Origin of the sequence: Exiguobacterium sp. ZWU0009, assembly GCF_000798935.2 — a bacterium.
Lineage (GTDB): Bacteria > Bacillota > Bacilli > Exiguobacteriales > Exiguobacteriaceae > Exiguobacterium_A > Exiguobacterium_A acetylicum.
In genome coordinates this window covers 501,027-616,369 of the sequence record NZ_CP018057.1, presented here as the reverse complement: position 1 = coordinate 616,369, position 115,343 = coordinate 501,027, and the positions used below count along the sequence as shown (strand labels likewise).

Genomic DNA, 115,343 nt, shown 5'->3' with positions numbered 1-115,343 from the left:
CTGGCATTGCTACGAGACGATAGGCATCCTCTGATGTTCCTTGTCGATCATATAATACAGGATATTCAACAGGTGTTTTCTTCAGAAAATCAGCAACATCCGAAACACGTCGCTCTGAAGTCGTGACATTGATCCCGTAAACCGGTACATCTGTATGTCTTGCAAAGGCATTTAGTTCTGGAATCTCTTGTTTACAAGGCGGACACCATGTTGCCCAAAAATTAATGACAAAGACATCATGATTGATTTCGTCTAGATTGATGGTTTTTCCTTCTTGACGTAAGGATAGATTCGGGGCTTTCATCCCTACTTCAAGACCACCTTGTGATACTTGTTTTTGTTGTTGCTCCACTTTTTTTTGTTTCGCATCATATGTTTGATAACTTTGATAGGCAATGCCGATAATAGCAATCGCTAGGATCAGATAGATCAACGGTTTTTTCACATCTAACCCCCTCCTTCTTTGTTCAGTGTAGCAGACTTCCTCTTTTCGACTATCTACTTTTATCAACAAAAAAGCGAACTCTTCCGCCTTATATGCAGAAAGAGTTCGCTTCATTTTAGAGAATTCACATTTTAACGAGACAAACAGTTAGTTAAAACGTGGTAATTGTTTTTTGACTTGACGGTTATCTTTAACGCTACCGACAGCTTCCGCTCCCCCTAGGGCCTCATTCAAGGAGGTCTTCCCTTCCTTGACTTCTAGACGTCGATTGAATACTGATCGATTATCGACAGAAGCAACGAGAATCGATGCGACATCCGTTTCCGAAATCGTCGCGTCCTTCGTGTCCTTCAAATCTTCATCGGCTTCAATCAAGCCACGCCCTTCACCTGTTGTGATGGCAACCGGACAAATGATCGTATACGTCAAACCACTATGTTCAATCTGCTCCTCTGCTGCATTCTTAGCAGCATAGAACGGATAGACATCTTTCTTGAATTGCTCGGGGCGATCTGCACCATAAGCGCTCAGTAGAACGAAATGACGTACGCGTGCCTTTTTAGCTGCATCAATTGTTTTCAAAGCGACTGTTCGATCCAGCAGTTCTATTTCGGTTGCTTCGCCGCCTACTCCTGCGGTAGCCGCACAAATGACTGCATCCTGCCCTGCGACTCCGTGCTCAATGACTTTTTCGAGTTCTGTTTCGATATCGACGTAATGCGCCTTGACACCGAGTTTTTCGAATCGTTCCACCAGATGTTCATGACGAACGATGACCGTGACCTGATGACCCTTGGCAAGCGATTTGACGACGCGCGCTCCAATCGTACCGGATGCACCTACGACTAGTACTTTCATATGGGGGGTCCCTCCTCGATAAGTTAGTCACCTTCGTGGAATGTCATGATATCATGTCCAAAATCATCATTTCAGAGATAACCTAAAACAATCCACCAAAGGAGCAACGTACATCAATTTATACCCGCAATGACCGGAAGGAAACCCCTCCCCCTTAGTTCTTCAATGTGCCATAAAACGTCGTATCAAGCTGATCACGTAATTCTTGCAGTGCCTTCTCATTTGGTAAATCATAGAAAATCCCGTTCAGTCGTTGGCTGACGGCTTCGATTTCATAATGTTTTCGTTCTGACATCAAGGCAATCGATAAACCTGCCGTCGCCATCTCGCGGACACTTAAATCAAGGTTCATCTCTTCTTTCATATACGTATGCGCTGCTGGAATTTTCGACCATCCAGTCGGCTTCATCAAATGTGTCGCGACGGCTTGGATGACTTCCGACTGACGATTCGCGCGCGCTCCGTCATTATCCGTTTTTCGATGTCTCGAATAGGCAAGTGCCATCGCACCATCCATATGGTATTCCTTCCCTTTTTGGAATGAATACTGATTTGCTTTCCCACTCGCATCCTGCTCGGAGAACGTTCCTGTCGAGACCAGGTCAATTCCGCCGATTTGATCCACTAATCCGATGAAACTATCGAAGGAGATGACAATTTTTCCATCGATTTCTTCATCGAGTAGACCCGAAACAGCATCTTGCGTACATTCTTCTCCACCGAAGGCAAAGGCATGTGTGATTTTATCCTTCTTTCCATTCTCACAGGAAATCGGTGTATACGTGTCTCGAGGAATCGACGTCAACTGAATCGTTCGAGAAAGTGGAACGAATTGCATGACCGACAGAGAGTCCGAACGTGATCCTCGCAACGATTCTCCAGGTCGTGCATCACTTCCGATCAATAAGAACGTGAACGGTTGTGAGGCAAAAAGAACGAATGCGATGAGCAACAATAAAAATAGTCCAAGAAGCTTTCGTTTAACACGATGTTTTTTCTTGATTTTTTTAGGATGAGCTTCTCGTGAAGAAACGTCAGGAGTCTGCTGTACCGATTGCTCTGATCGCCCCGCCTTCCTCGAGCGTCTCGAGCGATCCCGATTAGCAAACAACCGTGATCCGGCACCCCCGATCATCTGTGCGACCTGTTTAAGCATGCCGCTCCCGGAACGACGCGATGTACTTTTTCGATCTCGCGGTTGCTCTTCGACATATCGATGATACGTAGCCGGTTCTTGCTGCTTCTCAAAGGATTCTTGAGAAAATGATTCGTCCGGCGCGTATGCTTTCGAAAAAGCTTCTTCTCGCCTAGCCTGCTCTTCTTGTCTAGCTTGCTCTTCTAACTGCATACGTCGTCGCTCCAAGCGAGAGCGGTGTGGTTGATGTTCTGCCATTCAGATACCTCCGTATCAATCTTTTGCGATCTGTTTCTCTTTCAAGAATTCGCGGAGATACGTCCGTTTCGGTTCGTGCATCGAGGCAGCCATCTGTTTGACCCACCCTTCTGTCCGTTGACCACCGGTCCGTTCTCCGTAATACGATGACGTTGACTCTTCGTATCCTGTCAGTAACTCACGCATCGTATCGTCATCAGTATACGTATTCCGGTGGAAGACCGCATCCATCGGAAGGCGGGGTTTTTTACCGGGTTGTTGATCCGGAAGACCGACCGCGACTCCAAATAATGGTACGACGTGATCTGGAAGTTGTAAGAGTTCGCTGACACGACGGGCATCATTTCGTAGTGAACCGATGTAGACCGTTCCGTAGCCGAGCGACTCGGCAGCTACGACTAAATTTTGAGCAGCGAGTCCCGCATCGACAGCCCCTACAACAAGCGCTTCTGTCGTCTCGATCGTCCGGCTAACGTCGCCTCCTGCTAGTTCTGCCGCTAACGTATGTTTGTGGTAATCCATACAAAAGACAAAGAAGTAACTGTTTTCTGCCACATATTGTTGACCACTTGCAACGTCAACTAATTGTCGCTTCAATCCTTCGTCTTCGACACCGATAATGGCATAAGCTTGCTGATAAGAAGATGTCGAGGCAGCCTGTGCGGCTTTTATGAGTGCTTCAATCGTCTCTTCGTCTAATTGATGTTGTTTGAATTTCCGGATTGACCGGTGGTTGAGTAAATGTTCAATGGTTTCATTCATGTGTAATCGTCCCCTTCTGTAATGAGTCTTCTTATTTAAGATAGTCGTCTCTGACTAAAAAGCGCAAATGAAGAGGTTCGGTTTATGAAAAAAGCGGGAAATGAATAGTGTTGTACTGTGCTTTTCTTGCGAAGGAGGGCGATCATGAGAATACGGAAACTGCGACTCTTACTAGAACAATATGGCGATACGACCCTTCGCGATATCATCGTCGAAATCTATCGTCAACTCCCGAGACAAGTCATCGAAGAGAAAGAGTTTGACGCCATGTTGACACAGTTCATGAAGTATAAGGATTTGCAAAAAGAACAGGAACAACCGACCGTCGAACAGACGATTGCTCAGACGGAACGGTTTATTCAATTAGCATACGATCTCCAGTACCTTGAGCCGAATCCGATCGTACCGCTTCGCGAACAAAAGAATTGGTATATCACCGCAAAACGTCTGTTGAAGCATTTACGCCATTATGCTCATCGTAAAAACGGAACCCGGATTGCCTTTGAGGAATTTTTCTTTCTTCTTTCGTCGGCTGCCGGGGAAGAACCTTTATTTTTAAGTAATGATCCGTTTCGATTATTGAAAGTCTCGCAAGTCGACTTTTTTCAAGAATTAGTCGGCTATTATAAAAATGATAGTCATGGTGTCGAATGGATGGAACGCGCCCTCTATACAGCGTTGAAGGTTCCGATGGACGTCGATACTGAGCGCAGTGATCTTTTGCTTGCCGTACTTGCTCATTGCGAGAAACCAGAACATCAAGAAGCATACATCCATTGCTTGAATGCGCATGCAAAAAAACTACAATCGCATGTTCGGATTGATGCGGACGCTTTATCCACCTATCAAGAAATTCGTTTCGCAGAGCTACATGCCCTCATTTCCCTACGCGCGTTAGAACGAGCGGAAACGATGCTGTTCACAGAATATATCCCATATTTTTCGCATCGCTCGACTCCGTTTCGCTATTACCTTGATCTCCTCGAACGCGCTGGACTCGAACAAGAACACGAACGAATGGCACGCGTTGGTCGAAAAAAACGAATTCATTTCTAAGAGTAGATTCTTCTTGTTCACACGTAGTAGACAATAAAAGGCAAGTGACGAATCCATCGTCACTTGCCTTTTATTAGTCAGATTCATTTCAATCGGAGGCATTGACGATGCCAAGTCCGACTGTTGCGAGTAGTGCAATACAAGCGAATAGAAATGCCATGTCGTTCGGTGAATCGAATCCTTCATAAATCGGTTCCTTCCGATCAACGATGATATGATCCTCCGCGCCATAATTGCCATATGTCGTCGAACTGCTTACACCCGGTTCATCGTAATCACGTGCTTCGGCTACCAATGTATCCGCGCTGAGTAACCAGCCCGATAAACCGATGACGATCCAGAGATACTTCATGATAATTTTGCCTCGATTCTTTCTTATCTTCAGGAATCCATCTACTTTTTGTTTGAAATAGAAGATATAAATACCTTTTATTTCCTGTAATATAAAAGCAAGATATTTTCAACTTCACTTTGCTAAAGGAGGAACTTAATTTGCCTATTGTGTATTACAATCAATTGTCTCATGTTCAAAGGCGACACGTCCATCAACTTCTACAGCACCATCAAAAGGCATCTGATTTTTCATTTTTTCAGCCGCTTGAAGATTGTCAATGGGTCTACCTCGAATCCGGTCAGGTGAAAGCGACGCTTGGATATCATGTCGTGCATGACATCGTTCACTTTATAAACGGTGCCTTTCACGATATCAAAGCCTTTCGTCGTCTGGCTATTTTGCTACACTTACATGCCGTTCGACAAGGATGTCGGCATATTCATGTACAAGTGTCCCCGCCGCATGATCTTTCTCTAACTTCGATTTGGAAAGAGCTTGGTTATAGTTTATATGCCGAACAGTTTCGTTTAATTGGACTCTCAGAAGGACAGCCTGCTACGCTGCGTTTGAAAGCTGTTCATGCACAGAATCAAGATACTTATCTCGCACTTCGTAACGATGCCATTCGAGGAACACATCACTTTTTTCCTTATCAGGTATCTGATTTAGACAAGTTGATTCACCGAAAAGCGATTCCTTACCTAGTCTATGATAAGCAACTGATTGTCGGTACACTATTATTTCAAAAGCAGGGACAAAATATCCGTCTTCTTGAAATTACGTGCCTACCTGAGCTGAGACGTCAAGGATACGGTAGCCGTATCCTTCATACATTTCAAGAAAAATTACGACGCGCAAACATCCAAACGTTTGAAGTATCTTTTCTATCCACACAACAAGATGTACTACGCCTGTATCACCCCTCGATGTTTTGCGATATCCAGTTAACCTCTCATTGGCATACGTTCAGTACGGATCCACCTCCATTAATCATTTAGGCGATTGACGATTCCCTTGTATTCAGGCAACACATACTCCGCATCCATTTCCCGAAAATCAACATGACCCGTTTTACGAAGCACTAGCCCCATCTCGTATAACTGTTCGATATAGGCATCTCCCCATGTCAAGGCAAGTCCGGGTTGGTGATTATGAAAAGCAAGCAAGGCATCTTCAATAATTTCAGACGCAATGGATGCTTGCATCACGCGGTTCAATAAAGATTGGAACAGTATGGTTTGTCGTCCAATCAGCGCATAAAACGGGACATAATGTTTAGCATAAACAAACGTCGGCAAATAGGCATCCGCCTCAATCGTCTTTAGCAACAATGGTGAAGCGGGACGTTGTAATCGTTCTGCAAGTCCAACGGTCGCCTTGCATTCGCACAGCTGATCAAGCACTCGAATCGTCAACTCCTCTTCTATATCGAGCAATAAGACGAGATCAAGCAGATTCAATTCATGCGTCTCCATGAATTGATCACTGCGTTGAAGATGCATCGTATAAGTAACGTCCAGCTTTTCAGCAACAAGTGCCCATAACTCTGAATGGCGCGCCGCATATAGACCTACCGGAAAGTGAAGAGGTTGGCGGACGATCGAGCGATGCCCTTCAAGTGTATAGACTTGATTGACGTCCAGACCGTATGCTAGCAACATTTCGAGTAACTGCTGACGATTTTGACAAGTGACGAGTGTTTGAAACAGACGATCGACCTCGACGAGTGGTTGTTTCATTTCGAGCGCTATTTTTAAATGAGCAGGTGAATCCTGCTCTAGCGCACGCTTAATGAATTGTAAGGCCTGTTGTTCCGCATCGTTCAGTTGGGCAACATATGTCCGAAACATTTCGATGTCAAGCTCCCGGAAGGCTTGTAACGCCGGTGCAATTGATTGATTTTTTATAAAGGGTTTCCACATGATTCCCTCGACCTCCTCATTCCAGTATCTCTTCGTAGTGTACGCAATATCCTATCGTCTTGAAAGTAAAAAATGGAGAATCTTCCGGCGTTTCAGGAAGATTCTCCATTTTTTATTTTTTACCGACTTTTAGATGAGTATTTCGAAAGACGGCATCTTGTTTTCCTGTCTTTTCAACACTTGTTCCGACAGACCCCAGATATTCGATTTCATCCTTTGGTTGAATGAACTCGTATGTGATGGCAGGTTCACCCCGAAGTCGAACGTGTATGATTTGTCGATGTCGTAAAGAGAATGATGCGCGTACTTCAAGAAAGGAGGAAGCTGACAAATCATGTTGCCGCTCTAAAATCGTCATCAATTCTTTTTCAGAGTCACGATAATTTCCCTGCAATTGAGCATACGAAATACCCACTCCTAAAGATAGGATACCGATTAGACTAAGAGCGAAAATGACCAGCACTTTCTTCATGACTGATCCACCTCCGAGAAAAGTTCATTCTACTTATTCATCGGTTCATCGATCGTCGACGTGAAGTCTTTTTTCGAATCCTTTACGTGAAACTGCATGTCCACATGTGGAATATCATCTTCTAAATAAGGTTCGGATACGGTTTCGAAACCAAACGACCCGTAAAACCCTTCTAGGTGTGCTTGTGCCTGTAAGTAGATCGCAGCTTCTTTCTGCAAATGAACCATCGCTTTCTCCATCATTTGTCTTGCTAACCCAACCGACCGGTGTGCATGGTGAACGGCTACCCGTCCAATCGCTATTCCTTTTGTCGGATGATCGTATATCCGAAGACATCCGACGATTTGACCGCTCTCACTCCGTACGATTAGGTGTGTCGCTTGTTGATCTTGATCATCTAGCTCCGGATACGCACACTCCTGCTCAACGACGAAGATATCCGTTCGTAATTTTAAAAGTGCATATAAGGTATCAGGTGTCATGTGATGAAAAGACTTGAATTCAAATTCGTACATAAAAAGCTCTCCTCTTTAGTTACGACAAAGTCGTGATAATTGTCCTGCGTAGATCGTGACGGGAATACCTCTAAAAATCGTATCTTTTTCCCAATTCAGCCCGTTTGCACGAGCAACATTTTGCGAAGCACGATTATCAGGATGAATGATTGAGATGATTCGATCATGCCCTCGATTGAACCCCTCCATCATTAGTTGTTTCGCTGCTTCACGACCATAACCGACTTTCCAGTGCTTCGGTTCGAGCCAATAACCGACTTCTAACTCTTCTTTTCCATCCACTTCCTGCATCAATAACCCAGCGAAACCAATCGGTTCATTCGTTTCTTTTTTGAATAACAGCAAAAAACCAGTTTGTCGTTCATCCGAGTATCGCTCCAATTGCCGTTCGAACCACTCTCGTGCTTCATCTTCACTCAGAGCCGTACCTCCATTGATATAACGCATAACTTGCTCATTTTGGACAAGCGACTTATAAAAACTGAAATCCTCTTCTTCGAACGGTCGCATCCATAAACGTTCACTTTCCATCGTCATCGCCTCCTTCTATACTTCTCTTTTCCCGAGTTCTTTTCGCTTCATTCCTCTTCCTGATCCTGCTTTCCCTGTGACATTTTTCATTACTAATCGATGACATTCACTCCCTAGTGCTTGCAATTCCCGGCATAAGTCGGTATTTTGGGAACAGTATGTTGAACAACGACCGCACGATTAATGTTAAAATATATTTTGAGCGCATGAGCGCTGGGTAGGAATTCACGAAAAGGACTGAGACCATAATGACTGAACAAGTAATGACGGGACTGTATGAAGGCATTTCAAAAGAGTCCGTACTAATCAATGAACCGTTAAAATATCATACGTATACTAAAATGGGAGGAATCGCGGATTTATTCATCATCCCAACTTCTTATGAAGAAACGGCTTTTGTCGTCCGATATGCTCACGAACAAGGTATTCCCTTGACGTTGCTTGGAAACGGATCGAATCTTGTCGTTCGTGATGGTGGCATCCGCGGCATTGTCCTCTCCTTTGAGAAGTTAACCGATATCTCGGTCGAAGGACATGAACTCGTCGCTCAAAGTGGCGCAGCAATCATCGAAGCTTCACGTGTAGCTTACGCGCATCAGCTCAGCGGTCTTGAATTCGCTTGTGGGATTCCAGGAACGATTGGTGGCGCATTGATCATGAATGCGGGAGCATACGGTGGTGAAGTTAAGGATTGTCTCCATAGCGCTACTGTATTGACACGACAAGGAGAACTGTTAAACATTTCGCATGATGAACTCGAACTGGGATACCGGACAAGTTGCTTCTCGAAGAAAGAATATATCATCCTCGAAGGTCGGTTTGCCTTAACAGAGGGTGACCCAGCACTAATCAAGGAAGTCATGGATGATTTGACGCATAAGCGAGAAACGAAACAACCACTCGAATATCCTTCTTGTGGTAGCGTCTTTAAACGTCCAGAAGGCTATTTTGCAGGGAAACTGATTCAAGATAGCAACTTACAGGGAACACGCATCGGTGGCGCTGAAGTGTCGAAGAAACACGCTGGCTTCATCGTCAACGTCGAGAATGCATCAGCATCCGACTATATCGCGCTCATTCGTCATGTCCAAGAAACCGTTCAAGAAAAATTCGGTATCTTACTTGAGACAGAAGTGAAAATCATCGGTGAAGAAGCATAATCAATCATTTTACGAAAAAGGTGAGCTCCGTATTCGGACTCACCTTTTTGTTCGTTTAGATCGACCAGTTTCCGTCACGCATGACTGATTCACGCGTTCCGTCTGCAAGTTCTCCTTCAATCGATAGATCCGCGGATCCAATCATGAAGTCGACATGCGTCATCGAGTCGTTTGCACCCTGTGCTTCTAGTTCTTCTGCTGAAAGGCTTGGACCATTTTCGAGACATGTCGAGTACGCACGACCAATCGCTAAGTGGCATGAAGCATTTTCATCGAACAATGTATTATAGAATAGGATACCCGAGTCAGAAATCGGCGAACGGTGTGGTACGAGCGCAACTTCTCCGAGATAACGTGCACCTTCATCAAGTGAAATCAAGTCATCTAATGCTTCTTGACCCTGTTTTGCTTCCGCTTTAACGATTTTTCCGTTCTCGAACCAGAGTGTGAACTCATCAATCAAGTTCCCACTATAGCTAAGTGGTTTTGTGCTCGAGACATGCCCGTTGACGCCTGTCTTTTTCGGTAACGTGAACACTTCTTCTGTCGGCAGATTCGCGATGAAATCAACACCATCTGCATTCGGACCACCGCCACCTAACCAAACGTGACGTTCTGGTAATTCGATTGATAATTCTGTTCCTGGGGCTGTGTAGTGCAATGTTTTGTATTTCTTCTCTGTCAGGAATTTTGCTTTTGAACGCAGATTTTGATCGTGATCCGCCCATGCAGTGACCGGATCCGCTTGATCGGCACGTGTTGCTTTTAAAATAGCTGACCAGAGCTCTTCAACTGGCTCACTTGAATCAGGGAATACTTTCTTCGCCCAGCTTTCAGAAGGTGCTGCTACGACACACCAGCTGACATTGTCACTCATGACGAACTTCCGCCAATTAGCGAGAGCGACACCGGCTGCTTTATTCGCACGTGCGATTCGACTTGAATCAACGCCATTCAATAAATCTGGATCTTCACTGACGACCGATAAGAACGCTGTCTTTTCCTCTGCCAGTTGGTCGTAACGTGCTTTTAACCAATCCGGGAACGTATCAAACGACTCTTCCGGTGCATCGAAATAACGGATTTTCGTCATCTCATCATCTGACCATTGTACGTATACTTGCGTAGCTCCTACTTCGTAGGCAACACGCGTGATTTCACGAACGAGCGGCAAATTTTCGATTCCTGCACGCACCTCGAGTTGTTGTCCTGGTTGTAGATTAATTCCAGTACGCACGGCTAAAGACGCGTATTGTTGTAATTCTGCTTGTGTCGGCATTATGTAATCCCCTTTCTTGTATCTTTATTTTCACGAAATAGTTGCAATTTTGCAAGAAATAAGGCGAAACTAGAAGGAGAATAGAAGGAGGCATCACCATGGAATTTACACCCGGAGATTTTAAATCGGCTTATACGTATTTTCACCGACAGGCACTCGACCTCGTTGGGGATGAAAAAGCACAACAAGAATTGTTAGTTCGAGCAGAAGTCGGACTTGCGCACTTGACGCAAGATATCGCGTCTACAGAAAGCTCGGACATCGAACGCGAGGCAGAACTCGTCCTTTATTTTCAATTAAAACAACTGCTTGAAATGCTTCGTGCTCTCTATCAGAAAAAATTTGAAATGCATGCGGAACAGGAACAATTGTTGTTGACGGCCGTTCTGTACTTCACGTCTCCTGTTGACGCCTTACCGGACGATAACGTCCTCGGGCTCTTCGATGATGCACAAATCGTCGAGACGATTTACGAAGAACTGGCTGCAGACGTCGATCGCTTTCAACATATGGAATGAATGAAAAAAGCAGCTGTCGCGACAGCTGCTTTTTGATTATGCATTTTGTTTCGAAGCAATATGAACAGGTGTCGTGGATTGACGTGATTCATCTACTTCTAATTTTTCTTTATTCAGCCACGTATAAATCATTCCCATGAAGACTGCTCCACCAATGATGTTACCGGCTAAAGCTGGCAACAGGTTATGCATCGCTCCGGCAAATGTGATCGTATCCGGATGTGGTACGACTAACGCAATGGAGAACAATGCCATATTGGCGATGACGTGATCAAATCCAGAAGCAAAGAATACTGCAACAAGTACCATCATCATCATGATTTGCGCCAACTCATTCTTCATATTCTTTGGAATGAAAATCGCTAAACAGACCATCCAGTTACAGAAGATTGCCCGCGTGAAGATTTCCCACGTCGTATGATGAATTTTCGTTTCCGATACCGCAAACAACCAATTGTTCATACCAAGCTCTTGTATGATTCCTGTTTGGGAAAAGAGTAGCGCAAACGCTAATCCTCCAAGTCCATTTCCGATTAGACAGATTAACCAGACCTTCATCGTATCCATCTTCGTCGTATAGCCGCGCATCGTCGCCGTCGTGAAATACATCGTATTTCCTGTAAACAGCTCTGCCCCACCGTAAACGATCAAGACAAGTGCCACTCCGAAGGTCAGTCCACCGACAAGTGTCGCAACAGGTGACTCCGCCATATATAGACCGTTAATTGCTTTTAAGGTAAAAATAATTGCAAATCCAATGAAAATCCCCGCTAGCATGGCACGAACTAAGTACTCGAGAGGACGCATTTGTAGCATGCGCGTCGACTTGATTGCTTTATTCCGTAATCCTTCTAATGCTTCTACCTCGTTCATCGTAGAAACCTCTCTTTCTTTTGTTCAACACTTCACAATGTTTGTTCATTTATTATCATACTTCCATCTTAAAAGATGTTCAAGTATTGAATAGACCTGTTTTATCGTTTTTATAAAAGAACGAGATGTAAACGATATCATTGTGTCGAGATTGTGAAAAATGCCTTTTCTTGCTTTATACAACTAATTAGTTTGAATTCGTAGTCGTGATGCGAAGCGTTCAAAGAAAGTATTTCGTCTTGATTCATCAAGCACATAGCCATCAATGACGACACGATTAAAGCGTCTAGAAGACGAAGTAGCTCGTTCGATATCGGTCGGAGTATAGGCGTCGAATGTTTTCCGGTCCATCGTAAAATCTGCACCTGAATACGGATCCGTGTAGTGAATTTCTAGGTCAGTTAAATCAGGAATCGTTGAAAATAAAACAAGCGTATGATGCATCAGAACTTTAGATAATCGAGCCTTTAAAAAATCCTGATTCACTTGTAGTGTCCCGGTATCGGTACCGATCCAAGCTTGTCGCTCTTTTCCTGTCACTTCATAGGCAAGACGTAACGATTCTCCTTCAACATCTACCTGTTTTAATTCTGATGAGAACGGAAGTTGTTCGGCTAGTTGACGAACCGCTACCGTATTCGTCATCGAGGCCCCCACTTGTCTCGCTACAAGATCACCATCATGCCAAATGGATGATTGATTTTTTTCATTGGGTTGTTCAAAAAGACGAATTCCAACTAGTATTCCTAAGCAGATACAACCAAGAATCCATAACATTTTCTTCATTTTCATCACCTTCCTAAAAAAACGTACCCTTTTTCATCTTTTTTTTCATAAGAAGGGTTGAAATTTTATGCATATGAGCGTACTCTTGCAGGCAGATACTCACAGAAGGAGGAGCATGAGGTCACTCATCATATTGCCATGACTACAACACACCCACAGAAAAAGAGAGTTGAAAAAATCAGTTTCTTAATCATTGGTACGTTGCTGTATTCCCTTTACATCAGCCTACTACTATCTCCAAATGATATCGGATCAGGTGGTATCATGGGGATCACGCTCATTATTCAAGAGCTCTTCCACACGCCAATCGGATTAACGCAATTGCTCTTAAACATTCCCCTCTTCCTTTTAGGTTTCCGTTTCCTGCGCAAACGATTCATGTTCTTATCTGGAATTATCGTCATTGCTTCTTCCTTTTTAATTGACTGGATTCCGACTCAAATCGTTCCGGAATCTCTAAATGATCCGCTCGTCGCTTCTATCTTTGCTGGTCTAGTTTCTGGTCTCGCAATGGCATTGATCTTCTTCGGTGGTGCTTCAACTGGAGGGCTTGATATTCTTGGAAAATTTTTCTTTGCTCGTTTTCATAACTGGCCACTTCCTCGTATATTTCTGATGCAAGATCTTGTCATCTACATCCTAGTATGGTGGGTCTTTGATCTTAAACATGTTATGTACGCTCTCATCATGAGCTTTGTTCGCGCCAAAGCCCTTCAGACGGTTTACAGTTTCTATTCTGCTTCTAAGCAATGTATTATCATTTGTGAGAAAGCAGATGAAATCAATGAAGTCATCACAAAAGAACTCGGACGTGGCGTCACGATTCTTGATGCACGTGGGGGATACTCCAACCGAACGAAAAAAATGGTCTATGTCGTCGTTCAAAATAACGAAATCGTCCGTTTGCAAGAAATCGTCTCTTCTGTCGAACCGAATGCATTCGTTACATTCTCGGAAATCCACACTGTCTTCGGCAATTACAAGGAACATTCGTATTCGTTTTAACACCAAGCGCAGCTTAGCTGTGCTTTTTTTATCTTCTTAAAACAGCTTCTCGTATTGCATCATCTTTCCTGCTTTTTTATTAGTATTATTCACTTTTTCAGTCATTATCCCTATTCAAAAAATAGACAGGCTTCACTTTTTTTACGATAGTAGTTAAGCTTATGACAAGTCTTTTATTTAAAGGAATGATTGCATGCACTCTCTTTGGCGTCAGCGTATTCTGCTGATTTTCTTGGTCAGCTTATTCGCCTCTATCCCGATCATCTATGCGTTATCCGGTTATCGGACGATTGCAACGATGACCGAGCAAATGAAGGATCATAATATACCTTTAATCAATCAGGTAGATCAGTTGGTCGAACACAATCGAGATCGTGCCAATGCGGTTCGTGGTCTCTTATTGTATGAAGATAATCGTTATATCGAACAATATTACTTTTCAACGTCTAAAATTCATGATTTGCGCAATAGTCTGAACCAATCGTCGACTACCCCAGGGACGATTAAAGATCTCCTTCGCCGCAACAATGTCTGGGAGTCCGAGATTGAACGCGTGTTTGTTGTCTATGAACGTCAAAGTCCAACAGCCGCAAAACGTCTTGCTAGACAGTCGACTCAGACGACTCAAACGATTCTCGAAGACTTATCCCGTGTGAAAGATGATTTGTATAAAACGCTTCAAGCCAAATTACAACAATCAGATTCTTTAATCGCTACATATAAATGGATGTGTCTTGCTCTCTCCATCCTGTCCTTTTTATTAATTAGTGCCACGGTCTTTTTCTTCCACCGCTTCGCTCCTAAGGGATCAGAACAATCGTCTTTAGAATAAACGAAAAGCGCAGCTTCGGCTGCGCTTTTCGTTTATTCTAAAGATTTATTCAGGCATTGCTTTTCCCTCTTGTACATGTTCCATCACCATATGCACAAGCGATGATACATGATGATCATCTAAGGAATAATAGACGACTTTTCCTTCTTTTCGGAACTTGACGAGTCCTTGTTTCAACAAAGACCGAAGATGATGCGACGCTGTCGCGATCGAACAGTCGACAGAGGCTGAGACATCACAAACGCATAGTTCTTCTTCGATCGTCAACGCATAAACGATTCGCAGTCGTGTCGCATCCGAAAGAATCTTAAATAGCTTTCCGATTTCAAGCGTCGGAATCGTATCCACGATTCGTCCGATTTCAGACGCACGCTGTTCGTCAATCGCAATCGTTTCACAACGGGGAATGTCCATGTCTGTCACCTCGTTTCTACCTATATTGCACCACGAGAAACGGGACATTGCAAGTTCAGCGCATTCGTCTGCGAATGAGCCAAAACACGAACCATCCTCCTACGTAATCTCCGATATCCCAGACAATTCGATTTTGGTCGACAGCGCGTACGCCGATATCAATGATTTTCGTGCTTTCTAATCGGTTCGTATAACGTTGACGAAGTCGCGTCGGAATCGGTAGACGAAGAAGTGCCCGGTAATAAATATCTAAATGAGTATGACCCCAAATTTCCGTCGCAATCGAGCTCGTTTTAATATACAACGGACGTTTGTAGCGTCTTTCATACTTTTCTTTCAATAAAAGGGCCATTTCATAGGAAACACGATTAGGACGCGGAAATAAGACTTTTCCTAGATGGTAGATCCCCTGATTATCGACTCGAATGATTTGTGGTTCTAACCGATATCGAATCCAATAGCCGCGAAAACGGATCGTCTGCCATTTCAATACAATCACCTCTGAACGGATTATACCCTGTTCTGAAGTGATTGATGCCATTCTCGCACAGCATCTGTCATTTGCTGCGCAGCGAGTTGTCGATCTTCTTTAGCGAAAATCTCTGAGATGACGGCATACCCTTCCAGCGGGATGGGCAGAGAGGAGACATTCGTTGCTGTGATTCCACCAATACCGATTAGAGGTAATCGTACGGCTTCCCGAATCGCCTGAAGCATCGTGTGCGACATGGAATCAGCGTCCGCTTTGGATAAAGTCGCAAATAGAGAACCCACCCCTAAATAAGAGGCTCCGTCTCGTTCTGCTTCAATCGCTTGTGCAACGGTTGCTACTGATACGCCAATCACAGCATCTGGTAAAAGGCGACGTGCTGCGGTTAAAGGAATGTCTTCTTGTCCGATATGCAAACCAGCTCCGGTGAGTAACGCGATATCAATCCGATCATTGATGATTAAAGGAACATCATAGCGATCCGTGAGTGTTTTCAACCGAACTGCCTGATCAAAGAATTCCTTTCCTTGCGCTGTTTTTTCCCGTAATTGCACGATTGTTGCACCACCTAAAATGGCTTCCTCAACGACCGTATCGATCGCGACTCCAGGATGGTACCGACGATCCGTCACTGCATAGATGGAGTAATCAATTGACACGTTCTGTCACCTCCACCAGGTCTTGCTCCGTCATAAGGCTGATGGCATTGAACAACTCTCGTTTAAAATCACCAAGACCTTGCGCGGAGGCTGCTTGTTCCCCTGCTTTTCCCATGACAAATGTCCCGTGGACAGCCGCCTCAAATGCCGTATATCCTGCACCGAGGAAGCTCGCAATCAAGGAGGCCGTCATACAGCCCGTACCCGTGATGTCTCCTAGACGCGGTGTTCCTACATGTAATTCCATTTCGCGCGTTCCATCCGTAATGTAGTCGTTCGGACCTGTCACGACGAGGACAGATTTGTGTTTGCGAGCGAATACGCGAATACTTTCTCGATCCATAATTGCATCTCCCGCAGCATCGACTCCCTTAGTTCGTCCGTCTTCCCCAAGTAACGTCTTGATTTCAGAAGCATTTCCTTTAATGACCGTACACCCGAGATCAATGAGTTCTTTGGAAAAAGCAGTACGTAATGTCGTTGCTCCTGCTCCTACGGGATCAAGAACGATTGGGACATTCAAACGTCCCGCTTCACGGACTGCGAGTCGTTGAGCTGCTTGCATGTCTGCATCGATCGTACCAATGTTTAAGACAAGAGCTTGCGCGAGTCTAACCATCTCTTCTACTTCACGAATGTCTTCTGCCATGACGGGGGATGCTCCAACAGCGAGTGTGACGTTTGCGCAGTCGTTGATCGTAACCGTGTTCGTCAGATGGTGAATGAGTGGTTTGTGTTCAAGAATGGTCGTAAACATGTGTATCCCTCCAAAGTGAATGAAAATGATGTGTCGGTCCAATACCTTGTCCGAGAGCAAATCCATGACGAATTGCCTCCGTGACATAGTTTTTCGCCTGTCGTACACTATCTTGTAAATCTTCTCCAAGCGCCATCCGCGCTGCAATCGCTGCGGATAAGGTACAACCAGTACCATGAGTATGTTGATTGTCTAATCGTTCCGATGTGAAGTGGTGTTCCACTTCCCCATCAAACAACAAATCCGTCGCAGCTCCTGAGAGATGTCCACCTTTTAGCAATACTGCACCTGTCTGTGTAGCCAATTGATGCATCGCCAGTCGCATTTCCTCTAGATTGGTGACCGATCGTCCTGTTAAACGTTCTGCTTCCGGTAAATTCGGTGTGACGAGAGTCGCAAGTGGTAAAAGTTCTGAAATCAATGCTTGTTCAGCTTCCGTCCGCAATAGGGCATGACCGCCTTTAGCGACCATGACGGGATCTAATATAATAGGGACTGTTTGTTTACGGAGATGTGTAGCAATGACACGAATCGTCTGCGCATTCGAGACCATTCCGATTTTGATCGCATCGACACGAATGTCTGAAAAAATCGACGTTAACTGGGCATCTACGATTTCTGGGGATAACTCTTCCACCGCTTGAACTCCCAACGTATTTTGCGCTGTGACGGCTGTCAGTACGCTCATTCCATAAACGCCTAAAGCCGAAAATGTTTTTAAATCTGCTTGAATCCCAGCTCCACCACCGGAGTCGGATCCCGCAATCGTCAGTACATGTTTCATGTTCTTTTCACCTTCCCATCGAGCAATGTAAGGGAGTCGTGACCAACAAAAAAAGCGCCGACCGCTGTAAAAAAGCAGTCGACGCTATACGAAAGCGTTATACACGCATTCCGGTATCCGTTCGGCTCAACTTTCCTACGCTGGTATTATCCAGTTCAGGTAATAGGGTCGAAAACAGATTGGTTTTCCTCTCAGCCGGATTCCTCCAGCTCCCCTAGTTGCTCAAGTATTCGTTTCGCCTTAACTGTAGCATAGAGAAGAAAAAAAAACGAGCCGAAGCCCGTTTTGATTACAGATATGCCAATGGATTGACTGCATTTAGAGGAGAAGAAGCACTGTATTGATAGCCTCCGACATGTAGTTCGAAATGTAAGTGTGGTCCTGTTGAATTTCCTGTACTACCAAGTGTCCCGACTTGCTGACCTTGAGAGACCGTTTGCCCTGCACGAACCGATAATGAACTCATATGTGCGTAGACGGTCGTGTACACTTGTCCATCTAGGAAGTGAGAGATCATGACATGATTGCCGTAAGGTCCACCACCTGATGCTGTGATGACCGTTCCAGCTGCTGCCGCGACGATTGGAGACCCGACCGAACCACTGAAATCAACACCGTTGTGGAACGTGTAACCATTCGCACCGCTTGCTGGTCCGAATCCTTGTGATACTCCACCAGAAGACGGTCGAACGAATTTTCCTCCACTCGAAACAACGGGCGGGGCAACGGAACCAGTTGATTCCGAACTCTTACCTGTTTGTTTTGCTGCTTTAGCATTCGCTTTAGCGGCTTTTTCAGCTGCTGCTTTCTCCGCTGCTGCTTTTTCAGCCGCTGCTTTAGCGGCTGCCTTTGCTGCCGCAATTGCACGTTCTTGCGCTTCGAGAGTCGCTTGAAGTTCTTTTGCGTCTAACAGTTCTGTCGTGAACTTCGTCTTCCCTTTTCGTAATTTCTTCAGCGTAGCACTACGTTCTTTCATTTGAAGCTTTAACGCTTTCTTTTGTTCAATCAATACTTTCTTTTCCTGCATTTGCTCCGCTTTTTTCTCAACGAGCGCTTGTTTTGCTTCTGCTAATTTTTGTTGCGTAGCGATGTAATCCGAAATCATTTTATCGTCTTGCTCAGCGATTTTTTTCCCCGCCATGACACGGCTAAATAAATCACCTAAATCTTTCGATCCGAAAATGACTTCTTCCCATTTAATCGAGTTTCCATCGTTTTCTTGGAAAACACGCAAACGATCACCGAGTAGTTCTTCCTGTTTCTGTAACATTTCTTCGTAACGGACGATGTCTGCCTTTAACTCATCGATTCGAACGTTCAACTGTTCAATTTGTTTATTTTTTTCGGAGACTTGGAAAATCTTTTCATTGATTGCTGCGTCAATTTGATTGATTTGACGTTGCTCTTTTGAGATTTTAGCTTCTTGTTTTTTGATTGCTTTTTCAAGTTTACGTTGTTCAGCGGCATTCTCAGCCTTTTTTTCTTTAATTGTCGCTGCTGCAATCGGTTGCGTTCCTGTTATAAGTAATGCTCCTAAAACAATGGTAGAAATTAGTTTTTTTAGCATATATCGTTTTCCTCACTTATGTTTTTTCATATTTTATTATAGTATTCAAGTTTCTCTCATATCTGAAATAGATTATAGCACCGTAATCGTTTCAAAAAAATTTCATTTACATTTCAAATGAAAACGGTTTTTTGTAATATATGATTTGTTTTTTGAAAATGACAAAAAAAAGAACCGTTGCATACGCAACGATTCTTTTACGATTAAAGCATTGATAATGGATTGACTGAGTTAGCTGGACCAGTTGCACTATAGCTATACCCACCGACATGGATTTCGAAGTGTAGGTGTGGTCCTGTTGAATTTCCTGTACTACCTAGCGCGCCAATTTGTTGACCTTGGCTGACACGTTGACCAGCACGGGCATTGAGTGAACTCATGTGAGCATATACTGTCGTATATGTCTTCCCGTTCAATTGGTGAGCGATCATGACATGATTTCCGTAAGGTCCGCCACCTGATGCTGTAATGACTGTACCTGTTGCAGCTGCCACGATCGGCGTACCGACTGGACCACCAAAGTCAATTCCGTTATGGAACGTATATCCGTTCTCTCCACCTGCAGAACCATACCCTTGTGTAACAGTTCCGGCAGTTGGATGAATGAACAGACCACCTGATGATGGTGCTGGTTTTGGTGCAGCTGGTGCTGACGGCGCTGGAGCAGGCGCAGCTGGTGCTGGTGTAGATGGTTTTGGTGCCGATTGCTTCGTCGAACCAGAAGGTTTTGCCGATTGTGCTGCTTTCTCTTGTGCTGCTTGCTGAGCTGCTGCTTCTTTAGCGGCTTGCTCTTCTGCTGCTTTTTGTGCTGCTGCTTGTGCTGCTTCAGCTTCTGCGCGTGCTTTCGCTTCACGTGCCGCTTGAGCTTGACGTTCTTTTTCAATTCGAGCTTCACGTTCACGCGCTGCTTTTTCAGCAGCAATCGCTTTTTCTTGCGCAATTAGAATTTGCTGGACTTCTTTTGCATCCATCAATTGTGTTTCGAACTTTTCTTTTTTCTTACGAAGTTCTTTTAAGCGTTTGTTCCGCTCTTTTAATTGCGATTCAAGATCTGCTTGTTGACGTTTTAATTCTTGTTTCTCAACGACCAACTGTGCTTTCTTTTCTTTTACTTTTTGTTGCGCATCTGCTAATTGCTTTTGCGTATTTTGATAATCCGTGATCATTTTATCATCTTGTTTTGAAATGGATTTCCCTGCCATGACACGGCTTACGAGGTCACCAACATTTTTAGAGCCAAAGATGACTTCTTCCCATTTAATTGAGTTTCCATCATTCTCTTGCATGACACGAAGACGATCACCAAGTAATTTTTCTTGGCGTTTTAGTTTCGCTTTATATTTCTCGATTTCTTTTCCAAGTTCAACGATTTCACGTTCCGTTGCTTTGATTTGACGATCTTTTGTTTCGACAGCAAAGATTTTTTCGTTCAAAGCTTCGTCTAGTCGATTGACTTCTTGTTGTGTTTTAGAGATTTTTTGACCTTCTTGATTAACAGAAGACTCTAAGTTTTTTTGCTTTTTAGCATTGTCTTGTTGTTGTTGTTCGTTTTTGGCTTTCTGTTCACTTAAATCGTCAGCTGCTGCAAAATGAGGTGCTGATGAAAGAACCAGTGCGGAAACGATGAGCGACGCGAACGTTTTTTTCATGTAGTATTCCCTCGTTTTCTGTAGTGTATGTTTTATGATTTATCGTAGAGTATTTAAGTTAAATTTAAATTCTGTAATAGTTTTTCTTTTTTATAAGAACGTTTTTGATTATAGCATTCATTCCTCTTCCATAATATTTCAGTGATATTTCATTTTAAATAAATCTTTCTTCTTCTATGTAATAGAAACATTTGGAAGGTAACTCATCGTTGCAACTTTGAAGTGTTTTTGGGAAACTGAAGCGAATAGAAGGAGGATATCATATGAAATTAGACCACACTGGAATTGCTGTTCGCGACATGCAGGAAGCCATTTCATTTTATACAAACGTGCTTGGAGGGACCTTAACAAGAGAGTACTCGAATCCCGCACCTGGTGTTGCTTCCAATATCGCGGTCATCGAGTTCGATGATGCACACATCGAGTTGTTGACGCCAACAAGTCCGGATAGTCCGATCGCACGTTTTTTAAAACAACGCGGAAAAGGTGTCCATCACATTGCTTATCGCGTAGAGGATTTGGATCGAGCGATTGAAGAAGCAAAACAACAAGGATTAACATTTTTAGAAGATACGTACCGAACGACGCCATTCGGGCGACGACTGATTTATATGAATCCTCGGCATTCACACGGCGTCATTACAGAACTCTGTGATTATCCGGAGAACCCATAAAAAATCAGCACTGCAACGTTGCAGTGCTGATTTTTTCGTTTCATGGTATTAGCCGAGTTTGGCTACGATTTCCCGATTGAATGCGGGAATATCATCCGGTTGACGGCTTGAGATGAAGTTATCGTCGACGACAACTTCTTCATCTGCAAAGTCCACACCAGCATTCTCTAAATCAATTCGAATCGATTTATAACCTGTCATTTTTCTTCCTTTGACGATTTTTGCGTTAATCATCAATTGTGGTCCATGGCAGATCGAAAAAATCGGTTTTTTCGACATATCGAATTCTTCAACGAATGAGACAAAACGCTCGTCTTCTCGAAGTAAATCCGGTGAAAATCCGCCTGGAATCAGGAGAGCATCATAGTCTGCTGCTGAAGTCTCATCAATCGAGAGATCAACATTTACTTTCGCCTCTTCCTGCTTCCCAACAAGTTCCGCACCTTTTTTGGCACCAATGACAGTAATCTCGTGCCCCGCTTCTTTTAACGCATCAACAGGTCCAGTGAATTCGACATCTTCAAAATGATCGGCGAGTACAACTGCTACTTTTTTAGACATGTAATTCATCCCCCAATTTGTTTGATTTAAATCTGATTTTCTCCACGATCACGAGGAGAGACCGGATCATCTGGCATCTCGTCTTTACCTTTTAGGATTTCCTTTTGTTGCTCCTCTGTCAGTTTCCGTTCTTTTTCAGACAGTCGATCCCGTTCATCTTCCAACTCTTCATTTGGACGATCGGTTTCTTTCGGTGCCATGGAAAACCCTCCTTATGATTCGTCGCTTATGCTCACAATGAATCGACGACTTTAACAGAAAGATCGACATCAATGTTGCCACGTGTCGCTTTCGAGTACGGGCAGAAGTTGTGCGTCTTCTCTAGTAAGTCTTCGGCTTCTTCTTGCGATACGCCAACGACCTCGACGACGAGTTTTGCTGCAATTTTCACACCGTTATCCGCTTCATCCTGTAAGAGGCTGACTTCTGAATTCGTCCGCGTCTCGACTCGTTTTTTTGCTTGGCGCGCCATTAAATTATAGGCACCATCAAAACAAGCGGCATATCCTGCTGCGAATAACTGTTCCGGGTTTGATGTCGGAATGTCTTCTTTGCCTTTTGTTCCTGGCATGACTAAATCGAGATTAATGACGTTATCGTCTGAAGCGACTTTCCCGTCGCGACCACCGACTGCAGATGCACGTGAAGTAAGAATGACGTTTGACATAATAGAAAACCCCTTTTCCTGTTGAATTAAAAAATGCTTTTTTTGCCACATAGACAGTAATACCCGTCAGTGAGGGAGATAAACACAAGAGGTGTCTATCACCTTAGCTGATTCATTTTTTTAGTAGACAAAAAAAGACGATGAACACGAGGTCCATCGTCTTGCACATTCTATTTCTTATCCGATCTCTTCTGTTGCAGTTTCTTCTCGATCAGGCAATTGAAGATAAATTGATTTGACTTGATGATTATCGACTTCCATGACTTTGATCGTGTATTCCTGATAGCGGAATTCTTGGCCACTCGACACTTCCGTATCCTGTGCCATGACCCAGCCACCAATCGTATCGATGTCTTCTTCTTCGATTCCTAGGTTAAAGCGTTCATTTAGGTCATCAATCAAGACGCGTCCTGAAATCCGGTATAATCGTTCGTGAATCTGCTCGATGTCAGCTTTCTCATCCTTATCGAATTCATCTCGTATTTCTCCAACGATTTCTTCCAAGATGTCTTCCATCGTGATGACACCAGCCGTACCACCGTACTCATCGATGACGAGTGCCATCGGTGTCCGTTCCACCTGCATTTTCAACATAGCGTCTTGAAGCGGTGAATACTCGGATACAATCGGCAAGTTGTGGATGTAATAGCTTAATGCTTTTCCTTTGTTAGCCATATGATCCGTAAATAATTGTTTTGCATTGATGAAGCCAAGGATTTTATCCTTATCTCCTTCTTCCGCTACTGGGTAACGTGTGAACTGATACTCTTCAACGAGACGAATGATGTCCTCCATCGATGCATCGTTCGAGATCGTTATTAAGTCCGTCCGCGGTAACATGATATCTTTCGCGATTCGCTCATCGAACGAGAAGATGTTCTGCATGTAGGAAAGCTCAGTCTGGTTGATTTCTCCACTCTTATAACTCTGTGTCATGATGATTTTAATCTCTTCTTCAGAATGGACTTCTTCGTGTCCCGCTGGCTCGACACCAAATAACCGAAGGATGATTCGTGCTGAACCGTTCAATGTCCAGATGAAAGGTTTCATGATTTTACCGAACCAATAAAGTGGTGGCGCGAGTAGCATCGTGATGGCTTCCGTTTTTTGAATCGCCAAAGATTTTGGAGCAAGCTCTCCAAGTACGACATGAAGAAACGTTACAATCGAGAATGCAAGAACGAACGAAATGATCGTCGAGACGGAGTTCGGAATATCAATTTCTTCGAACAACATACCGAGAATCGCACCTACCGTTGATTCTCCTAACCATCCGAGACCAAGCGCTGTCACGGTAATTCCAAGTTGACAGGCCGATAAATAATAATCCAAATTCTCAAGTAGCCTCTTCGCCACTTTCGCAGTCTTGCTTCCTTCTGTAATCAACTGATCGATTCGAGACATTCGCATTTTGACGACCGAAAATTCGGCAGCTACAAAAAAAGCTGTTAAGACGATGAGTAGTGCAATGACGAGTAGTCGAATGATGATCGTCGTCGTGTCGAATGTCTCCATTGAGTGTGTACTGTCCAATCGTTTCCCCGAAGAAAGGGGATTCACCTCCATTAATATAAAGCCAGATGCCGAGGCATCTGGTGGTTTACAGCAAAAAGAAGCTTCAAACTTTCAAAGCTTCCCTACTTTTTCATACTTCATACTATAACGGAACTTTCATAAAATGTGTACTTGAAGACATCATTTCAATTCATCAGACGACATAGAGAATAAAGATCACGATCATGAGTAACATCGCGATTCCCTTTAACAATGCACTTGATAAGATACCAAGGACTGTTCCGATCCCGACTGAAACCGAGGTTTGCCATGTCTTTTTACTAATGATTTTTTCCGTCAAGATGGCAAAGACGAACGGGAAAATTAATAATCCGATTCCTGGCAAAATAAATGGTCCCGCAATCAATCCGACTGTCGTCGCAATCTTAGCTGCTTGTGAGCCTCCCCGTCGATCGACGGTGTAGGCGCTAACGAGATAATCGAGTGTGAATAAGAGAATGATGAATATCGCTTGAATCACCCAAAAACTAATCGATAATTCAGAGAACCCGAATCCGAATCCATAAATCAAAAATCCCACTACTAAAATCGGTGCACTTGGGATGATCGGATAAACGAGACCTGCAAAAGCGACTAGAAAACAGACGACGATCAGACTCCATAACAAGATTGTCACTTTCTATCCCTCCCTTCTTTTGATTCTCTTGCCCTTATTACGATGAAGGAGAGACAAAAGTTTCATTCAACGCCCGATGTATTTGATTTTTTAAAAAATCTCGATCCCAGTCGTTCATTGTTTCAAAACGCACTTCCGAACAGATATATGGAATGAACCGTTGAATGGTTTCATAGTGAGCAGGTAAGGCTTGCCGCTTCATCGTTCCAAGCGATTCGAGCATCGTCGCGAGAACCGAAATATCCTCTGCTCCGTAATGTCGTAGTTGATAAAACGTCGTGTACAACAATTGTTGGTAAGTTTCCCGGACGATGACGTGCTGCTTGTCCTCGCCAACAACCAGCACACCATCTGGTATTACGGCATACTGTCGCATTAAGTCACCAATGATCCGAATCGCATGTCTTGCTGTATTTGGATCATTGATCCCTGGAGAAATCGCACGTAAAGCAACTTCACTTAATTTTTCAAGAACGAATGCAAAATCCTGTTCTGAAGATTTCGTCGGTCCAATCAAGATACTTTCATTGATATCCCGGCAAGTGGCCCGCCCGATGACTTCTCCCTCTGTTACGAATGAGCCGACGGTTCGATGAATATACACGCGTTCTTTCTGATCAAAAGCATCATAATCGACTGCTTGAATATATCCGGTTCGAGTTGCCTGAATAATATAAGGATGATTTGTTATCCTCTTAATCTCAGTAATCTTTTGTTCTCCCGATTCTAGATGTCCGATTTGCCGTTTCAATAATTCGTTCCCTTCTTCGTGTAATCGATCGAGTAATGTCGTCACGCGAATCGACTGGCTGACGATATGAATGAATGCGACGAATGCGACGATCGATATCAACACGACGAGAACGGCTACTGTCGAAGCGACGACGCTCGTCTTCAAAGCCGGACGAAGGAAAAAGAGCATCGTCATCGAGTAACTGACCGCTCCAATGAATATGCCAAAGATGTGTTGCACCTGTCGATTCTCGATGAAATTAGGCAATGTCCGAGGTGAGAATTGTGATGAATAGGTCGTCAATACAACCAGGATGGTCGAGAACGTGAATGTCATCATGGCGAGCAGTCCGGTAAAGACCGAACTATGGATTGTCTGCGCTAAGCCAAGTGTCGTTTGCCACTCTTTTGGAAACCAGTCTGATATATACACATCTAACCACGTCACGATTCCCGTCAAACCAATCCCAATGAGACCATATAACAATGGCCACCACCAATTGATTTCTCGAGACAGGACTTTCAGCTTCTTCAAAATAAAATTCCTCCTTTTTATAGCACTATACTGATTGATTTCCTGATTTAGAGCGCTTTAAAACCCATCTGACTGACTGACTTTGAGCAATATGTTTGGTCGAAGTGCACGGATGTGTTTTACTTCTTTTCATAACGTGAATAACTTAATTGTTATGAAAACGAATGGGAGATGAAATGATATGGCTCAACAAAACGAAGCTACATTGCATACAGATTTCACGAAAATTTATATTGACGGTCAGTGGCGCACAGGCGCAAGTGACAGCAACATGACGAACACGAATCCTTTCACGGGTGAAGAGCTCTTCACGATCTCTGCCGCGAACCAACAAGATTTAGATGACGCATATGAAGCGGCTCAAGTCGCTCAAAAAGACTGGGCGAAAGTTCCTGCCTTAAAACGCCAAGGCTTGATCGAAAACTTCTTGAAAGTCTTGTACGAGGAGAAAGAAACGATCATCGAATGGTTGATTAAAGAGTCCGGAAGTACACGTATTAAAGCGGAAGGCGAATTCCTTGCTTCTGTCTTGATCGTCAAGGAAGCTGCGACATTCCCACTTCGGATGCACGGTGAAATTCGTCCATCGGTCGTACCAGGTAAAGAAAACCGGATCTACCGTAAAGCACTTGGCGTCATCGGTGTCATCAGTCCATGGAACTTCCCGTTCCACTTAGCTGTGCGGTCGATCGCTACTGCTATTGCCATCGGGAACGCAGTCGTTGTTAAACCAGCTACGGACACACCTGTTTCAGGCGGATTGATTTTTGCTAGTCTGTTTGAAAAAGCTGGATTGCCAAAAGGTGTCTTGAATGTCATCGTCGGTCGCGGTTCAGAAATCGGTGATGCTATCGTCGAACACCCTGTCCCACGCTTGATTTCCTTTACAGGATCAACTGAAGTCGGTCGCCACATCGGAGAACTTGCCGGTAAACACCTGAAGAAAACAGCGCTTGAACTTGGCGGAAACAACGTCTTCGTCGTACTTGATGATGCTGATCTCGATCGTGCGGTTGAATCTGCTGTCTACAGCAAGTTCTATCATCAAGGTCAAATCTGTATGTCGACGAACCGAATTCTTGTCGCTTCTTCGATTCATGATGAGTTCGTCGAAAAATACGTTGCTCGTGTGAAAGAATTACAGTATGGTGATCCATCACATGACCGGACACAAGTCGGACCACTCATCAATCAATCACAAGTCGAACGCATCCTTGAAGATCTTGAAAAAACAAAAGCTGCCGGTGCAACCGTTCGTGTAGGTGGAGAAGCAAAAGACAACGTCATTGCGCCAACTGTCGTCACAGGCGTCACGAACGATATGCCGCTTGCTAAAAATGAAATCTTTGGACCAGTTGCCGTCATCATCCCATTCGATACAGATGAAGAGGCACTTGAAATCGCAAACTCTCTTCCATACGGATTGAGTGGTGCAGTGCACGGTTCATCTATTGAACGTGCGACCGCTTTTGCACTGGAAGTCGAGACAGGTATGATTCACATCAACGACCAATCGGTCAACGATGAGCCACATATGCCATTTGGTGGTGAAAAAGATTCAGGACTTGGTCGCTTTAACGGTGAATGGGTGCTTGAAGAATTCTCAACTGTACAATGGTTGTCCGTCATGCATGATCGCCGCCAATACAAACCATTCTTTGAATAAATAATCGAGAGCAGGGAACTCTTCCCTGCTCTACATACTTAAAAAAGGAGCTGAACGGTTATGCCATTATTACGATTCGACGTCATTGAAGGACGTTCTGAAGAAGAGTTGAACGTGTTACTCGACACTGCACATGACGCGATGGTCGAAGCATTCGACGTGCCGGAACGTGATCGGTATCAAATCGTGCATACGCACAAAGCCCACGAAATGGTCATTCAAGATACAGGTCTTGGTTTTAATCGGAGTAAAGATATCGTCCTTATCAGTGTGACAAGTAAAACGCGGACGAAAGAGAAGAAGCAACGTCTCTATCAATTGCTCGCTGAACGATTAGAAGCAAATTGTGGACTTGCTCCGACTGATTTAATGGTTTCAATCGTCGAAAATGATGCGGCAGACTGGAGTTTCGGTCTCGGTGAAGCACAGTTTTTAACAGGTAAACTATGAGCGTTCAACAAATGAAACAATTAAAGGGGGTGTGTTACCGATGATTTCCGGTAACACACCCCCCTTTTTCTTCATTCATTAAACTATTAACATAAACCCTAACATGACTTATTCCACAGTGACTTCGACCTTCTCACGGGGATTTTCTCGCTGTAACGGCGCTTTCCAACTAAACTGATCAGGTTCTGGAACGAAATCGAGACCTCCTGGATGAAACGGTTGGCAACGGAGCAAACGGCGTGTCGTCAAATAACTCCCTTTTACTGCACCATGACGTTCAATTGCCTCCATCCCGTAATGGGAACACGTCGGATAGAATCGACATGTGGCTGGTTTCATGGGAGAAATGACTTTTTGATAAAAGCGAATGCCTCCCATTAAGACACGTTTCATAACGTCCCTTCTTTCTTCTTTTTTTCTAGTGTAACGCATCTGTCCATCATTTTCAGATGTTCTGCTTTATACTATAAGCAGATTTAAAAGAAGGATGTGTTGAGATGAAGGCATTAACATTCCACGAATTCGGAGGTTCTGATGTATTACGCTTCGAAGACGTGCCAACGCCAACAATCAGCGAACAGGAAGTTCTGATTGAAATGAAAGCGATCGGTCTGAATTTTGCAGATATTTATCGTCGAAAAGGAAACTATCATTTAGAAGGACAGCCTCCCTATATTTTAGGTTACGAAGGAGCAGGAGTCATCACCGCAATCGGTGCAGCCGTTTCAACGTTCCATGTAGGTCAACGGATTGCTTTTGCGGACGTTCCGCTTGCGAACGCTGAGTACGTGGCGGCACCCGTTGATAAATTGATTCCGCTTCCTGACGGTATCTCATACGAAACAGCAGCTTCTGTCTTATTACAAGGATTGACGGCACATTATTTGACTCGCGACAGTTATCACGTTCAACCAGGAGATACCGTCTTAGTTCACGCTGCTGCCGGTGGCGTGGGGCAATTACTGACACAACTCATTCGTTTACTTGGTGCAACTCCGATTGGCTTAACTTCTTCTCCCGATAAGGCACAGATCGCAAAAACTGCCGGTTGTGAGTCTGTCTATTTGTACTCAGAGAACTGGGTCGAGCAAGTGCTTACACAAACTTCTGGTAGAGGGGTCGATGTCGTTTATGAGTCTATCGGTTCTACGCTAATGGACAGTTTCCATGTAACGAAAGTACATGGGACCGTCGTCTTCTATGGTATGGCAGGCGGTGATCCCGCACCTGTCGATCCACGTTTTTTAATGGATACGTCCAAAACATTAACAGGTGGCGACCTTTGGAATGTGTTAACGTCTTCTGAGGAACGCATCCGCAGATCGGGTGAGCTGTTTGATTGGATTTTATCTAGTCACCTTAACCTGTCCTCTCCGACAATTTTTGCTTTATCTGATGGAAAAGCAGCGCATGACTTTTTAGAAAGCCGACGTAGTACAGGAAAGTTACTGTTAATTCCTTAATCATTTTCTAGAGACGACTCTCCGTGAGTCGTTTTTTTGTGTGAAATTGGAATTATCGATTGATTTTTTATAATGAAGAGAGTAAAGTAAATCTCATCAAAACCTAAAACTCAAATTAGTTTTGAGTTTTAGAAAGGGGATTTGTATTTATGTTTCGCTCAGAATGGAAGAAATTGAAGAGTCCGATGATGATCGTCGTTATTCTCGCCCTCATCCTCGTACCGTTTCTTTACAACTCCATCTTCTTATCTGCATTCTGGGACCCGTACGGTCGTACAGAAGATATTAAGGTTGCTATCGTCAACGAAGATCAGGCGACAAAGTTTAAAGGAGAGAAAGTCGACATCGGGGATCAATTCGTCGATAAACTCAAAAAAAATGATGATTTTGATTGGCAGTTCTTGTCTCAGGATAAGGCAGAGAAAGAATTGCGTGACGGAAAAGTCTACATGACAGTTGTCATTCCAAAGAATTTTTCTAAAAATGCAACGACACTACTCGATGATCACCCGAAGAAGATTGAGTTAGAATATTACTTGAATCCAGCGAAAAACTACTCGGGAACACAAATTTCGAGTACTGCCGCAAAACAGTTAAACGAAAAAATCCGAAAATCCGTTACGAAACAATATAGTAGTGCTATATTCGGTGCGTTAAAGAAAATCGCAAACGGAATGGAAAAAGCGTCGGACGGTTCCTCTAAACTCGAGGACGGTAACCATAAAACAGCGGATGGCGCTAGAACACTAGCAACAAATCTTGGAAAACTCGCAGATGGCAGTCTGACACTGTCCGAAAAACTCGGGGAAGCGAATCAAGGTTCTAAAAAACTCAGTGACGGCGTCACGACACTCGACGAAAAGACTGCCCTCTTCGCCCAAAAAACGGGTGAGTTGTCTTCTGGGTTGAACACGCTAGACGAAAATGGTGGCAAATTACAAGCCGGTGCTGCACAACTAGAAGACGGAGCAACGAAACTCAGCGGTGGCTCAACACAGGTACGCCAAGGGGCAGAACAACTGGCTGCGGGTACTGCTCAGCTTAATGAAAAAATTCCTCAGTTGACGAACGGATTAAATCAACTGGATGAAAAAGCACAAGCTGCGAATGCCTTTTTAACACAACTCAATCAAGATGCTGAACAGGCGAAACAGGACTTACGGGCCCGTCGCCAAGCACTTGAGGCAAACGTCGCTCAACTAAAAGAAGTTATTTCTGCTTCTGAACAGTTATCAGATGAAGAAAAACAAACATTACTCGGTTCTATTGGTTCATTAGAAGAAAATATTCAAAGTCTTGCTGCCCAAGAAGGTGCAATTGATCAGAGTCTTGCTCAAGCAACAAATGCAACGAAGAAAATCGGTCAACTCGCCGCAGGTGGTCAGCAAGTCCAGTCTGCTGTATCGCAACTAAACGCTGGACAATTGAAGCTCGTCGATGGTGCGAAACAAGTCGAGTCTGGCGCACAACAATTAGCTAGTGGACAACAGACGTTCAATGAAAAACTCGGTCAGTATACTGCGGGTGTGCATAAAGCCGCAACAGGCGGTGCCCAACTAGCTGACGGCGCGAACCAACTGTCAGATGGTACACATCAACTTCAAGCTGGGGCTAGCGCGTTGAATAACGGATTAGGACAATTGGCATCTGGTTCTTCTACGATTACAGATGGTATCGGCAAAACGACCGAGGGTGCTTCAAAAATCGCGGATGCCAACACGAAACTTGAAGATGGAGCTAAAACACTGAAGGATGAGCTCAGCAAAGGAGCTAAAGACGCGACGGTCAAGCCGACAAAAGAGCGGGATAATATGCTAGCAGAACCCGTCGTCTTAAAAGAACATGACTATTCGACTGTCAACAATTACGGTTCTGGTTTATCAGCTTATATCCTTAGTATTGCCTTGTTCGCAGGTGCCTTGATGTTCTCTTCGGTCTATCAGATTCGTCCCGAACATGGTGAGAGTCTGACATGGCGCTTCCTCGTCGGTAAATTATCACTTATCTTACCGATTGGCGCATTACAAGGTGTCGCAGCGGCCACAGCAATCGTCTATGTGCTGGATGCTGATGTCGCGAGTGTCCCTGCGCTGTATGGATTCGCTGCCTTGACAGGTATGACGTTCATTACCATTCTGTTCACGCTCGCGATGCTACTCGGTCGCGTCGGACAGTTCCTTGCCTTCTTACTACTCCTTCTTCAAATCGGTGGTAGTGGTGGAACGTTCCCTGTCGAAATGACGCCAGGGTTCTTCCAAGCGATTCACGCTTTCTTACCGATGACATATTCGGTCGGTGGATTCCGCGAAGCGCTTGGACTCGGTGTGACGGATGCCCTCGTATCCAATAGTCAAGTCCTTGCGACCATATTAGTCGTCGCATTAATCATCAGCTTCGTTGGAGGGCTCGGAGCCAAACGGATTCTACTCTCAACGAAAGCGAGACGAAAACAACATGACACAGTCTGATAAAGAAACTTTGATACTCGACTCAGCAATGGCTTGCTTTTCAGAACTCGGTTATAAGGGAACGACGATCGAGCGTGTCGCCCGACGCGCTCATGTCGGAAAACCAACCGTCTATCAATTGTTCGAAAGTAAACTCAATCTGTTTGAATCACTCGTAACACGTGTGTTGCAAGAGATGAAAGAAGAAGCAGAACGCGCTTACGTCGAACAGGCGACCGTAGAAGAAAATAAACAAGCAATGATCGACGCCATCGTCTATCATCAGCAACAACACTTATTCATTCTTCAAATCATCGAAGAAACACGCAACTTAAAATTACAAGAGATGCAGGAATTACGGATGCGGATTGAACGACATGTCGTCGAATATATCAAGACATTACTTAAGACTCGTCTTGGTCAAGACGATCGCGACATACCGGTCGATGTCACGGCCTTCCTGATCTTTCGAACGTATATCGCGTTGATCGCCGAATGGCCATCGATTGCGCGTCCACTTGAACTCGATACGATTCGACGTGCCATGTTGCGCGTTCTGTGAATAAAAAACCGCTGATCAATGGATTGGGCTAACCTAAAATTTTGAGACAATATAAAACACCTTCGGAGTGGTACACTTTTAAAAAGTACTAACATCGGAGGTGTTTTTGCATGGGCAAAAACGTATATTCAAGTGAAGTGAAATGGGCAGTAGTAAAAGATAAGCTGAGTGGTAAGTTAACGACGAAAGAGATTATGGAGAAGTACGGAATCAAAAATGAATCTCAAATTAAAACATGGATGAGATGGTATCGCGCTAACGAACATTATCGATTTGATCAGCCGATTGGAAAACAATATACCTATGGACATGGTCCAGATTCTGCAAGTGAGGATGATAAGAGAGAACGACAAATGTCTCATCTAAAGATGGAAAACGAAATCTTAAAAAAGTACATGGAGATCGAAAGAGAGTTGAGAAAGAAGTAGTCATAAAAATTGTAGAGTTTCTTCGGGGAAGTATACAATCACCGCTATTCTTAGCGTTTTGAATATACCGAGAGCAAACTATTACCGTTGGATTAAAGAATCTGTGAAAGCACCCTCGGTGCTCGAAAAAGCATCATTGGACTAAGTAAGCAGACGAAGTATCGGAACGGACATCGAAAAATAAAGGCATTATTACAGCAAATTTATCAGTTGAAAGCCAATCGGAATACCGTGCAGAAAATCATGCAAAAACACCATCTCCAATGCCGGATCAAGCTGAAACGAAGATGGAAGTCTCAAGGTGAGCGCATCGTAACGGCACCGGATCTCATCAAGCGCGACTTCACAGCAAGTAAACCGAATCAGAAGTGGGTGACGGATATCACCTATATCCAATACGGCAGCACGACGAAATATCTTTCAACTATCATGGACTTATTCAATAACGAAATCATCGCCTACAAGTTATACGAGCATCAACAAACGCCTCTTGTGATCGATACGTTGAAGATAGCGCTTGAGAACCGAAACTATCCCGAAGGGGTCATCCTTCATTCGGACCAAGGCAGTGTCTATACGTCATATGCCTTTCAAGAATTCGTTAAGAGCAATCACCTAATAAGTAGCATGTCTCGTAGAGGAAACTGTTGGGACAACGCAGTTATTGAATCGTTCCACTCTAATTTAAAGTCCGAGGAGTTCCAGTACGTCAAATTTAACTCGCTAAGAGACCATGAGGTCACTGAACGCGTTATTAATTACTTAAACTACTATAACGAAGAACGAATCCAAGAAAAATTAGGCTACCTGACACCGAAAAGATACGGTGTACTGGCAGCCTAATCAAGGTGTTTTATATGTGTCTCATAGTGCTAGGTCAGTCTATACGTTCATCGATTCGTCACGTTTTTTCCTGCAAGACATATAGTCATCTTTGCTCCTTCCCTTATACTAAAAAAGGAATGGAGTGATGATCGTTTTGAGTTTATCGACCGGAATCATCTTTGTATTACTCGCTTATACACTTATGTCGCTTTACGACATGTGGCAGGTTTACCGGACAACGAGCAAGCTCTGGATATTTGTTTTATTTCTTGCAACACTGATCAGTCTTGTTCTTGCCTTTTTCGTGGCCCCTGTACTTGCACTATTCTTCTACTGGTCACGCCACTCGTTGAAACGAAATATCGGTATCCTGTTACTGATTATCGTCTGCCTCATCTCAATCATGACGAAACTGTCTGCATGATCGACTTCCTTCATGATCTATTCATGAAGGTTTTTTTCATGATCTATTTCCGAAGAAGAGACGTCGCATCAATTCACGTTCCGGCATTTCTGTTGTATTGAGTACATTTAGAAATGGGCGGTCATCGTAAGGAATCGTCAGGATTTCCGAACGAACTTGTCCTTTTTCTAAAGTGAGGATTGCTACTGGGGCAAGAGCTGTTTCCTGACACCCGATCGCTCCAGGGTTGATGTACAGCGTTTGATCCGTCTCAACTTGTTGTGCTGGATGGTGGTGACCAAAGCCAATGATTCGCGCCTCATTTCCGGAAAAAAGGACGGGTAAGTTTTCTTTCGTTCCATCCACTGCTGGCTTTAAGGGTTCCTCACCGATTTTTTTCGTCTGATCGGCATAGGCATAATGTGTCAGATACATCGTTTGTTCCTGATGGGTGACATTCAATACACGCGGTAAACGCTCCAAATAACTCTGATTCTCCTGCGTCAATGAATCTGCAATCCATTGATGGTGCTCTTTCGCATGTTGGTAACTAGCGGGATAAACATCCCCATGAATCAAAGCAAGGACGCATTCATCATGGTTTCCAGAAATCGTCTGAATATCAGGCCGCTGCCTTAACAAATTGATGACCTCATTATGTTCAGGTCCGATACCGACGAGATCACCGAGACAATATACAGCATCGATGTCTGAAGGCTGATCGAGGTAGGACAACACGGCACGCAATGCTGAAGCATTCCCGTGAATATCTGTAAAAATCATTACTTTCATGTAAACGCCTCCATTGTTAGTACATTAGGATTTCCCGATGATAGCGTAAATTCCTATTAGATTTAGAGAAAAAATAAATTGTCAGAAAATATTGATTATTGATCAGAAGCATGTTAGGCTTAGAAAAATTCACAGAGAGGGGCACGATTGAATGATTCCGACGCAACAGCCATTTAACCAAGCCGGACGACTGATTATTCTATGCATGAGGGACTGAAAACTTTTCCGATGATGAAACGGAAATGATTTTTGGGCCCTCCTTTCGATGCATCGAATGAGGCGCCCGCACAGAATGAGTGGCGCCTATCCCAAAAATGGATAGGCTTTTTTCATGGCAAAAAATAGAGATAGATAGAGAGAGGATGACAACGTTGAAAGAATATGCGATGGATCGAATGGTAAAAGTATCAGCTGGAATGGCGAATGCCGTTCTTGTAACACTCGGTGTCGGACTCCTGATTGAGACGCTCGGCAATTTTTTACATATCCAAATGCTACTGACGATTGGCGGCGTCGCAAAAGTACTGCTTGCTCCTGCACTCGGTGCCGGTATCGCCTTTCAGCTCGGAGGAAACACACTTGTCCTGTTCAGCGCGATGATCGCAGCGACGATTGGTGGTGCTGCGCTTCAATCGACTGCTTCTGGACTCGTTCTTGCCCCCGGTCAGCCAATCAGTGCATTACTCGCAGCTGCGGTCGCTGTATATGTCGGAAAACGCATGACTGGAAAAACGAAATTTGACATGATGGTCATCCCAATGAGTGCTGTGCTTGCCGGTGGTATCACTGGTATCGGTGCTGCTGCCGTAACGACACCACTCCTTACAAAATTCAGCGCTATGATCACCGCTTCAGTCGAATCGTCTCCTATTGCTACATCTCTTGTCATTGCACTCATCTTTAGTGTCTTATTGATGTCTCCCGCTTCATCCGCTGCACTCGCTATCGCTTTGCAGCTTGATCCTGTAGCAAGTGCCGCCGCACTCATTGGCTGTTCCGCTCAATTCGTTGGCTTCACATTGATGGCATATCGTCAGACGGATCCCGGTGGTTTGATTGCTTCTTTCTTTGTCACACCTAAAGTACAATTCCCGAATATCGTTAAAAATCCACGTCTTGTCGTTGCACCGTTTCTCGCAGCGATGATTTCAGCTCCTGTAGCGACGCTTCTTCTCTCTTTGAAAGTACCATATGAACTCGCTGGACTCGGTTTAAATTCGATGATTGCGCCACTCAATATCTTCGTCAACCAAGGTCCTCAGGCGTTCCTTATCTTCTTCTTGACTGGTGTCGTTTTACCTGGCGTCTTGACACTCGTCTTCTATCGATTGACGACTGTCGCAGGCTGGACGAAGCGTGGCGATCTTCATCTCGAAATCCAATAAAATAATATCTCTACCTTCCAACTATTCCTGATTGATTTCGGGAATAGTTTTTTTAATGCAAAAAAAATCGTTCCTTCGAAAAGGAACGATTTCGGTATGATTCTGACTGGGCTCGAACCAGCGACCTCTACCCTGTCAAGGTAGCGCTCTCCCAGCTGAGCTACAGAATCATGCTGTGTTGTTACTGGGTATATTTTTATTATAGCAGCATATCGAAAGGTGTAAAGCCTTTTTAACAAAAAAAATTATCTTTTTTCAAAAAGATCTTTTTGAATAAAACAGTTTTAAAGTTGCGGGTTCTATGAGTGTCCTCTACTATGTAAATAAGCACATATAAACGAAAGGAGTGTTCATATGAACTTTTTAACCCGATTCAGTTTAAAGAATTCGGTGGCTGTTTTCATCATCGCCATTCTTTTAGTTTTAGGAGGCGTCTATTCTTTCTCGAAATTAAAAGTCGATCAGTTCCCAGAAATCGAATTTCCTCAAATCTCTGTTGAAGCAGTATATCCTGGTGCTTCGCCCGACGATGTCGATAAACAAGTCGTCTCGAAGCTTGAAACTGCTTTGAAAGGAATCGAAGGAGCTACTAAGCTGACAAGCTCTTCTTATGAAAGCATCGGTATCTTAAACATCGAATTCCCGTTCGATACTGATATGGATAAAGTCGAACAACAGATTGATGCTGCAATCCAAGATGCGAATCTACCAGAGGAAGCAACAACGAAATTAAATCGTCTGTCCTTTGGATCGTTCCCAATCTATAATATCTCTTTCTTTAGTAAGGATGGTAAAGACATCGAAAAAATCCTCAAGGACGATATCGAACCTGAACTTAATAAGATTCCAGGAATCAATAGCGTTTCCGTTGGTGGCTACAAAGATGATCTCGTTCAAATCACCGTCGATAATCAGAAAGCAACAGAAGCAGGACTCTCGCTCTCAAGTATCAAGGAACAAATCAACGGAAAGTATGTCTCGTTCCCATCTGGTCAGCTATCAGAAAACGATTCAAAAATACCGATTCGCGTTGAGGAAAAACTAGAAAATCTAGATAAACTAAAAAATCTACAATTGACACCCGTTGCAGGTGCGACTAGTTCAGCTAGTAGCGATCAAACAGGTGGTTCATCTGCTGGCAGTCCACCACAAGGTGCAACACAAGGACCACCAAGTACAACAGGTGGAGCAGCTACAGATCAGGCGTCTGAACCTGCAGAACCGATTCGTCTAGAAGATATTGCAAAAATCGAAGCAGTCTCGCAACAAAGCGAAAAAACACGTTACGATTTAAAAGATTCCTTATCGATGGCAATCACGAAAAAACAAGATGCCAATACGGTCGAAATCGCAGATGAAGTCACGAAGATCCTTAATAAATATGACGATCAAGTCGACTATACGATTGGGATCGATTCAGCGAAGGATATCGAGGAATCCGTCGCGACACTCGTCAAAGAAGGATTACTTGGTGCCCTCTTTGCCTCTCTCGCTGTACTCTTGTTCTTACGAAATATTCGCGCAACGATTATTGCCATCGTCTCGATTCCTTTATCGTTACTCATTGCTGCTATCTTCTTGAACTGGCAAGATATTTCTCTGAACATCATGACACTTGGCGGGATGGCCGTTGCGGTCGGTCGTGTCGTTGATGATAGTATCGTCGTTATCGAGAACATCTTCCGGCGTGTTCGAAAATCCGAATCCGGTATGACGGATGAGATCATCGAACAATCGACAAAAGAGATTTTAAAAGCAATCACGTCATCGACGCTAACGACCGTCGTCGTCTTCCTGCCAATCGGATTCGTCGGTGGAATCACTGGTAAGTTCTTCTTACCGTTTGCTTTGACAATTATTTTCTCATTACTTGCTTCACTACTCGTTGCGATCACGATCGTACCGATTCTTGCGAAATTTGCCTTTAAGAAGGTTCCAGCAGAAGAAAAAGAAGGTGCTCTTCAACGGTGGTATGGCAAGCTGATTGAAAAGTCACTCTCGCATAAGGCGACGATCTTAATTGTATCGTTCATTCTTCTCGGCGGTTCTCTAGCGATCGTTCCACGTCTCGGCTTTACGTTCATTCCGAACGAAGCCTCAAAGACACTAACGGCATCGCTTGAACTTCCGGCTGCCACATCGCTCGAGAAAACGAGCGACGTCTCATTTGAGATGGAAAAGATGTTTGATAAAGAACAAGCAATCGCTGACGTCACGACGTCTGTCGGAGCACGAGACTTTACGACAGGCTTACGTCTCGATAATAAAGCAAGTTATTTCTTGAACCTGAAGGACGGCGCGAACGTTGAGAAAACGATCAAATCACTTGAGACACAGATGGAGGACATCGCTCAAGAGGAAAACGTCAATGTCAAAATCAGCGTAGCTGAATTATCAACAGGTGGTCCTCCGTCGAACAACAACGTCGATGTCGACCTGTTCTCGAACGATCTCGAAGCGCTTCAAAAAGCTGCGAAATTAGTCGAGGATAATATGTCCAAAAATAGTGATTTAAAATATATCACAAACAACTTCAGCGAAAAACAAAAGCAATTCCTCGTTGAAATCGATCCTGAAAAAGCAAGTGATCGTGGACTATCCGGCTTCCAGATCCTCGGGACCGTCAATGATCAAACGAAGCCTGTTACTGTTGGCACGTTGAATCTTGATAATAAAGATCAAGATGTACAATTGTCTTATGAAAAAGGACTCGTTTCGAAGAAAGATCTCGAAGACGTCCAACTGTTCTCAGCAAACGGTCCTGTTGCTCTAAAAGATGTCGCGACCGTCAAAGAAGTTGAGACCTTCACATCAATTCAGAAGCTCGACGGAAAAGTATATGCTCGCGTTTCCGGACAAGTTAAAGGAGACGACGTACAAAACGTTTCTAATGCTGTAAAAACAGAGGTCGAAAAAATTAATTTACCAGACGGTGTCTCGTTGACAAGTGGTGGTGGGAATGATGATACAGTCGAAATCTTCCAGTCCCTCGGAATCGCGATTGTCGTTGCAATCGGGCTTGTTTACCTGACGATGCTGATCACGTTCGGAAAAGCACGAATTCCGTTCATCATCTTGTCTTCACTGATTTTTGTTCCAATCGGTTCACTCGTCACGCTCTTCTTTGCAAATGAACCATTATCGGTCAGTGTCATGATCGGCTTCTTGATGTTAATTGGTATCGTCACCACGAATGCCATCGTTCTCGTCGACCGTATTGGTCAAAACGTTGGTCGTGGTATGCCAATTCGCGAATCATTGATTGAAGCGGGTAAAACACGATTGCGTCCAATCCTGATGACCGCATTCGCAACGATCATGGCATTGGTACCACTCGCATTAACAACTTCTTCAGGGACATTGATCTCAAAAGGTCTCGCCCTAACAGTTATTGGGGGGTTAACGACATCTACGTTGTTAACACTCATCATTGTTCCAGTCGTCTATGAACTGTTCTTCTTCAAAAAAGCGAAAAAAGAACGAACAACCAATTAAGTGAACATCAAAAAAGCCCATCGCTTGGATTGCGATGGGCTTTTTATAGTGTGAGGCTTATGATTCCAACGGTTCATCCGTCTGCTCCAATGTACCGTCATGTTCAGCTACCAATCAGCATGCCGGTCATTGTCAAACAGTCCATCTCTTTCATTCAAGACGAATAATAGATGAATCCAACACCCTCTATTTATCATGTTTTAAGATGTCGAAGTCTTTACTGGTTTCCAAGGAGCAAGATGAAAATACTCTTCCATTGTCAACCCACTGAGTTTCAGGCGAGCAGCAAGCGTCGCCCCTACATAACGGTAGTGCCAGCTTTCATACGTATAACCTGTCCACGATTCTTTACCAGATGGATAACGAAGATGGAAACCATACCGGTGCGCATTCGCGAACAGCCATTTCGCCTCTTTCGTCTTCGCAAAACTGAACATCGCGTATTTAGAAGAATCTGCTCCCCCTATATCAAAAGCGAGTCCTGTCTGATGTTCGCTTTTTCCTGGCTCAGCACTATAAGTACTCGCTTTTTCATATCCATCTCGCGCGACATATTTATCAAACAATGCCTTTTGGTAAGCGTACGAACGGTATGTACTAAATGCGACCAGCGTAATCCCCTCTTTTTTTGCTGCCAAGCGCATTTTCTCAAAAGCTGCACGCGCTTGCTGATTCTCTCCAGGAGCGTACGTCGAACGGAGTGCTAAGTTCTTATTCGCGATGAGTGTCTTGCCAATACGTTTCCCACCGATTTGTTCATCCGTTAACAGATATTTCGTACTCGCATAGCCAATCTTCGTTCCGTACTGTATTTTGGACCACGTACCGATTTTTGATAGTTCTGTTACATAAATCCCTGTCGGAATGACTGCAATACTCGGTTGCTCGACTGATGTCCCTTGACGTAAATGAAGGGATGTCTTGGCTTGACGATAAGAAGAAGTCGCCGCCTCAGCTTCTGATATATAAGTCGACGTACAGGCTACCGTCAATGCCAATGTCGTGATGAGTGTCTTGATGTATTTCATGAATCGTGTATCTCCTTTATGCATGAGGATCTGCATCCATGTTTTAGATTAGAATACCATTATTTTTTTCAAACAGGGTTCATTCGGAATGCTTGTCATGAAAATGAAGTATTTCTGAAGTTTTCTAAATGTAGCTTAAGGGTGAATTGCAATGGGTAAATAACGTTGAATGCGCTTTCGAAACAAGTTCTGAAACAGAAAGGAGGAGCGTACGTGACATTGTGGGAATGGATCTTCAGCATTGGTAGCGTCTGTTGGATCAGTGAAATGATTCGTTTTCGGAATCGATCCGATTCCCGGTCGGGCGCCGCAGAACAAGTAAGTTTTTATTTGATTTTCCTTGTCTTGAGTGGAACGATCGTCTGCTCTTTCCTCTTTGCGGACGAAAGTGTTTCTCCCTGGTTGCGCATCACTTCCTGCCTGCTGTTGTGGAGTGGAGTCGCTTTACGCCTTTGGGGAATTCTCCACTTAAAACAACAATTCACTCGTCACGTCGTCGTCGCAGCTGATGACAAGCTTGTCAGTAGTGGTCCTTATCGTTTCTTGCGCCATCCATTGTACAGTGGATTATTGTTGATCACGATCAGCTTTCCTCTGTTCACGGGACAAATGGTCCTATTCGCTTTCGCTGGAGTGCTCATGTTCTTTTTCCTACTCTATCGAATCCGGATCGAGGAAGCGATGTTGACAAAAGGTTTCGGACCTGCCTATACGATGTGGGCTGCAAAACGAAAACGTTTGATTCCATTCATCTATTAAAAGGAGAAGTGATCCATTTGAAGAAACGTGCAATCGTCATTGGAGCTGGTCTTGCCGGTATGTCTGCTGCCATTCGTTTAGCTGGAGATGGTTACGCAGTTACGATGCTTGAAAAAAATGCAAACGTCGGTGGGAAACTAAATCAGCGCAGCGGGAAAGGATTTACTTTTGATACTGGTCCATCGATTTTAACGATGCCTTGGGTACTCGAACAACTCTTCTCAAGTGTTCATCGTAACTTAGATGATTACTTAGAAATCGAACGCATTGAACCGCAATGGCGTACTTTTTTTGAAGATGGGACAAAAATCGACGTCAAAGGTGACTTACCTGGAATGCTTGAAGAAGTCGAGCAAATTTCGTCACGAGCGGATTTCGTCGAATTGTTCCGGTACTCAAAACAAATGTATGACTTATGTCTCGACAGCTTTTATAAATACAGTCTCGAAGATTTAAAGGACTTAAAAAAATACCATACGATGTCTGATTTATTAAAGATGGACCCGATGAACACCGTCGCGACCGGAACAAAAAAACACCTCAATAATCCGTATCTCGAACAGCTGTTCAACTACATGGTCATGTATGTCGGTTCCAACCCTTATCAAGCGCCAGCCGTCTTCAATCAAATGATTTATGTACAGATGGGGCTTGGCATTTATTATGTTAAAGGCGGGATGTATCAAATCGCGCGTGCTATGAAACGATTGCTTGACGAGCTCCGCGTCACGGTGCATCTCAACTCACCGGTTGAACAAATCGTCCTTGAAAATAAAAAAGCAGTTGGTGTCCTTTCGAATGGTACGTTCCATGCAGCCGACATCGTCGTCTCAAATCTTGAGGTCATCCCGACTTACGAACGAATCGTACCTGAGAAAAAAGCCCGGAAGCAGGCAAAAAAATTACAGGCATCGTTTGCTCCCTCTGTTTCTGGACTCGTATTATTACTTGGTGTGAACCGTGAGTATAGTGGACTAGCACATCACAACTTCTTTTTCTCAGAAAATCCAGAGCGCGAATTCGCTCAAATGTTCAAAGAAGGAACGCCTCCTGAGGATCCGACGATTTATGTCGGGGTTTCGTCGAAATCTGATGCTTCGCAAGCGCCCGATGGAAAAGATAATCTGTTCGTCTTGACGCATGTCCCTCCTCTAACACTCCAAAAAGGTGAGGTCGACTGGGATGCTTATCGTGAAGTTGTTCTTGATAAACTCGAACGAATGGGACTTTACGGTCTTCGGGAATCAATCGAGTTTGAATATCGCTTCACCCCAGAAGATCTGAAGGACTTATATGGTCCAAACGGTGGATCGATTTATGGTGTCGCAGCTGATCGGAAGAAAAATGGTGGATTCAAGATTCCATCGAAGAGCGAGTTATACGAAGGACTTTATTTCGTTGGTGGTTCTACACACCCAGGCGGCGGTGTGCCGATGGTCACCTTATCCGGTCAATTAACAGCTGATTTGATCCGAAAACATGAAGGTGCTATTCCTACGCCTTAAGATTTCTTTGATTACAAAAGAGACGGAAACTGATTTACTCATCAGTTCCGCCTCTTTTTTACTTTACATTCGTCAAAAGTGGTACGACGTGAATATCTACCTCTCCTCCTGATTTCACTTCCAACCGGCACACGGCTGGCATCGGTAAGGATTTCCAAAATGTATAATCAAATGTCGGATCGAATGTTTCGAGAAGTAACACCATGATGTTTCCATGTGTTCCAAGAACAACTATTTCGTCGGAATGCTTCTCCACCAGTTCATCGATGAATTGCCGAATGCGTTGCGTTGCTTCTTTGTTCGTTTCGCCCCCGAATGGATTATCGTTCGGATGTTGCCATACATACATAACCGCCTCCTGAAAACCGTCAAGCTCTCCAGGTGCTAGTAATCGCTCTCTTAGTTCTTCTACCTCAATAATTGGTTGTCGACGTGCCTCCGCGAGCGGTGCAACCGTCTCGATCGCCCGCTGATACGGACTACTATAGAATCTGTCGATTGGAATTTCTTGAAACGTTTCAAGTAAACGTCTTGCATCTGCCTGTCCTTTATCGGAAAGTGGACGTCTCCGTTCATCCGGTGAGTATGTCGAATGTGCGTGCCGTACGAAATAGAGTGTCGTCATGTTTGAATCTCCTTCTTACTAGTGTATCCAGCGGTATCCGATTCCGCGAACCGTTTCCAGATGCTGTTCGATTGGAAAACCGCAAACACGTAGTTTTTCTCTTAAATGTCTGATATGCGAGTCGATTGTCCGCTCGTCTACAGACGCTTCCGCTCCCCATAACATCGTCGTCAGCTGATTCCGCGTCCAAACACGTCGTGGAGAATCTAAAAATACACCTAACAATTCAAACTCCGTCTTCGTTAACGAAATCGTTTGTTGGAGGTAACAACAACGATAGCCTTCCCGGTCATAGGATAGACCAGCATGCCGCTGCTGTAATAAAACTTCCATTCGTCCGATCAGTTCTCCTTCTTGAATCGGCTTTGATATGTAATCATTCGCCCCTACTTCCCGTGTCCGAATGATGTCTTCCCGCTGATTCCGTGCCGTAACCATCAATATCGGGATGTTAGAGTGTTTTCGAATGAGACGACAACATGTCCATCCGTCCATATCTGGCATCATGACATCCATTAAAATAAGATCAAATACGTTCTGACAGCAGAGCTCAAGAGCTTGTTGCGCAGAATCCACAAGCTGACACGTGTACCCATACGGCTGAATATACAGTTTTAACAGTTCAAGCATTCTCGGTTCATCATCTACAATCAATACATGCGGCATTTTATTTCTCCCTCCACTGCAGTGTCACTTGTGTTCCATGTCCAAGTTGACTCTTGATGTTCAATTCAGCTCCATGTGTCTGCGCAATTGCTTCAACGATGGAGAGTCCGATTCCAGTTCCTCCATGTTTTCGAGAACGCGATGTTTCCGTTCGGTAGAGCCGTTTCGTTACATGAGGTAAGGAGTCTGCAGCAATCCCTTCTCCTGTATCTTCGATTTGAATGAAAGCCCCTACTGCGTTGACACCATAACGAACGATGATTGTTCCCGACGTCGTATGTCGACGTGCATTTTCAATGATATTCACGATCATCTGACGGAGTTGATGAGCGTCACCCATCACTTGTAATGGCTCACCTTCTATCTCAAAAGAAATATTTTCTTGTTCGATGTCTAGACGCATCAATCGTATCACTTGATGAATCAAGTCTTCGACATCGACAGGTTTTCGTTCCATCATAAAAGCATTCGCATCAATTCGTGCCAGCCAAAATAGTTGTTCAATCCATTCATTCATTTGCTGACTTTCTTCTCGAATGATCGTGATGTAGCGTCGTTGTTCATCCGGTGTCAATGTTTGGCGTTTGAGAATATCCGCATATCCCTTTATATATGTCAATGGTGTTCGTAGTTCATGAGATACGCTTGCTAAAAATTCGGATCGTTCCCGATTTAAAAAATCGAGATCCTGTTTTAACTGCTGAATCGAACGCGCCAATTGTCCCAGTTCGTCTTTTCGATCAATTGGCAACTCTCCACTTTCCCCATCCAATAGACGCGCCGTCGCTTTTTCCATCTGAATCAACGGACGAGAAATGATTCGGGTCGTCCAAATGCTTGCAGCACCTGCCAATAAAAGTGCAAGCAGACCAACTTGGAAAAACTGCTGTTTCAACGGATCAAGTACGTGATCCACGATTGCTTTAGAAGCGAACATGAAGACATGACCACGATGTTCCTCGTCAATGGTGATGGGACTGTCCGTCATTAAAAAGTTACGCATCGTTACGATTTTTCCTCGTTGACGATAATCAAAATCTGTATGTTGTAATACACTTCTCATCTCACTCGTCAAAGGACGTGATGCTTCGAGTTGTTTCCCTCTTGCATCGGTGATCACGACAGTAAAGGATGAGTTCGCTTCCATCATACTGACATGACGCATCGTCGTTTGGTCGTAGGAATCGACCAGGACATCACGATGGGTATTCCCTCGGTTCAGCAAACCATCCACCACTTCCTGCGTTCGTATTTGAGACAACTGATAATATAAAGTCCCGAACAATACACTGCCACAAATTAAAAATGCCGCAAGAACGATTCCTCCGACCGAGTATGAAATACGACGCATGACGTTTCCCTCCTTATCTCTCCATTTTAGTATAGCGAAAAAAAACATAATCAATGCCGATAAACGAAACTGTCACTTCATCTGCACACGATTTGCACATACGCTGGGTATAGTAAAGAAGACTAATGACTTCAGGAGGGTTTTAATATGAAAAAATCATTGACGTTAACTGTACTTGCTCTTAGTTCTGCGCTTTGGCTCGGTGCATGTGGATCCGCCAATAACGATGGAAGTAATAGTGACTCACACGACATGTCACATGGAGATATGATGCATTCGAGTGGCGGAAAGGTACCGTCTGGTTTAAAGAAAGCTAGTGATCCGACTTATCCGAGAGGCAGTAATGTCACTTTGACGACGAATCATATGGACGGAATGAACGGAGCAAAAGCAACGATTGCCGGTGCTTATGATACTGTCGTCTATGCAATCAGTTATAAACCGACTACTGGTGGAAAGATGGTGAAAAATCACAAATGGGTCATTCAGGAAGAACTTGATCCAGTTCCAACTAAGCCACTGCAAGTTGGTGATGAAACGACTGTCAAGGCAGATCATATGAAAGGTATGGATGGAGCTAAAGCGACGATTGATGAAGTAAAAGAAACGACTGTCTACATGGTGAACTATGAACCAACGGACGGTGGAGAGATGGTGAAAAATCATAAATGGGTCACCGAGGATGAGATAAAGAAATAATAAAAAAGCCCGCTTTTCCTATAAAGGAGAAGCGGGCTTTCGGTATGATTCTGACTGGGCTCGAACCAGCGACCTCTACCCTGTCAAGGTAGCGCTCTCCCAGCTGAGCTACAGAATCATGTTTGCAGTACGTAATGTACTTGCTAGGACATGTATTAATATATCAAGAAACTAAAAGGCTGACAAGTCTTTTTCCGAAAAAAAAATAAAAAAATTAAAATGGAGGAATTGCCCCCCGCTTCCTCCATTTTGAATGACTTACAGGAAGGTTGATACTCGATCGATCGGTAAACGGAGTGCTGGACGTTTTTTTGCATCTTCGACCGCTTTACCGACAGCAATTAACATGACCGGTACATACCGTGACTCGGTAATAAACGTTTCCGTAAAACGTTGATGATCAAATCCACCCATTGCGAGTGTTGATAATCCACGCGCTTCTGCCGCAAGCATCAATTGCATCGCAGCAAGACTCGCATTCGACATTGCCGCGTCGCGACCATACGCTTCACTTTGATAAGCGCCTTCTACTTGTTCTTTGATCGAATCGAACAATTCTTCTGTCATACCACCCGCTTCTACTGCCGGACCATAAACCGGATTGTAGTTTCGATTGGCTTGAACATCCCCTAGAATCGCAATGATTGCTGAAGCCGAAGTGATGGCTGGCTGATTGTATGCAATTGGTGCAAGCTGTTGCTTCGCTTCTTTTGAATGGAAGACCGTGAAATGCCAGTGTTGTAGATTCCAAGCACTCGGCGCCGCTGTCGTCCATTCTAATAGTTCTTCCACTTCCTGTTTTGAAAGTTTGAACGTTTCGTCGTAATGACGAACGGAACGTCTTTCTGTTAAGACACGCATTGTATCCAGTGTTGCATGTGTCATGTACAAATCCCCCTTATTATTATCAGATTACTTAGATATCGTAGCATGTCTCTTTTTCATTGTCCTTTACCAATACTCCAAATAAATCATCTGTTATAAAACAATGTTGACATTAAACCTCTGTACTAATACAATGAAAACAAGAAAAAAGACATTGCGTTTATTTTGAAGGAGGAAAAACACATGGAACAACCCCTTTACCAAGAAGCGTCTGCTGAGTTTTATCGTGAACTTCCCGTTAAGACATGCGTTCATTGTGGGAAAGAAATGGACGAGCAATGTGAATCCTATCAATCAGAATGTGTTGAATGTGCTGTAACAGAACACTAATAACATGTAAAACAATCACTTAACTAGTGGTTGTTTTTTTGTTTTTATATACTCTATTTCTAATTAAGTTGATATTTTTAGAAAAATCGATCTCCCGTCATCTTTTTGTCATCTATTTGTTATAAAAGAAACAATTAAAATGTTACATTATCTGTATATGATATTTTTGACACAAGGAGCGACAGACAACGATGGATCCATTTACCTCAAGCCACGCTAGCGAACTCGGTCCACGACCGCGGACAAAAAAAAGAAAGTTCTTCCCTCGATTTTTCTTACTTCTTATACTCGTTTTTCTTGGAGTCGGAGGGTATATTGCTTATCGATACGTCTTCACACCTGAACAACAGTCAATCACTACCGGTAAGTCCATTACCAAAGTTCCTGTCGTCAACATGGAGAAAGCACGCGTCGAAAAATGGAATGGTGTGACAAAAAAAGTCGCTTATTTAACCTTTGAAGACGGACCATCCGCATTAACATCAGAGTTACTTCGAACATTAGATCACCTTCATACTCGCGCTACTTTCTTTTATCTCGGATCACAGGTAGATGTTTTTCCAAAAGAAGTTAAAGCTGCTGCGAAAGCCGGACATTACATCGGCTTACACGGTGAAACACACGATTACGATACATTGTACAAAAAAGGACAGTACGTCTCAGAAATGAAAAGTGTTCAGAAAAAAATTTATGATTTAACAAAACTGACACCACATTTGACACGACCACCTTACGGATCTGATCCTGGCATTACGAAAAAGATGGCATCTGCCATCCACGCTGCAGACTTCCGAGTATGGGACTGGTCGATCGATTCAATGGACTGGTATTACAAAGATAGTGCAAAAGAAGTTGCTAATACGGTCATTCGGCGAGCAGAGCGTCCATTTGAAATCATTCTCTTGCATGAACAACCACAAGCTATCAAGGCCCTTCCGGCTATTGTTGCCGGACTTCAGAAAAAGGGCTATCAGTTCGCGATTTATGATGAAGATTTCCATATTCCGTACAACTTCGTGCAATACTCGAATTTATAAGGAGTTACTATCTAGATGAAAAAATCATTCGTAGCAGTACTGTTCCTGTCGAGCTTCGGACTCGCTGCCTGCTCCAACGATTCACCAGCCTCTCTTCGTGAACAGCTAGAGCAACAAGTCAAAGGTGAAGAAAAGGCATTCATGCTAGCTGATCAACGTGCTCGTAAGGACGAAATTTCAGTTAATACGTACCAAGCCGTTCTTGATGCAGGTGCTGAAGAAATCAAACGCTCTCAAAATGAACGGGAGGAACTAGAAGCCTTAAATGACGAACGGCTTTCTTTATTGAAACAAGAAGAAACGTTACGTAAGGAAACGTACGCTGAACTTGATCTTGAAGAATTGAAGGATGCTGTAAACAAACTTGATGGTAAAGCAAAAACGGAAGGAACTGCCTTAGTGGCAATCATCAAGGAACGCCAGCAGACGTTTCAAACGTTCTCTAAAACGTATCGACAAGCGATGGACGCTGAAAAGAAAGTGCTTTCACGCTTGACTAAAAAACCGGATTTCGTTAAGATTGATGAGTCAACAGCGGATTTAAATCGTTTAACACGGAAAGCTACCGCGTCATTAAAGAAGTGGAACACGCTGACCGTTCAGTACAACCAAACGAAAACCCGGCTGTATCGTTTGCTCGACACATCAACTCAATAAATCACACAGGTTGCAACCAAACCCTGTCCAAAAAACCTGGACAAGGCCCCGTTGCAACCTTTTTTGTGTGGTTTTTACTAAAAATGGAGGGAAATTATTCATGCATCGCTCAAAAGCAACCTTATTCGTTCTCATTGGCGCTATCAGTTATGGTGTCCTCTCAACGATCGTCAAACTCGCTTATGCAGCTGGATTTAACTCAGCAGCCGTTTCTGGGAGTCAATTTTTCTTCGGTTGGCTGATGATTTTCAGTCTTGCCTTATTTACGAAAAATCTTCGTCTCGATCTTAAGACAGCTGGTCTTCTCATGTTGATCGGTATCTCTAGTGGTACAACTGGTTATCTGTACTATCAAAGTCTTCAGACCGTATCGGCATCCGTTGCAATCATTCTCTTATTCCAATTCACTTGGATTGGTGTCATCATCGATGCGCTCGCATTCAGACGTTTACCATCTCGCGCGCATTTCCTGTCTGCGATTCTGTTGATTGGCGGAGCCATTCTTGCGAGTGCCGCTTACTCGAGTCCACTTGACTTCCGTGGAACATTATTCGGTCTTGGAGCGGCTGTCAGCTTCTCAATTTTCTTACTCGCTAGTGGACGCATCGCCAATCATTTACCCGTCATCAAGAAGAGTTTTTACATGATGACAGGTGGTCTTGCTTTCGTCATGACGATGTATCCACCGACGACGTTCTTATCCTCTGCGAACTTCGAAAATGGACTTCTGTTATACGCGATTCCGCTCGGTCTGTTCGCGTTAATTTTACCACCGCTCTTATTTGCTGCGGGCGCGCCTCACCTCTCCCCAGCAAGCGTTTCTTTGCTTGGAGCAGCTGAACTACCGACAGCGGTCATCTGTTCCGTGTTAATTTTAGGTGAACATCTGATGAGCTCTCAATGGATTGGGATCGTCATCATCTTGATTGGAATCTTTTATCCGATCTATCGCTCGAGCAAAACAGCACCTGTTGCGAACGTACAGCAAAACGACCTTTCCTGAGCTCAGGAAAGGTCGTTTTCTTTACTTCTGTCGTTTCATCGCATCTGCAACGAATTCGACATCTGTGCCAATGATGATTTGAACACTAGTCGCCCCCATCTTCATGACACCTTTTGCTCCAGCCGCTTTAATCGCCGCTTCATCAATGATGCTTGGATCCTTGACTTGAAGACGTAAACGTGTCGCACAGTTGTCAATCGACGTGACATTTTCTGTTCCTTTCAATCCAGCAAAAATTTGAGCTGCTTGTTGTTCATATTTATCGTCTGAGTCCGTCAAAACGACTCCCGTGTCTGTAACGAGCGATTCATCTTCACGACCTGGTGTCTTCAGATCGAATTTTGTGATCATGAAGTAGAACAGGAAGTAGTAGACGACCGCGAACGCGAGACCAACCGGGATGATCAACAATGGTTTTTTCGCAATCCCGAAGTTCAAGGCGTAATCAATGAAACCAGCCGAGAAGGAGAAGCCATGTAAAATACCGAGTAAGTTAACGATGGCCATCGATAGACCCGTTAGTACAGCATGGATGACGTATAAAACAGGTGACAAGAACATGAACGAGAACTCGATTGGTTCCGTAATTCCTGTCAGGAAGGATGTCAGTCCAAGACCAATCATCGCTCCAGCAACGGCTTTTCGATTTTCCTTACGCGCAGCCATGACGATGGCAAAGGCTGCAGCTGGCAAGGCAAACATCATGATCGGGAAGAAGCCAGCTTGATAAATCCCCGCTGTTGGATCTCCAGCGAAGAAACGCGCAATATCCCCGTTCGCTACCGTACCATCTGCTTTTTCGTATGAACCGAAAACAAACCAAAAAATATTATTTAAAACATGGTGCAAGCCGACAGGAATCAGGAGACGGTTAAAGAATCCAAACAAAGCAGCGCCTCCTGCGCCAAGACCGACCATCCATTCACCGGCACCGTTGATACCTTGCTCGATGAACGGCCAAACATAACCAAAGATGAAAGCAAGTACGAGCATGACAGCTGAGGTAATGATTGGAACAAAACGACGGCCTCCGAAGAATGCCAACCAATCCGGTAACTTAATATTGTAGAAGCGATTGTATAGAAGACCGGCAACGATACCCGCAATGATCCCACCGAATACTGCCATATTGACGGTTGAACCGAGCGTCGCCTGGTTCGCAATCGAACCAAGCGTCGCGCCATCGACCTTGGTCGAGGAATCATTGACGATCGCCGCAATCGCATCATATTTTGCTTGAATCTGTGCACTGGAATAATCCTTGTTCATCGAGTCGACGCCATTTTTTAAGACAAGATACCCGATGGCTCCGGCAAGACCCGCTGCACCACTCGCATCAATCGATAGACCGATTGCGACACCAATGGCAAATATCAATGGAAGGTTATCAAAAATTGCCCCTCCTGCTGCTACCATCAATGGAATATCTAGCATATCCGCCGAACCTAATCGAAGTACGATTCCGGCAGCTGGTAATACTGCGATTGGTAACATCAAAGCCTTACCAATTCGTTGTAGAAACTGCAACATCCCTTTCACCCTTTCCTGAATAAAACGATAATGACAGAACAATGTAAACGCTTTTACGTTTTTAATTATTCCATATAAATATCTAAATGACTAGACCTTTATACAAATTATTCACTATCTTTTTTATTAGTATAAAAATTCATTATAGCAAACACTAAAAACCGGACTAGAGTAATCCTCCAGTCCGGTTTTTCTATTTAATTCCCACAGTCTTAACGACGAGTTGTATCTTCAAAATTTTGTTGAACGTTTCCTACGGTTTTCTTGGCGTCACCTTTTAATTGATCTTTTTTACCTTCGCGCTCTGTCGATTTATCTCCTGTTGCTTTACCGAGTGCTTCTTTTGCTTTACCCGCTACTTTATCAACAAGACCATCTGCTTTTTTATTGAGACCACTGTCATTTGACATAACCATTACCCCCATTTAAAAAGTTTTTTTTGCGATAGTTGTATGTTCCCGTATGACTGAATTTCAAACATTTCCTGTATCCATACCGACACGCATCCAAACAAAAATAACAGTGAACATCTTGTTCACTGTTATTCGATTTGAATGTATTCATTTACTGGGCGACGGAAACGCCTAACACTTGTTCAATCCGTTCGAACGCCCAATCCAACTCTTCTTTTGTGATGACAAGCGGTGGTGCAAAGCGAATGACTGTCTCGTGTGTTTCTTTACAGAGTAAGCCTTTCTCTTTCAACGCTTCGCAATATGGTCGAGCTGCTTCTGTTAGTTCAACACCAATGAACAATCCACGACCACGTACTTCTTTGATCATCGGGTTGTTAATTTGTTTTAATTTTTCCATGAAGTACGTACCGAGTTCGAGTGAACGTTCCGGTAACTTTTCGTCTTCTAATACTTCAAGTGAAGCAATCGATACGGCACAAGCGAGTGGATTACCACCGAACGTCGAGCCGTGTGAACCTGGATTGAAGACAGAAAGGACATCTTTATTCGCGGCAACACATGAGATTGGGAATACCCCACCACCCAGTGCTTTCCCAAGAATGTACATGTCTGGTGTTACCTCGTCCCAATCAGAAGCAAACCATTTACCGGAACGACCAAGTCCAGATTGAATCTCATCCGATACGAGCAAAACATTCTGCGCACGACAAACTTCTTGTGCATCTTTTAGGAAGCCATCATACGGAATTAAAATTCCTGCTTCGCCTTGAATCGGCTCCAAGATGAATGCCGCTGTATTTTCAGTGATTGCCTGTTTTAGTGCCTCCAGATCGCCGTATGGAATCGTCTTGATTCCAGGAAGAAGCGGTCCAAATCCTCGTTGATATTCTGCCTCCGTCGACATGGAGACGGCTGTCATCGTTCGACCGTGAAAGTTTCCTTCACAAACGATGATTTCAGCATCACCTGGGATTTGTTTCACTTCATATGCCCAGCGTCGTGCTGCTTTCACTGCCGTCTCAACAGCTTCCGCACCTGTATTCATCGGTAATACCATGTCTTTACCCGTCAATTGTGCTACTTTTTCATAGAAAAAGCCCAGTTGATCATTGTGGAAGGCACGTGACGTCAAAGTGATCTTATCCGCCTGTCGTTTTAGAGCTTCGATGATTTTCGGATGACGATGTCCTTGGTTGACGGCTGAGTAAGCACTCAACATATCCATATAACGACGTCCTTCCGGATCCGTGACGAAGACACCCTCTGCTTCTGAAATGACGATCGGGAGTGGATGGTAGTTATGTGCTCCGAACTGTTCTGTCTGTTGAATGATTTTCTCTGTTTGATTCATCGAGATTCCCCCTTATAGCTCTTTAGAAAACGCTTTCAAAATCATTATAGCAGATTTTCTTGTATAATCTTCATCTAAAAAATGTATAACCTAGAGGATTGGGATGCGTAAGAATTGAATATATTGGGAAAAGACAAGACAAGTGAACCGTCATCTCTTTTCATCATAAAGGAGCGTGCGCACGTAATGGATCGTTCGACCATTGATTCCTATGAAGTCGTCATTCAAGAGTTTCCACTACCGTCTTTCATCTTAAATATCGATTTGACCATTCGTTCCTGGAACGAGTTAGCAGAACAGCATTGGGGCTGGACACAACAGGAAATCGTCGGACAAATCGTTCCTTTACTTGACCAGGAAGATATGGCATTCAGCCATCAAATTTGGCATTCTTTTTTGGAACGCCGTCAATCGGTCCAATTGCCGAATGCCTCCTTATTCCATAAGTCTGGTACTCCCATGACCTCAACGTTGCTACTGTCTCCTCTACTTGATGAAGTAGGCAATGCCATTGCTGCTTTCGTTTGCTGTATTCCGTCTGCTCAACAACCGATTACAACAAAACCATTATTTCAAGGTTTGATGGATTTACGTCAGGCGTTCGATCAAATCGCCAGTGTCGCTGTATTTGACGCGCGTGGTGCAATTACGTATATAAACGACCAACTTATGGATGTAACAGGTTACTGTCCTGAAATGCTTATTGGTCAGCCATGGTCCGTAATTCTCGATCAAACTAGTACGGCTGTCTCAGAAATCCGAACACAACTCCGTGAACGCAAAGCATGGTCTGGTCGTCTTAGTCTCATTTCACACACGGGTGAACGAAAACATCTTCAAGCGACATTGATTCCGATTTATGATGCAAACGGCGTGCGTTTTCAGCATCTGTTCATCGGTAACGACATTACGGAAACAACTGTGCTTGAAGAAGAACTTGATTTTTTAGTGCATCACCATGAGATGACGCATTTATTGAATAAACGTGGATTTTTACGCGAAGGGGAAGCATTGTTCCAGTCTGCTGCATCACATGAACCCATTGCACTCATTTTGTTCGATATCGATCGTTTCAAAGTCATAAACGATTCGTTTGGAACACATGTCGGGGATCAACTCCTTCAAGCAATGGCAACACGGCTTTTGCAACATGCGACGGGTGTCCTTGCTTTTCATCCGACGAGTGATTTATTCGGTGTCCTATTACCTGCACCCTCGAGTAATCTACTCTTTCAATATGCTCGAAAATTACAACAAGCGTTACAACGTCCTTATTACATTAACGGTCATTCACTCATCGTTTCTTGCACATTCGGTATCACCGTCTATCCGTCTGAAGCGAAAACACTTGAAGATTTATACCGCCGCTCTGAAACTGCTCTCTATGCGGGAAAATCAATTGGTACGGGAACGATTCAGTACTTAACACACGAGATGGACACACAATTCACACGTAAAATCCAACTCGAACGTTCTCTCTTCACGGCACTCGAAGATCAGTCGCTCTACCTTGCTTATCAACCGATCATCGAGCTTCAATCACAAGCCGTCAAAGGATTCGAAGCGTTATTACGCTGGAATCATACGGCGCTCGGAAATATTCCGCCGGATGAGTTCATCCCACTCGCCGAAGAGGCTTCTCTAATCACACCAATCAACAACTGGGTCATCATCGAAGCATGTGAACAGCTCGCGAAGTGGCAACAAACGATTGACCCTGAATTGACGATGGCGATCAACATTTCACCGCACCAATTCCAAAGTGACTCCTTTATTCGAACGTTGCAACATGTCGTAACGGAGCGACTCGTTTCGCCATCTTCCGTCACGCTCGAGATGACAGAGAATATTGCTATCTTACAGACACAACGAACCGTCGAACGCATGCACCTCATTAAGTCACTCGGTTTCCGCTTATCGATTGATGATTTTGGAACCGGCTACTCTTCTTTACAGTATCTCAGCGCGTTTCCAATTGATGAATTAAAAATCGATAAAGTGTTCATTGATGGACTAGCAATGAACGAACATGCTTTGCTGGATTCTATCATTCAACTGGGTCGCAATCTAGAGTTGAACCTCGTCGCTGAGGGTGTCGAGACAGAACATGCCTTGACTTACTTGAAAACGACAGATTGCCAGTACATGCAAGGGTTCATTTTCTCTGAACCACTGTCCGTACAGGATGTCGAAAAAAGATTCTTAACCCCTTAATAAAAAAAGAAGTCACGGTGATTTTTATCCACCGTGACTTCTTTTGCCTATCGTTTCTTACAATTGAATTTCTCCTACGACCATTCCGTAAACAGCCACTCCGGCTAAGACAACAAGAATCATGCTAGCAATCCACTCGTAGCGTGACATGCCTGTCCGTTGCTGTTCTCGTTCTGCTAACGCATATGCTAAAATGCCTGGCGCATAAACTAATGCCGCAATGACGATATACCAAACGCCCGACGCATAGACGAGCCAAATAGAGTACGCGGATGCGATGACCGAGAAGAGTAACATTTTCCGATTCCGCTCTTCCCGTGAAGTCCGGATGCTGTACAAGGCTGATAACAGATATGGTAAGAGCGCACAAATCCCGGCAATACTTGATAGAACGAGATACGTCTGTGCAGAGAATAGCGCAATCCCAGCAACAATTTGTGTGGCGATCTGTGTAATCAGTAGTGCTCCGACTGGTGCCCCTTTTCGATTCGTCTTAGCGAATGCTTTCGGGAACGCACCATCTTTCGCAACCAAATATGAAATCTCTGATGCTAAAATCGTCCATCCAAGAAGCGCTCCGGATAGAGAGATGATTAAACCAATCATGATGATCGTCGCGCCGACTGGTCCGATTGCTGCCTCTAATACATACGCCATCGTCGGTTCCTTTAATCCAGCCAGTTTTTCTTGACTAAGGACGCCAAGTGATAAGACCGAAATCAAGATATAGATGACTAAAACACCAACGAGTCCCGTTACGGTCGCTTTTCCGACATCACTTCGATTTTTAGCACGACTCGATAAAACGACTGCCCCTTCAATTCCAACGAACGCCCAAAGCGTGACGAGCATCGTTCCTTTTACTTGATCGAAGATTGAACCGAGTTCTGTCCCATCTCCCCAGATGTCTAAATTGAACGTTTTGATATTAAAGGCGATCCCAACCAATAGAATGAAAATCAAAATTGGAACGAGCTTTGCAATCGTTGTAATCAGATTGACGAGGGTCGCTTCCTTGATCCCGCTTGAGACAAGCCAGAATAATCCCCAAATGACTACCATACTCATCAAGAGAAGGAATATCCGATTCTCTGCCGCGAAAATCGGGAAGAAATAACTAATCGCATTGAAGACGAGTGTGATGTTCGCAACCGTTCCAATCCATGCAGATACCCAGTATCCCCAAGCACTGTTGAAACCGACGAAACGTCCGAACCCTTCACGTGCATAGGCATAAATACCACCTTCAAGTTCGGGTTTACTGTTTGCAAGGTGCTGGAAGACGAGCGCGAGCATGATCATTCCAATTCCTGTAATACTCCATCCGATGAGAATAGGTCCTGCACTTGCACTTTGGGCCATTGCACCGGGAAGGTTAAAGGCACCTCCACCGACCATCGAACCGATAACCATTGCTGCGAGAGCAAAGAAGCCAATTTTTTGTTGATTCATGATGAGACACTTCCTTTTTCCGTATATCTATTACATCTTACGTATATTCATTCGAAAGACACAAAAGTCATTATAACAAATCACCTTTTAAAGTAAAGAAAGGATTTGAGACGAATGAACTGGATTCATGTATTTCAGCTCGAGGATCTCTTTAAACTCCTGTTGGCTGCTGCCCTTGGAATTTTCATGGGATTCGAGCGTGAAATTAAAAATAAACCGGTCGGTATACGCACTAGCCTCGTAATTACCCTCATCAGCTGTCTTTTAACCATCGTATCCATCAAATCCGTTTCACTCTATCACGATATGGCGACGAATGTTCAAATGGATCCGATGCGCCTTGTCGCACAAATCATTGCCGGTATCGGCTTCATTGGTGCTGGTGTCATTTTGCGTCGTCCTCACGATATCGTCAGTGGATTGACGACGGCCGCCATTATATGGAGTTCAAGTGGAATTGGAATTGCTGTCGGTGCAGGATTTATATGGGAATCGGTTTTTCTTGTTTTATTTTTGTTCTTCTTATTAGAGGGATTGACTCGAGGAATGCGCCGCATTAATAACAGTCGATTCGAAGCGAACGTCCTTGTCGCACACTTGCTCCTTCCTGCTGATCTGGACCCATCTGAAATCATCTTCGCTCTTGAACGAAAAGGTGTTCATATTACGAATATGCGCATGCGAGGAGATCCGGTTCGGTTGACATTACGAATGTATTCTCCGCATAAACTGACCATATTCCTACTTTATGACTATTTAAAATCACTCGGAATTAAGGATATAGACCTTGATCAGTGAGAATTATCTGAAAATTTATGTTGCATTTTTAATCACTTTCACTTAAATTAACAATATGTTCACATTTTTCTGAAATATTTAACTCTAACTCTCGGGGGGTCATCGTTCCATGAATAAAACATCGAAAATTGCGTTTGCTGGACTATCTAGCATCGCACTACTTGCTGTCGCTGCATGCGGGCAAGGAAATGATGAAAACACAAGCGGATCTGATTCAAAAAACAAGAAAAAGGAAGTCACGCTCGTTTCGACGACAGATGTACCTCAGCTTGATCCGACGAAAACGACGGACTCGACTTCCATCATTGTTACGAACAACGTCTTTGAAGGACTTTATCGACTCGATGGTGATAACAAGCCGACACCTGGAATCGCAGAAAATGTCGAAGTGTCAAAAGATAAAAAGACATATACATTCAAATTGCGTAAAGATGCGAAGTGGTCGGATGGATCAGCCGTCACAGCAGATGATTTCATCTATGCTTGGAAACGCGCACTTGATCCAAAGACAGCAGCAGAATACGCATACATTTTACAGGACTTGAAAAATGCCAATAAAATTATGGCAGGCAAAGCTGAACTCGATGAACTCGGTGTCAAGAAAATCGATGATCAGACACTTGAAGTACAACTCGAAGCTCCAGCACCTTACTTCCTTGGTTTGACGAGTTTTCCGACTTACTTACCATTAAAGCAATCATTCGTTGAAGATAAAGGCGATAAGTTCGCGACAAGTGTGGACACTATGGTCTTCAACGGACCTTTTGTCCTCGATAAGTGGCAAGCGAACGCGGGTTGGACATATAAGAAAAACCCGGATTACTGGGATAAAGCAAACGTCAAGATGGATCAGATCAACGTTAAAGTCGTTAAGGAAATCTCGACTGGCGTCAACCTCTTTGAAGCAAAAGAAGTCGACTTCGCACCGATTACATCTGAATTCGTCTCACAATATGAAAAATCAGAGGATTACAAGACACGTCCAGATGCTCGGATCAACTTCCTCCGCTTTAACCAAAAGAATAAAGCATTGAAAAACAAGAACATTCGAAAAGCGCTCGCACTTGGTTTTGAGAAACAAGGGATTACGGACGTCATCCTAAACGATGGATCAAAACCAGCAAACTTCATCGTTGCGAAAGATTTCACGTTCACACCCGATGGTGAGGATTTCCGAGTGAAATATCCGGATCTTCAAAGCTATGATGCTGATGCAGCGAAAAAAGCTTGGGATGCTGGATTGAAGGAACTTGGTGTCAAAACCGTCGAACTCAGCATGCTCTCACGGGATGAAGATGCATTCAAGAAAGTCTCTGAATACTTAAAAGGTGATCTAGAGAAACATCTTCCTGGTTTGACGATCAATATCAAACAACAACCGTTCAAGAACTTCCTCGACCTCGAATCGAAGGGCGATTATGATATCTCTGCAGCTGGATGGGGACCTGACTACCAGGATCCAATGACATTCCTCGATATGTGGTTGACAGGCGGAAGCTTCAACCGGATGGAATACTCGAACAAAAAATTCGATGATCTCATCAAAGGGGCAAAACAACAAGCAGATGAAGCGAAACGTTGGTCTGATATGCAAGAAGCTGAAAAAATCTTGCTAACCGATGACTACGCGATCGCGCCGATCTATCAAAAAGGTGAAGCGTACTTGCAACGGACAAACATTGATAAATTATACCGTCACCCATTCGGTGCCGATATGAGCTTTAAATGGATGGAAATCAAGTAAACGAGGACCTGACGCACACATCGAATTCTTTAATCAACAAGTAGTGGACCTCGTCCGCTACTTGTTTTTGATTTCCTGAAGATATCCCTAAAAACAACAAAGACCCCTTCTGACGGAGCCATCGGGGGTCTTTACTGTGCGATTTGTTTATAAAAAGCGATTTCTTCATCTTGTCCTTCTTCCACTGCTCGGAAGAATTCAGCAAAATAGGCGTACAAAACGGTGCGTTCTTCATACGTCGGTCTGGCTTGACGAATAACGGAGAATGCAAGGTTTCGCAATTGACGTTTCGTTCGCCGATGTGTCGGAAGTGCATAAAATTGACGCGTGAATGAACGATAGACGTCCGCAATCAAGACTTCATGTCCTTCAAAATATGATTTATCCATAAATATAGTCCCCTTTCCACTTTAGTGATTCTATTCTTTTCTACGACTCTTTTAAATAAAGAGTTTCAAAGAAAGTGAGGTTTCTCACAAATGATATAGACCTTACTATAACAAGCTTTCCAAAATGATTCAACATCCAAACTATTAAGTTTCATTAAGAATATTTAGACCTTTTGTAAAGTGTCTTTCTTTGATTTTAGATCATCTATTTCTAATAAAAAACGGTCTGAGTCCCGGAAAGAGACTCAGACTCGCGATGGACTTTAGTTTGCTTGTACTGAAATATGCTGGAAGTGTTTCACATCGAATAACCCACTGTCGGTCAACTTCAATTCCGGAATGACCGGTAAGCAAAGGAACGACATCGTCAAATAAGGATTAAAGGACCGATCCGCTTCTAATACATCAAGTGCATCGTTTAATGCTTCGAGTGTATCCCCGACTTCTTGGAAAGGACGATTTGTCATCAGCCCAGCGATTTCGAGCGGTAATTCTGCAAGCACGTCTTGCCCATTAACAGCAATGACACCCCCACCCGCTTGAACAAGACGTTCTGCAGCGAGTTGCATCTCTTCGTCTGATGCCCCAACGATGACGAGATTATGTGAATCATGGGCAACGGTCGCAGCAATCGCTCCACGCTTCATCTTAAATCCTTTGACGATCCCAACTGCTGAGAACGATGTCCCGTGATGACGCTCAATGACAGCAATTTTTAAGAGATCCTCCTCTGGCACAGGAACGAAATGCCCTTCTTGAAGTGGAACGTCGAGAATTAAGTGCTCGGTGACGATGCTTTTCGGAATGACTCCGATGACATGCGCACGTGCTGATTCGAGTGGAAGGGCGAATACTTCTGGTGTGATCGGTTTTGTATTCAAGGTTCCACGTAATGACTCCGGCACATGAGCACGGCGAACGGGTCGAATCGTTTTCCCTGCTCGTGCGACACAATTCCCTTGAATATAAACCTCATCAATCACGACGTTATCGGCATCCGATAATAAGACGAAGTCCGCCCGGCGTCCTGGTACGATGGCTCCCCGATCGTCTAGAAGATACGCGTTCGTCGCGTGCAACGATGCCATCGCATACGCTGTTTCGCGTTTAATCCCATGACGAATCGCATAGCGAATATTATAATCAATCGTACCTTCGCGTAATGTATCGTCCAAATGTTTATCATCCGTACAGAAGAGAAATCTGCTGGCATTACTCTCTGTCACGGCATCGAGTACTTCCTTCAAGTTTCGGGCTGCTGACCCTTCCCGTACTTCGACATACAGACCACGCCGTGCTCGTGCAATTGCATCTTCCTTACTGACGGATTCATGATCCGTCCGAATTCCAGCGACACCATAAATGTTGATTTCGCGTGGTCCGAGTCCTGCAGCATGTCCATCGACAAGTTTCCCTGCGTCTTCAATCTGTTTAATTTTTTGTAACATGTCGCGATCGGCTCGTTCGACAGCCGGATAATCCATGACTTCCCCTAAACCATGGACACCCGGATGATTGACGAATGGCGCAAGTGCCGCAGCATCAAGTGATGCCCCCGCATGTTCAAACGAAGTCGCCGGAACACAGCTCGGTAACATCATGCGCACGTCAAGGGCGAGATCTTCTGCATCATCTAGCATGAAGGACAAACCTTCTGCGCCTTTGACGTTCGCAATCTCATGTGGATCCGCGATGATCGTCGTGACGCCTAGTGGTAAAATCGCTTGCTCATACTCACTTGGTGGTACCATCGATGATTCGATATGGACATGGGCATCAACAAAACTTGGAGCGATGAACAGACTCGTTCCCGGACGATTCTCGACTCCTTCATACCCCTCTCCGACAGCAGCAATAAAGCCTGAATCAATCGCTACATCTGCCGTATACGTCTCACGTGTCATGACATCGATGACTGAAATGTTCTGATAGACGACAGCTGCTTTCTCTTTTTTTGCAGCAATCGCAATCAATCGTTCACGTACTGTTTGTTCCATCCTGTCTCCTCCTGGTGTAAGCGTATTTTCACTATCTTACAATTAGTTTGGAAGCTGTTGCAATTTATTTTTTGTAACGTCAAGATGAAAGAGTATGGATTTAATGCCTGAGGGGGAAAAACGCATGAAATATCGTGTCGGTTCACTTATTCCAAACATCGATCCATCCGTTTATTTAGCGGATGGATCAAAGGTCATCGGAGAGGTCACGATCGGAAAAGACTCATCCGTCTGGTTCAATACAGTCATCCGGGGAGATGAAGGTCCGATCCAAATCGGAGAACGCGTCAACATTCAAGATGGTTCGATGATTCATCAGTATGAAGGGTTTCCGACTATCATTGAAGATGAAGTCACGATTGGTCATATGGCAATGATTCATGGAGGTATCATTCGAAAAGGAGCTTTGATTGGAATGTCGGCAACGATCCTTGATGAAGCCGAAATTGGAGAAGGTGCATTCGTTGCTGCCGGAAGTCTTGTTCCGCCAAAAATGAAGGTGCCTGCAGGGACAATGGTTATGGGGGTTCCTGCAAAAATCGTCCGCGATATCAGCGACCATGATCGATTCATCATGGAACGGACAGTTCGAAAATATGTGAAACGAGGGCAGCAATATGCCGATAGTTGTGAAGCCATTACAGAGGATTTGACAAGTTTGTGAGAACGTTTACAAAGTTCACAGGTTCTTAATACCTCCCCTCTTCCGTCTTTACAATTCTTTCGTACACTAGAGGTGCAAGAGATGAATCAAGACACAGAGAGGGGATTTTTATATGATTCCAGTATATGAAGAACGTATTATGTCTGATTTATTTTCATCTACGAGTAACCCAAGCTATGGTTTGCCGACATTACCTGAATTCGAAACAGATTGGTTGACAGCTGAGGTTCAAGTACGTATCGTTAAAGATGCCGAGCACCGCCTTGGAACATTAAACCGAGAGGAAGAACGTGTATGATTCAGCAACGCACTGTTCGCGCTTGGCTCGCTAGTCGCATCAAAAAATAATTTAATCACTTGATTACGTATTTTCCAAAACGATATAGCGCGTCAGCGCGCATACAAAAAGAGCCGAAGCGGATTCCCGCCTCGGCTCTATCTGTTTATTTAGAAATCAATCCTTCTTTAATCAAGAAATCACGCGCGACTTTTTCAGGACGCTGCTTCTCAACATCTGCTTTGTAGTTCAGTTCTTGCATTTTTTCATCCGTGATTTTATCCTTCAATGTGTTGAGGACTTTTTTCAGCTCTGGATGTTCTTTAAGGGTTTCTTGACGAACAAGTGGTACCGCATAGTAGGGTGGGAAGAACTCTTTATCATCTTTAAGTACAGTCAAATCAAATTTCTTCAAAAGACCGTCTGTTGAAAAACTATCGATGACATTCGTTCGACCGTTCGTCAATGCTGTATAGCGAAGTCCTCCATCAACTGGTTGTACATCTTTGAACTTCATATCCGGATACTTCTTCTTTAGACCAAGATAACCATCTTCACGGTTCGCGAATTCAATCGTTGAACCGAGAATCAAGCGATCACTGACTTTTGACATGTCCGACACTGTCTTCAAGTCGTACTTCTTAATGTCTTCTTTTGTCATGGCAAGAGCATACGTATTGTTGAAGCCGATCGGATCTAGGACATCGACCTGACTTTTTTCGGGAATCATCTTCCCGACTTTTGCATAGACCGTTTTCGGATCCGTCTCGACTTCCTGCTTGAGCACGTCGATCAACAATGTCCCTGTGTACTCGACATACGCGTCAATCTCCCCTTTTTCAAGCGCCCCGTAAGCGACCTTCGTCCCCCCGAGATTTAATTGACGTTCGACTTGTAGATCCGTTTTATCTTCGATTAAATCCGCTAACATATTTCCAAGAATCAACTGTTCCGTAAAGTTCTTCGATCCGATGACGATCTTATCTTCCTTGAGGAAAGAATAAGCGACTGTACCACCAACCAATAGGAAGACGATGCTTGCGATTGCGATCTTGCGTCCCGCTGACATCGCTTTACGGCGCTTCCGTGCCTTGTTTTTAATTCGACCATCTGCGAGCGGAATACCGTTCGGCGCCACCGAATATTCAATCCGGCTGACGACGAAGTCGATGATAAGCGCTAAGATACCAGCTGGAATCGCTCCGGCGAGAATCTGGTTATTATCAACCGTTTGAATACCTGAAAAGACAAGGTAACCAAGACCACCGGCACCGATGAATGCTGAAATCGTCATTAAACCAACCGCTGTGACGGCTGAAATCCGAATCCCTGCCATCATGATCGGTAAGGCAAGCGGAATCTGGACCTTACTGAGGATTTGACGATCCGTCAAACCAATTCCTTTTGCTGCTTCAAGCGTATCTCCCGGAATACTCGATAGACCTGTGTACGTATTTTTGACGATCGGCAAGAGTGAATAGAGCACGACCATGATGATCGCTGGTGTCGATCCGATACCGATGAACGGAATCAAGAAACCGAGTAAAGCAAGACTCGGGACGGCTTGCACGACGCTCGTCAGCGCGAGGACCGGCTTCGCGAACTTTTGATAACGCGTGATTAAAATCCCGATCGGAATCCCAAGGACGACGGCGATGACGACGGCAAAGACCGTCAGCTGTAAGTGCTCCAGTAATAAGTCACCGATTTGATCGGTATTATTTTTTACATAATCAAAGAAACCGTTCATTGGACTTCCTCCTCATGAATGAATTGCTCACTCAAGACGGAAAGTAAGCTACTACGTGTGATTAATCCTCTTAGTTTTCCTGTTGCATCTGTTACCGGCAGATAACCTGTCTCTTCCTGATTCATGACTTCAAGGACATCAAGTAACGAATCGTGTTCATTGACGGCAATGATTTCGCCCTCCATTACTTCTTCAATTCGTTGGCTCTTATCCGGGATCGTTTGGATGTTCTTTAACTTAATCAGCCCTTGTAAAACGCGGTCACGATCAGTGATCAATAGACTGTCGACTTTTCGCCCACGCATGATCTCAATTCCCTGTAGCAATGTACGTTTGCCACTGATTGAAACTGGATCCTCAATCATGATATCTTCTGCCTTAATGAATTCTGGACTACTCCAAATTTTATTTTTTCCGATGAACGATTCGACATATTCATCTTTTGGATGACGCAGGATTTCTTCTGGAGTATCGAACTGAACGATTTCCCCGTCACGCATGATACATATCCGATCCGCTAACTTGATCGCTTCATCCATATCATGAGTGACGAAAACAATCGTCTTTTTCACTTCCTCTTGTAAGTTGAAAAGCTCTTCCTGCAAATCATTACGAGTAACGGGATCGAGAGCACTGAACGGCTCATCCATCAGGATGACATCAGGATCATTCATCAGAGCACGCGCGAAACCGACACGTTGCTGCTGTCCGCCACTGAGTTCGCTCGGATAACGATCAATAAATTGTCTCGGATCAAGCCCGACCATCGTTAATAGTTGTTCTGTCCGCTGATCCATCTCATCGTGATCTTTCCCCTCAAGTCCAGCAATCAATTGAATGTTTTCCCGGACCGTCATATGAGGGAACAGACCAGTTTGCTGAATGACATATCCCATATGGCGTCTTAATTCGATCGTATCCGTCTTCATGATATCCTTCCCATTGACCAAAATCGTGCCTGAAGAAGGTTCGATCAATCGATTGATCATTTTAAGTGATGTCGTTTTCCCACAACCACTTGGTCCGATAAAAACAACGAGTTCACCCTTTTGAATCTCGAGCGATAAGCCTTTTAAGACGACATTTTCCTTAAACTGCTTGCCGACGTTTTTGAATTCGATCATTCCTTCTCACTCCTTTTTACTATTTCCATATATTATGGTTTCCCAAAAAGATTATGGTTTAAACAAATTTCCATCAAATCAGTTTTATTTCTTTGAAAAAGGGGAAATTCTTAGTTCTTTTTTTAAAAATAAAGGGAATACTTAAATAAAGAGTACTGATAAAGCATGTTTTGATGAAGGAGGCCCTTAACGATGAACATCAAGAAACCCACCATCATGATGATCGGATTGCTTCTCCTAACCCCACTTTCAATTCCCTCACAGGTCGATGCAGCGAGTTCTACGTTTGTCACAAAAGGAACGACGACCAAAAAAGTCGTCGCATTGACATTTGATGACGGTTCAGACGGAACGAACATTGCCAAAATATTAAGTGTCTTAAAAAGTAATCAAGTGAAAGCTACTTTCTTTTTAACAGGCAGTGGTGCAAACAACCATCCTCAATCGATTAAAAACATCACAACCGCCTCTCCAACACATCAAATCGGCAATCACTCGTATTCACATCCGGATTTCACGACTTTATCAGCAAGCCAAATGACAAGTGAATTATCCCGGACGGAGTCGCTCATCCGATCCTTGACCGGAAAAACGACGAAACCGATTTTTCGGGCGCCGTTCGGTGCGAGTAACAGTAAGGTATTGAGTGTCGTCGGAGCGGCTGGTTATACGAAAACGATTCAATGGAATATCGATTCGACGGATTGGAAAGGCATCTCTTCAACAGCCATCTTGGATCGTGTAATACCAAAAGTCGTTCCTGGATCAATCATCCTCATGCACACTGGGGCTGGTGCGAAAGGAACACCAACCGCTTTGCCAACGATGATTTCAAAACTAAAAGCAAAAGGCTATTCGTTCGTCACGATTTCAGAACTGTTGCGTTCTACGGTCCCAACCGGTACGACGTATACTGTCAAAGCGGGCGATACACTCTATTCGATTGCCCGTAAATACAATGTTTCGGTCTCTGCCCTCGCGAGTGCGAACAACATCACAAATTGGAGTCTACTCAATGTCGGTCAAGTCTTAAAAATCCCGACAACGACGTATACGGTTAAAGCGGGTGATACACTTTACTCGATCGCGACACGTTACGGTGTCACCGTCACAGCATTAATGCAGGCGAACGGCATCACAAATCCGAATCTCTTACTCATTGGACAAGTCTTGAAAATCCCAAAATGAATATACTGATCACAGCACAAAAAAACGATTCCTCTCTAGTCGCGAGAAGAATCGTCACATGTATGAAAAAACCGGCGAAATTGCGCCGGTTTTTTTGTCGTCAATCGCTTGACCCCTCACCTCTTATGACTCTGAACGGACCCCATTGATTCCAAGATCACACTGAACTAAGTCCGCATATGTTTGTCGACGGACGACTTCGCGGGATTCCCCGTCCCGAACGAAGACGAGTGCCGGACGTAAGAATTGATTGTAGTTGCTTGCCATCGAGAAGTTATACGCTCCCGTTCCAAATACAGCGAGGGTATCGCCACTCTTTGGCGTAACTAACTGCGCTTTTTCAGCGACGAGATCACCTGATTCACAAGCTGCTCCAACGACAGTCATTTCGGTCGTTTCGCCACTCATCCGGTTAGCGATGACGGTTTCATAAACCGCTCCGTAAAGTGCGGGACGAATGTTATCCGTCATTCCACCGTCCACCGAAAGATATGTCCGGACGCCTTCGATCTCTTTGATTGCCCCAACTGTATAAAGTGTCGTCCCTGCATTCGCAACGACCCAGCGTCCTGGTTCGATACCGATTCGCGGACGTTCGATGCCAAGTCGTGCCGTTTCCGTCTCAATGACATCCATGACGCGTGCGATCGTCGCTTCAAAATCAAGTGGCTGGTCGTCCTGCGTATAGGCAATTCCGAACCCACCTCCAACGTTGACTTCGCTGACTGTGAAATCATGTTGTACACGAATTGTTTCGACGAAGCCCATCATCGTCCGAGCCGTCTGTTCGAACAGCGACGGATCTTGGATTTGCGAACCGACATGACAATGGATGCCAAGTAACGATAGATGTTCTGATGCTAAAATCGCTTCGATTGCGTCTAAGTAATCTGACGCATGTGTCGAGAAACCGAATTTCGTATCGACACCACCTGTCTGAATTTTCGCATGCGCTCCACCGATGACTTGTGGCACGATCCGAATCAAGACATGAACCGTTCGACCAGCTTGTGCCGCAATCGCTTCCAGTTGTGCAATCTCTGCAAAGTGATCGATGACGATTCGTCCGACACCTTCTTCGACAGCATACTGAAGATCAGCCGTTGATTTATTCGAACCATGGAAATAAATTCGTTCTGCTGGAACGCCCGATTGACGGGCGATGAAGAGTTCCCCGCCCGTGACGACGTCAATTCCAAGACCATGACGCACGACTTGTTCATACACCGCACTGACAGTCAATGCTTTAGAAGCGAAGGAAGCATACGTATTCGGATACTTATCAAGGAAGTGTTCCCGGACGGTCGCCAGTCGATCCGTCAGCTCCCGTTCTGCCATCACGTACAATGGTGTTCCGTACTGTGCTGCAAGATCGGTCGCTGCGACACCATCGATGTGCAACGTGTTGTTTTCTTCTGTCAGGTATTGACTTCCATACATAATAAGTTCCTCCTTATAGATACTGATGCGTCAAACGCCAAGACCGGGCACACATCTGCTCTGAATTGTTCGCTGCTCCTGTCCGAGTAATATCGTCAATTTCAACGCCATCCCCGTATAGCACGACCTCGTCTCCGACCTCAACCGTCCCATCGACAGCGACGAACGTATGACTCATGAATAATTTATTGATGACCGGATAAGGTTTTTCTTTAATATGAACAGGCAGAGCGGCACGCCCACGGACGACACCGTCTCCATAGCCGACTGGTAAGATGGCAATCCGCATCGGTTCTGTACTCGTAAAATTCGTCCCGTACCCAACGTGTTCACCCGGTCCGATTTCGCGAATTTCAACGACCTCCGTCGTCATCCGTAGCGAAGGAACGAGCCAGTCCATCTTTTCAATCGGTGAATAGCCGAATAAGAAGATTCCAGGGCGGACATAATTACAAAATGCGAGACGCGGATCGTGTTTGACGATCGTCGCACTGTTTTCCGAGTGCATATACGTAAACGTATGGCGCTTTCGTAACACATCGGCAATGGCGACGAAACGTTCGACTTGTCCATCGTGATCCGCATCCGGCTCATCGGCAAGCGGAAAATGTGTATATAAACCTGTTAAAGCGAGCGAATCTGCTTGCGCAAGCGCAAGAACAGCTTCCGCCTCTTGAAGCGAACTGACACCAAAACGATTCATCCCGACGTTGATCTTCAAATGTAACTCGATTCCTTGCAGCTGTTTACTGTTTAGGGCGAGCCATTCTAGCGATGAGACACCGAGTGCAATTCCGAAACGTCGTGCTGTTTCAAAATCCTCCGTCGGATTCATCACCAGTACATAACTGTCTGGAAAATTCGTTTTGATTTCAATGGCTTCATACAACTCGGCGACAGCAAAGTGATGCACATCAGACGCCGTCAGCGTTTCGACCATCTCGAGCATGCCTAAGTTGTACGCATTGTTCTTGACCACGGCAAAAATATGTTTACGTGATCGAGCGAAGACCGATGCGACGTTCTGTCGCACCGCCTTCCGATCGATCGTGACGAGTGTACGCGTCGTCATTCTGCGACAGCTGGTGTCACATACGTCAACCAATCCGCATATTGCGGCAATTGACCTGTGACGGCTTGACGGTAAAGATCGAGCAACTCATCTGCGACGTTCCGTGTTCCGCCGTTGATGGAGATATGATCGATTTCACCGACACTCGTGATTTCAGCAGCTGTTCCTGTTAAGAAAATCTCATCTGCGACATATAACTCATCGCGTCCGATGTGACGTTCGACGACAGGATAGCCTTGATCTTGTGCCAAACGGATGATGACTTGGCGTGTGATACCGTCGAGTACTGAACAATCAAGTGACGGTGTATGAATCGTTCCGTTTTTAAGAAGGAAAAGATTCGCAACACTCGCTTCACTAACGTTTCCGTTCATGTCGAGCGCGATTGCTTCATCAAATCCATCACGGATGGCTTCACCTTTTAAGAGTTGTGAGTTCATATAGTTGGCAGCCGCTTTCGCTTGCATCGGCATCATCGTTGATGAGACGCGGCGGTATGATGCGACTTTGGCACGGATGCCAGCACCTTTATCGAAGTATTCCCCAAGCTCCCAGCAAGAGATACCGACATGAACTGTCGTATCTTTCGCCATCAATGCTTGCCATGGCGTACCGAGGAACACGAATGGACGGATATAACAAGATTCGAATCCGTTTTTCGCAACTAAATCGATCGTTGCTTGAACAAGTTCGTCGACAGTATACGGAATCGTGACATGGTAATACGCACAACTGCGGAAGAGACGCTCGATATGTTCCTTCAATTGGAAAATTGCCGGTCCGTCCGGTGTCGCATACGCACGAATTCCTTCAAAGAATCCACTACCGTAGTGAATCGCATGTGACATGACGCTCGTGTTCGCATCTTTCGGATCATGAAAGACTCCATCTAACCAAATTGCTTCTCCATACTGTGTATCCACTGCCATGTGTTTTCCTCCTCTTCGACGTCAATCAGAGTGAACGTAAATCATCCACCAATTGCGTCTTCTCTTCTGTTTTCGCATCTTTCTGTTTGATGACACGTGCAGGTGTTCCAGCAACGACGCTTCCAGCAGGTACGTCTTCTGTGACGACACTACCAGCAGCGACGACGGCATCTTTGCCGACTTTGACGCCTTCAAGAATGACTGCATTTGCACCAATCAAGACACCGTCTTCAATGATGACAGGTGTTTTTGAAGGTGGTTCGAGGACACCCGCGACCACGGCACCTGCGCCGACATGAACGTTTTTCCCGATCGTCCCACGTGCACCGACGACAGCGTTCATATCAATCATTGTACCATCTCCGATTGATGCACCGATATTGATGATGGCACCCATCATGACGACCGCGTTATCACCGATGACAACATGATCACGAATCCATGAACCTGGTTCGATGCGCGCATTCAAGTGACGTGTATCAAGCATTGGTACCGCACTGTTGCGACGGTCATACTCCACGTGAACATCTGTGATGCGATCTGAATACTTTTCTAAGAAAGTAGCCGCAAGTCCTGCATCCGCGAAGAAAATCTTTGATTCATCTGATCCGAACGCTGTAGCGCCTTCGATCGTCAAGCCCGCCAAATCGCCATTGACGTAAAGTTTTACCGGTGTTTGTTTTTTAGCATCTTTAATGAATTTAGCAATTTCGTAAGCATCAGTGAGTAACATGTGAATCCTCCTGTGTGTAGAGCGTCTCTAATGTATAGAGTCCCGCTGTTTTTTGAATGAGTGCTTCAGCTGCTTTAATCGCACCAGAAGCAAATACTTTTTTCGATAACGCCGTATGTTTGATTTCAATCAGTTCATCGACACCGGCGAATAAGACTTCGTGTTCACCGAAGATCGTTCCACCGCGCATCGCATGCATCCCGATCTCGTTCGTCTCTCGCTTTTGCCGCGTCTGTGATCGGTCATACACCGGTGTCACGTCACGTGCCGTCTGAATCGTTTGCAATAACAACTCAGCCGTTCCGCTTGGAGCATCGACTTTTTGGTTGTGATGTTTCTCGAGCAATTCGATGTCATACGCCCCTGCTAGTGGGACGAGTGTCTTCAGCAGTTGCTGCACCATCGCGATGCCGTACGACATATTGTACGACTGGAAGATTGGAATTTCTTTCGCAGCGTCCTTGATCGATGTCAGTTCCGCTTCTGAAAAACCAGTCGTTGCAATGACGAGTGGTGTTTTTGTCGCCAGCCCGTATGCGAGCAGATCCGGTAGCAAACTCGGATGCGAGAAGTCGATGATCGCATCGACCGTCTCTGACATCTCCGTTAGCTCCGCATATGAAGCGATCGTATCGGATGACTTCGTCCGGTCAACAATCGCCACGACACTTTGTGGTGCGAGTTCGACGACGTATTGTCCTGTCGCCCCATAACCGTGTAACGCAAGTTTCATCGAACCACTCCTTTGTAAGCCCGCATCGTTTCGAGTAAGTGGGCGTGTCCCGCTTCCGATTGACGGACGAGCGGCAAGCGTGGCGCACCGACAGCAAAGCCGAGTTCTTCAAGCGATGCTTTGACTGGGATCGGATTGACGTCACTGAACAAAGCACCGATGACCGGTAACAAGTCTGCCTGAATCCGGCGAGCCGTGACGAGATCTTGCCCTAGTAATGCCTCAGCAAGTGCTTGTGTCTCTGCTGGGTACGGGTTAGAGAGAACTGAAATAACACCCTGTGCGCCCCATGCCATGTACGGAAGGATTTGATCATCATTTCCACAGAAGACCGCGAAGTCTTCCGGAATCGCCGCCATCAGTTCACCCATAAAGCTGACATCTCCACTCGCTTCCTTAAAGGCTTGGATGCGTGGATGACGTGCTAACGTCACTGCTGTTTCGACTGCGATCGTAACGCCTGTCCGGGATGGAACGTTGTACAGCATGATCGGCAACTCTGTTGCATCAGCGACCGCTGTGAAGTGTGCGACGAGACCGGCCTGTGATGTTTTATTGTAGTACGGTGTGACGAGCATCGCTGCGTCCGCACCGAGACGTTCTGCGAGTAATGTTTTCTCGATTGTCGCTGCGGTGTTGTTCGAACCTGTTCCAGCAATGACGGGTACTCGTCCTGCCGTGACCTGAACGGCAGTCGTCAGGAGTTGTTCGAATTCATTATTCGTTAGTGTCGATCCTTCTCCTGTCGTCCCTCCGACGACAAGTGCCTGAATCCCTGCTGCGAGTTGTTGCTCGATTAAGCGTTCGAATACGTGTAAATCCAACTCGCCTGCTTCATTAAATGGTGTGACGAGTGCTGTACCTGCTCCTTTGAACATGAAGAACTCCTCCTTTTTTTATGAATGAATCGACTGTTCGATGGCTTGGCGTGCAACTTGCACGGCGTTTGACGCGGCACCTTTTCGGATGTTGTCAGCTACACACCAAAGATGGAACGTGTTTGCGAGACTATCATCTTGTCGAATTCGTCCGACGTAGACATCGTCCGTCCCACTCGCGTCGAGTGGCATCGGATAGCGCGTATTCGTGACATCATCGACGAGGACGACGCCGGGTGCCCCATCTAACGCTTCACGGATTGCTGTAACCGTCGTCGGTTGTGTAAACGTGACGTTGATTGCAACCGAGTGAGAGTTCGTGACCGGAACTCGGACACATGTCGCACTGACGGGTAATGCTGGAAGATTGAAGATTTTCCGTGTTTCATCAATCATCTTCTGCTCTTCTTTCGTATAACCGTTCTCAAGGAATACATCGATATGCGGCAAGATGTTATCGTGAATCGGATGCGGGTAATTGACGGGTTCTTCTCCGCGCGCCCCACGCGCCAAGTCCTCGATTCCTTTTTGACCAGAACCCGATACGGCCTGATACGTCGTGTAGTTGATCCGCTCGAATCCGAGTGACTGGAGCGGTGCTAAGGCGACGACGGATTGAATCGTTGAACAGTTCGGATTTGCGATTAAACGATCCGTCGCTTGAATCGCTTGTGGATTGACTTCTGGCACGACGAGTGGAATCGTCTCCTGCATCCGGAAGGCACTTGAATTATCAACGACGAGTGTTCCGTTTTCAGCTAGTAACGGGGCATATTGCTCACTGATCGTTCCGCCCGCTGCGAACAACGCGACATCGATTCCGTCTTCCGTGATGTTTGGTGTCAGTGCTTGGATCGTGATGTCTTCTCCCTTGAACTGTACCGTGTTCCCTGCTGAACGAGCAGAAGCGTAAGCGGACAGGCGGCTGACCGGGAAATCCAGTTCTGCAAGTACTTGTAACATTTTTTGACCGACGGCGCCGGTTGCTCCAATGACGGCTACATGATACATGCTGTTTTCCTCCTTATAATTCGAACGCGTTGGCAATCGCTGCAACCGTCCGTTCAATGTCTGCTTGTGCAATCGTGTACGAGATGCTGATTTCTGATGTCGTGACTTGATAGAACGGGATATTCTCTGCTCGGAAGATTGCGAACAACTTTGAGGCAACACCCGTTGCATCCCGCATCCCGATGCCGACGACAGATAACTTCGCATGCTGATTGTGGCGGTCGACCTTGACTGTCGTGAAACGATCCATGATATCTTTCAATGCTTCATCGAGGAACTCTTCCTCGTCAAGTGGACATGAGAACGATAAGAAGATGTCACTGTCGAACGTCGTTTGACTGATCATGTCGATGTTGACGTGGCGGTTTGATAACAGTTCGAAGATATCGGCTACTGCTGCATTCGTTTGCGGTACGTGTTTGATTGATACCGTCAAAACGTTCTTCGTGACACTGACACTCGTCACCGCTTTTTGTTCCATTGTTTCCGTCGCTTCCATGATCCATGTTCCCCTTTTCGATTCAAGTGTTTTCCCGACGAAGATGTGTACGCCGTATTTTTTTCCTAGTTCGACACTCCGCATTTCCATGACCTTCGACCCGAGGGCGCTCATCTCCATCATCTCATCATACGAGATGTGCGGAATCGGTTGAGCAGCAGCATGGATTCGTGGATCAGCTGTATAGACACCGTCGACATCCGTGTAGATTTCACACCGTTTATCAAGGACTGCCGCAAGCGCAACAGCCGTCGTATCCGATCCACCACGTCCGAGCGTCGTGACATCACCGAGTTCGTTGACCCCTTGGAATCCGGCGACGATGACGACATCGTACGTTTCGAGTTTTTGTCGTAACAGATCTCCATCAATCTGTTTGATCTTACTTTTCGTATGCACGCCCATCGTGCTGATTCCTGCTTGAGCGCCTGTTTGCGATAACGCTTTGACACCGAGCGAGTTGAGGGCGATGCTGAGTAATGAAATCGTCTGTTCTTCTCCGATGGCAAGCAGTCGATCGAGTTCTCTTCGCTCGGGGCGATCTGTGATGGCTTGCGCCTGAGCAATCAAAGAATCTGTCATCTTGCCCATCGCCGAAACGACGACGACGAGTTTTTCACCTTCGGCTGCGCGACTCTTCAAATAATTCGCAATAGACTGAATCTGTTCGACAGTCGCAACCGAGCTTCCACCAAATTTAAGTACAGTTGTCACAATCCTATCTCCTTTGTCCCGATACAGAAAAAAACGACGGGCCGGTAGGAGCGTTCCTACGGCCCGTCGTTATCACGATCGGACAAACGAAGACAAAGTCATTCGTTCTTTTACGTAAGATAGCGCTCCGAAACATCGGTTTCGGCAGTACAACGGATCTTAACCGTTGTACCAGCAAATGAGAAGAAGCATCTTCTCGTTCACTTCGGCGGACTTCCCCTTTCACATCATTCAGCATGCTTGCCTTCAAGAATGATGCTACTCATGTCATCCGCGCCTCTATCTGTCGGTTGTTAGTTACAGTTATAGCAGACATCTTTTGTTAAATCCAGTCATTTGACTGATTTTTTTCAAAATCCGTCAATTTGCAAGATGCTGTTTTGCGAGTTCGAGTTGCTCCGACACGGCAGCAAACCCTGTTCCGCCGTAGCTAGTCCGGCGTGCTACTGCTTGAACCGGATCGAGGAGCGGATAGACGTCTTCCGTGATATCAGGATGGAACGTTTGATACGTCTCGAGGTTCAAATCCTTCAGGAAACAACCGTTCTGCACACAGTAAAGGACGGCTTTACCGACGATTTCATGTGCTTCCCGGAATGGTATGCCTTTCGTCACAAGGTAGTCGGCGAGTTCCGTTGCATTCGAGAAGTCTTGCATTGTCGCCTTCTTGAGCGCTTCGGTCTTAAACGTCGCGGATTCAATCATTCCAGTAAAAATTTGAACGGATTGGAGAACGGTATCTGCTGTATCGAAGACCCCTTCCTTATCCTCTTGCATGTCTTTGTTGTAAGCGAGTGGTAATGCCTTCATCGTCGTCAAGAAGCCCATCAGATTGCCGTAGACGCGCCCCGTTTTCCCACGAATCAATTCAGCGAAATCAGGATTTTTCTTCTGTGGCATCATGCTCGACCCTGTCGAGAAAGCATCAGACAACTCGATGAAGCCAAATTCTTGCGATGCCCAGATGATGATTTCTTCACAAAAACGCGAGAGATGCATCATGACGGTCGAGGCGATCCCGAGGTATTCGATGACGAAATCGCGGTCGGAGACAGCGTCGAGACTGTTCGGATAGATTGACTCAAAACCGAGCAACTCGGCAGAACGGAAACGATCGATTGGGAATGTCGTCCCCGCGAGCGCGCCTGCCCCGAGCGGTGATTTCCGGATCCGCTTTTGATTATCCGTCAACCGTTCGACATCACGTTCGAACATCCAGAAATAAGCGAGCAAGTGATGCGCAAGCGAGATCGGTTGTGCCCGTTGCAAATGCGTATAACCTGGCATGACCGTCTCGATATGTTGCTCAGCTTGTTCCGTGATAACCGATTGGAGCTCGCGTAATGCCGTCGTCAACGCTTCAACATGTTGTTCCATCCATAGATGTAAATCCGTTGCGACCTGGTCATTTCGGCTCCGTGCCGTATGCAGTTTTCCTGCAACCGGACCAATCTGTTCCGTCAATAGACGCTCGAGATTCATGTGAATGTCTTCATCTGCTAGCGTATACACATGATCCGCTAACGTCGTTTCCAGTTGCTTCAGTCCTTGCTCGATTTGTGTCCACTCGTCTTGAGCGAGGATCCCTTGTTCAAATAGCATCTGCGCGTGTGCGAGACTGCCTTTTAAATCGACGCTCGCTAATTTTTGATCGAACGTGATCGATGCTCCGAAGGCTTCCGCTTGAGCGGAAGCACTTTCCGTAAAACGTCCACCCCAGAGTTTGGTCATTTCGTTACACCCGCCTGACGATGTACGCTCGCATGAGTCGAAACGGCAAGTCCGTGTAATTTGATGAAGCCTTTTGCTGCTTCATGATCGAACGCGTCTTCTTTCGTGTACGTCGCAAGTTTCTCATCGTAGAGTGAGACAGCGGACTGACGACCTGTCACGGTTGCGTTTCCTTTGAACAGTTTAACGCGAACTTCTCCTGTGACGTCCTGTTGTGTTGCCGTCAAGAAAGCTTTCAAGCCTTTCGTTAATGGTGCGTGGAAGAGACCGTTGTAGATCGTTTCTGCATATTGTTTACTGAGTAGTGGTTTGAAATGCGCGACGTCCTTCGTCAACGTAATCGTCTCGAGTGCAGCGTGCGCTTTGAGTAAAACCGTTGCTCCTGGGCACTCATAGACTTCCCGCGATTTGATACCGACGAGACGGTTCTCGACGTGGTCGATCCGTCCGACCCCATGTGCACCAGCGATGATGTTCAGTTCCGTGATCAGTTTCGCCAGTGGATATGACGTTCCGTTGATCGAGACCGGAACACCTGCTTCAAAGCCAATGATGACTTCTTCTGCCTGATCCGGAGCGTCTTCTGGCGCTACTGTCAACGCGTAAGCGTCTTGCGGTGGCTCTGTCCAAGGGTTTTCTAGGACGCCACACTCGTTACTCCGTCCCCAGAGGTTCATGTCGATTGAGTATGGGCTATCGAGGTTGATCGGAATCGGCACATTGTTTTCTTTCGCATAGGCGATTTCTTCTTCCCGTGACCATTTCCACTCCCGAACCGGTGCAATGACTTCGAGTGACGGATCAAGCGCTGCGACAGAAACCTCAAACCGGACTTGGTCGTTCCCTTTTCCGGTACATCCGTGCGCGACAGCCGTTGCACCGTGTTGATGCGCGACTTCGACGAGCTTTTCTGCGATCAACGGACGTGAAAGCGCTGAAATCAATGGATAGGCATTTTCGTAATGAGCGCCATATTGAAGTGCTGGCAAGACGAAGTCTTGTGCGAATTCTTCCTTAACATCGAGGACGATCGATTCGATCGCACCGACGAGGAGTGCTTTTTCTTTAATGACGGATAAATCTTTTCCTTCTCCGACATCCATGCATAAGGCAATGACGTCATAGTCCTTGCTCAACCATTTGATGGCTACCGATGTATCAAGTCCCCCAGAGTACGCTAAGATCAATTTTTGTTTCGACATGTATAATTCCCTCCTGGTTTTAAATTCATCTGTCTGTATAAAAATTCATTATGAATTATATATATACATAGAAAACAAAAAAAGAAACCCTTTTTGCAGGATTTCTTTCAAAATGACTTACATTTTCTTTTCCATCGTCCGGTGCGGGATGCCCGCATCGTCGAATTCATCGGAGACGATCGTATATCCAAGTCCTTGATAAAACGGGATGGCTTGAACTTGTGCACCGAGTGTCAGCAATTGCTTCCCTTCGCGACGTGCGACTCGTTCCATTGCCTGCATCAACTCGCCACCGTATCCTTTTCCTCGCGCTGTTGCTAGCGTCGCCACACGTTCAACTTTCATCCGTTGGTCGTCATATGGACGTGTGCGCCCTGTTGCGACCGGGCGATTCTGCTCATCGAGAACAAGCAGATGAATCGCTGTCTCATCATGTGTATCGTATTCAAGATGGCGTGGTACGCCTTGCTCCTCGACGAAGACACGCTCTCGGATCATCCGGACGGCTTGATGTTGTTCTGCTGTACGTACTTGAATGACTGTCATGACTGATATTCCTCCCGTAATCGATCGACATATGCCATCGCATCATCCCGATTCGTAAATTGTGCCTGTGCCTGAACCGCACTTCCTCCGCCTCGCCCATTGAATGCTTGGACATGTGCTTTAGCGAATTTCCCGAGATGGGGTTCACCTGGACTACTCATCAGTAGCTTGTTCGTTGTCGCATTCCAAACGACGCCGACGCGCCCTGCTTCTTGAATCGCTTTAGCGAGTTGCTCGGAAACCTTGATCTCTTCCTCCAGATGTTCAAATACAAGAATGCCTTCTTGTTGTTCTAAAGCGTGAGCGAGTGTGAACGTTGCGAGTTGTTCCTGGGCGTGTTCGACCTGTTTCGTTAAGCGTTTCTGCTCTTCTTGTAACGCTTGGACGGCTTCTAGCATTTGAACTGGTTTGACCGACAAGGCTTGCGCCGCTTCCCGTAAGGCTCGTCGTTCTGCCTGAACGAGTTGGTATGCCCGTTCCTTCGCGACATAGGACAGACGAATATTTCCACGAATCCGCTCGACTCCGGTAAAGAGAATCGACTCGAGCTGTGCCGTCGAATCAAGATGCGTCCCGCCACAGGCACTATAATCGAGTGTACCGATTTGAACGACACGAATTCGTCCTTCGACTTGTGGTGTTTTTCGTAATGGTAAGCGTAGCGCTTCCGCCTCGTCATATTCGGTTGCCGTAATCGGTAATCCTTGTTCAATCACATGCCGTAATCGTCGATCCAACTGTTCTTGTTGCATAGTTGTCCATTCAGGTGTCTCGATATCAAGCGTCGAGACCTCACTTCCCGTTCGAAAACTGAGTGTCTTGATATTTGATTCATCTTGTAGGATCGCAGAGATGACATGTTGTGCCGTATGTTGCGCCGCATGATCGATCCGGACTGCGTCATCTACGATACCGGTGACATCACCTGTGAGCGGCGTCGCCAGTTGGTGCCAGACGACACCGTCTTCGATTTGAACGTCAAGGACCGGTTGGTCGTTCAATGTTCCACGATCCGCTGGCTGTCCACCGCTCTCGGGATAGAAATAACTTTTCTCTAAAGCAACCCAATAGCCATCTACTTGTTTTGTCGTGCGAATGGATGTCTGAAAGGTTCGGACATCGGATTCTATTTGTTCGGGGCGCATGCCTCGACCACCTTTCTCTGTCAGTTTCACTCTGTATTATGCCATATTTCATCCAGAATCGTTTGTCGGCTTGCCTTTTTCCTAGTACACTAGACGAAAGACTACCGATCGCGAAGGGACGAAATGCCGTGATTCAGCATATCAATAAAAATTCACCACTCCCCATCTACTATCAAATCGAAGCTGCCTTAAAACAACAAATTGAAAGCGGTGTTCTTCAACCTGGCGATTTGATCCCGTCCGAGCGCGAATTTGCCGAAGCGCACCAAATCAGCCGAATGACGGTCCGACAAGCCATTTCAAACTTGGTCAACGCCGGTTACTTGATTCGTCAAAAAGGACGTGGAACATTCGTCGCGAATAAAAAAATCGTTATGCAACTGTCTGGATTGACGAGTTTCTCGGAAGAGATGGAGCACTTAGGTTTAGAACCGACGAGTGCGCTACTTTCCTATCAAATCATCGACGCCTCGATGACGATTGCCAATAAGCTACGGATTCGCGAAGGGGCATCGGTGTATGAACTGAAACGTTTACGAATTGCTGATGAGCAAGCTCTTGCCCTTGAGACCGTCTATATCCCGGAACAGCTCTTACCTGGACTCGATCAAGACGTTGCGACAGCATCGCTCTATGCATTTGCAGAAGCGAGCGGATTAAATCTTGGACGTGCAAGTCAAACGTTCGAATCACGTCTTGCAACGAAGGAAGAGGCGAGTCATCTTGGTCTATCGACCGCTTCGCCCGTCCTATCCGTCGAGCAACTGACATATCTCGCGACGGAGCAACCGTTTGAATATGTCATCTCCGCTTACCGGGGAGACCGCTATACCTTCACCGTCGAAATGGAACGCCAACGTTAAAAATCCCCTTGTATCGTCGTACAGTGACGATGATACAAGGGGATTTTTAGCATATATTACTGAGCAGGAACGGCTTCTGTCTCCGTCACTGGTTCTTCTGTCGTGCTTTGTGCCGGGTCTGTCTCTTCCTTGATCGGTTCGACTTCTTGACCTTGCATCGCTTTTGCTAAGTTACTTTTCACTTGCTCCAGTTGATTCGGATCGAGATGGTATTCCCATTTCCCGCTAATACCGATGTAGCCTTCTCCAGCGAGTTGGTACTCCGTCGTGTTACGTAACGCTGCTGTGAAATCTGCTAAGCGTGTATAATCGTTCGGACCTAAATTCGTTTCGACGTTATCACCGACAGCATCCAAAATATCACGGTATGCACTGAGGGAACGGAAACTTGCCGCTTCTTTGGCGACCGCTTGAATGACTTGCATCTGTTTTTGACCGCGTCCGATATCACCGAGCGGATCATCATGACGGTTCCGGACGTAAGCAAGTGCTTGCTCTCCTGTTAAATGTTGCATACCTTTATCAACAGTGACAGTACCGGCTTTACGTTTTGAATCTTGCTCTTTGAACGCATATCGTACATCGATGTCTACGCCGTCCAATGCATCGATCAATTGAACGAATCCTTGGAAATTAACTTTAACGACGTGATCGATTTGAATACCGAGCAGGTTTTCTGTCGTTTCACGCGCTAATTTAATCCCATTATAGGAATTCGATTTATCCATCGAACCGAAGTAATGGGCATGGGTGATTTTATCTTGCTCAACACCTGTCTTACCATAAGGTACATCGTATTTCGAATAATCGATGTTCACGAGTGAATCACGCGGAATACTCGTCAACACTAATTGTTCCGTTTTTTTATTTAAGATTCCGACGATCATGACATCTGATCGCGCCGGTTCATTTCGTTCTTTACTTTTTTTCGTTTCATCCGTCCCAAGAATCAAGAACGATTCAGACGGAACATCATCATATTTAGAGCTCACCTTCGAGCCGGGAATGTTAATCTGCGTCTTTGCCAATGTTTCTTGCGTTTTAATAAAAACAGCTCCAGCATATCCAGAACCGATGATTGTGACAAGCAGGACGAGTGCAGCGATGACTTTCATGAACATCTTGCCAGCACTTGGCTGTCTCTTTCGTGCGGATCGCGTTTCCATCATGTAAACCCTCATTTTCATGTAAATTTTCCGTAAAGTTCGCTAATCTCCATTATCCGTACATTTAATGAAATGTCAATTTACGTTTCGATTAAAGAAATCGTATGGAATCGTTGCACTGAAAAAATCATGGATCCTTAGTACGATTTATCATGAGATTGAATGATCTTGGTATATGTCCTGGAGATACCTTTCTATCAAAATAACAAATCGCTTAAGACTAGGCTCAACAGAATCAAAAAAGGAATAGAGTCAATCCAATGATTGTCTCTATCCCTGTTGATTCATCGCTTTTTCATCGTCATACTTTCATGAAATTCAGATATGCCGCTCGTCCTGTACGTTTAGCGTCATCTGACAATAAAGAGGCCGCTTCTTCGTCCAAAATTACCATGACATCAGCATGACGCTTGAGTACAGTTGCTGGACAATCCGTTGTTGCGACACCTTCCATCATATCGCGAACCGCTTCTGCCTTTCGTTCACTAGAAGCAACGAGAAGGATCTTCTTCGCTTCCATGATCGTACCGATCCCCATCGTGATTGCCTTCGTCGGTACTTCCTCTAATCGATCAAAGAAACGTTGGTTCGCTTCTCGTGTCGACTCTGTCAATTCCGTTACGTGTGTCTTAGCGTCGAATGGTGTACCCGGTTCATTGAAGGCGATGTGTCCATTTGCTCCAATTCCGAGTAATTGAATGTCGATGCCTCGATTGCGGACGAGCGCTTCATATCGTTCACTTTCGCGCACGGGATCTTCTGTGTTCCCGATTGGAACGAATGATTCCTTAAATGCGACATCTTTGAATAGATGCTCTTGCATGAACGTATGATAACTTTGTGGATGCTCTGGGCTGAGACCGACATATTCGTCGAGGTTAACCGTTGTCACATGTCGACAATCGAGCGAATCCTTCCGCCATTCTTCATAAACGCCGACCGGTGAACTTCCCGTTGCCAGTCCTACCGTCAAACCTTCCGGGTGACGCTTAATTTCCTGTTTCAAAAATTGATAGGCCACCTGTGCTAATTCTTCTCCCTTTTCTACGATCATCCATTTCATGAGGTAGACTCCTTTCCGTTCGTGATCCGGTGTCGCGTACCACGATGAATCGTTTCTTGAATACGTAATCCCTCGTCGAGCAAGACGATATCTGCATCTTTACCGACCGCGAGGCTTCCCTTTTGAGCCAATTGAAGCTCTTTGGCCGCATTGACCGATGTCATGCGGACCGCTTCTTCGAGCGAACAACCTGTATAGGCAATGATGTTTCGTAAAGCAGCGTCCATTGTCAGGACACTTCCAGCTAAGCTACCGTTTTCAAGACGTGCCGCACCGTCTCGAACGAATACAGCCTGACCACCTAACTCATATTCACCGTCTGCTAATCCTTTTGCTCGCATCGCATCCGTGATGACGATCAGTCGATCTGCGCCTTTCATTCGATAGGCAAAATCCACCATCTCCGGCGCACTGTGAATCCCATCCGGAATGATCTCCGCATAGACGTCTGGTGTCAGGAGGCAATACCCGACTGTGCCAGGTTCCCGGTGATGAAGTGCTCGCATTTGATTGTAAAGGTGGGTACCATGCGTGACGTGACCGGCTTGGTTTTGGGCATATGTCGCGTCTGTATGTCCGGCTGATGGAATCGCACCCGTCAAGCGCACCGCTTCTTCGAACGCCCGTGCTCCCGGGCGTTCCGGAGCGTATGTGACGAGCTTGATCGTGTTCCCTGCTGCTTTTTGCCATTTCAAGAACTGCTCGACATCCGGTTCGACGATATGTTCGTGAGGCTGTGCACCCGCATAATTTGGATTGATGAATGGTCCTTCAAGATGAACACCGATGATCGTCGTATCGTCTTGTGCTATGACTTCTCGAACCGTCTCAAGCGCGCGTGTGATATTTCCCCAGTCCTGAGTAATGGTCGTCGCTAAAAACGATGTCACACCTTCTTGTAACATCTGTCGGCTGAAATGACGCAGGCTATCGGCATCTCCATCCATGACATCGACATCATACCCTCCATGAATATGCACATCGATCATTCCTGGAATGAGTGATTGATGCTGCGCATCGATCGTCTCTTCTCCTGCGATTTCCTCGAATTCCGACATGGGTCCAATCGCCTCGATTGTTCGGTCAAAACGAATGAAGCCGTCTTCAATCGTCTGCTCTCCCGTGTAAATCCGGGCATTGGTGATCACTGTCATCTAGCATCTTCCTTTCTCTATCCGTTCCATGACTTGCTTCCGTATTTAGTATAACGCGATTAATTCTAGTTGTATAGACCTTTGTACATTTCATCATAAAATATGAAAGGACGATCTCACTTGTCTTTAGACAAGTGGTCGCCCTTTGTATACCCGTCGATTGCCGACTTCATGCGTCAGTCGATCATGGTAATAAAATTCGGTCTTTTTTTCGGGAAATCAGACGCGTGGCTTTTAAGATTGCCATTGGTAACGATTGACGCTTCCGGTAAGCCAGGTATCGTCCTTCCCATTTTGGATCATACTTTTCTTTATATCGTCGTAGACCGGTGAAACTATACATGTAGCGAATATTATTGAAGACATCCGCTGCCACACGTTCTTGCCAGAAGGACGTCTCGTCTTCTCCGACGGACGAAAGCGGAGCCATTCCCATGTTGAACGTGTGGTAGCCTTCATCTTTCGCATACTCGAATAGTCGGATGAACATCGCATCCATGATTCCATTCGGTCCATCTGGTCGAAAACGCATCAAGTCAATCGATAGGACCCCTTCTTGGTAAGCAGGCATGAATGTCATGAACCCGATCAATCGTCCTTCCGCTTCACGCATGATGCCGATCGGTGCCCGGTTTAAATAAGGTTCGTGGAAGTAACCGAGCGAGAAACCTTTCTCGGACTTACCGCCTAACCATTCGTCGGAGACCTCTTGTAGTTCTGCTAAAAGTGTTCCTGAAATAGGTGGCTCGACTACTTCGAACGTCATGCCCTCTCGTTCAAAGCGATTTTTAATCGACCGCAGTCCAGCTCGCTTTTTTCCTGATACGGTGAAAGATGGAATATCAACGATCGCTTCTTCTCCGAGTTTAAAGAAGTTGAAGCCAAAATCATGATAGAGAGACATGTTTTGTGCTTGAATTTGATAGATGTTCGGAATATATCCAAGATCTTCGACGCGACGTAAGAAAGACGCGATGACTTGTGAATGTTCCTTTGGATCTCCACTCGGGTCGCCAAGGACCATGATCCGATTACCGGTCTGACTAAACTGGATGAATGAACGTCCCGTTTCAGAGAAGAAGAAACGTTTATCACCTAGAAACGCGAGATGGCTCAAATAATTCCCACCCTGCTCACGCAACACCGACTCGATCTTTTCAGCATTGAATCGCTCACCGAGTACCGGTTGATTGAATGTGTTGAATAAGCGGATGAAGACGAGAACATATACGAGCGCAAAGATAGAGGCACTCGCTGCAAACATGAAAATTTCGTGTGCCGGATACACTTTTGTTCCATCTGCTGATCCGAGTGTATAGAAGGCGTATCCAAAAAAGACGAATCCTCCAATGTACAATAGACCAGCGAAGGCAACCCGGATGAACCGTGTCGTCGTAATGAGTGTTCGTTCTCGGTGAAATGCTTTTCGCGACATCAGTAGCAAGACGAGGACGATGATGACGGCAAGGAAGGAAATCAAGTTAAAACCACGAAGTGCCATTCCAATCAAAGCGAAAAAAGATGCCCCGTACATCATATATAACGACCGTTTTGTACGACGATACAGTGCTGTCGATAAGAGGACGAACAATAAGCCGCCCATCAAGAAGAAACTATTCGCGAGTAACAGCGCTTCGTGTGGTAATTTAGATTCCAAATATTCATACTGCGTCGAGACAGGTGGTAAAATCGCCAGTCCCCAAATCGTGATCCCGGCAACGAGTGTGATCAACGCGAGCGTGAAATGACGAATTTTACTGAGGAATCGCAGTTGTAAGCGCCAAATGACGCCCCCGACCTCCATCGATGGACCAACGATCGGTTTGTCTTCGATCATCTTGACGACCGGACCGCTGAACTCCCGAGCTGAGAAAATGACACCGATCAGGAACGGAATCAAGTAGTAGACAAGACGGTAGATCAATAATCCTGTCAAAACGATGCCTTCCTCGACACCGGCACGCTGCATGCCGATCAAAAACACTAAGTCAAACGAACCAAACCCACCCGGTACCATCGAGATCAAACCGGCTGTCGCAGCGATGATGAAAACACCGATGACTTTTGAGAAACTGACATCCGTTCCGAGCGCTGCCAAGATCAGATAGACGACAACGCCAGCACTGAACCATTCTGCGAGTGAGACGAGTGAATATAACACAATCGATTTCGGATGGATGCTACTATTGCCTCGTCGAAACGAGAACAGCAGATAGAGTGGGAAGAAGAATGCGACACCAATGATGACGGGCCACAGCCATTTTTTTAAATCGAGTACTTCGAACGCCGGAAAAACGTGTAGAAGCGATAAGGCAGATAAGATGGACAATCCACTGATCAACGTCGGTGCCATCCAGCCGATCGCCTTCAACAAACGACCGCCTTCAACGAATGGTCGATAAAGAGCGGATCGGATCGCCATCCCAGCGAGACCACCGAATCCGATGATGCCGTTAAAGGAGTTCGCAATCCAGGATGCTCGAAAAATCAGACCGATTGGTGCTTTCGCCTTCAATGAACGTAATAAGAAGAAATCATAAAAGAACATCGTCGAGACTGCCGCAAGACCTGCGAGAATCAACAGGATGAATTGCCAAGATGGGACTTGACGAATCGCTTGAATCGACTCTTGTAGCGACAAACTACGCAATTCGTTTTGTCCTTGATAAAAAATGAATCCAATCAAGACGATCGGCAAGATGATCTTCGCAATCGTCATGATGCGTTGTTTTGAGAATTTCAAGCTGCCAGCCTCCTTGATTTACGGATTAAATGCATAAGACGAACAAGCAGTAGCGTTGCTCCGACCGCAAGACCGATGATCAATCCCCACCAGTAACCATCTGGTCCGAGTGTCGTATAGCGTTCGAGATAAAAACCTAATGGTAGTCCAATGACCCAGTAGGCAGCAATCGTCAACAAGAAGGTGACGTTGACATCCTTGAATCCACGTAATGCACCTTGCGTCGGTGCAGCAACTGCATCCGACAGTTGAAAGAAAATCGCTAAAATCATGAAGTGTGCGGCTGCTTCGATGACTTGAGGATCACGACTATATAAAGCGGCAAGTTCTTCATTCTTTAAGTACAACAAGATCCCGGAGAACAAGGAGACGGCAACACACATCGTCAATCCAATGACGACGTACTGGACAGCGTCCTTGATTCGTTTGGCACCGACCTCAAAACCGACTGTGATCGTCAAAGCGGACGCAGCAGATAATGGGATCATATAGACGAACGAAGCGAAGTTGATGGCCGCTTGATAGGCACCGATGATGACATCGCCGTACGCTCCGAGCAGCAACGTGACCGCCGAGAAAATACTGACTTCAGAAAAAATCGCTAGACCAATCGGAGCACCGAGTAGAATCAATTCCTTGATTCGCTTCATATCTGGACGGTAAAAGCGCCGCAGAATCCCAAGGCGTTGAAATAATTCTCCTTTAAAGACGACAGCGATGATCGCTAGACAGAGAATCCAGTAGGTGATGGCAGTCGCAACTCCCGCGCCCACTCCACCAAGTTCCGGAAAACCGAAGTTTCCGAAGATGAATAGATAATTGAAAAGGACGTTAATGGGTAAAGAGATTAGTAGTAAGACCATCGTGATATTTGATTTACCTAATGAATCGACGAGTGTTCGTAAAACGAAGAAAACGAACATCGGTACGATCCCAAGTGCTAACATCACGAGATAATTTCGCGCGACTTCACGCGCCTCTGCTGATAACTCCATCCGTTCGAGAATCGGATTGACAGCAATAAGTCCGATGACTACGGTCAAACCAATGATCACGACAGCAACGTACAACGCCTGCATGACAATCCGTTTGACTTCCCGCTCGCGTTTCGCTCCCATCGCTTGGGAAACGAGCGGTGCGACGGCAAGTAGAATACCGGTCAGTCCTGTGTAAACGGGTGCCCAGAGACTTGCTCCGACACCGACTCCTGCTAAATCAGCAGAGCCGTATCGACCGGCCATGACCGTATCGAAAAAACTAATTAAGTAAAACGCGACTTGCGTTACGAGGATGGGAAAGAAAATTTTCATGAATTGCTTCATCTTTCCTGAGAACGTAACTGTTTCTAACATGTTTCCACCACATTTCAGGAGGAGTCCTCCTTAATTTTAAAACCTAGCACTCTTGAACTCTTACGAAAATAATCCGAGGAGGGATTCATCTCATGAACCATCGAGATACTGAAAAGCTGACTTTCGAACTGCTTGAGACATGGTCGACCTTCAATCATTATGCCAAAGAGGCTCAAACGTTTGAAAATCCGGAAGATGTCCATCAAGCGCGGATTCGGTTACGGAAACTGATCACATTCGCCCGATTGGTCGATTTAACGGAGGAACCCGTTTATTTGATTTGGAAGCGACTGATGCATGCTTTCGGCGAAGTCCGTGACCTCGACGTACAACTCGAAGCAACCTCAAACAAAACAGAAATCGATCAGTTGTTCGCGAACCATGTCGCTCTGCAACTTCAAGGGAAACGTTCGACTTTAATCGAGACGATGCACCTCTTGATCTCAAATGAACTGGATCGATCCGTTCGTCGCTTTTTAGCCGGTCCGATGACAAAGCGCCTCAAGCGGATGTCAGAAAAAGAGCTGATTCACGCCGCCGAGAAACGCTATGAAAAAAAACGTGAACAATTTGAAAAAGTGCAACGAAAGGATGGAACGAAGCGTGTCGAACGGATGCATGAATTACGGCTTGCTACAAAAGCATACCGTTATACGGTCGAGTACCTTCGTCCCTACACGCATCAACCGAAGTCTGCTGTTGATCGCCTAAAGACAACCCAGTCACGACTCGGACACATCAATGATACGTATCAGCGATTAGAAAGATGGCGCTCTTTCGAGGTTCCATCTGCTTATCAAGAAGAGCGTTTACGTCAGATCAAGCGTTTAGAGGACGAACTACGTTCTGCGCTTGATCAGATTGAAATCGCTCATGGATGACGTTGAACGAGTAATTCCAGCATCTTTGTTCCGGCAATCGAATTCCCTTTTGCGTCAAGCGATGGTCCAAAGACACCGATTCCGAGATCAGCCATATCGAAATCACTTCGACCACAAGCAACGACTGCACCGGAAACACCACTTTTTCCTGGTAGCCCGACTTGGACCGAAAATTCTCCAGATGCATCGTACATGCCACACGTCGTCATGATCGCTCGAATGATTCGTGCGTTCCGACGTGAAATGACTTGGCGTCCTGATGGTGTTTTTCCAGATGTACTCAAAATTTTTCCCATCATGGCAAGTCCTTTACAGTTCGTCAAAATCGCACACTGCTTCGTGTAGACGTCGATGATCTCTTCGACATTTCCTTCGATGACACCGTGATAGCGCATGAAGTACAACAATGCACGGTTTAAATCCGTCGTTTCGAATTCTGATTCAGCAACATCTGCGTCATATTTTACCATTTCTACTTCAATATCCAATAGTTTTGCGATGAATTGACGCAATTGAAGTAATTTATCGGCAGCATCTGTTCCCGGTAACATGCTCGTCACGGCTAGTGCTCCTGCATTGATCATTGGATTAAGCGGTTTTGTTGGAATCGTCTCTTCAAGTTTTGCGATCGAATTGAACGCATCGCCCGTCGGTTCCATCCCGACTTTTGAAAAGACATAGTCTTCTCCGAATGTCTCGAGGACGAATGCGAGCGTGATGATCTTCGATACACTCTGTAGTGTAAACATCGTATCCGCATCACCTGCCGAAACGAACGTCCCGTCGGCATTACAGACGGCGATTCCGAGTTGTGTCGGATCAACCTTCGCAAGTTCTGGGATGTAACTGGCGACTTGTCCAAGCACCGTATACGGACGGCATTCTTCAATCAACTCCTCGAGTTGGGCTTGTGTAACATTCATGGCGTTCCCTCTTTCTCTTTTTTTTCTAGCTTATCACGCATCTAACGGATACGGATATGGTTCTTCCGTAAACGCTAAAAGGAGTCGACTCGTTTCAGCCGAGTCGACTCCTTTTTCTAGCATCTGCTTCATCCGTGGACGACGAGTTCACCGTCTTCTACGTCAATCGAAATCCGAGCACCATCTTGAATCGCCCCACTGATTAAGGCACGGGCAAGTTTCGTCTCAATCGTTCGTTGCATATAACGATTGATTGGACGGGCGCCGTATTGTGGTTCAAATGCTTCTTCGAAAATCAACGTCTTCGCAGCATTCGTGACATCAATCGTAATGCCACGTCCAGATAAACGTGAGCTCATTTTCTCGACCGCTTTGTCAATGATTCGTTCGATTTCCGTCCGGTGGAGTGGATGGAATAAAATCGTATCATCAATCCGATTCAAGAACTCCGGTCGGAAGTGACGTTTCAGTTCTTGGCGAACGGCTTCCTCTTCCGCTGCATCGATGACACCATCTTTAGCGGCTTCAAGCAGGATCGGTGCCCCGATGTTTGACGTCATGATGACGATCGTGTTCTTGAAGTCGACGACACGTCCTTGTGCGTCTGTTAATCGACCATCGTCGAGCAACTGAAGCAAAATATTAAAGACGTCCCCGTGCGCTTTTTCGATCTCATCGAACAACAGCACCGAATACGGGCTCCGTCGGACGGCTTCCGTCAATTGACCGCCTTCTTCATAACCGACATATCCCGGAGGCGCACCAACAAGACGGGAGACATTGTGTTTTTCCATATACTCCGACATATCGATGCGGACGATATGATCTTCACTATCGAACATCGCTGCCGCTAAAGCTTTTGCAAGTTCTGTCTTCCCGACTCCTGTCGGACCGAGGAATAAGAACGAGCCGATTGGGCGGTTCGGATCCTTGATGCCTGCGCGCGCTCGAATGACAGCGTCCGCGACGAGACGGACTGCTTCGTCTTGACCGAAGACGCGCTCATGGAGTGTATCCTCGAGATAGAGTAATTTTTCGCGTTCACCCTGCGCAAGCCGTGTCACCGGAATGCCGGTCCATTTCGAAACGATATCGGATATCTCTTCTTCCGTCACCGCTTCTCGAACGAGTTCGTGTGAGACGTGTTCAGATGACTCTTCCGCAACTTTCAGACGTGCCTCAAGATCCGGAATTTGACCGTACTTGATTTCCGATGCTCGGTTCAAATCATAGCGCCCTTCCGCTTCTTGTAACGCCAGTTTTGCCTTCTCAAGATCCGCACGTAACTGCTGGACACTTTGCGAACTCTCTTTTTCCCGTTCCCATCGCGTCCGCAACGCACTCTCGTCTTCTCGAACAGAGCTGAGCTCTTGCTGTAAGACGGCAAGTCGTTTCCGAGATGCTTCATCCGTTTCTTTCTTTAATGCCGCTTCCTCGATTTCGAGCTGCATGACCCGACGAACGAGTGAATCGAGTTCAGCTGGCATCGACTCCATATCGGTCCGAATCATTGCACATGCTTCATCAACGAGATCGATCGCCTTATCCGGCATGAACCGATCCGTAATATACCGATCGGATAACATCGCCGCCGCAACGAGCGCATTATCATGAATCCGTACACCGTGGTGAATCTCGAATCGTTCTTTTAATCCACGCAGAATGGAAATCGTATCCTCGACATCCGGTTCCGCGACAAGGACTTGTTGGAAGCGACGTTCGAGCGCTGGATCTTTCTCGATATACTTCCGGTACTCGTCAAGCGTCGTCGCCCCGATACAGTGCAGTTCTCCTCGCGCAAGCATCGGCTTGAGCATGTTTCCGGCATCCATTGCGCCGTCTGTCTTCCCGGCACCAACGATCGTATGCAACTCATCGATGAATAAGAGAATCTGACCTTCGGCTTCCTTGACTTCATTCAAGACCGCCTGCAGGCGCTCTTCGAACTCACCCCGATATTTCGCACCAGCGACGAGCGCACTCATATCTAAACTGAACAACTGCTTGTTCTTCAGACTCTCTGGTACATCCCCACGGACGATCCGTTGCGCGAGTCCTTCAACGATTGCCGTTTTCCCGACGCCGGGTTCTCCGATCAAGACGGGATTATTTTTTGTCTTCCGACTCAAAATCCGGATGACACGTCGAATCTCATCATCACGACCGATGACCGGGTCCGTTTTCCCAGACCGGAAATCCGCTACAAGATCACGTCCATATTTTTTTAGTACATCGAACGTCTCTTCAGGATTTTTCGTCGTGACCTTCCGATTGCCTCGCATACTGACGATTGCTTCCCGGAGTGTCTCTTCCGTAATGCCTTGACGACGTAAATATTGAGCTGCTGGACTTGATTGTTTGATCAATGCCAACAATAAGTGTTCGACGGAGACGTAGTCATCCTGCATGAGACGCGCTTCCGTCTCTGCTTCCGTTAATACGTTCAGCAACGAGCCACCGATCCGAGGCGTCGTCGCCTGTGACAAGGCCGGAAGTTTACTAATTGCCTCGTCAATCGCTCCATTCAATGTCTCAATCCGTTGATTCAGCTTTTCAAAAATGACCCGTGCAATTCCCTCTTCTTGCGCAAGTAAGGCAAGTAACAAATGCCACTCTGTGATTTCACTATGACGACGTTGTTTCGCGATCGCTTGGGCAGAGACGATTCCCTCGTGTGCCCGATCCGTTAAACGTTCAAAATCCATCCTTGATCACTCCTTCACTGCAAGTTGACGTTCCCACTCTTCATAAAAGGCACGGTCCATCTCAGGTAACTTGACTTCAAGTTGGACAAGTAACGCTCCCCGATGGCCATTCGCTTGACTGAGACCACGATTCGGAATCCGGAGTCGTGCTCCTGGTTTCGTGCCCGGTTTGACTTTCAGTTTGATTCGTTTCCCTTCAAGCGTATCCGCGACGACTTCGCCTCCGAGCACAAGCGTCGTCGGATGAACACGGACGGTGGAGATGACGTCCTGGTCGACGCGTCGGAACTGATCATCATCCTTCAGATGAATCGTCACGTAAACATCTCCCGCGACACCTTGTCGGTTACGCATCGAACTTTTTCCACGTAAGCGGACTTTTTTACCGTCATAGACGTCTTTCGGTAGCGTCAATTGAATTGATCCGGTCGCGAGACGCACCGTGACTTTTTCGTTCGTACTGAGGTGTCCGAGCGGTACCGTCAATTCAAGCTCTTCATCGGTCGACGCCTCTTCTTGACTAAAGAACGAACCGAACATATCTTCAAATCCGAACGATTGTCCAGGTCGTGTCCGTCCACCACCTCCGAACTGTCGGAACAAATCTTCATAATCTCCAGCGCCACCAGCTCCAGCACCTGCCATCTGATCGAAGTTACTGCCATATCGATCGTACTTCGCTCGTTTTTCCTCATCCCCAAGCACATCGAACGCTTCTTGGATATCCTTGAAACGCTGGTCCGCACTCGCCTCTTTATTGACGTCTGGGTGATACTGCTTCGCCAATTTGCGGTACGCGCGCTTAATATCTTGATTCGATGCATCCTTCGTGACACCGAGTGTTTGATAGTAGTCTTTTGCCATTCGAATTCACTTCCTTTTCCTATACTTCATTACCTTAATTATAAAAGTCGTCTTCTAATTGGTCAAATATAGTCAAACTTTTTTCTGACATTCTGTTCTCTTTTCACTTTACGTCCTTGCGACAAACAAGTTTCACTGACTGAACCATGTTATACTGATAGCCAAACAGGAAATGAACGATTGGAGGATTTACAGATGGATGGTAAAACACGTAAAAATATTACGCCTGGTCTAAAAGTCAGCATCGTGCTGAAGCAAGATCAACGAACTGGTAAACGAACAGAAGGAATCGTTAAAGACCTTCTCACGAAATCGCCGCAACATCCGCACGGGATCAAAGTGCGTTTAGAAGACGGACAAGTCGGTCGTGTTCAAGAAATTTTAGATTAAGAAGACAACAATCGCTCGCCCTGATTCCTTTTCGGAGTCACGACGAGCGATTTTTTTATGCTTCAATAGCTTGTTCTAAATACCGCCACGTTGCTTCAACTAGAATACGTGCTGCATCGAGCATCGCCGGCTCCTTAAAATCAAACTGCGGATGATGATGCGGTGGATACGAAGCATCTCCCGCTCCTGTAAAGAAGAACGCGCCAGGTACGTGTTGCAGATAATAAGCAAAATCCTCGCCACCCATCGTCGGTTCAATCTCAAATACATGCTCGTCTCCTAGAACTTCTCGTGCGACAGATTCAATCAATGCGGTGGGTGCAGCATGGTTGATGACAGCCGGATAGCCTTTTTCGTATGTAAAGTGATACGTTGCTCCGACTGCTTCACAGATTCCTTTGATCGTTCGCTCCATCCGCTCGATGATATCGTCCGCTGTCGCTTCATCAAACGTCCGGACCGTTCCTGTCAACGTCGCTTGATCCGCGATGACATTAAACGTATTCCCCGCATGTAATGTTCCGACAGTCACGACTGCCGGCTCCAGTGGATTGAGTTGACGACTGACGATCGATTGCAATTCCTTAACGATCGTTGCCCCGAGTAAGACAGCATCAATCGTCTCATGTGGTTTCGCACCGTGTCCGCCTTTTCCATATAAGGTCAGCTCGAACTTATCAGCCGCTGCCATGATCGGACCAATCCGAACACCGACGCGTCCTAGATCAATCGTTGACCAAAGATGCGTTCCGAAGATGACATCGACTCCTTCGAGACAACCGTCCGCAATCATATCGCGTGCACCACCCGGAACAACTTCTTCCGCATGTTGATGAATCAAGACGACATTCCCTGGTAACGATTCCCGCTGTTGCATGAGCGTCTCTGCGACGGCCAGCAACGTCGCCGTATGACCATCGTGGCCGCATGCATGCATCACACCCGGAACTGTCGACCGATACGCGACCTCTTTGGCGTCAGCAATCGGCAAGGCATCAAAGTCGGCGCGTAACGCGACGGTCTTCCCCGGTTTTCCTCCACGAATATACCCGACGACACCACGTCCGCCGACTCCGGTCCTGACTTCGATTCCAAGCGCTTTTAAATGTTGCGCGATGTAACCCGGGGTCTCTACTTCGTGAAACGACAACTCTGGATGTTGATGTAAATAGCGACGGCGCTCGACCATTTCTGGATACAACGCGTCTAGTCCGGCAGTTCGTTCTGACATATATGTATCCCCCTTATTTCTTTTGATGCAATGTCTTAACGCTTTCTCGTGTGTATTGGAGACGTTCGAGTGTGTCTTCATAATGTCCCGCAGCATACGATAAGAACAAGACATCGATCGCAAATAGTTGGGCGAGACGCGAACTGAGTGCCGCACTACGAAGCGGCGCTTCCGGTGCGCGTGATGTCCAAAGCGCGATATCCGCGAGTTGGCTGATCCGGTTGTCCCCGAAACGTGTCAGACTGATGACCTTTAGTCCTTGGATTTTCGCCAAACGGATCAACTCGACGACTTCTTCCGTTTCTCCGCTGTAGGAAATCGCAAAAAAGACATCTTCTGGGCGTGCGTTCGCTAAGATTGTCGCAAGTAAGTGCTGGTCCGTTTCTTGAATCGCCAGTTTCCCGACACGCGTCCATTTTTGAGCAGCGTCTTCAGCTACGACATGTGATGCTCCAATCCCGTAAAAATAAATCGCGCGTGCTTGATCAATCACATCAATCGCATCCGCAATCCGTTCATCATTCAACTGTTTCGCAGTATCCTGTAACGCTTGAATGCTGTTACTAAGCGTTTTTTCAATCAAGTCGACTGGACGTTCATCTTTTTCGATATCGTGATACCCTTTTAAATCCGTCCGTGCTGTATCGGCAGAAATGCGCATTCGCAACTCCGGGTATCCTTTTAGTCCAAGCGCGCGGCAGAAGCGGACGACTGCAGCGGCACTTGTATCTGATTCCTCTGCAAGTTGGTGGATCGTCATGCGCGCAATCTGGTTCATATGCGTCAAGACATAGTCTGCGACTTTTCGTGAGGACGATGGTAGTTCCTCTCGAACTGCACCGATTTGTGAATAGATACCGCCTTTCATCTACATCTCTCCTTTATCCTCTTCTTTTAAAAAGAACTAACGATTCATCACTTACCGCGTCGTTCCTGTGTGTAGAACTGTTCTTCTTTCATTATGCTCTCTCCTACTGGCTTTCGTAAATCTAAAAAATGGGAAAGTGAAACAAAATACCATTCTTCTTCCATACCCTTCCTTTCTTATTCATATGCTTCTCTCTTCCAGCGTCCGTTGTACAAAAAAAGCGACATTCCGTCCATTGGAGGAATGTCGCTTCATAAAGTGAATGGAGAAATCAGCGAATCTTGACAATCGGTTTCTTTGTATCTGGATCGAGGAACAGCATCGCTTCTGTATCCCCATTCAAGTTCGTCACAGTGATCGTCGTTGGAATGTTTCGATTATACTCCCAACGATTCTCAAGCAGGTACGTCACGTACTGAACGAATGCGACGAGTTCTGCTTTTCCGTAAAATTGAACAGGAATTTTCATCTCAAGCTTTTTAAGTTCGTCTTCTTGATAGAAGCCTTCCCCCATCATACCGGTGTAGTTCGGGAAGTAGTCTTCTAAACGGTCTTTGAATAAATCGAACTTCGCCGCATCATCACGCACGTCATTCGTCGCGCGTGCTGACGGATAGTAGTAATAGCGCTCATTGTAGTTTTTCCAGTCGTTCGCACTGATTTGATTCCCGCGACCGATGAAGGCAGACGAGAGATAGTGACCAGAAACCGGTGACCCTTCTTTTTCCTGGAGATAGAGGGCGACGTGAATCGGTGTCGTCTTCATCCCTTGCGTCTTACGCATCTTCTTGACTAAATCGTTCGCCATCCGCTTGCCTTCAGCAACGACTTTCTTTTCATCAAGTTTAACGGTATAAGTAGGTCCATAGTTTTCATCTTGGAATACATACTCACTATTTAAGACAAGCGCAATCGACGTACCACCGAGTTCAAGCTTCTTATCTTCTTCAAGCATGTAGTCTTGCTCTAAGATATGCGATAGAATCATAGGTGACTTTTGGTTTTTTTCTTTATACGACTTACCAGACGTATAGGCTGGGTTCAGACCTTCAGGATCGCTGACGCCATCGCCTGCTTTTCCTTTTCGCAACAACCATTTTGCGATTTGGTCGGCTTCGAGTAACTGACCTTCTTGGTAATAGTATTTTTCCGGATCAAAAAACTGTGTCGAGTGACGCATTAAACCCGTCTCGATTTCATCGAGCTCAAGACGTGAACTGACACGTTTTTGTGTCATTCCACGTGCGACGCTTGGACGAAATGGCAAGACCGTCCGGTAGTACGAATCTGTCGTATCAATGGCTGGACTGACGACGGCCTGGACTTCCTTACCTTGTTCACTTTCAGTAATGACTTCTTTTGTATCGCTACTTGGCGAAAGGTCGAACGAACAAGCACCTAAAAATAACGTGCTCGATAACGTCAACGCTACTGCTGTTTTATAGTTCATCTCTATTTGCACCCCATGTTTTTAAATCGTTCTCTTTATCATAACAGAATCGTTTTCCATCGGGGAAGGACAAGTTTTCCCCTGATTTTCAAAAAAGATGATGCGCCTTAGCGTATCCGAAAGGACTTTTTCTCATGACACGTCGTAAATTCATAGGTCTGCTTTTTTTACTGGCAGGCATCGCCCTTATTGCTTGGCCCTTCATCAGTGACTATCAGCGTGAACAAGAGGCAGCCAATTTAAAAGAACAATGGACAAAAAGTCTAAAGACCGTCGATGCAAAAGAGACGAAACAACCGCTCGCGAAATCAGGTGTTGGACTGCTCTCGATTCCAAGCATTGATTTCGAGCAAGTCATCTTAGAAGGCTCGACGACAGCAGTCCTCGACCGAAGTATCGGTCATATTCCAGAAACCGGATCACCCGGGAAAGGCAATTATGCGCTCGCCGGACACCGCAGTTTCACGGAAGGGCTTCACTTCAATCGTCTACCTGACGTCAAAAAAGGCGATACCGTCGTCGTCACAACAAAAACGCATCGGTATACGTACCGCATCACATCCAGTCGTCTTGTCACACCGACGACATTGTCCGTCCTCGACCAATCTGTCGCTTCTCCAACCATCACATTAATCACATGTGATCCTCCGGAAACGGCAACGAATCGTCTCATCAAACAAGGTACTTTGATTCGGAGCGAGACGATTGCTTCGTGAGAAAGATGAACATGAATAAAGGAAGGCGGAATTCCGCCTTCCTTTTTATTTGATCGTTCTCATTCATTCTCTTCACGCCTCGTGTTTAGCTAGTTCTTCTAACAGACGCGCTTCATCCCAAATTTCGATGCCCAGCGATTCCGCTTTCGTCAGTTTAGAGCCCGCCTTTTCCCCTGCGACAAGTACGTCCGTCTTTTTACTGACGCTTCCTGTCACATCGGCACCAAGTGCTTCGAGTCGTTTACCGGCCTCTGACCGTTTTAAACTCTCGAGCGTTCCCGTCAAGACAATCGTTTTGCCCCCGAGTGGTGCATTCGTCTGATCAACCCGTTCACCAAGGAAACGTTGATTGACGCCAAGTTGTTCCAAATCACGAATCAATGCCTGTGCTTCCGGATGTTCGAAGTACTTCACGATTGAATCTGCGATTTTCCCACCGATGCCGTCAATCGCGACGATTTCGTCGTAGCTCGCTGCTGCAATCCCCGCTAACGAATCAAAACGTTCCGCTAAGAGATATGCCGCTTTTTGACCAACGAGTCGGATTCCGAGACCAAACAACAGACGCTCGACCGAGTTCTGTTTCGAGGCTTCGATCGCTGCAAGCAATTTATCAACGGACGTCTCACCCATCCGGTCGAACGTCAACAACTCCTCACGATCGAGTCGATATAAATCGGCAATCGTCCGGATCGCTTCATGGTCATACAATTGACGGACGACTTTTTCACCGAGACCATCGATGTTCATCGCCTGACGTGAAACAAAGTGAATGATGCCTTCCATCAATTGCGCTGGGCATTCCGGACTGACACAGCGGATGTCGACTTCACCTTCGAGACGGACAAGTTCCGACTGACAAGCCGGACAATGCGTTGGGAAGACGATTGGTGTCTCTTCCCCTGTCCGTTCTGCCGTGACAACTTGTACGACTGCCGGGATGACATCGCCCGCTTTTTTAATGATGACCGAGTCCTGAAGGCGAATATCTTTTTCAGCGATGAAGTCGGCGTTGTGCAGTGTCGCATACGTCACTGTCGATCCTGCAACGACAACCGGTGCAAAACGGGCACGCGGTGTGACTTTCCCGGTCCGACCGACACTGAAATCAACGTCTTCGACTGTCGTCATGACTTCTTCCGCCGCGAACTTATAGGCTGTCGCGAAGCGAGGACTTTTTGCTGTGAAGCCGAGCTCTTCCTGATCATCATACCGATCGACTTTCAAGACGATTCCGTCGATCTCATATGGCAGGCTCGCGCGTGCTTCCGTCCAATGTGCGATGTAGGCAAGAATCTCTTCCACCGTCTCACACGTCTGCATATGTTGATTGGTCGGTAACCCAAGTGAAGCGAGTTGTGCCATTGCTTCGCTATGTGAACGGGCCGTCAACGTATTGACGCCGACGCCATACACGAATAACGACAGATTGCGCGACGCCGTGATCGAGGAATCGAGCTGACGCAGACTACCTGCTGCCGCGTTACGCGGATTTGCGAACAATGTCTCTTCTCGGCTAGCCCGATCTTCATTCAAGCGTTCGAACGATTGTTTCGGCATGTAAGCCTCACCGCGGACTTCGACCGTCTCTTCTGCCTGCAAACGAAGCGGTAACGCTTTGATTGTCCGTAGATTCTGCGTGATGTTCTCACCGACTGTTCCATCGCCACGCGTTGCCCCACGGACGAATCGACCATCTTCGTATTTTAGCGAGATGGCAAGTCCATCGAATTTCAGTTCGGCGACGTACGTCGTCGAACGTCCGAGCGATCGCTCAATCCGAGCGACCCATTCGCGGATTTCTGTCTCATCAAAGACGTTTCCGAGCGACAGCATCGGTAGATCATGCGTCACCTTCTCGAACGCTTCGAGCGGTGCTGCGCCGACCCGTTGCGTCGGCGAATCCGGTGTGATCAGTTCTGGATGCTCTGTTTCTAACTCCGTCAGTTCACGAAGCAATTGATCGTACGTCGCATCCGGTACCGTTGGTTGATCCAGTACGTAGTATTCGTAGCTGTATCGGTTCAATGTTTGACGAATCTCATCTATACGCTGGCTTGCGTCCATCTGTGGACCTCCCGTCATACCTTTTTAATCGGTGCGAATTTCGCGAGCAATCGTTTGATTCCGACTGCTGGGAATGCGATATCGATTTCAAGATTATCCCCTTCACCACGAGTCTGGACGACTGTACCGAGTCCCCATTTCCCGTGCTCTGCCTTATCTCCGACCGACCAACCGAGCGTTTCCGCACCTGACGTCTTCATCGCTGTCGGTTTGCTGATCGAGCGACCGATGACGGCTTTGCCTTGCGGAACAGGGCGGTCTTCCCATGGAAGTGGCTTCGCTTTTTTACCAGTCCGCTCGATGACGACTTCCGGCAGCTCCGCTAGGAACCGTGATTCTTGGTTCGCATTCGTCCGACCATAAAGCGAGCGCATCCGCGCATGTGACAAGTAAAGGCGTTTCTCAGCACGTGTGATCCCGACGTACGCGAGGCGACGTTCTTCTTCCATCTCGTCTTCATCCTGAAGCGAACGGCTATGTGGGAACAACCCTTCCTCCATCCCAATCAAGAAGACGACTGGGAACTCGAGTCCTTTTGCTGAGTGGAGCGTCATCAACGTGACTTGTTCTTCCGGATCCGTCTCGTCGAGTGAATCGACATCGGCAACGAGTGTCAAATCGGTCAAGAAGGCGATGATCGTCCGGTCTTCCGGATCGGCTTTCGCGGTCTCCTTCTCGAAGTTTTGCGCAACGGTAATAAACTCATTGATGTTCTCGAGACGACTTTGCGCTTCAAGCGTCTTATCTTCCTTCAGTACTTGACGATAACCCGATTTCTCGAGCACTTCTTCGACCAGTTCCGAAAGGCTGATGAATTCTTGCATTTGACTGAGTCCGAGAATCATCGTCCGGAAATCTGTCAATTTCGCTGCTGTCTTTGGTGCGATACTCGACAATTCGATATCGCGGATTGCTTCCATCAGCGAAACGCCTTGTAAGTCAGCGAAATCACGCAGCTTATCAATCGTTGTTGCGCCGATGCCACGTTTTGGTTCGTTGACAATCCGTGCGAAGGACAGATCTTCGTCCGGATTCGAGATTAAACGAAGATAAGCGAGCACGTCCTTGATTTCTTTACGATCGTAGAACTTCGTACCGCCGATCATTTTGTAAGGAACGTTCGACTTAAGAAGCGTTTCCTCAATCGCACGCGATTGTGCGTTCGTCCGGTACAGAATCGCGATATCGTTCAGTTTCATCCCGTAACGAAGCGAGTTCCGAATTTCCTGGACGATATAAAAGGCTTCTTCCCGCTCATTCTCTGCCGTATGGACGATCAGCTTCTCGCCTTCGTCATTATCTGTCCAAAGTTTCTTGTCTTTACGGGTCGAGTTGTTTTGGATGACATGGTTGGCCGCTTCCAAGATCCGTTTCGAAGAACGATAGTTTTGCTCGAGTAAGATGACAGCGGCATTCGGATAGTCCTCTTCGAACGAGAGGATGTTCGCGATATCAGCACCACGCCAGCGATAGATCGACTGATCCGAGTCCCCAACGACACAGAGATTCTGATGTCCCGATGCTAACAGGTTAACGAGATCATACTGGGCTTTGTTCGTATCTTGATACTCATCGACATGGATGTAGCGGAACTTCTTCTGATAGTAGGCAAGGACATCCGGACTCTTCTTGAACAATTCCGTCGTTTTTCCGATCAAATCATCAAAGTCGAGCGCGTTGTTTCGGCGTAAGACCGCTTCGTATCCTTTATAGATTTCAGCAACGGTCTTCTCATACGGGCTCGTCACGATCGAAGCGTAAAATTCAGCACTGCGTAATTCATTTTTCTGTGACGAGATGATCGTCAGCATCGAACGTGGATCCCATTTTTTCGGATCCAAGTTTTGTTCCTTCAAGACGAGCTTGATCGCCGATTGCTGATCACTTGAATCAAGAATCGTGAAGTTACGATCGTACCCAAGCTGATCGATGTCACGACGTAACATCCGGACACACATCGAGTGGAAGGTCGAGACCCAAATATCGTTCGCGACGCCACCGACCAACCGACCAATCCGGTCCCGCATTTCCCGCGCTGCCTTGTTCGTGAAGGTAATCGCGAGGATGTTCCACGGTGCGACTTGTTTAGCCGCCATCAAATAAGCGACCCGATGTGTCAGGACGCGTGTCTTCCCGGAACCGGCTCCTGCCATGATTAGCAGTGGACCGTCCGTATGTTTGACTGCTCTCGCTTGCTCAGGGTTTAGTCCACTGACGAGCTGTTCACTCAAATTAAACATATCAATAGCCTCATTTCTTATATTCCGAACTTTTGTTCCTATATTTTATCGTGTCGCCGCGACTGTCGCAAGCGCTGCTTTTAAATCCTCATAAATGACGTTTCCAACGACGATCGTATCCGCATACTGCAGCATCTCACGCGCTCGCTCCTCAGAGTCGATGCCACCACCGTAAAACAGGCGTGCCTGCTTCAAGACGTCGCGAACGGCTGCGACTCGTTCCGCTTCCCCGTAAACGCCGCTGTATTCGAGATACACGACCGGTAGACGGAAGACACTATCCGCTAACTGCGCATAAGCGACGGTCTCATCTAACGTTAACGGTTTTGCTTGTGTCACGTGCGCGACCTTCGCATCAGGATTCAGGACGATATACCCTTCCCCGACAAGATCAGCGTGCGCCAGCATATGACCGACTTGTTCTAACGCCTCGACTTGTTTTTCAACGACGTACTCTAACGTCCCGGCATTCAGGACCGTCGGTGTCAAATACGTATCGAATCCCATCGTCGCGGCTTCGAGTTCTGAAATCTCAAGTGCCACTGCAACGGGATACCGTCGCAAGCGCATCAAGAGATCAAGCGTCGCATCGAGTGTGATGTCATCCGTTCCACCGACGAGGATCGCATCCGTTCCGGACGTCGCAATCGCCTGTAGGCTAGCATCATCGATTGTTTTTGCTGGATCTAGTTTAAAGACATGTCGCCATTCATTAAAAGGTAATAACACGGTTCGTCCCATCCTCTCTTTCTCATTCCACATTCAGTATAAAACAAAAAACCATCTCGCGCAGGGCGAGATGGTTAGAAGCGTGTCCGTCGTTTCGTCAAGAGTGACGCCAGTAACAACGCAAAAACGGCATATACCGGCACGAACGCCCACGGTTCTGCTAAAAAGAAGCCGAGTACCGGGACGTCCAGTAACGGTGAATCCGGTGAACAGAGTGCTCGACCATTGACGAGCGCCAAAAACGGTAAGACAGGCACAGCAAAGATATAGACAAAGTTGATCCAAAAGGCACGTTTCATAAAAGAGCCTCCTTATCCGATAATGACGGATTCCTTCGGATAATTGTAGTTACGTTTCGGTTGGTTCGCTTTCAACAGAAGAACGAACGAGATGACACCGATTCGACCAATGAACATCAGCACAGACAACGTCCATTTTCCGATATCCGATAATTGATCCGTGATGCCGAGCGATAGACCGGTCGTTCCGAACGCTGAACAAGCTTCAAAAAACAGCACGAGGAACGGTGCGTCTTCGACAAGTAACAAGACGATTAATCCGACCATCGTCACACCCGTTGAGACGACAATGACGACGAATGCTTTCCAGATGTCCGACTGACCGATCTCACGACCAAAGATTTTAATCCCGTATTCGCCTCGGATGAAGGCGATGACACTCAAAACGGCGACAGCGAACGTCGTCGTTCGAATCCCCCCACCAACGGAAGACGGTGACGCTCCGATGAACATCAAGAGCGACAAGACGAAAATCGATGCCTGCGAGAAGGACGTGATGTCGACCGTCGTCAATCCCCCGTTTCGGGTCGTGACGGATTGGAACAAGGCGTCGACAAGCTTCTCATCGATCGGTAGACCTTTGAAGGATTGGTTCCATTCAAATAGCAGCAATGCTACCGTTCCGAATAGGACGAGAATGAAGAACGTTGACGCTGTCAATTTCGTAAAGAGTGAAAAATGATACGGTTGACGTGTCGCTTGACGTGTCGCCCGGTACGAGATGTAGCGCCGGACTTCGACGAGTACTGGAAACCCAATTGCACCAAGTGTCAGTAACAAGATTTGCATGAAGACGACGAACAAATCACCGCGAAACGGTAGTAACGATTCGCCCGTGATGTCAAAACCAGCGTTCGTCGTCGCACTGACCGATCCGAACAGTCCTTGGAGCATCGCTTCACCGAGTGTCGGAAAGTATTTCGTATAGTACAGCCCGAGAATCAATGCCCCGATCAATTCAATCGAGACGATGATCAAGATGACTTCGCGAATGTATTTGACGACCCCTTGCATCGTCGTCTGGTTCTGATCTCGAACGACGAGTTGACGTTCTCGAAAGCCGATTCGTTTTCCGAGAATGACCCACATCGCGATATGAAGCGACATCAAGCCGATCCCGCTGACTTGCACTAGAATCATGATCATGAAGTAGCCGAACGTCGTGAAGGTTTCTGAGACCGAGACCGTCGTCAAACCAGTGACACTGACACAACTGACCGCCATGAAGACGAGGTCCGTGAAATCCCAGTTATAGTCTCCCTTGGTCGACCACGGCAGACCGAGCATGATGATTCCGATGATGACCGCAACGAAGTAGATGATGACGAGCGACTGGATGGGCGTCAGCCTTCGAATGAAATGTTGAATTTTATGTTGTAACGCAAAATCCATATCGGTGCGCCCTCCTTCATAGAAGTAGCGGATAACATTAGTTATCCGCTACTTCTTGCTCGATAAGACCTAGGCGGGCAAGCGCCAGATCATAACCGCCCGAACCGTAGTTCAAGCAACGTTTGACACGCGAGATCGTTGCTGTTGAAGCACCGGTCGCCTTTTCGATTTTGTGATACGTATTGCCTTCACGTAATTGACGTGCGACTTCAAGACGTTGGGCGAGCGCCTGGATTTCGTTGACGGTCGCTAAGTCTTCGAACAACGTATAACAATCTTCTAATGAATCCATCTTCATGATGGCTGTAAATAACTGATCCAATTCTTTTCCACGCAATTTATCGAGTTGCATCTTGTGACTCCCTTTCCCATTCAATTGCTCTTTAATAGTTTAAAGCGCGACGTTTTAAAATTCAAGCGTCATCGCAAAATCGCTGGGAAAAGGACTTTTTTCCGAAGGACTTCGTAAATACCTTGTGGTGTGATCCGTACATATGGCAAGTGTGTCGATGCTAGGAATAGCAACGTATAGACAGGATCTTCAAACGCATAACCGCGTTCGAACAAGGCTTCCCGGAGAGCCGTTTCTTGAACGATCAAATCTTCGAGTGGCAGGTCGGATGTCTGCCCCATCAAGGTCAACGGAACTTCAGCGATGACTTCACCATTCTCAACGAGAACGATTCCGCCGCCGAACGCTTTCATTCGATCAAACGCGACTTGCATGTCTCGTTTCGATTTACCGATCATCAAAATATCACCGCTGATCGAGTACGAACTGACGAGACCTCCGACTTGTGTCGCAAAGTTTTTCAGAACGGTATTCAGTCGCCACTTCCCTTCCCGGTCGAGTAGCATCAGGAAGGATTCATCACATCCTGCCGGTAGAACAGGTACACTTGTATCGTGTTCGACTTGATAGAGTTTCATGATGACGGAATTGACCATTTCAAGACCAACCGGCATGCTAAACGAAAAATCCTGTTCCGTTAAGGAAACCTGGACTTCCGAGCGTGGCATGAGCGCATAGACTGCATCAAGCGCTTCTGCCGGGTAACATGGGATGTCTGCTTGACGGACCCATGTGCCGCGCGCAAGTACAGCGACAGGTGTCGGGGCATCTTTTGCCTCAAGGAAATTAAGATGCGCGATTCGTCCTGGTGCGATACTCCCAAGTAGATGATCGAGATTAAAGTGACGCGCTGCATTGTACGATGCAATCCGGTACGCTTCTTCGACCGGAATGCCCGCCTCAAGCATCAATCGGATCGTCTCATCCATCATGCCCGCTTTATAGAAGGACGGCGTTGAACCATCCGTCGTCACTAGCACCTTATCGAACTGCGTCAACCCTGCTTCGACGAGACCTTTAAAGATATCCGGTAGATCCGGACGAATCGATGAATAACGAATCGTCGTCGTGTAGCCGAGTTCAAGACGTGTCATCGCCTCTTCGACCGTCATCGCTTCGTGATCACTCGTCACGCCGTACAGCGCCATCTTCGTCAACGTCTTCGCTGAAGCCCCAGGGAAATGACCTTCGATTGGTTTTCCGAGTTTGATCGCATCCTGCATCCAGTGAAGCAGTTCATCATCCCCTTGCGAGAGACGTGGCCATCCCGTCAACTCTCCCGCTTGGATGACTTGTGGATGCTTGAGCCACGCTTGAATCCGGCGATTATCGATCGAGATACTGTCGGCATCAAGCTCGGTTTGTGCGTCGAGTCGTGCCCACCAGTACATTGAGGTCGGTAAGTCTGCTAGCGCCTCGACCTGAGCAAACGCTTGCTCCGTCGGCTCTAATAATAACAACATGTTGTCGTTTACGAGCGTCGATGTTCCCCGCTCTGCTGCGAATTTTGCAAGACTCGCTGGATTGTAAAGTTGGAACGGATGGGCATGGGGTTCAATGTAACCGGGTACGATATATTGACCTGTCGCATCATGATACGCATCGGCTTGTTCCGGCATCTCTGGACCGACATAGACGATCCGGTCGCCACTAATCCAGATATTCGCCGTCCGCCATGCTTTGACACCATGATTCAGGTAAGTGGCATTCTGTATGACAAGTGTCGGTGCAAGCTTTCCGCTGATGACCGCTTGGTGTGTTCGTACTTCAGATTTCGTCCAAGGGGATCTTCCACAATTTTTTTTCACGAAAGCTCGACCTCCTTTGTTTTATTGAAAACGCTTTCTTATAGTTCTTATACTAAAATGTTGCTAAGTAAGTTTCAAGAAGTTTTGCCCCGTTCCGGATTCATTTGGTCAAAATAACACAAATTCGCCATGGAAGACAAATCTTTTCGTGCACTTCGCCAAGAAACAAAAAACCAGACGCGACTCCTTCGAGCACGTCTGGTACAAATATCATGATTCATGCGAGGCACGAAAGGCTTTTTGAGCGATATCAGTTCGGTAAAAGAATGGCTGGTCCGTCACGTCTGGTAAGTTCGCATAGACCTGTTCGACAGCCTGCTCGATCGTCTCGGCACGGCTGACACATACGAGGACACGTCCACCGGCTGAGACAAGTTGATCGTCTCGTTCTGCCGTTCCGGCATGAAAGACGAGAAGACCGTCCCCAATCTGATCAAGTGGAATCGCTTGTCCCGTTTTTGGTGCTTCCGGATATCCTTCTGCTGCGACGACGACACCGACAGCTGCTTGATCCGTCCAAACGACTTCTGGTATCTGTCCGTCTATCAGCGGCATGATGACATCAAGCAACGGTGTCTCTAAGCGCGGAAGAATGACTTCTGTTTCCGGATCACCGAACCGAGCATTGAACTCGATGACGAACGGTCCTTGTTTCGTCAGCATCAGACCGGCATAGAGGAAGCCGGTGAACGGAATTCCTTCGCTTGCCATCTGATCGACGAGCGGCTGAATGATGCGATCAACAGCTTCTGTCGTCAGCGCTGCTTCGTCCCACTGAGGAAGCGGAGAATACGCGCCCATTCCTCCTGTGTTCGGACCTAGATCACCGTCAAATGCCCGTTTATGATCTTGCGACAATACCATCGGGATGACGGTCTCTTCGTGCACGAATGCCATCAATGAACACTCTTCCCCGACCAGGCATTCTTCGATGACAACGCTGCTTTGTTGACCGTATTCCCCGGCAAACGTATCGTGGATTGCTGCAAGTGCTTGGTCCACGGTTTCTGCGACCGTGACTCCTTTTCCGGCAGCAAGTCCGTCGGCTTTGATGACGATCGGTGCACCCGCTTTGCGAACATACGCCTCTGCGTCTGCTGCTGAAGTAAAGACGGCATGAGCAGCGGTCGGAATACCGGCACGCTCCATCAATTCTTTCGCGAACTGCTTACTTCCTTCGATCGCTGCCGCTTCCCGTGTTGGTCCGAAGATCTGCAATCCCGCTGCCTGAAAGGCGTTAACGACTCCGAGAACAAGTGGTCCTTCTGGTCCGACAATCGTCCAATCGATCTGTTCGTCTTGTGCGAACGTCACGAGTTCATCGATAGCATCTTCGGCGATCGGAACACATGTGGCTTGTGTCATCCCGGCATTCCCAGGCGCAGCATACACTGTCTCGATCCGTTCATCCTGTGCCAGCTTCCAGACGAGCGCGTGTTCACGCCCTCCTTTACCAATCACCAATACCTTCATTCAAATCGCCTCCGCTTAGTGTTTGAAATGTCGAACGTTCGTAAAGACCATCGTAATGCCATGTTTGTTACACGCATCGATCGACTCTTGGTCGCGAATCGAGCCGCCTGGTTGAATGATTGCCGTAATACCAGCTGCTGCTGCCGCTTCGACCGTATCACCCATTGGGAAGAAGGCATCGGAAGCAAGTGACGCACCAACTGCTTTTTCTCCGGCTTGTGTAATCGCGATGTTCGCTGAACCAACACGGTTCATCTGTCCTGCACCAACACCGACCGTCACTTCGTCCTTCGCGAGAACGATCGCGTTCGACTTGACATGTTTGACGGCACGCCATGCGAGTTTCAAGTCTTCCCATTCCGCTGCTGTCGGCTTGCGGTCTGTCACGACGCGTGCTGCTGCATCATCAAGCGTCTCATCGTCACTGTCTTGGACGAGCATGCCGCCAGCGACTGCCGTATAACGGATTGCTTGGACACGTTTGACGTCGAGTTCAAGTAGACGGATGTTCTTTTTCGCTGACAACAAGGCGAATGCTTCTTCCGTGAAGGATGGGGCGATGATGATTTCAAGGAAGATACCGCTTAACTGTTCTGCTGTCTCTAAGTCAACTTCACGGTTCAAGGCGACGATGCCACCGAAGATCGACACCGGATCGGCTGCATGAGCGCGGCGGAATGCCTCTCCGATCGTTGGACCGACGGCAACACCACACGGGTTCATGTGTTTAACAACGACGGCTGCTGCTTCGCGGAACTCGTCGAGAATTTCGAGTGCAGCGTTCGCATCTTGAATGTTGTTATACGACAACTCTTTACCATGCAACTGTTTCGCTGAAGCGAGAGATGCTCCACGGTAAATTGGTGTTTTATAAAAGGCTGCTTCTTGGTGTGGATTTTCTCCATAACGAAGATCCTGGACTTTCTCAAGCGTGATTGTCAACTGATCCGGGAACTTCTCGCCTGTTTGTGTCAAGAAATAATCCGCGATCAATGCATCGTACGCCGCTGTATGACGGAAGGCTTTCGCCGCAAGACGTTGACGTGTCTCAAACGTCGTACCGCCTTCACGAATCTCGGCAACGACCGTTTCGTAATCAGCTGGGTCGACGACGACCGTGACAGCTGCGTGGTTTTTCGCCGCTGAACGCAACATGCTTGGTCCACCGATATCGATGTTCTCGATCGCATCGGCATAGGCGACGTCTTCTTGTAAGACCGTCTGCTTGAACGGATACAGATTGACGACGACGAAATCAATCGGTTGAATCTGTTGCGCAGCCATCTGCTCACGATGGGATTCAAGATCACGACGACCGAGTAATCCACCATGAACCATTGGATGGAGCGTTTTGACACGCCCATCGAGCATTTCTGGGAATTGTGTGACTTCACTGATACCAATGACCGGAAGCCCGGCTTCCTCTAACGCTTGATGTGTTCCGCCTGTCGAGACGAGCTCGATACCTGCTTCATGGAACGCTCGTCCTAATTCGACGATTCCTGTTTTATCCGACACACTAATTAACGCTCTCATACGTTTGCCTCCTCTTTCATCCACTCTTCGATGACTTGCGGATACAGTCTATGTTCGACGCGCTGAATCGCTTGTTGCAATGTTTCACGCGTCATCTCTTCTGTAATCCGAACGGCTTCTTGAGCCATGATCGGTCCTGTGTCCATGCCTTCATCGACTATATGAATTGTAACACCTGTGATTTTAACTCCGCCACGAAATGCTTGTCCGATCGCATCTTTTCCCGGGAACGCCGGAAGCAGCGACGGGTGGATGTTGACGATTCGCCCTGCGTATCGTCCAAGCAACTCTTCCCCGATTAATCGCATGTAGCCGGCAAGAATGATCCGTTCGACACCTTTCGCTTCAAGACGGGCAATGATTTCCCGCTCAAAACTCGGTTTATCCGGATAGTCCTTCGCCCGAAAGACGAAGACGTCACATCCGCGTCGTTTTGCCCGTTCAATGACCTTTGCGTTCTGTTGATCGCAGACGATCAGTTCGATCGAGGCATGTAACGTTCCTGCCTCGATCGCTTCAAAAAGTGCTTCGACATTACTACCGCTTCCTGATGCAAAACAGGCGATCTTCATGCGTCGACTCCTTGAATCCGAACACCTTCTTGATCTGTCACTTGACCAATCACGTACGCCGTCTCATTTTCACGAGCGAGGCGTGCTGTCACTTCCGCGACATCTTCCGGTTTGACGATCAACATGAAACCGATGCCCATGTTAAAGACGTTGTACATATCATGTCGTGGCAGGTCACCCGCTTGCTCGAGCCAGTCAAAGACTGGTAACGTCGGCCACTTTTTCGGATCGAACGATGCGCCAAGACCTTCTGGCAAGACACGTGGTACGTTCTCGTAGAATCCACCACCCGTAATATGGACCATCGCTTGAATCTTTTCCGTCTCAAGGGCTGCTTTGACCGCTTCGACGTAGATGCGTGTTGGCATGAGGAGCGCATTTCCGAGCGTATGACCGAGCATCATGACTTCATCTTCGTAGCGGAGGCCACTGTCGGCGACGATTTTACGGACGAGTGAGAACCCGTTCGAATGGACGCCGGACGAAGCGAGACCGAGAATGACATCTCCTGCCGCGACGTTATCACCCGTGATCAATTTTTGCTTCTCGACGGCACCGACGGCGAACCCGGCGATATCATATTCGCCGTCCGCATACATCCCTGGCATTTCCGCTGTCTCACCGCCGATTAACGTACATCCCGCCTGGACGCAACCTTCTGCGACACCTGCGACGATCCGTTCGATCTTAGCTGGAATCGCCTGACCAAGCGCGATGTAGTCAAGGAAATAAAGTGGTTCCGCGCCTTGGACGATGATATCGTTCACACACATTGCCACACAGTCGATTCCGATCGTATCGTGTTGTTCCAGTGCGAAAGCGAGTTTCAGCTTCGTACCGACACCGTCTGTCCCACTGACAAGGACTGGTTCTTTCAACTGCAATTGGCTGAGGTCGAACATCGCACCAAAGCTACCGAGTCCCGTCAATACTTCTTTGCGCATCGAACGGGCGACGTGTTTTTTCATTCGCGTGACTGACTCATACCCTGCTGTCAGACTCACACCTGCTGCTTCGTAATGTTTGCTCATGTTCTTCCCCCATCTATCAAAGTTTAGCTTCTAACTCGAGCGAACCGAGCGGTGTCGGATACTCTCCTGTGAAACAAGCGGTACATTGTCCTTTTAACGGTCCATCGAACGGGCGATCGATTGCGTCGACCATGCCCGGTACCGTTAAGAATTCAAGTGAATCCGCACCAATTTCCTGCCGGATTTCTTCCGGCATCAATCGAGCAGAGATCAGTTCTTCCTTCGATGAAGTATCAATCCCGTAATAACATGGATTCGTGATCGGTGGTGCCGTGATGCGGACATGGACTTCCGTCGCACCCGCTTCCCGTAACAAACCGACGATGCGGCGACTCGTCGTTCCCCGGACGATTGAATCATCGACCATGATGACACGTTTTCCTTGCACGACGCCGCGTAGCGCGGACAATTTCATTTTGACCCCACGTTCCCGTAACTCTTGTGACGGCTGGATGAACGTCCGTCCGACATACCGGTTCTTGATCAATCCCATCTCATATGGAATACCACTCGCTTCCGCGTAACCGATCGCTGCCGAGATACTTGAATCCGGTACTCCAGTGACGACGTCCGCTTCAACCGGCGCTTCTTCATACATCTTTTTCCCGAGTGCTTTGCGAGCCGTATGGACGTTGACGCCATCAATGATCGAATCCGGACGTGAGAAGTAGATATATTCCATCGAACACATTGCCCGTTCACGTGGTTCCATGTATTGACGGGACGACATGCCCTGTTCTGTGATCGTCACGAGCTCCCCTGGCTCGATATCACGAATGAATTCCGCGCCGACGATATCAAAGGCACATGTCTCTGACGCGAATACGATGCCGCCGTCCGGTGTCTTCCCGAGTGACAGTGGACGCAGTCCGTGCGGATCAACCGCCACGAATAACGTATCTTCCGTTAAGAAAAGGAAGGCGAACGCCCCGACGAGACGGGCGAGACTATCGGCAATCCGGTCTTCGAGTGTGTCGAGCTTACTGCGTTTGACGAGATGGGCGACGACTTCCGTATCACTCGTCGTCTGAAAGATGGCACCTTCTGCTTCTAACAGGTGCTTTAGTGAATCGGCGTTGACGAGATTTCCGTTATGCGCGAGTGCGAGATCTCCCGTCCGCGATTTGAAGTGAAGCGGTTGGGTGTTCTCAAGCGTGTTTCCCCCTGCTGTCGAATACCGGACATGTCCAATCGCGTGATGTCCGTTAAGGTTCGTCAGTGTTTCTTCCGAAAAGACTTCCGTTACGAGTCCTTGCCCGCGGTGCGGGAAGAGGTCGTCACCGTCACTCGTGACGATGCCTGCCCCTTCCTGTCCCCGGTGTTGCAAGCTATGCAAGCCGTAATAAGCGAGTTGCGCTGCATTCGGTTGTCCGAAGATCCCGAAGACGCCACACTCCTCATTTAGTCCTTTGATGTCATATAACACGCGATTGCTCCTTCCCAGTCTCCCTGTAAGGTCGAACGGTCTGCTTCAATTCGTGTGTCTGCCGTTTCGATGACGAGAAGCTCATCGTTCGTGACGACACCGATTGCTTGAGCACCGGTCCGTTGTTCGAATGCTGCGACGTGCGCTTGTGGCACAGTGACGATGAAGCGTGATTGCGATTCGCTGAACAGGTGTAAGGTTGGTCCGTCGAACTGAACCGTCAATCCGAGGTTCGTCCCAAACGTCATCTCAGCGAGAGCGATGGCAAGACCGCCTTCTGACACATCATGCATCGCATTGACTTCACCTGCTTGTACTGCCTGCTGTAACAATTGTAAGCGTGCGTGTTCGATTGCTAAATCAATCTGTGGTGCGCGACCGAATGATTTACCGAATTGCATATATTGAAGCTCACTACCACCAAACTCGGCTGTTGTTTCTCCTAATAGATAAATTTGATCACCTGCTTGTTTGACGTGTTGCGTTGTGATCCATTCAGTTTGCTCGTGTAATCCAACCATTCCGACGACCGGTGTCGGGTGAACCGCTTGACCGGCTGACTCATTGTAGAGTGAGACGTTTCCACCGATGACAGGTGTCTCAAGGACACGACATGCTTCTGCCATACCGGCTGTTGCTTGCTGCAACTGCCAGAAGCCTTCTGGTTTATCCGGATTTCCGAAGTTCAGGCAATCCGTGATAGCAAGGGGTGTCGCCCCACTCGCGACGATATTACGAGCTGCTTCCGCTACCGCAATCTGTCCACCGACATATGGATCCAAGTAGACGAAGCGGCTGTTACAGTCGGTCGTCATCGCAAGCGCTTTGTTCGTGCCGCGGACACGGATGACGGCTGCATCGGATCCTGGTGCGACGACGGTCGATGTCTGGACCATATGATCGTACTGATCGTAGACCCAACGTTTTGAAGCAATCGTCGGCTGACGCAGTAACGCCCGCCATGTCTCAACGACGTCTTCAACGACTGGAAGCGTCTCTTCCATCGCTTGGAATTCTTCATAATACGCAGGAACACGAGATGGTTTTTCATAGACTGGCGCTTCTTCGGCTAACGCATCGACTGGAACTTCCGCTACGATGTCCCCGTGATGGATCAACCGTAAGACTTTCTCTTCAATGACTTCTCCGACGTGAACGGCATGGAGTCCCCATTTGCTGACGATTGCTTCGATCTCTGCTTCGCGACCCCGCTTGACGACGAGTAACATCCGCTCTTGTGATTCCGAGAGCATCATTTCGTAAGCGGTCATCCCTGTCTCTCGTTGCGGAACATCATCGAGGTGCATCTCGATGCCCATACCTGCTTTTGAAGCCATCTCCGCTGAAGACGATGTCAGTCCGGCAGCACCCATGTCCTGCATCCCGACCAGTGCCGGGTGCCCGACGATTTCAAGACAAGCTTCAATCAATAACTTCTCCATGAATGGGTCGCCGACTTGAACAGCCGGACGTTTTGCTTCTGTATCCTCTCCGAGATCCTCCGAGGCAAACGTCGCACCATGGATCCCGTCACGCCCAGTAGCTGCACCGACGTACATGACCGAGTTCCCGACACCTTTTGCCTGACCCTTTTGAATATCCGCATGGTTGATTAGACCGATACACATCGCGTTGACGAG

The 115,343-nt window shown here is 46.3% G+C and carries 108 protein-coding genes, 2 tRNA genes, 1 pseudogene and 2 riboswitches (2 of these 113 cut by a window edge); of the genes and pseudogenes, 33 read left to right on the top strand and 78 right to left on the bottom strand.

What is annotated here, in order from left to right:
* The 4 genes from L985_RS03190 to nfsA all read right to left on the bottom strand — a co-directional run.
* On the bottom strand, positions 1-445 hold the 5' portion of the coding sequence (locus L985_RS03190; RefSeq protein WP_029340834.1) for a TlpA family protein disulfide reductase. Its footprint begins 101 nt before the window's first position; only the first 445 of its 546 coding nucleotides appear in the window; the start codon lies at positions 443-445; the stop codon falls past the left edge of the window.
* A gap of 147 nt (positions 446-592) precedes the next feature.
* Positions 593-1,303, bottom strand: a complete 711-nt coding sequence (locus L985_RS03185; RefSeq protein ID WP_029340833.1) for an NAD(P)H-binding protein — start codon at positions 1,301-1,303, stop codon at positions 593-595.
* Between the two features lie 154 nt (positions 1,304-1,457).
* Positions 1,458-2,696 (bottom strand): LCP family protein, encoded by a 1,239-nt coding sequence (locus L985_RS03180; RefSeq protein WP_047395106.1) that lies wholly within the window; start codon positions 2,694-2,696, stop codon positions 1,458-1,460.
* 15 nt (positions 2,697-2,711) lie between these two features.
* The gene (gene nfsA / locus L985_RS03175) at positions 2,712-3,458 is read right to left on the bottom strand and encodes an oxygen-insensitive NADPH nitroreductase (protein WP_029340831.1); all 747 of its coding nucleotides are present in this window, start codon (positions 3,456-3,458) and stop codon (positions 2,712-2,714) included.
* Positions 3,459-3,602: 144 nt separating this feature from the next.
* Here nfsA and L985_RS03170 point away from each other — a divergent pair, with 144 nt between their 5' ends.
* Positions 3,603-4,514: a hypothetical protein gene (locus L985_RS03170; protein WP_029340830.1), complete on the top strand. Its 912-nt coding sequence runs from the start codon at positions 3,603-3,605 to the stop codon at positions 4,512-4,514.
* Positions 4,515-4,602: 88 nt separating this feature from the next.
* Here L985_RS03170 and L985_RS03165 read toward each other — a convergent pair whose 3' ends face one another.
* On the bottom strand, positions 4,603-4,866 hold the full coding sequence (locus tag L985_RS03165; RefSeq protein ID WP_029340829.1) for a hypothetical protein: 264 nt from the start codon (positions 4,864-4,866) through the stop codon (positions 4,603-4,605).
* Between the two features lie 149 nt (positions 4,867-5,015).
* Between L985_RS03165 and L985_RS03160 the strand changes: the two genes are divergently transcribed.
* Entirely contained in the window at positions 5,016-5,846 is an 831-nt protein-coding gene (locus tag L985_RS03160) for a GNAT family N-acetyltransferase (protein WP_328286320.1), read from the top strand.
* Here the strand turns inward: L985_RS03160 and L985_RS03155 are convergent.
* The 4 genes from L985_RS03155 to L985_RS03140 all read right to left on the bottom strand — a co-directional run bounded on the left by L985_RS03155 (position 5,835) and on the right by L985_RS03140 (position 8,288).
* Positions 5,835-6,770 (bottom strand): hypothetical protein, encoded by a 936-nt coding sequence (locus tag L985_RS03155; protein WP_047395103.1) that lies wholly within the window; start codon positions 6,768-6,770, stop codon positions 5,835-5,837. The two genes, L985_RS03160 and L985_RS03155, sit on opposite strands and share 12 nt — an antisense overlap.
* A 112-nt stretch (positions 6,771-6,882) precedes the next feature.
* Positions 6,883-7,242 carry a hypothetical protein gene (locus tag L985_RS03150; RefSeq protein ID WP_029340826.1) on the bottom strand — a complete coding sequence of 120 codons (360 nt, stop codon included), beginning with the start codon at positions 7,240-7,242 and terminating at the stop codon, positions 6,883-6,885.
* Between the two features lie 29 nt (positions 7,243-7,271).
* Entirely contained in the window at positions 7,272-7,757 is a 486-nt protein-coding gene (locus L985_RS03145) for a GNAT family N-acetyltransferase (RefSeq protein WP_051656213.1), read from the bottom strand.
* A 15-nt stretch (positions 7,758-7,772) separates the two neighbouring features.
* Positions 7,773-8,288 carry a GNAT family N-acetyltransferase gene (locus L985_RS03140; protein ID WP_047395100.1) on the bottom strand — a complete coding sequence of 172 codons (516 nt, stop codon included), beginning with the start codon at positions 8,286-8,288 and terminating at the stop codon, positions 7,773-7,775.
* A gap of 248 nt (positions 8,289-8,536) precedes the next feature.
* Here L985_RS03140 and murB point away from each other — a divergent pair, with 248 nt between their 5' ends.
* The gene (gene murB / locus L985_RS03135; protein WP_029340824.1) at positions 8,537-9,448 is read left to right on the top strand and encodes a UDP-N-acetylmuramate dehydrogenase; all 912 of its coding nucleotides are present in this window, start codon (positions 8,537-8,539) and stop codon (positions 9,446-9,448) included.
* 55 nt (positions 9,449-9,503) lie between these two features.
* Here murB and L985_RS03130 read toward each other — a convergent pair whose 3' ends face one another.
* Entirely contained in the window at positions 9,504-10,727 is a 1,224-nt protein-coding gene (locus L985_RS03130) for an aminopeptidase (protein ID WP_047395096.1), read from the bottom strand.
* Positions 10,728-10,825: 98 nt separating this feature from the next.
* Between L985_RS03130 and L985_RS03125 the strand changes: the two genes are divergently transcribed.
* Complete coding sequence (locus L985_RS03125; RefSeq protein ID WP_029340822.1) at positions 10,826-11,245, top strand: YkvA family protein; 420 nt, start codon at positions 10,826-10,828, stop codon at positions 11,243-11,245.
* A gap of 36 nt (positions 11,246-11,281) precedes the next feature.
* Here the strand turns inward: L985_RS03125 and L985_RS03120 are convergent, their stop codons facing one another.
* The gene (locus tag L985_RS03120; protein ID WP_029340821.1) at positions 11,282-12,118 is read right to left on the bottom strand and encodes a formate/nitrite transporter family protein; all 837 of its coding nucleotides are present in this window, start codon (positions 12,116-12,118) and stop codon (positions 11,282-11,284) included.
* 183 nt (positions 12,119-12,301) lie between these two features.
* Positions 12,302-12,904: a hypothetical protein gene (locus L985_RS03115; RefSeq protein ID WP_029340820.1), complete on the bottom strand. Its 603-nt coding sequence runs from the start codon at positions 12,902-12,904 to the stop codon at positions 12,302-12,304.
* A 138-nt stretch (positions 12,905-13,042) separates the two neighbouring features.
* Between L985_RS03115 and L985_RS03110 the strand changes: the two genes are divergently transcribed.
* Complete coding sequence (locus tag L985_RS03110; protein WP_029340819.1) at positions 13,043-13,909, top strand: YitT family protein; 867 nt, start codon at positions 13,043-13,045, stop codon at positions 13,907-13,909.
* Positions 13,910-14,102: 193 nt separating this feature from the next.
* The gene (locus tag L985_RS03105; RefSeq protein WP_029340818.1) at positions 14,103-14,741 is read left to right on the top strand and encodes a CHASE3 domain-containing protein; all 639 of its coding nucleotides are present in this window, start codon (positions 14,103-14,105) and stop codon (positions 14,739-14,741) included.
* Between the two features lie 45 nt (positions 14,742-14,786).
* Here the strand turns inward: L985_RS03105 and L985_RS03100 are convergent, their stop codons facing one another.
* From L985_RS03100 to L985_RS03070, 7 genes are all read right to left on the bottom strand, one after another.
* Positions 14,787-15,155 carry an ArsR/SmtB family transcription factor gene (locus tag L985_RS03100; RefSeq protein ID WP_029340817.1) on the bottom strand — a complete coding sequence of 123 codons (369 nt, stop codon included), beginning with the start codon at positions 15,153-15,155 and terminating at the stop codon, positions 14,787-14,789.
* A 55-nt stretch (positions 15,156-15,210) separates the two neighbouring features.
* A complete protein-coding gene (locus L985_RS03095; protein WP_231925690.1) occupies positions 15,211-15,654 on the bottom strand; it encodes a hypothetical protein in 444 nt (147 codons plus the stop codon).
* An 11-nt stretch (positions 15,655-15,665) separates the two neighbouring features.
* Positions 15,666-16,304, bottom strand: a complete 639-nt coding sequence (gene thiE, locus L985_RS03090; RefSeq protein WP_047395093.1) for a thiamine phosphate synthase — start codon at positions 16,302-16,304, stop codon at positions 15,666-15,668.
* Positions 16,294-17,061, bottom strand: a complete 768-nt coding sequence (gene thiM, locus L985_RS03085; protein ID WP_029340814.1) for a hydroxyethylthiazole kinase — start codon at positions 17,059-17,061, stop codon at positions 16,294-16,296. The genes thiE and thiM overlap by 11 nt, the downstream gene beginning before the upstream one ends.
* Positions 17,042-17,845, bottom strand: coding sequence for a bifunctional hydroxymethylpyrimidine kinase/phosphomethylpyrimidine kinase (thiD, locus tag L985_RS03080; protein WP_029340813.1), 804 nt, complete (start codon positions 17,843-17,845; stop codon positions 17,042-17,044). Before thiD ends, thiM begins: the two co-directional genes overlap by 20 nt.
* 115 nt (positions 17,846-17,960) lie before the next feature.
* Positions 17,961-18,071: riboswitch (TPP riboswitch) on the bottom strand.
* Positions 18,072-18,134: 63 nt separating this feature from the next.
* Entirely contained in the window at positions 18,135-19,412 is a 1,278-nt protein-coding gene (locus L985_RS03075) for a murein hydrolase activator EnvC family protein (protein ID WP_047395089.1), read from the bottom strand.
* Between the two features lie 203 nt (positions 19,413-19,615).
* Positions 19,616-21,061, bottom strand: coding sequence for a murein hydrolase activator EnvC family protein (locus L985_RS03070; RefSeq protein WP_047395085.1), 1,446 nt, complete (start codon positions 21,059-21,061; stop codon positions 19,616-19,618).
* A gap of 263 nt (positions 21,062-21,324) precedes the next feature.
* On the opposite strand from L985_RS03070, the gene mce reads away from it, so the two are divergent.
* Entirely contained in the window at positions 21,325-21,735 is a 411-nt protein-coding gene (gene mce / locus L985_RS03065) for a methylmalonyl-CoA epimerase (protein WP_029340810.1), read from the top strand.
* A gap of 48 nt (positions 21,736-21,783) precedes the next feature.
* Here the strand turns inward: mce and L985_RS03060 are convergent, their stop codons facing one another.
* The 6 genes from L985_RS03060 to L985_RS03040 all read right to left on the bottom strand — a co-directional run bounded on the left by L985_RS03060 (position 21,784) and on the right by L985_RS03040 (position 26,421).
* Positions 21,784-22,296, bottom strand: coding sequence for a type 1 glutamine amidotransferase domain-containing protein (locus L985_RS03060; protein WP_047395082.1), 513 nt, complete (start codon positions 22,294-22,296; stop codon positions 21,784-21,786).
* A 26-nt stretch (positions 22,297-22,322) separates the two neighbouring features.
* Positions 22,323-22,496, bottom strand: a complete 174-nt coding sequence (locus L985_RS17005) for a hypothetical protein (protein ID WP_201247403.1) — start codon at positions 22,494-22,496, stop codon at positions 22,323-22,325.
* 32 nt (positions 22,497-22,528) lie between these two features.
* Entirely contained in the window at positions 22,529-22,963 is a 435-nt protein-coding gene (locus L985_RS03055; protein WP_023467178.1) for an organic hydroperoxide resistance protein, read from the bottom strand.
* 177 nt (positions 22,964-23,140) lie between these two features.
* Complete coding sequence (locus L985_RS03050; RefSeq protein ID WP_047395079.1) at positions 23,141-24,478, bottom strand: hemolysin family protein; 1,338 nt, start codon at positions 24,476-24,478, stop codon at positions 23,141-23,143.
* A gap of 193 nt (positions 24,479-24,671) precedes the next feature.
* A complete protein-coding gene (locus L985_RS03045) occupies positions 24,672-25,154 on the bottom strand; it encodes a DUF456 domain-containing protein (protein WP_023467174.1) in 483 nt (160 codons plus the stop codon).
* A 37-nt stretch (positions 25,155-25,191) separates the two neighbouring features.
* Positions 25,192-26,421 (bottom strand): DUF2254 domain-containing protein, encoded by a 1,230-nt coding sequence (locus L985_RS03040; RefSeq protein WP_029340808.1) that lies wholly within the window; start codon positions 26,419-26,421, stop codon positions 25,192-25,194.
* A 181-nt stretch (positions 26,422-26,602) separates the two neighbouring features.
* On the opposite strand from L985_RS03040, the gene L985_RS03035 reads away from it, so the two are divergent.
* Together L985_RS03035 and L985_RS03030 are read left to right on the top strand one after the other, a co-directional pair.
* Positions 26,603-28,087 (top strand): aldehyde dehydrogenase family protein, encoded by a 1,485-nt coding sequence (locus L985_RS03035; RefSeq protein WP_023467170.1) that lies wholly within the window; start codon positions 26,603-26,605, stop codon positions 28,085-28,087.
* Positions 28,088-28,147: 60 nt separating this feature from the next.
* A complete protein-coding gene (locus L985_RS03030) occupies positions 28,148-28,537 on the top strand; it encodes a tautomerase family protein (protein ID WP_035412460.1) in 390 nt (129 codons plus the stop codon).
* A gap of 108 nt (positions 28,538-28,645) precedes the next feature.
* Here the strand turns inward: L985_RS03030 and yidD are convergent, their stop codons facing one another.
* Positions 28,646-28,930, bottom strand: coding sequence for a membrane protein insertion efficiency factor YidD (gene yidD / locus L985_RS03025; RefSeq protein WP_035412458.1), 285 nt, complete (start codon positions 28,928-28,930; stop codon positions 28,646-28,648).
* A 104-nt stretch (positions 28,931-29,034) separates the two neighbouring features.
* On the opposite strand from yidD, the gene L985_RS03020 reads away from it, so the two are divergent.
* From L985_RS03020 to L985_RS02995, 5 genes and pseudogenes are all read left to right on the top strand, one after another.
* A complete protein-coding gene (locus L985_RS03020; RefSeq protein ID WP_035412456.1) occupies positions 29,035-30,000 on the top strand; it encodes a quinone oxidoreductase family protein in 966 nt (321 codons plus the stop codon).
* A gap of 149 nt (positions 30,001-30,149) precedes the next feature.
* Entirely contained in the window at positions 30,150-32,468 is a 2,319-nt protein-coding gene (locus L985_RS03015) for a YhgE/Pip domain-containing protein (protein WP_047395076.1), read from the top strand.
* A complete protein-coding gene (locus L985_RS03010; RefSeq protein ID WP_047395073.1) occupies positions 32,455-33,009 on the top strand; it encodes a TetR/AcrR family transcriptional regulator in 555 nt (184 codons plus the stop codon). Before L985_RS03015 ends, L985_RS03010 begins: the two co-directional genes overlap by 14 nt.
* Before the next feature lie 110 nt (positions 33,010-33,119).
* Positions 33,120-34,280, top strand: a pseudogene (locus tag L985_RS03000) (IS3 family transposase).
* Between the two features lie 127 nt (positions 34,281-34,407).
* Positions 34,408-34,686 carry a hypothetical protein gene (locus L985_RS02995; RefSeq protein WP_035412446.1) on the top strand — a complete coding sequence of 93 codons (279 nt, stop codon included), beginning with the start codon at positions 34,408-34,410 and terminating at the stop codon, positions 34,684-34,686.
* A gap of 36 nt (positions 34,687-34,722) precedes the next feature.
* Here the strand turns inward: L985_RS02995 and L985_RS02990 are convergent, their stop codons facing one another.
* On the bottom strand, positions 34,723-35,457 hold the full coding sequence (locus L985_RS02990) for a metallophosphoesterase family protein (protein WP_047395070.1): 735 nt from the start codon (positions 35,455-35,457) through the stop codon (positions 34,723-34,725).
* Positions 35,458-35,819: 362 nt separating this feature from the next.
* Between L985_RS02990 and L985_RS02985 the strand changes: the two genes are divergently transcribed.
* Entirely contained in the window at positions 35,820-36,842 is a 1,023-nt protein-coding gene (locus tag L985_RS02985; RefSeq protein ID WP_035412440.1) for a PTS sugar transporter subunit IIC, read from the top strand.
* Between the two features lie 97 nt (positions 36,843-36,939).
* Here the strand turns inward: L985_RS02985 and L985_RS02980 are convergent.
* Positions 36,940-37,012: transfer RNA gene (locus L985_RS02980), tRNA-Val, on the bottom strand.
* Positions 37,013-37,196: 184 nt separating this feature from the next.
* On the opposite strand from L985_RS02980, the gene L985_RS02975 reads away from it, so the two are divergent.
* A complete protein-coding gene (locus L985_RS02975; protein WP_047395067.1) occupies positions 37,197-40,337 on the top strand; it encodes an efflux RND transporter permease subunit in 3,141 nt (1,046 codons plus the stop codon).
* 200 nt (positions 40,338-40,537) lie between these two features.
* Here L985_RS02975 and L985_RS02970 read toward each other — a convergent pair whose 3' ends face one another.
* On the bottom strand, positions 40,538-41,365 hold the full coding sequence (locus L985_RS02970; protein WP_047395064.1) for a D-alanyl-D-alanine carboxypeptidase family protein: 828 nt from the start codon (positions 41,363-41,365) through the stop codon (positions 40,538-40,540).
* A 213-nt stretch (positions 41,366-41,578) separates the two neighbouring features.
* Between L985_RS02970 and L985_RS02965 the strand changes: the two genes are divergently transcribed.
* Positions 41,579-42,124, top strand: coding sequence for a methyltransferase family protein (locus L985_RS02965; protein WP_035412434.1), 546 nt, complete (start codon positions 41,579-41,581; stop codon positions 42,122-42,124).
* A 17-nt stretch (positions 42,125-42,141) separates the two neighbouring features.
* The gene (locus L985_RS02960; protein WP_035412432.1) at positions 42,142-43,629 is read left to right on the top strand and encodes a phytoene desaturase family protein; all 1,488 of its coding nucleotides are present in this window, start codon (positions 42,142-42,144) and stop codon (positions 43,627-43,629) included.
* A gap of 58 nt (positions 43,630-43,687) precedes the next feature.
* Here the strand turns inward: L985_RS02960 and L985_RS02955 are convergent, their stop codons facing one another.
* From L985_RS02955 to L985_RS02945, 3 genes are read right to left on the bottom strand one after another with little or no spacing between them, the layout of a single operon-like run.
* Entirely contained in the window at positions 43,688-44,254 is a 567-nt protein-coding gene (locus L985_RS02955; RefSeq protein WP_047395061.1) for a histidine phosphatase family protein, read from the bottom strand.
* Between the two features lie 18 nt (positions 44,255-44,272).
* Positions 44,273-44,920: a response regulator transcription factor gene (locus L985_RS02950; RefSeq protein WP_047395058.1), complete on the bottom strand. Its 648-nt coding sequence runs from the start codon at positions 44,918-44,920 to the stop codon at positions 44,273-44,275.
* 1 nt (position 44,921) lies between these two features.
* Positions 44,922-46,271 carry a sensor histidine kinase gene (locus tag L985_RS02945; RefSeq protein ID WP_047395054.1) on the bottom strand — a complete coding sequence of 450 codons (1,350 nt, stop codon included), beginning with the start codon at positions 46,269-46,271 and terminating at the stop codon, positions 44,922-44,924.
* Positions 46,272-46,418: 147 nt separating this feature from the next.
* On the opposite strand from L985_RS02945, the gene L985_RS02940 reads away from it, so the two are divergent.
* Positions 46,419-46,970, top strand: coding sequence for a YdhK family protein (locus tag L985_RS02940; RefSeq protein ID WP_047395049.1), 552 nt, complete (start codon positions 46,419-46,421; stop codon positions 46,968-46,970).
* Between the two features lie 45 nt (positions 46,971-47,015).
* On the opposite strand, the gene L985_RS02935 is transcribed toward L985_RS02940, so the two are convergent.
* Positions 47,016-47,088 (bottom strand) — tRNA-Val (locus L985_RS02935).
* A gap of 140 nt (positions 47,089-47,228) precedes the next feature.
* The gene (locus L985_RS02930) at positions 47,229-47,855 is read right to left on the bottom strand and encodes a nitroreductase family protein (protein WP_035412421.1); all 627 of its coding nucleotides are present in this window, start codon (positions 47,853-47,855) and stop codon (positions 47,229-47,231) included.
* Between the two features lie 183 nt (positions 47,856-48,038).
* Here L985_RS02930 and yhfH point away from each other — a divergent pair, with 183 nt between their 5' ends.
* From yhfH to L985_RS02910, 4 genes are all read left to right on the top strand, one after another.
* Positions 48,039-48,185: a protein YhfH gene (gene yhfH, locus L985_RS02925; protein ID WP_071908744.1), complete on the top strand. Its 147-nt coding sequence runs from the start codon at positions 48,039-48,041 to the stop codon at positions 48,183-48,185.
* A gap of 395 nt (positions 48,186-48,580) precedes the next feature.
* Entirely contained in the window at positions 48,581-49,222 is a 642-nt protein-coding gene (locus L985_RS02920; protein ID WP_235609856.1) for a polysaccharide deacetylase family protein, read from the top strand.
* 15 nt (positions 49,223-49,237) lie between these two features.
* The gene (locus L985_RS02915; RefSeq protein WP_052169482.1) at positions 49,238-49,879 is read left to right on the top strand and encodes a YkyA family protein; all 642 of its coding nucleotides are present in this window, start codon (positions 49,238-49,240) and stop codon (positions 49,877-49,879) included.
* A 100-nt stretch (positions 49,880-49,979) separates the two neighbouring features.
* Entirely contained in the window at positions 49,980-50,882 is a 903-nt protein-coding gene (locus L985_RS02910; RefSeq protein ID WP_035412417.1) for an EamA family transporter, read from the top strand.
* A gap of 21 nt (positions 50,883-50,903) precedes the next feature.
* Here L985_RS02910 and nagE read toward each other — a convergent pair whose 3' ends face one another.
* From nagE to L985_RS02895, 3 genes are all read right to left on the bottom strand, one after another.
* Positions 50,904-52,412: an N-acetylglucosamine-specific PTS transporter subunit IIBC gene (gene nagE, locus L985_RS02905; protein ID WP_035412415.1), complete on the bottom strand. Its 1,509-nt coding sequence runs from the start codon at positions 52,410-52,412 to the stop codon at positions 50,904-50,906.
* A 212-nt stretch (positions 52,413-52,624) separates the two neighbouring features.
* Positions 52,625-52,822: a CsbD family protein gene (locus tag L985_RS02900; RefSeq protein WP_035412412.1), complete on the bottom strand. Its 198-nt coding sequence runs from the start codon at positions 52,820-52,822 to the stop codon at positions 52,625-52,627.
* A gap of 154 nt (positions 52,823-52,976) precedes the next feature.
* Positions 52,977-54,179: an ornithine--oxo-acid transaminase gene (locus L985_RS02895; RefSeq protein ID WP_023467138.1), complete on the bottom strand. Its 1,203-nt coding sequence runs from the start codon at positions 54,177-54,179 to the stop codon at positions 52,977-52,979.
* A gap of 186 nt (positions 54,180-54,365) precedes the next feature.
* Between L985_RS02895 and L985_RS02890 the strand changes: the two genes are divergently transcribed.
* The gene (locus tag L985_RS02890; protein ID WP_047395046.1) at positions 54,366-56,393 is read left to right on the top strand and encodes a sensor domain-containing phosphodiesterase; all 2,028 of its coding nucleotides are present in this window, start codon (positions 54,366-54,368) and stop codon (positions 56,391-56,393) included.
* A 57-nt stretch (positions 56,394-56,450) separates the two neighbouring features.
* On the opposite strand, the gene L985_RS02885 is transcribed toward L985_RS02890, so the two are convergent.
* A complete protein-coding gene (locus tag L985_RS02885; protein WP_201247407.1) occupies positions 56,451-57,848 on the bottom strand; it encodes a basic amino acid/polyamine antiporter in 1,398 nt (465 codons plus the stop codon).
* 111 nt (positions 57,849-57,959) lie between these two features.
* On the opposite strand from L985_RS02885, the gene L985_RS02880 reads away from it, so the two are divergent.
* Positions 57,960-58,643, top strand: a complete 684-nt coding sequence (locus L985_RS02880) for an MgtC/SapB family protein (protein ID WP_035412404.1) — start codon at positions 57,960-57,962, stop codon at positions 58,641-58,643.
* Positions 58,644-58,752: 109 nt separating this feature from the next.
* Complete coding sequence (locus tag L985_RS02875; protein WP_035412402.1) at positions 58,753-60,387, top strand: peptide ABC transporter substrate-binding protein; 1,635 nt, start codon at positions 58,753-58,755, stop codon at positions 60,385-60,387.
* A gap of 131 nt (positions 60,388-60,518) precedes the next feature.
* On the opposite strand, the gene L985_RS02870 is transcribed toward L985_RS02875, so the two are convergent.
* A complete protein-coding gene (locus L985_RS02870) occupies positions 60,519-60,776 on the bottom strand; it encodes a hypothetical protein (protein ID WP_035412398.1) in 258 nt (85 codons plus the stop codon).
* Positions 60,777-61,039: 263 nt separating this feature from the next.
* Positions 61,040-62,773, bottom strand: a complete 1,734-nt coding sequence (gene ade / locus L985_RS02865) for an adenine deaminase (RefSeq protein ID WP_047395041.1) — start codon at positions 62,771-62,773, stop codon at positions 61,040-61,042.
* A gap of 124 nt (positions 62,774-62,897) precedes the next feature.
* On the opposite strand from ade, the gene L985_RS02860 reads away from it, so the two are divergent.
* A complete protein-coding gene (locus L985_RS02860; protein ID WP_047395039.1) occupies positions 62,898-63,437 on the top strand; it encodes a gamma carbonic anhydrase family protein in 540 nt (179 codons plus the stop codon).
* Between the two features lie 112 nt (positions 63,438-63,549).
* Positions 63,550-63,735, top strand: coding sequence for a hypothetical protein (locus L985_RS02855; RefSeq protein WP_035412391.1), 186 nt, complete (start codon positions 63,550-63,552; stop codon positions 63,733-63,735).
* A 145-nt stretch (positions 63,736-63,880) separates the two neighbouring features.
* On the opposite strand, the gene L985_RS02850 is transcribed toward L985_RS02855, so the two are convergent.
* Both L985_RS02850 and L985_RS02845 read right to left on the bottom strand, forming a co-directional pair.
* On the bottom strand, positions 63,881-65,464 hold the full coding sequence (locus L985_RS02850) for an ABC transporter permease/substrate-binding protein (RefSeq protein ID WP_035412388.1): 1,584 nt from the start codon (positions 65,462-65,464) through the stop codon (positions 63,881-63,883).
* Positions 65,461-66,588, bottom strand: a complete 1,128-nt coding sequence (locus tag L985_RS02845; protein WP_035412384.1) for an ABC transporter ATP-binding protein — start codon at positions 66,586-66,588, stop codon at positions 65,461-65,463. The genes L985_RS02850 and L985_RS02845 overlap by 4 nt, the downstream gene beginning before the upstream one ends.
* 192 nt (positions 66,589-66,780) lie before the next feature.
* Between L985_RS02845 and L985_RS02840 the strand changes: the two genes are divergently transcribed.
* On the top strand, positions 66,781-67,776 hold the full coding sequence (locus tag L985_RS02840) for a LysM peptidoglycan-binding domain-containing protein (RefSeq protein WP_047395036.1): 996 nt from the start codon (positions 66,781-66,783) through the stop codon (positions 67,774-67,776).
* A 123-nt stretch (positions 67,777-67,899) separates the two neighbouring features.
* Here the strand turns inward: L985_RS02840 and lysA are convergent, their stop codons facing one another.
* The 12 genes from lysA to L985_RS02780 form a co-directional block, all read right to left on the bottom strand.
* Positions 67,900-69,216 carry a diaminopimelate decarboxylase gene (lysA, locus tag L985_RS02835; RefSeq protein ID WP_035412379.1) on the bottom strand — a complete coding sequence of 439 codons (1,317 nt, stop codon included), beginning with the start codon at positions 69,214-69,216 and terminating at the stop codon, positions 67,900-67,902.
* 13 nt (positions 69,217-69,229) lie between these two features.
* Positions 69,230-70,288: an alanine racemase gene (gene alr, locus L985_RS02830; protein ID WP_035412376.1), complete on the bottom strand. Its 1,059-nt coding sequence runs from the start codon at positions 70,286-70,288 to the stop codon at positions 69,230-69,232.
* Positions 70,285-71,217: a branched-chain amino acid transaminase gene (locus L985_RS02825; RefSeq protein ID WP_023467124.1), complete on the bottom strand. Its 933-nt coding sequence runs from the start codon at positions 71,215-71,217 to the stop codon at positions 70,285-70,287. Before L985_RS02825 ends, alr begins: the two co-directional genes overlap by 4 nt.
* 25 nt (positions 71,218-71,242) lie before the next feature.
* Positions 71,243-71,950, bottom strand: coding sequence for a 2,3,4,5-tetrahydropyridine-2,6-dicarboxylate N-acetyltransferase (gene dapD / locus L985_RS02820; RefSeq protein WP_029340774.1), 708 nt, complete (start codon positions 71,948-71,950; stop codon positions 71,243-71,245).
* A complete protein-coding gene (gene dapB / locus L985_RS02815) occupies positions 71,937-72,683 on the bottom strand; it encodes a 4-hydroxy-tetrahydrodipicolinate reductase (protein WP_047395015.1) in 747 nt (248 codons plus the stop codon). The genes dapD and dapB overlap by 14 nt, the downstream gene beginning before the upstream one ends.
* The gene (gene dapA, locus L985_RS02810) at positions 72,680-73,561 is read right to left on the bottom strand and encodes a 4-hydroxy-tetrahydrodipicolinate synthase (RefSeq protein WP_047395011.1); all 882 of its coding nucleotides are present in this window, start codon (positions 73,559-73,561) and stop codon (positions 72,680-72,682) included. Before dapA ends, dapB begins: the two co-directional genes overlap by 4 nt.
* Positions 73,562-73,579: 18 nt before the next feature.
* A complete protein-coding gene (locus L985_RS02805) occupies positions 73,580-74,572 on the bottom strand; it encodes an aspartate-semialdehyde dehydrogenase (RefSeq protein WP_047395008.1) in 993 nt (330 codons plus the stop codon).
* Positions 74,573-74,585: 13 nt separating this feature from the next.
* Positions 74,586-75,785, bottom strand: a complete 1,200-nt coding sequence (locus L985_RS02800; RefSeq protein ID WP_047395005.1) for an aspartate kinase — start codon at positions 75,783-75,785, stop codon at positions 74,586-74,588.
* Positions 75,786-75,897: 112 nt separating this feature from the next.
* Positions 75,898-76,075: riboswitch (Lysine riboswitch) on the bottom strand.
* A 70-nt stretch (positions 76,076-76,145) separates the two neighbouring features.
* Positions 76,146-77,516, bottom strand: coding sequence for an argininosuccinate lyase (gene argH, locus L985_RS02795; RefSeq protein WP_047395002.1), 1,371 nt, complete (start codon positions 77,514-77,516; stop codon positions 76,146-76,148).
* Positions 77,513-78,718: an argininosuccinate synthase gene (locus tag L985_RS02790; protein WP_047394999.1), complete on the bottom strand. Its 1,206-nt coding sequence runs from the start codon at positions 78,716-78,718 to the stop codon at positions 77,513-77,515. Before L985_RS02790 ends, argH begins: the two co-directional genes overlap by 4 nt.
* Before the next feature lie 117 nt (positions 78,719-78,835).
* Positions 78,836-79,264, bottom strand: a complete 429-nt coding sequence (locus tag L985_RS02785; protein WP_047394996.1) for a GNAT family N-acetyltransferase — start codon at positions 79,262-79,264, stop codon at positions 78,836-78,838.
* The gene (locus L985_RS02780; protein WP_047394993.1) at positions 79,261-80,409 is read right to left on the bottom strand and encodes an alanyl-tRNA editing protein; all 1,149 of its coding nucleotides are present in this window, start codon (positions 80,407-80,409) and stop codon (positions 79,261-79,263) included. The genes L985_RS02785 and L985_RS02780 overlap by 4 nt, the downstream gene beginning before the upstream one ends.
* A 128-nt stretch (positions 80,410-80,537) precedes the next feature.
* Between L985_RS02780 and phnF the strand changes: the two genes are divergently transcribed.
* Positions 80,538-81,272, top strand: a complete 735-nt coding sequence (gene phnF, locus L985_RS02775; protein ID WP_081780439.1) for a phosphonate metabolism transcriptional regulator PhnF — start codon at positions 80,538-80,540, stop codon at positions 81,270-81,272.
* 56 nt (positions 81,273-81,328) lie between these two features.
* On the opposite strand, the gene L985_RS02770 is transcribed toward phnF, so the two are convergent.
* The 5 genes from L985_RS02770 to L985_RS02750 all read right to left on the bottom strand — a co-directional run bounded on the left by L985_RS02770 (position 81,329) and on the right by L985_RS02750 (position 88,750).
* Positions 81,329-82,441 (bottom strand): LCP family protein, encoded by a 1,113-nt coding sequence (locus tag L985_RS02770; RefSeq protein WP_231681811.1) that lies wholly within the window; start codon positions 82,439-82,441, stop codon positions 81,329-81,331.
* Positions 82,442-82,739: 298 nt separating this feature from the next.
* Complete coding sequence (nagB, locus tag L985_RS02765) at positions 82,740-83,501, bottom strand: glucosamine-6-phosphate deaminase (protein WP_047394990.1); 762 nt, start codon at positions 83,499-83,501, stop codon at positions 82,740-82,742.
* Positions 83,498-84,655 carry an N-acetylglucosamine-6-phosphate deacetylase gene (nagA, locus tag L985_RS02760; protein ID WP_047394987.1) on the bottom strand — a complete coding sequence of 386 codons (1,158 nt, stop codon included), beginning with the start codon at positions 84,653-84,655 and terminating at the stop codon, positions 83,498-83,500. Before nagA ends, nagB begins: the two co-directional genes overlap by 4 nt.
* 184 nt (positions 84,656-84,839) lie before the next feature.
* Positions 84,840-87,398 carry a bifunctional lysylphosphatidylglycerol flippase/synthetase MprF gene (gene mprF, locus L985_RS02755; protein WP_047394983.1) on the bottom strand — a complete coding sequence of 853 codons (2,559 nt, stop codon included), beginning with the start codon at positions 87,396-87,398 and terminating at the stop codon, positions 84,840-84,842.
* Complete coding sequence (locus tag L985_RS02750; RefSeq protein ID WP_023467101.1) at positions 87,395-88,750, bottom strand: MATE family efflux transporter; 1,356 nt, start codon at positions 88,748-88,750, stop codon at positions 87,395-87,397. Before L985_RS02750 ends, mprF begins: the two co-directional genes overlap by 4 nt.
* Positions 88,751-88,842: 92 nt before the next feature.
* Here L985_RS02750 and L985_RS02745 point away from each other — a divergent pair, with 92 nt between their 5' ends.
* On the top strand, positions 88,843-89,631 hold the full coding sequence (locus tag L985_RS02745; RefSeq protein WP_047394980.1) for a CHAD domain-containing protein: 789 nt from the start codon (positions 88,843-88,845) through the stop codon (positions 89,629-89,631).
* Here L985_RS02745 and glsA read toward each other — a convergent pair.
* The 3 genes from glsA to L985_RS02730 form a co-directional block, all read right to left on the bottom strand.
* Positions 89,622-90,554 (bottom strand): glutaminase A, encoded by a 933-nt coding sequence (glsA, locus tag L985_RS02740; protein ID WP_023467099.1) that lies wholly within the window; start codon positions 90,552-90,554, stop codon positions 89,622-89,624. The two genes, L985_RS02745 and glsA, sit on opposite strands and share 10 nt — an antisense overlap.
* Positions 90,555-90,682: 128 nt before the next feature.
* Complete coding sequence (gene clpB / locus L985_RS02735) at positions 90,683-93,259, bottom strand: ATP-dependent chaperone ClpB (protein WP_029340761.1); 2,577 nt, start codon at positions 93,257-93,259, stop codon at positions 90,683-90,685.
* A gap of 6 nt (positions 93,260-93,265) precedes the next feature.
* Complete coding sequence (locus L985_RS02730) at positions 93,266-94,123, bottom strand: DnaJ C-terminal domain-containing protein (protein WP_029340760.1); 858 nt, start codon at positions 94,121-94,123, stop codon at positions 93,266-93,268.
* Between the two features lie 195 nt (positions 94,124-94,318).
* Between L985_RS02730 and L985_RS02725 the strand changes: the two genes are divergently transcribed.
* Positions 94,319-94,513 carry a YwbE family protein gene (locus L985_RS02725; RefSeq protein ID WP_029340759.1) on the top strand — a complete coding sequence of 65 codons (195 nt, stop codon included), beginning with the start codon at positions 94,319-94,321 and terminating at the stop codon, positions 94,511-94,513.
* 55 nt (positions 94,514-94,568) lie between these two features.
* Here L985_RS02725 and L985_RS02720 read toward each other — a convergent pair whose 3' ends face one another.
* The 3 genes from L985_RS02720 to L985_RS02710 form a co-directional block, all read right to left on the bottom strand.
* Complete coding sequence (locus L985_RS02720; protein WP_047394977.1) at positions 94,569-95,744, bottom strand: M20 metallopeptidase family protein; 1,176 nt, start codon at positions 95,742-95,744, stop codon at positions 94,569-94,571.
* A 13-nt stretch (positions 95,745-95,757) separates the two neighbouring features.
* A complete protein-coding gene (locus L985_RS02715) occupies positions 95,758-96,612 on the bottom strand; it encodes a MurR/RpiR family transcriptional regulator (protein WP_029340757.1) in 855 nt (284 codons plus the stop codon).
* A gap of 271 nt (positions 96,613-96,883) precedes the next feature.
* Positions 96,884-98,062, bottom strand: a complete 1,179-nt coding sequence (locus tag L985_RS02710) for a CamS family sex pheromone protein (protein ID WP_047394974.1) — start codon at positions 98,060-98,062, stop codon at positions 96,884-96,886.
* A gap of 134 nt (positions 98,063-98,196) precedes the next feature.
* On the opposite strand from L985_RS02710, the gene L985_RS02705 reads away from it, so the two are divergent.
* Positions 98,197-98,778: a class D sortase gene (locus L985_RS02705; protein WP_023467085.1), complete on the top strand. Its 582-nt coding sequence runs from the start codon at positions 98,197-98,199 to the stop codon at positions 98,776-98,778.
* A 72-nt stretch (positions 98,779-98,850) separates the two neighbouring features.
* On the opposite strand, the gene ligA is transcribed toward L985_RS02705, so the two are convergent.
* From ligA to purL, 13 genes are all read right to left on the bottom strand, one after another.
* Complete coding sequence (gene ligA, locus L985_RS02700; RefSeq protein ID WP_047394971.1) at positions 98,851-100,845, bottom strand: NAD-dependent DNA ligase LigA; 1,995 nt, start codon at positions 100,843-100,845, stop codon at positions 98,851-98,853.
* A 14-nt stretch (positions 100,846-100,859) separates the two neighbouring features.
* A complete protein-coding gene (gene pcrA / locus L985_RS02695) occupies positions 100,860-103,085 on the bottom strand; it encodes a DNA helicase PcrA (protein WP_029340753.1) in 2,226 nt (741 codons plus the stop codon).
* A 45-nt stretch (positions 103,086-103,130) separates the two neighbouring features.
* Positions 103,131-103,814, bottom strand: a complete 684-nt coding sequence (locus L985_RS02690; RefSeq protein WP_034786186.1) for a heptaprenylglyceryl phosphate synthase — start codon at positions 103,812-103,814, stop codon at positions 103,131-103,133.
* 74 nt (positions 103,815-103,888) lie between these two features.
* Entirely contained in the window at positions 103,889-104,113 is a 225-nt protein-coding gene (locus L985_RS02685; protein ID WP_047394968.1) for a hypothetical protein, read from the bottom strand.
* Positions 104,114-104,125: 12 nt separating this feature from the next.
* Entirely contained in the window at positions 104,126-105,505 is a 1,380-nt protein-coding gene (locus L985_RS02680) for a TrkH family potassium uptake protein (protein WP_029340750.1), read from the bottom strand.
* Between the two features lie 37 nt (positions 105,506-105,542).
* Positions 105,543-105,857: a YerC/YecD family TrpR-related protein gene (locus L985_RS02675; protein ID WP_023467078.1), complete on the bottom strand. Its 315-nt coding sequence runs from the start codon at positions 105,855-105,857 to the stop codon at positions 105,543-105,545.
* 68 nt (positions 105,858-105,925) lie between these two features.
* The gene (locus L985_RS02670; RefSeq protein WP_029340749.1) at positions 105,926-107,665 is read right to left on the bottom strand and encodes an adenine deaminase C-terminal domain-containing protein; all 1,740 of its coding nucleotides are present in this window, start codon (positions 107,663-107,665) and stop codon (positions 105,926-105,928) included.
* Between the two features lie 210 nt (positions 107,666-107,875).
* Positions 107,876-109,138 (bottom strand): phosphoribosylamine--glycine ligase, encoded by a 1,263-nt coding sequence (gene purD / locus L985_RS02665; protein WP_029340748.1) that lies wholly within the window; start codon positions 109,136-109,138, stop codon positions 107,876-107,878.
* A gap of 15 nt (positions 109,139-109,153) precedes the next feature.
* Positions 109,154-110,674, bottom strand: coding sequence for a bifunctional phosphoribosylaminoimidazolecarboxamide formyltransferase/IMP cyclohydrolase (gene purH / locus L985_RS02660; protein WP_029340747.1), 1,521 nt, complete (start codon positions 110,672-110,674; stop codon positions 109,154-109,156).
* Complete coding sequence (purN, locus tag L985_RS02655) at positions 110,671-111,246, bottom strand: phosphoribosylglycinamide formyltransferase (RefSeq protein ID WP_047394965.1); 576 nt, start codon at positions 111,244-111,246, stop codon at positions 110,671-110,673. The genes purH and purN overlap by 4 nt, the downstream gene beginning before the upstream one ends.
* A complete protein-coding gene (purM, locus tag L985_RS02650; protein WP_029340745.1) occupies positions 111,243-112,277 on the bottom strand; it encodes a phosphoribosylformylglycinamidine cyclo-ligase in 1,035 nt (344 codons plus the stop codon). Before purM ends, purN begins: the two co-directional genes overlap by 4 nt.
* Before the next feature lie 16 nt (positions 112,278-112,293).
* Complete coding sequence (gene purF / locus L985_RS02645; protein ID WP_029343374.1) at positions 112,294-113,703, bottom strand: amidophosphoribosyltransferase; 1,410 nt, start codon at positions 113,701-113,703, stop codon at positions 112,294-112,296.
* Positions 113,679-115,343, bottom strand: partial view of a phosphoribosylformylglycinamidine synthase subunit PurL gene (purL, locus tag L985_RS02640; protein ID WP_069940284.1) — the 3' portion only. It continues 555 nt past the right edge of the window; only the last 1,665 of its 2,220 coding nucleotides appear in the window; its start codon lies off the right edge, out of view; the stop codon is at positions 113,679-113,681. The genes purF and purL overlap by 25 nt, the downstream gene beginning before the upstream one ends.

Coding starts and splice junctions, on each gene's coding strand:
- L985_RS03185 (WP_029340833.1), bottom strand. CDS start 1,303: ATGAAAGTACTAGTCGTAGGTGCATCCGGTACGATTGGAGCGCGCGTC.
- L985_RS03180 (WP_047395106.1), bottom strand. CDS start 2,696: ATGGCAGAACATCAACCACACCGCTCTCGCTTGGAGCGACGACGTATG.
- nfsA (WP_029340831.1), bottom strand. CDS start 3,458: ATGAATGAAACCATTGAACATTTACTCAACCACCGGTCAATCCGGAAA.
- L985_RS03170 (WP_029340830.1), top strand. CDS start 3,603: ATGAGAATACGGAAACTGCGACTCTTACTAGAACAATATGGCGATACG.
- L985_RS03165 (WP_029340829.1), bottom strand. CDS start 4,866: ATGAAGTATCTCTGGATCGTCATCGGTTTATCGGGCTGGTTACTCAGC.
- L985_RS03155 (WP_047395103.1), bottom strand. CDS start 6,770: ATGTGGAAACCCTTTATAAAAAATCAATCAATTGCACCGGCGTTACAA.
- L985_RS03150 (WP_029340826.1), bottom strand. CDS start 7,242: ATGAAGAAAGTGCTGGTCATTTTCGCTCTTAGTCTAATCGGTATCCTA.
- L985_RS03145 (WP_051656213.1), bottom strand. CDS start 7,757: ATGTACGAATTTGAATTCAAGTCTTTTCATCACATGACACCTGATACC.
- L985_RS03140 (WP_047395100.1), bottom strand. CDS start 8,288: ATGGAAAGTGAACGTTTATGGATGCGACCGTTCGAAGAAGAGGATTTC.
- murB (WP_029340824.1), top strand. CDS start 8,537: ATGACTGAACAAGTAATGACGGGACTGTATGAAGGCATTTCAAAAGAG.
- L985_RS03130 (WP_047395096.1), bottom strand. CDS start 10,727: ATGCCGACACAAGCAGAATTACAACAATACGCGTCTTTAGCCGTGCGT.
- L985_RS03125 (WP_029340822.1), top strand. CDS start 10,826: ATGGAATTTACACCCGGAGATTTTAAATCGGCTTATACGTATTTTCAC.
- L985_RS03120 (WP_029340821.1), bottom strand. CDS start 12,118: ATGAACGAGGTAGAAGCATTAGAAGGATTACGGAATAAAGCAATCAAG.
- L985_RS03115 (WP_029340820.1), bottom strand. CDS start 12,904: ATGAAGAAAATGTTATGGATTCTTGGTTGTATCTGCTTAGGAATACTA.
- L985_RS03110 (WP_029340819.1), top strand. CDS start 13,043: ATGACTACAACACACCCACAGAAAAAGAGAGTTGAAAAAATCAGTTTC.
- L985_RS03105 (WP_029340818.1), top strand. CDS start 14,103: ATGCACTCTCTTTGGCGTCAGCGTATTCTGCTGATTTTCTTGGTCAGC.
- L985_RS03100 (WP_029340817.1), bottom strand. CDS start 15,155: ATGGACATTCCCCGTTGTGAAACGATTGCGATTGACGAACAGCGTGCG.
- thiM (WP_029340814.1), bottom strand. CDS start 17,061: ATGTTTACGACCATTCTTGAACACAAACCACTCATTCACCATCTGACG.
- thiD (WP_029340813.1), bottom strand. CDS start 17,845: ATGAAACATGTACTGACGATTGCGGGATCCGACTCCGGTGGTGGAGCT.
- L985_RS03075 (WP_047395089.1), bottom strand. CDS start 19,412: ATGCTAAAAAAACTAATTTCTACCATTGTTTTAGGAGCATTACTTATA.
- L985_RS03070 (WP_047395085.1), bottom strand. CDS start 21,061: ATGAAAAAAACGTTCGCGTCGCTCATCGTTTCCGCACTGGTTCTTTCA.
- mce (WP_029340810.1), top strand. CDS start 21,325: ATGAAATTAGACCACACTGGAATTGCTGTTCGCGACATGCAGGAAGCC.
- L985_RS03060 (WP_047395082.1), bottom strand. CDS start 22,296: ATGTCTAAAAAAGTAGCAGTTGTACTCGCCGATCATTTTGAAGATGTC.
- L985_RS17005 (WP_201247403.1), bottom strand. CDS start 22,496: ATGGCACCGAAAGAAACCGATCGTCCAAATGAAGAGTTGGAAGATGAA.
- L985_RS03055 (WP_023467178.1), bottom strand. CDS start 22,963: ATGTCAAACGTCATTCTTACTTCACGTGCATCTGCAGTCGGTGGTCGC.
- L985_RS03050 (WP_047395079.1), bottom strand. CDS start 24,478: ATGGAGACATTCGACACGACGACGATCATCATTCGACTACTCGTCATT.
- L985_RS03035 (WP_023467170.1), top strand. CDS start 26,603: ATGGCTCAACAAAACGAAGCTACATTGCATACAGATTTCACGAAAATT.
- L985_RS03030 (WP_035412460.1), top strand. CDS start 28,148: ATGCCATTATTACGATTCGACGTCATTGAAGGACGTTCTGAAGAAGAG.
- yidD (WP_035412458.1), bottom strand. CDS start 28,930: ATGAAACGTGTCTTAATGGGAGGCATTCGCTTTTATCAAAAAGTCATT.
- L985_RS03020 (WP_035412456.1), top strand. CDS start 29,035: ATGAAGGCATTAACATTCCACGAATTCGGAGGTTCTGATGTATTACGC.
- L985_RS03015 (WP_047395076.1), top strand. CDS start 30,150: ATGTTTCGCTCAGAATGGAAGAAATTGAAGAGTCCGATGATGATCGTC.
- L985_RS03010 (WP_047395073.1), top strand. CDS start 32,455: ATGACACAGTCTGATAAAGAAACTTTGATACTCGACTCAGCAATGGCT.
- L985_RS02995 (WP_035412446.1), top strand. CDS start 34,408: ATGATCGTTTTGAGTTTATCGACCGGAATCATCTTTGTATTACTCGCT.
- L985_RS02990 (WP_047395070.1), bottom strand. CDS start 35,457: ATGAAAGTAATGATTTTTACAGATATTCACGGGAATGCTTCAGCATTG.
- L985_RS02985 (WP_035412440.1), top strand. CDS start 35,820: ATGACAACGTTGAAAGAATATGCGATGGATCGAATGGTAAAAGTATCA.
- L985_RS02975 (WP_047395067.1), top strand. CDS start 37,197: ATGAACTTTTTAACCCGATTCAGTTTAAAGAATTCGGTGGCTGTTTTC.
- L985_RS02970 (WP_047395064.1), bottom strand. CDS start 41,365: ATGAAATACATCAAGACACTCATCACGACATTGGCATTGACGGTAGCC.
- L985_RS02955 (WP_047395061.1), bottom strand. CDS start 44,254: ATGACGACACTCTATTTCGTACGGCACGCACATTCGACATACTCACCG.
- L985_RS02950 (WP_047395058.1), bottom strand. CDS start 44,920: ATGCCGCATGTATTGATTGTAGATGATGAACCGAGAATGCTTGAACTG.
- L985_RS02945 (WP_047395054.1), bottom strand. CDS start 46,271: ATGCGTCGTATTTCATACTCGGTCGGAGGAATCGTTCTTGCGGCATTT.
- L985_RS02940 (WP_047395049.1), top strand. CDS start 46,419: ATGAAAAAATCATTGACGTTAACTGTACTTGCTCTTAGTTCTGCGCTT.
- L985_RS02930 (WP_035412421.1), bottom strand. CDS start 47,855: ATGACACATGCAACACTGGATACAATGCGTGTCTTAACAGAAAGACGT.
- yhfH (WP_071908744.1), top strand. CDS start 48,039: ATGGAACAACCCCTTTACCAAGAAGCGTCTGCTGAGTTTTATCGTGAA.
- L985_RS02920 (WP_235609856.1), top strand. CDS start 48,581: ATGGAGAAAGCACGCGTCGAAAAATGGAATGGTGTGACAAAAAAAGTC.
- L985_RS02915 (WP_052169482.1), top strand. CDS start 49,238: ATGAAAAAATCATTCGTAGCAGTACTGTTCCTGTCGAGCTTCGGACTC.
- L985_RS02910 (WP_035412417.1), top strand. CDS start 49,980: ATGCATCGCTCAAAAGCAACCTTATTCGTTCTCATTGGCGCTATCAGT.
- nagE (WP_035412415.1), bottom strand. CDS start 52,412: ATGTTGCAGTTTCTACAACGAATTGGTAAGGCTTTGATGTTACCAATC.
- L985_RS02900 (WP_035412412.1), bottom strand. CDS start 52,822: ATGTCAAATGACAGTGGTCTCAATAAAAAAGCAGATGGTCTTGTTGAT.
- L985_RS02895 (WP_023467138.1), bottom strand. CDS start 54,179: ATGAATCAAACAGAGAAAATCATTCAACAGACAGAACAGTTCGGAGCA.
- L985_RS02890 (WP_047395046.1), top strand. CDS start 54,366: ATGGATCGTTCGACCATTGATTCCTATGAAGTCGTCATTCAAGAGTTT.
- L985_RS02880 (WP_035412404.1), top strand. CDS start 57,960: ATGAACTGGATTCATGTATTTCAGCTCGAGGATCTCTTTAAACTCCTG.
- L985_RS02875 (WP_035412402.1), top strand. CDS start 58,753: ATGAATAAAACATCGAAAATTGCGTTTGCTGGACTATCTAGCATCGCA.
- L985_RS02870 (WP_035412398.1), bottom strand. CDS start 60,776: ATGGATAAATCATATTTTGAAGGACATGAAGTCTTGATTGCGGACGTC.
- ade (WP_047395041.1), bottom strand. CDS start 62,773: ATGGAACAAACAGTACGTGAACGATTGATTGCGATTGCTGCAAAAAAA.
- L985_RS02860 (WP_047395039.1), top strand. CDS start 62,898: ATGAAATATCGTGTCGGTTCACTTATTCCAAACATCGATCCATCCGTT.
- L985_RS02855 (WP_035412391.1), top strand. CDS start 63,550: ATGATTCCAGTATATGAAGAACGTATTATGTCTGATTTATTTTCATCT.
- L985_RS02850 (WP_035412388.1), bottom strand. CDS start 65,464: ATGAACGGTTTCTTTGATTATGTAAAAAATAATACCGATCAAATCGGT.
- L985_RS02845 (WP_035412384.1), bottom strand. CDS start 66,588: ATGATCGAATTCAAAAACGTCGGCAAGCAGTTTAAGGAAAATGTCGTC.
- L985_RS02840 (WP_047395036.1), top strand. CDS start 66,781: ATGAACATCAAGAAACCCACCATCATGATGATCGGATTGCTTCTCCTA.
- lysA (WP_035412379.1), bottom strand. CDS start 69,216: ATGTATGGAAGTCAATACCTGACAGAAGAAAACAACACGTTGCACATC.
- alr (WP_035412376.1), bottom strand. CDS start 70,288: ATGACGACGCGTACACTCGTCACGATCGATCGGAAGGCGGTGCGACAG.
- L985_RS02825 (WP_023467124.1), bottom strand. CDS start 71,217: ATGGCAGTGGATACACAGTATGGAGAAGCAATTTGGTTAGATGGAGTC.
- dapD (WP_029340774.1), bottom strand. CDS start 71,950: ATGTTACTCACTGATGCTTACGAAATTGCTAAATTCATTAAAGATGCT.
- dapB (WP_047395015.1), bottom strand. CDS start 72,683: ATGAAACTTGCGTTACACGGTTATGGGGCGACAGGACAATACGTCGTC.
- dapA (WP_047395011.1), bottom strand. CDS start 73,561: ATGTTCAAAGGAGCAGGTACAGCACTCGTCACACCATTTAATGAAGCA.
- L985_RS02805 (WP_047395008.1), bottom strand. CDS start 74,572: ATGTATCATGTAGCCGTCATTGGAGCAACCGGCGCCGTCGGTCAAAAA.
- argH (WP_047395002.1), bottom strand. CDS start 77,516: ATGACCAAACTCTGGGGTGGACGTTTTACGGAAAGTGCTTCCGCTCAA.
- L985_RS02790 (WP_047394999.1), bottom strand. CDS start 78,718: ATGTCGAAACAAAAATTGATCTTAGCGTACTCTGGGGGACTTGATACA.
- L985_RS02785 (WP_047394996.1), bottom strand. CDS start 79,264: ATGACAGTCATTCAAGTACGTACAGCAGAACAACATCAAGCCGTCCGG.
- L985_RS02780 (WP_047394993.1), bottom strand. CDS start 80,409: ATGCGCCCCGAACAAATAGAATCCGATGTCCGAACCTTTCAGACATCC.
- L985_RS02770 (WP_231681811.1), bottom strand. CDS start 82,441: ATGATGGAAACGCGATCCGCACGAAAGAGACAGCCAAGTGCTGGCAAG.
- nagB (WP_047394990.1), bottom strand. CDS start 83,501: ATGAAATGGATGATCGTAGAAAAGGGAGAAGAATTAGCACAGGTGGCC.
- nagA (WP_047394987.1), bottom strand. CDS start 84,655: ATGACAGTGATCACCAATGCCCGGATTTACACGGGAGAGCAGACGATT.
- L985_RS02750 (WP_023467101.1), bottom strand. CDS start 88,750: ATGTTAGAAACAGTTACGTTCTCAGGAAAGATGAAGCAATTCATGAAA.
- L985_RS02745 (WP_047394980.1), top strand. CDS start 88,843: ATGAACCATCGAGATACTGAAAAGCTGACTTTCGAACTGCTTGAGACA.
- glsA (WP_023467099.1), bottom strand. CDS start 90,554: ATGAATGTTACACAAGCCCAACTCGAGGAGTTGATTGAAGAATGCCGT.
- clpB (WP_029340761.1), bottom strand. CDS start 93,259: ATGGATTTTGAACGTTTAACGGATCGGGCACACGAGGGAATCGTCTCT.
- L985_RS02730 (WP_029340760.1), bottom strand. CDS start 94,123: ATGGCAAAAGACTACTATCAAACACTCGGTGTCACGAAGGATGCATCG.
- L985_RS02725 (WP_029340759.1), top strand. CDS start 94,319: ATGGATGGTAAAACACGTAAAAATATTACGCCTGGTCTAAAAGTCAGC.
- L985_RS02720 (WP_047394977.1), bottom strand. CDS start 95,744: ATGTCAGAACGAACTGCCGGACTAGACGCGTTGTATCCAGAAATGGTC.
- L985_RS02715 (WP_029340757.1), bottom strand. CDS start 96,612: ATGAAAGGCGGTATCTATTCACAAATCGGTGCAGTTCGAGAGGAACTA.
- L985_RS02710 (WP_047394974.1), bottom strand. CDS start 98,062: ATGAACTATAAAACAGCAGTAGCGTTGACGTTATCGAGCACGTTATTT.
- L985_RS02705 (WP_023467085.1), top strand. CDS start 98,197: ATGACACGTCGTAAATTCATAGGTCTGCTTTTTTTACTGGCAGGCATC.
- ligA (WP_047394971.1), bottom strand. CDS start 100,845: ATGGACGCAAGCCAGCGTATAGATGAGATTCGTCAAACATTGAACCGA.
- pcrA (WP_029340753.1), bottom strand. CDS start 103,085: ATGTTTAATTTGAGTGAACAGCTCGTCAGTGGACTAAACCCTGAGCAA.
- L985_RS02685 (WP_047394968.1), bottom strand. CDS start 104,113: ATGAAACGTGCCTTTTGGATCAACTTTGTCTATATCTTTGCTGTGCCT.
- L985_RS02680 (WP_029340750.1), bottom strand. CDS start 105,505: ATGGATTTTGCGTTACAACATAAAATTCAACATTTCATTCGAAGGCTG.
- L985_RS02675 (WP_023467078.1), bottom strand. CDS start 105,857: ATGCAACTCGATAAATTGCGTGGAAAAGAATTGGATCAGTTATTTACA.
- purD (WP_029340748.1), bottom strand. CDS start 109,138: ATGAAGGTATTGGTGATTGGTAAAGGAGGGCGTGAACACGCGCTCGTC.
- purH (WP_029340747.1), bottom strand. CDS start 110,674: ATGAGAGCGTTAATTAGTGTGTCGGATAAAACAGGAATCGTCGAATTA.
- purN (WP_047394965.1), bottom strand. CDS start 111,246: ATGAAGATCGCCTGTTTTGCATCAGGAAGCGGTAGTAATGTCGAAGCA.
- purM (WP_029340745.1), bottom strand. CDS start 112,277: ATGAGCAAACATTACGAAGCAGCAGGTGTGAGTCTGACAGCAGGGTAT.